This is a genomic window from Methylobacterium aquaticum, assembly GCF_016804325.1.
Classification (GTDB): Bacteria; Pseudomonadota; Alphaproteobacteria; order Rhizobiales; family Beijerinckiaceae; genus Methylobacterium; species Methylobacterium aquaticum_C.
This window is the reverse complement of the sequence record NZ_CP043627.1, coordinates 6,124,488-6,237,928: the sequence shown is the minus strand read 5'-3', so window position 1 is coordinate 6,237,928 and position 113,441 is coordinate 6,124,488. Positions and strand designations below refer to the sequence as shown.

At 70.1% G+C, this 113,441-nt stretch carries 98 protein-coding genes, 1 tRNA gene, 6 pseudogenes and 2 riboswitches (2 of these 107 cut by a window edge); of the genes and pseudogenes, 58 read left to right on the top strand and 47 right to left on the bottom strand.

The window, feature by feature from the left end; translation table 11 throughout:
• Together istA and istB are read left to right on the top strand one after the other, a co-directional pair.
• Positions 1-1,175: pseudogene (istA, locus tag F1D61_RS28715) on the top strand (IS21 family transposase); its annotated part reaches 319 nt to the left of the window's first position; the annotation flags it as partial.
• A 5-nt stretch (positions 1,176-1,180) separates the two neighbouring features.
• Positions 1,181-1,912: an IS21-like element helper ATPase IstB gene (gene istB / locus F1D61_RS28710; protein WP_203158950.1), complete on the top strand. Its 732-nt coding sequence runs from the start codon at positions 1,181-1,183 to the stop codon at positions 1,910-1,912.
• Between the two features lie 647 nt (positions 1,913-2,559).
• Here the strand turns inward: istB and F1D61_RS28705 are convergent.
• The 10 genes from F1D61_RS28705 to F1D61_RS28660 all read right to left on the bottom strand — a co-directional run bounded on the left by F1D61_RS28705 (position 2,560) and on the right by F1D61_RS28660 (position 12,801).
• Complete coding sequence (locus F1D61_RS28705) at positions 2,560-3,612, bottom strand: IS110 family transposase (protein WP_203155409.1); 1,053 nt, start codon at positions 3,610-3,612, stop codon at positions 2,560-2,562.
• A 289-nt stretch (positions 3,613-3,901) separates the two neighbouring features.
• A complete protein-coding gene (locus F1D61_RS28700) occupies positions 3,902-4,159 on the bottom strand; it encodes a DUF6894 family protein (protein WP_203155408.1) in 258 nt (85 codons plus the stop codon).
• Positions 4,160-4,412: 253 nt separating this feature from the next.
• Positions 4,413-4,898 (bottom strand): ATP F0F1 synthase subunit B, encoded by a 486-nt coding sequence (locus tag F1D61_RS28695; protein ID WP_203159328.1) that lies wholly within the window; start codon positions 4,896-4,898, stop codon positions 4,413-4,415.
• Between the two features lie 22 nt (positions 4,899-4,920).
• Positions 4,921-5,487, bottom strand: coding sequence for a F0F1 ATP synthase subunit B' (locus F1D61_RS28690; protein ID WP_203155407.1), 567 nt, complete (start codon positions 5,485-5,487; stop codon positions 4,921-4,923).
• 278 nt (positions 5,488-5,765) lie between these two features.
• The gene (locus F1D61_RS28685) at positions 5,766-5,993 is read right to left on the bottom strand and encodes a F0F1 ATP synthase subunit C (RefSeq protein WP_048436618.1); all 228 of its coding nucleotides are present in this window, start codon (positions 5,991-5,993) and stop codon (positions 5,766-5,768) included.
• Between the two features lie 125 nt (positions 5,994-6,118).
• A complete protein-coding gene (locus F1D61_RS28680; RefSeq protein WP_109959015.1) occupies positions 6,119-6,874 on the bottom strand; it encodes a F0F1 ATP synthase subunit A in 756 nt (251 codons plus the stop codon).
• A 91-nt stretch (positions 6,875-6,965) separates the two neighbouring features.
• Positions 6,966-7,343 carry an AtpZ/AtpI family protein gene (locus F1D61_RS28675; RefSeq protein WP_203155406.1) on the bottom strand — a complete coding sequence of 126 codons (378 nt, stop codon included), beginning with the start codon at positions 7,341-7,343 and terminating at the stop codon, positions 6,966-6,968.
• An 88-nt stretch (positions 7,344-7,431) separates the two neighbouring features.
• On the bottom strand, positions 7,432-10,950 hold the full coding sequence (gene smc / locus F1D61_RS28670) for a chromosome segregation protein SMC (protein WP_432443183.1): 3,519 nt from the start codon (positions 10,948-10,950) through the stop codon (positions 7,432-7,434).
• Between the two features lie 407 nt (positions 10,951-11,357).
• Positions 11,358-12,002, bottom strand: a complete 645-nt coding sequence (locus F1D61_RS28665; protein ID WP_203159327.1) for a DsbA family protein — start codon at positions 12,000-12,002, stop codon at positions 11,358-11,360.
• A 310-nt stretch (positions 12,003-12,312) separates the two neighbouring features.
• Positions 12,313-12,801, bottom strand: coding sequence for a DUF721 domain-containing protein (locus tag F1D61_RS28660; protein WP_203155405.1), 489 nt, complete (start codon positions 12,799-12,801; stop codon positions 12,313-12,315).
• A 170-nt stretch (positions 12,802-12,971) separates the two neighbouring features.
• Here F1D61_RS28660 and mutY point away from each other — a divergent pair, with 170 nt between their 5' ends.
• Positions 12,972-14,204: an A/G-specific adenine glycosylase gene (gene mutY / locus F1D61_RS28655; protein WP_203155404.1), complete on the top strand. Its 1,233-nt coding sequence runs from the start codon at positions 12,972-12,974 to the stop codon at positions 14,202-14,204.
• A gap of 7 nt (positions 14,205-14,211) precedes the next feature.
• Here mutY and F1D61_RS28650 read toward each other — a convergent pair whose 3' ends face one another.
• Both F1D61_RS28650 and F1D61_RS28645 read right to left on the bottom strand, forming a co-directional pair.
• Positions 14,212-14,817 carry a hypothetical protein gene (locus F1D61_RS28650; RefSeq protein ID WP_203155403.1) on the bottom strand — a complete coding sequence of 202 codons (606 nt, stop codon included), beginning with the start codon at positions 14,815-14,817 and terminating at the stop codon, positions 14,212-14,214.
• Between the two features lie 157 nt (positions 14,818-14,974).
• Positions 14,975-16,164 (bottom strand): annotated as a pseudogene (locus F1D61_RS28645) (site-specific DNA-methyltransferase).
• An 805-nt stretch (positions 16,165-16,969) separates the two neighbouring features.
• Between F1D61_RS28645 and F1D61_RS28640 the strand changes: the two are divergent.
• From F1D61_RS28640 to F1D61_RS28625, 4 genes are all read left to right on the top strand, one after another.
• A complete protein-coding gene (locus tag F1D61_RS28640; protein WP_203155402.1) occupies positions 16,970-17,353 on the top strand; it encodes a septal ring lytic transglycosylase RlpA family protein in 384 nt (127 codons plus the stop codon).
• 73 nt (positions 17,354-17,426) lie between these two features.
• Positions 17,427-17,741, top strand: a complete 315-nt coding sequence (locus F1D61_RS28635) for a polyhydroxyalkanoic acid system family protein (RefSeq protein WP_048433130.1) — start codon at positions 17,427-17,429, stop codon at positions 17,739-17,741.
• 518 nt (positions 17,742-18,259) lie between these two features.
• Positions 18,260-20,104, top strand: a complete 1,845-nt coding sequence (locus tag F1D61_RS28630) for a methyl-accepting chemotaxis protein (protein ID WP_246775588.1) — start codon at positions 18,260-18,262, stop codon at positions 20,102-20,104.
• Positions 20,105-20,193: 89 nt separating this feature from the next.
• Positions 20,194-20,403, top strand: coding sequence for a hypothetical protein (locus tag F1D61_RS28625; RefSeq protein WP_203155401.1), 210 nt, complete (start codon positions 20,194-20,196; stop codon positions 20,401-20,403).
• Positions 20,404-20,409: 6 nt separating this feature from the next.
• Here F1D61_RS28625 and F1D61_RS28620 read toward each other — a convergent pair whose 3' ends face one another.
• From F1D61_RS28620 to F1D61_RS28605, 4 genes are all read right to left on the bottom strand, one after another.
• Positions 20,410-22,242, bottom strand: coding sequence for a gamma-glutamyltransferase family protein (locus tag F1D61_RS28620; RefSeq protein ID WP_203155400.1), 1,833 nt, complete (start codon positions 22,240-22,242; stop codon positions 20,410-20,412).
• 129 nt (positions 22,243-22,371) lie between these two features.
• Positions 22,372-22,689, bottom strand: a complete 318-nt coding sequence (locus tag F1D61_RS28615) for a BrnA antitoxin family protein (protein WP_203155399.1) — start codon at positions 22,687-22,689, stop codon at positions 22,372-22,374.
• Positions 22,690-22,727: 38 nt separating this feature from the next.
• Positions 22,728-23,117, bottom strand: a complete 390-nt coding sequence (locus F1D61_RS28610) for a hypothetical protein (protein WP_203155398.1) — start codon at positions 23,115-23,117, stop codon at positions 22,728-22,730.
• A complete protein-coding gene (locus F1D61_RS28605) occupies positions 23,114-23,602 on the bottom strand; it encodes a DUF4365 domain-containing protein (protein ID WP_203155397.1) in 489 nt (162 codons plus the stop codon). Before F1D61_RS28605 ends, F1D61_RS28610 begins: the two co-directional genes overlap by 4 nt.
• Positions 23,603-23,718: 116 nt before the next feature.
• Between F1D61_RS28605 and F1D61_RS28600 the strand changes: the two genes are divergently transcribed.
• From F1D61_RS28600 to F1D61_RS34540, 4 genes are all read left to right on the top strand, one after another.
• Positions 23,719-25,533, top strand: coding sequence for an ABC-F family ATP-binding cassette domain-containing protein (locus F1D61_RS28600; RefSeq protein WP_203155396.1), 1,815 nt, complete (start codon positions 23,719-23,721; stop codon positions 25,531-25,533).
• A gap of 374 nt (positions 25,534-25,907) precedes the next feature.
• Positions 25,908-27,542 (top strand): porin, encoded by a 1,635-nt coding sequence (locus F1D61_RS28595; protein ID WP_203155395.1) that lies wholly within the window; start codon positions 25,908-25,910, stop codon positions 27,540-27,542.
• 342 nt (positions 27,543-27,884) lie between these two features.
• Entirely contained in the window at positions 27,885-28,991 is a 1,107-nt protein-coding gene (locus F1D61_RS34545; protein WP_246775587.1) for a hypothetical protein, read from the top strand.
• A gap of 196 nt (positions 28,992-29,187) precedes the next feature.
• Positions 29,188-29,592: a hypothetical protein gene (locus tag F1D61_RS34540; RefSeq protein ID WP_246775586.1), complete on the top strand. Its 405-nt coding sequence runs from the start codon at positions 29,188-29,190 to the stop codon at positions 29,590-29,592.
• Between the two features lie 501 nt (positions 29,593-30,093).
• Here the strand turns inward: F1D61_RS34540 and F1D61_RS28580 are convergent.
• The 8 genes from F1D61_RS28580 to F1D61_RS28545 all read right to left on the bottom strand — a co-directional run bounded on the left by F1D61_RS28580 (position 30,094) and on the right by F1D61_RS28545 (position 39,858).
• Positions 30,094-31,152 (bottom strand): alpha/beta hydrolase, encoded by a 1,059-nt coding sequence (locus F1D61_RS28580; RefSeq protein WP_203155394.1) that lies wholly within the window; start codon positions 31,150-31,152, stop codon positions 30,094-30,096.
• A 167-nt stretch (positions 31,153-31,319) separates the two neighbouring features.
• Positions 31,320-32,087, bottom strand: a complete 768-nt coding sequence (locus tag F1D61_RS28575) for an SDR family oxidoreductase (RefSeq protein WP_203155393.1) — start codon at positions 32,085-32,087, stop codon at positions 31,320-31,322.
• The gene (locus tag F1D61_RS28570; protein WP_203155392.1) at positions 32,084-33,070 is read right to left on the bottom strand and encodes an ABC transporter substrate-binding protein; all 987 of its coding nucleotides are present in this window, start codon (positions 33,068-33,070) and stop codon (positions 32,084-32,086) included. The genes F1D61_RS28575 and F1D61_RS28570 overlap by 4 nt, the downstream gene beginning before the upstream one ends.
• A gap of 5 nt (positions 33,071-33,075) precedes the next feature.
• On the bottom strand, positions 33,076-33,825 hold the full coding sequence (locus F1D61_RS28565; protein ID WP_203155391.1) for an ABC transporter permease: 750 nt from the start codon (positions 33,823-33,825) through the stop codon (positions 33,076-33,078).
• Positions 33,822-34,598 carry an ABC transporter ATP-binding protein gene (locus tag F1D61_RS28560; protein ID WP_203155390.1) on the bottom strand — a complete coding sequence of 259 codons (777 nt, stop codon included), beginning with the start codon at positions 34,596-34,598 and terminating at the stop codon, positions 33,822-33,824. The genes F1D61_RS28565 and F1D61_RS28560 overlap by 4 nt, the downstream gene beginning before the upstream one ends.
• Positions 34,588-36,042: an acyl-CoA reductase gene (locus F1D61_RS28555; RefSeq protein WP_203155389.1), complete on the bottom strand. Its 1,455-nt coding sequence runs from the start codon at positions 36,040-36,042 to the stop codon at positions 34,588-34,590. Before F1D61_RS28555 ends, F1D61_RS28560 begins: the two co-directional genes overlap by 11 nt.
• Positions 36,039-37,115, bottom strand: coding sequence for a hypothetical protein (locus F1D61_RS28550; protein WP_203155388.1), 1,077 nt, complete (start codon positions 37,113-37,115; stop codon positions 36,039-36,041). The genes F1D61_RS28555 and F1D61_RS28550 overlap by 4 nt, the downstream gene beginning before the upstream one ends.
• A gap of 96 nt (positions 37,116-37,211) precedes the next feature.
• Positions 37,212-37,314, bottom strand: a riboswitch (TPP riboswitch).
• A 252-nt stretch (positions 37,315-37,566) separates the two neighbouring features.
• Positions 37,567-39,858: an NADP-dependent malic enzyme gene (locus F1D61_RS28545; protein ID WP_203155387.1), complete on the bottom strand. Its 2,292-nt coding sequence runs from the start codon at positions 39,856-39,858 to the stop codon at positions 37,567-37,569.
• A gap of 228 nt (positions 39,859-40,086) precedes the next feature.
• On the opposite strand from F1D61_RS28545, the gene mutS reads away from it, so the two are divergent.
• On the top strand, positions 40,087-42,867 hold the full coding sequence (mutS, locus tag F1D61_RS28540) for a DNA mismatch repair protein MutS (RefSeq protein ID WP_203155386.1): 2,781 nt from the start codon (positions 40,087-40,089) through the stop codon (positions 42,865-42,867).
• 179 nt (positions 42,868-43,046) lie between these two features.
• Here the strand turns inward: mutS and F1D61_RS28535 are convergent, their stop codons facing one another.
• From F1D61_RS28535 to F1D61_RS28520, 4 genes are all read right to left on the bottom strand, one after another.
• The gene (locus F1D61_RS28535) at positions 43,047-43,289 is read right to left on the bottom strand and encodes a hypothetical protein (protein WP_203155385.1); all 243 of its coding nucleotides are present in this window, start codon (positions 43,287-43,289) and stop codon (positions 43,047-43,049) included.
• A gap of 113 nt (positions 43,290-43,402) precedes the next feature.
• Entirely contained in the window at positions 43,403-44,746 is a 1,344-nt protein-coding gene (locus tag F1D61_RS28530; protein ID WP_203155384.1) for a S8 family serine peptidase, read from the bottom strand.
• A 453-nt stretch (positions 44,747-45,199) separates the two neighbouring features.
• Positions 45,200-45,622 carry a response regulator gene (locus F1D61_RS28525; RefSeq protein ID WP_246775585.1) on the bottom strand — a complete coding sequence of 141 codons (423 nt, stop codon included), beginning with the start codon at positions 45,620-45,622 and terminating at the stop codon, positions 45,200-45,202.
• Positions 45,619-46,656 carry a histidine kinase dimerization/phosphoacceptor domain -containing protein gene (locus F1D61_RS28520; RefSeq protein WP_432443331.1) on the bottom strand — a complete coding sequence of 346 codons (1,038 nt, stop codon included), beginning with the start codon at positions 46,654-46,656 and terminating at the stop codon, positions 45,619-45,621. Before F1D61_RS28520 ends, F1D61_RS28525 begins: the two co-directional genes overlap by 4 nt.
• A gap of 432 nt (positions 46,657-47,088) precedes the next feature.
• Between F1D61_RS28520 and F1D61_RS28515 the strand changes: the two genes are divergently transcribed.
• Together F1D61_RS28515 and F1D61_RS28510 are read left to right on the top strand one after the other, a co-directional pair.
• Positions 47,089-48,426, top strand: coding sequence for an AmpG family muropeptide MFS transporter (locus tag F1D61_RS28515; protein ID WP_203155382.1), 1,338 nt, complete (start codon positions 47,089-47,091; stop codon positions 48,424-48,426).
• Between the two features lie 87 nt (positions 48,427-48,513).
• Positions 48,514-49,485, top strand: a complete 972-nt coding sequence (locus F1D61_RS28510; RefSeq protein ID WP_203155381.1) for an EcsC family protein — start codon at positions 48,514-48,516, stop codon at positions 49,483-49,485.
• Here the strand turns inward: F1D61_RS28510 and F1D61_RS28505 are convergent.
• Positions 49,449-50,852: a leucyl aminopeptidase family protein gene (locus F1D61_RS28505; RefSeq protein ID WP_203155380.1), complete on the bottom strand. Its 1,404-nt coding sequence runs from the start codon at positions 50,850-50,852 to the stop codon at positions 49,449-49,451. The two genes, F1D61_RS28510 and F1D61_RS28505, sit on opposite strands and share 37 nt — an antisense overlap.
• Before the next feature lie 136 nt (positions 50,853-50,988).
• Between F1D61_RS28505 and F1D61_RS28500 the strand changes: the two genes are divergently transcribed.
• From F1D61_RS28500 to cysG, 11 genes and pseudogenes are all read left to right on the top strand, one after another.
• Positions 50,989-51,168, top strand: coding sequence for a hypothetical protein (locus tag F1D61_RS28500; protein ID WP_203159390.1), 180 nt, complete (start codon positions 50,989-50,991; stop codon positions 51,166-51,168).
• Between the two features lie 92 nt (positions 51,169-51,260).
• Positions 51,261-52,081, top strand: a pseudogene (locus F1D61_RS28495) (tetratricopeptide repeat protein).
• Between the two features lie 680 nt (positions 52,082-52,761).
• Positions 52,762-54,048 carry a CmpA/NrtA family ABC transporter substrate-binding protein gene (locus F1D61_RS28490; protein WP_203155379.1) on the top strand — a complete coding sequence of 429 codons (1,287 nt, stop codon included), beginning with the start codon at positions 52,762-52,764 and terminating at the stop codon, positions 54,046-54,048.
• A complete protein-coding gene (gene ntrB, locus F1D61_RS28485) occupies positions 54,048-54,908 on the top strand; it encodes a nitrate ABC transporter permease (RefSeq protein WP_203155378.1) in 861 nt (286 codons plus the stop codon). The genes F1D61_RS28490 and ntrB overlap by 1 nt, the downstream gene beginning before the upstream one ends.
• 12 nt (positions 54,909-54,920) lie before the next feature.
• Complete coding sequence (locus F1D61_RS28480; RefSeq protein ID WP_203155377.1) at positions 54,921-55,715, top strand: ABC transporter ATP-binding protein; 795 nt, start codon at positions 54,921-54,923, stop codon at positions 55,713-55,715.
• A gap of 5 nt (positions 55,716-55,720) precedes the next feature.
• On the top strand, positions 55,721-56,938 hold the full coding sequence (locus F1D61_RS28475) for an NAD(P)/FAD-dependent oxidoreductase (protein WP_203155376.1): 1,218 nt from the start codon (positions 55,721-55,723) through the stop codon (positions 56,936-56,938).
• A gap of 11 nt (positions 56,939-56,949) precedes the next feature.
• Positions 56,950-58,737, top strand: a complete 1,788-nt coding sequence (locus F1D61_RS28470) for a NirA family protein (protein WP_203155375.1) — start codon at positions 56,950-56,952, stop codon at positions 58,735-58,737.
• Positions 58,738-59,000: 263 nt separating this feature from the next.
• Positions 59,001-60,614, top strand: a complete 1,614-nt coding sequence (locus F1D61_RS28465) for a sulfite reductase subunit alpha (protein WP_203155374.1) — start codon at positions 59,001-59,003, stop codon at positions 60,612-60,614.
• 239 nt (positions 60,615-60,853) lie between these two features.
• On the top strand, positions 60,854-61,159 hold the full coding sequence (locus F1D61_RS28460) for a helix-turn-helix domain-containing protein (RefSeq protein WP_246775582.1): 306 nt from the start codon (positions 60,854-60,856) through the stop codon (positions 61,157-61,159).
• 88 nt (positions 61,160-61,247) lie between these two features.
• Positions 61,248-63,928, top strand: a pseudogene (locus tag F1D61_RS28455) (nitrate reductase).
• Positions 63,929-63,982: 54 nt separating this feature from the next.
• Complete coding sequence (gene cysG, locus F1D61_RS28450) at positions 63,983-65,461, top strand: siroheme synthase CysG (RefSeq protein ID WP_203155372.1); 1,479 nt, start codon at positions 63,983-63,985, stop codon at positions 65,459-65,461.
• Positions 65,462-65,718: 257 nt separating this feature from the next.
• Here the strand turns inward: cysG and F1D61_RS28445 are convergent, their stop codons facing one another.
• From F1D61_RS28445 to F1D61_RS28415, 7 genes are all read right to left on the bottom strand, one after another.
• A complete protein-coding gene (locus F1D61_RS28445) occupies positions 65,719-66,438 on the bottom strand; it encodes a DUF1013 domain-containing protein (RefSeq protein ID WP_203155371.1) in 720 nt (239 codons plus the stop codon).
• Between the two features lie 322 nt (positions 66,439-66,760).
• Positions 66,761-67,705, bottom strand: a complete 945-nt coding sequence (locus F1D61_RS28440) for a ribose-phosphate pyrophosphokinase (protein WP_093568282.1) — start codon at positions 67,703-67,705, stop codon at positions 66,761-66,763.
• Between the two features lie 251 nt (positions 67,706-67,956).
• Entirely contained in the window at positions 67,957-68,208 is a 252-nt protein-coding gene (locus F1D61_RS28435; protein ID WP_203155370.1) for a DUF4170 domain-containing protein, read from the bottom strand.
• Positions 68,209-68,371: 163 nt separating this feature from the next.
• Positions 68,372-69,454, bottom strand: a complete 1,083-nt coding sequence (locus F1D61_RS28430; RefSeq protein WP_203155369.1) for an alkene reductase — start codon at positions 69,452-69,454, stop codon at positions 68,372-68,374.
• A gap of 154 nt (positions 69,455-69,608) precedes the next feature.
• Positions 69,609-70,013 (bottom strand): hypothetical protein, encoded by a 405-nt coding sequence (locus tag F1D61_RS28425; protein WP_203155368.1) that lies wholly within the window; start codon positions 70,011-70,013, stop codon positions 69,609-69,611.
• Between the two features lie 203 nt (positions 70,014-70,216).
• Complete coding sequence (locus F1D61_RS28420) at positions 70,217-72,562, bottom strand: molybdopterin cofactor-binding domain-containing protein (RefSeq protein WP_432443182.1); 2,346 nt, start codon at positions 72,560-72,562, stop codon at positions 70,217-70,219.
• Positions 72,559-73,038, bottom strand: a complete 480-nt coding sequence (locus F1D61_RS28415; RefSeq protein ID WP_203155367.1) for a (2Fe-2S)-binding protein — start codon at positions 73,036-73,038, stop codon at positions 72,559-72,561. Before F1D61_RS28415 ends, F1D61_RS28420 begins: the two co-directional genes overlap by 4 nt.
• A gap of 607 nt (positions 73,039-73,645) precedes the next feature.
• Between F1D61_RS28415 and rpsA the strand changes: the two genes are divergently transcribed.
• From rpsA to F1D61_RS28300, 24 genes and pseudogenes are all read left to right on the top strand, one after another.
• Positions 73,646-75,358 (top strand): 30S ribosomal protein S1, encoded by a 1,713-nt coding sequence (gene rpsA / locus F1D61_RS28410; RefSeq protein WP_203155366.1) that lies wholly within the window; start codon positions 73,646-73,648, stop codon positions 75,356-75,358.
• Between the two features lie 269 nt (positions 75,359-75,627).
• Entirely contained in the window at positions 75,628-76,584 is a 957-nt protein-coding gene (gene sppA / locus F1D61_RS28405) for a signal peptide peptidase SppA (protein WP_203155365.1), read from the top strand.
• 58 nt (positions 76,585-76,642) lie between these two features.
• Positions 76,643-76,969, top strand: coding sequence for an integration host factor subunit beta (ihfB, locus tag F1D61_RS28400; RefSeq protein WP_048443025.1), 327 nt, complete (start codon positions 76,643-76,645; stop codon positions 76,967-76,969).
• 229 nt (positions 76,970-77,198) lie between these two features.
• A complete protein-coding gene (locus F1D61_RS28395) occupies positions 77,199-77,558 on the top strand; it encodes a lipopolysaccharide assembly protein LapA domain-containing protein (protein ID WP_203155364.1) in 360 nt (119 codons plus the stop codon).
• Position 77,559: 1 nt separating this feature from the next.
• Positions 77,560-78,498 (top strand): ornithine cyclodeaminase family protein, encoded by a 939-nt coding sequence (locus F1D61_RS28390; protein WP_203155363.1) that lies wholly within the window; start codon positions 77,560-77,562, stop codon positions 78,496-78,498.
• A gap of 48 nt (positions 78,499-78,546) precedes the next feature.
• Entirely contained in the window at positions 78,547-79,311 is a 765-nt protein-coding gene (locus tag F1D61_RS28385) for a phosphoribosylanthranilate isomerase (protein WP_203155362.1), read from the top strand.
• 51 nt (positions 79,312-79,362) lie between these two features.
• Positions 79,363-80,583, top strand: a complete 1,221-nt coding sequence (gene trpB / locus F1D61_RS28380) for a tryptophan synthase subunit beta (RefSeq protein ID WP_203155361.1) — start codon at positions 79,363-79,365, stop codon at positions 80,581-80,583.
• A gap of 124 nt (positions 80,584-80,707) precedes the next feature.
• Positions 80,708-80,784: transfer RNA gene (locus F1D61_RS28375), tRNA-Met, on the top strand.
• A gap of 501 nt (positions 80,785-81,285) precedes the next feature.
• Positions 81,286-81,507: a hypothetical protein gene (locus F1D61_RS28370; protein ID WP_203155360.1), complete on the top strand. Its 222-nt coding sequence runs from the start codon at positions 81,286-81,288 to the stop codon at positions 81,505-81,507.
• A gap of 110 nt (positions 81,508-81,617) precedes the next feature.
• Complete coding sequence (locus F1D61_RS28365; protein WP_203155359.1) at positions 81,618-81,821, top strand: hypothetical protein; 204 nt, start codon at positions 81,618-81,620, stop codon at positions 81,819-81,821.
• Positions 81,822-81,949: 128 nt separating this feature from the next.
• Positions 81,950-83,161, top strand: coding sequence for a hypothetical protein (locus F1D61_RS28360; RefSeq protein ID WP_203155358.1), 1,212 nt, complete (start codon positions 81,950-81,952; stop codon positions 83,159-83,161).
• On the top strand, positions 83,139-84,557 hold the full coding sequence (locus tag F1D61_RS28355) for a DEAD/DEAH box helicase (protein WP_203155357.1): 1,419 nt from the start codon (positions 83,139-83,141) through the stop codon (positions 84,555-84,557). Before F1D61_RS28360 ends, F1D61_RS28355 begins: the two co-directional genes overlap by 23 nt.
• Positions 84,558-84,635: 78 nt before the next feature.
• Positions 84,636-85,067 (top strand): GNAT family N-acetyltransferase, encoded by a 432-nt coding sequence (locus F1D61_RS28350; protein ID WP_203155356.1) that lies wholly within the window; start codon positions 84,636-84,638, stop codon positions 85,065-85,067.
• Between the two features lies 1 nt (position 85,068).
• On the top strand, positions 85,069-86,121 hold the full coding sequence (locus tag F1D61_RS28345) for a hypothetical protein (protein WP_203155355.1): 1,053 nt from the start codon (positions 85,069-85,071) through the stop codon (positions 86,119-86,121).
• Positions 86,111-87,181: a phosphoadenosine phosphosulfate reductase family protein gene (locus F1D61_RS28340; RefSeq protein ID WP_203155354.1), complete on the top strand. Its 1,071-nt coding sequence runs from the start codon at positions 86,111-86,113 to the stop codon at positions 87,179-87,181. Before F1D61_RS28345 ends, F1D61_RS28340 begins: the two co-directional genes overlap by 11 nt.
• Positions 87,181-87,843, top strand: a complete 663-nt coding sequence (locus F1D61_RS28335) for an IbrB-like domain-containing protein (protein ID WP_203155353.1) — start codon at positions 87,181-87,183, stop codon at positions 87,841-87,843. The genes F1D61_RS28340 and F1D61_RS28335 overlap by 1 nt, the downstream gene beginning before the upstream one ends.
• Before the next feature lies 1 nt (position 87,844).
• Positions 87,845-88,390, top strand: a complete 546-nt coding sequence (locus tag F1D61_RS28330) for a hypothetical protein (protein WP_203155352.1) — start codon at positions 87,845-87,847, stop codon at positions 88,388-88,390.
• Positions 88,391-88,457: 67 nt separating this feature from the next.
• Positions 88,458-88,727, top strand: a complete 270-nt coding sequence (locus tag F1D61_RS28325; protein WP_203155351.1) for a hypothetical protein — start codon at positions 88,458-88,460, stop codon at positions 88,725-88,727.
• Positions 88,728-88,964: 237 nt separating this feature from the next.
• Entirely contained in the window at positions 88,965-90,632 is a 1,668-nt protein-coding gene (locus F1D61_RS28320) for an AAA family ATPase (protein ID WP_203155350.1), read from the top strand.
• Between the two features lie 11 nt (positions 90,633-90,643).
• A complete protein-coding gene (locus F1D61_RS28315) occupies positions 90,644-90,868 on the top strand; it encodes a hypothetical protein (RefSeq protein ID WP_203155349.1) in 225 nt (74 codons plus the stop codon).
• On the top strand, positions 90,865-91,491 hold the full coding sequence (locus tag F1D61_RS28310) for a hypothetical protein (protein ID WP_203155348.1): 627 nt from the start codon (positions 90,865-90,867) through the stop codon (positions 91,489-91,491). The genes F1D61_RS28315 and F1D61_RS28310 overlap by 4 nt, the downstream gene beginning before the upstream one ends.
• Positions 91,491-91,691, top strand: a pseudogene (locus F1D61_RS34535) (metallophosphoesterase family protein); the annotation flags it as partial. The gene F1D61_RS28310 and the pseudogene F1D61_RS34535, both read left to right, overlap by 1 nt.
• A 141-nt stretch (positions 91,692-91,832) precedes the next feature.
• A pseudogene (locus tag F1D61_RS28305) lies at positions 91,833-92,486 on the top strand (TonB-dependent receptor domain-containing protein); the annotation flags it as partial.
• A gap of 33 nt (positions 92,487-92,519) precedes the next feature.
• The gene (locus F1D61_RS28300) at positions 92,520-92,711 is read left to right on the top strand and encodes a hypothetical protein (protein WP_048427058.1); all 192 of its coding nucleotides are present in this window, start codon (positions 92,520-92,522) and stop codon (positions 92,709-92,711) included.
• A 267-nt stretch (positions 92,712-92,978) separates the two neighbouring features.
• Here F1D61_RS28300 and F1D61_RS28295 read toward each other — a convergent pair whose 3' ends face one another.
• Together F1D61_RS28295 and copM (F1D61_RS28290) are read right to left on the bottom strand one after the other, a co-directional pair.
• Entirely contained in the window at positions 92,979-93,725 is a 747-nt protein-coding gene (locus F1D61_RS28295) for a MauE/DoxX family redox-associated membrane protein (RefSeq protein ID WP_203155346.1), read from the bottom strand.
• 69 nt (positions 93,726-93,794) lie between these two features.
• Positions 93,795-94,187 carry a CopM family metallochaperone gene (copM, locus tag F1D61_RS28290; RefSeq protein WP_203155345.1) on the bottom strand — a complete coding sequence of 131 codons (393 nt, stop codon included), beginning with the start codon at positions 94,185-94,187 and terminating at the stop codon, positions 93,795-93,797.
• 924 nt (positions 94,188-95,111) lie between these two features.
• Between copM (F1D61_RS28290) and F1D61_RS28285 the strand changes: the two genes are divergently transcribed.
• The 4 genes from F1D61_RS28285 to F1D61_RS28270 all read left to right on the top strand — a co-directional run bounded on the left by F1D61_RS28285 (position 95,112) and on the right by F1D61_RS28270 (position 99,128).
• Positions 95,112-96,194 (top strand): YeiH family protein, encoded by a 1,083-nt coding sequence (locus F1D61_RS28285; protein WP_203155344.1) that lies wholly within the window; start codon positions 95,112-95,114, stop codon positions 96,192-96,194.
• 195 nt (positions 96,195-96,389) lie between these two features.
• Positions 96,390-97,592 carry a molybdopterin-dependent oxidoreductase gene (locus F1D61_RS28280; protein ID WP_058617458.1) on the top strand — a complete coding sequence of 401 codons (1,203 nt, stop codon included), beginning with the start codon at positions 96,390-96,392 and terminating at the stop codon, positions 97,590-97,592.
• An 11-nt stretch (positions 97,593-97,603) separates the two neighbouring features.
• Complete coding sequence (locus F1D61_RS28275) at positions 97,604-97,942, top strand: c-type cytochrome (protein WP_058617457.1); 339 nt, start codon at positions 97,604-97,606, stop codon at positions 97,940-97,942.
• A 106-nt stretch (positions 97,943-98,048) separates the two neighbouring features.
• A complete protein-coding gene (locus tag F1D61_RS28270; protein WP_203155343.1) occupies positions 98,049-99,128 on the top strand; it encodes a molybdopterin-dependent oxidoreductase in 1,080 nt (359 codons plus the stop codon).
• 15 nt (positions 99,129-99,143) lie between these two features.
• Here the strand turns inward: F1D61_RS28270 and F1D61_RS28265 are convergent, their stop codons facing one another.
• The 4 genes from F1D61_RS28265 to F1D61_RS28250 form a co-directional block, all read right to left on the bottom strand.
• Positions 99,144-100,046, bottom strand: coding sequence for a LysR family transcriptional regulator (locus tag F1D61_RS28265; RefSeq protein ID WP_203155342.1), 903 nt, complete (start codon positions 100,044-100,046; stop codon positions 99,144-99,146).
• Entirely contained in the window at positions 100,043-100,918 is an 876-nt protein-coding gene (locus F1D61_RS28260; protein WP_203155341.1) for an SGNH/GDSL hydrolase family protein, read from the bottom strand. The genes F1D61_RS28265 and F1D61_RS28260 overlap by 4 nt, the downstream gene beginning before the upstream one ends.
• 111 nt (positions 100,919-101,029) lie before the next feature.
• The gene (locus tag F1D61_RS28255) at positions 101,030-101,827 is read right to left on the bottom strand and encodes an anti-sigma factor family protein (protein ID WP_058617453.1); all 798 of its coding nucleotides are present in this window, start codon (positions 101,825-101,827) and stop codon (positions 101,030-101,032) included.
• Entirely contained in the window at positions 101,824-102,336 is a 513-nt protein-coding gene (locus F1D61_RS28250; RefSeq protein WP_058617523.1) for a sigma-70 family RNA polymerase sigma factor, read from the bottom strand. Before F1D61_RS28250 ends, F1D61_RS28255 begins: the two co-directional genes overlap by 4 nt.
• Positions 102,337-102,546: 210 nt before the next feature.
• Here F1D61_RS28250 and copM (F1D61_RS28245) point away from each other — a divergent pair, with 210 nt between their 5' ends.
• Both copM (F1D61_RS28245) and F1D61_RS28240 read left to right on the top strand, forming a co-directional pair.
• A complete protein-coding gene (gene copM, locus F1D61_RS28245; RefSeq protein ID WP_058617452.1) occupies positions 102,547-102,948 on the top strand; it encodes a CopM family metallochaperone in 402 nt (133 codons plus the stop codon).
• 36 nt (positions 102,949-102,984) lie between these two features.
• Positions 102,985-104,424, top strand: coding sequence for a YncE family protein (locus F1D61_RS28240; protein ID WP_058617451.1), 1,440 nt, complete (start codon positions 102,985-102,987; stop codon positions 104,422-104,424).
• A gap of 54 nt (positions 104,425-104,478) precedes the next feature.
• On the opposite strand, the gene F1D61_RS28235 is transcribed toward F1D61_RS28240, so the two are convergent.
• Genes F1D61_RS28235 through F1D61_RS28225 form a run of 3 tightly spaced genes read right to left on the bottom strand, consistent with a single transcriptional unit; the run spans position 104,479 to position 106,733 of the window.
• On the bottom strand, positions 104,479-104,904 hold the full coding sequence (locus F1D61_RS28235; protein ID WP_432443330.1) for an EamA family transporter: 426 nt from the start codon (positions 104,902-104,904) through the stop codon (positions 104,479-104,481).
• A gap of 8 nt (positions 104,905-104,912) precedes the next feature.
• Positions 104,913-105,347 (bottom strand): DUF190 domain-containing protein, encoded by a 435-nt coding sequence (locus F1D61_RS28230; RefSeq protein WP_203155339.1) that lies wholly within the window; start codon positions 105,345-105,347, stop codon positions 104,913-104,915.
• Positions 105,348-105,356: 9 nt separating this feature from the next.
• On the bottom strand, positions 105,357-106,733 hold the full coding sequence (locus tag F1D61_RS28225; RefSeq protein WP_058617448.1) for a voltage-gated chloride channel family protein: 1,377 nt from the start codon (positions 106,731-106,733) through the stop codon (positions 105,357-105,359).
• Between the two features lie 23 nt (positions 106,734-106,756).
• Positions 106,757-106,830: riboswitch (Fluoride riboswitch) on the bottom strand.
• Between the two features lie 844 nt (positions 106,831-107,674).
• Here F1D61_RS28225 and F1D61_RS28220 point away from each other — a divergent pair.
• A complete protein-coding gene (locus F1D61_RS28220) occupies positions 107,675-109,342 on the top strand; it encodes a methyl-accepting chemotaxis protein (protein ID WP_048427909.1) in 1,668 nt (555 codons plus the stop codon).
• 314 nt (positions 109,343-109,656) lie between these two features.
• Here F1D61_RS28220 and F1D61_RS28215 read toward each other — a convergent pair whose 3' ends face one another.
• The gene (locus F1D61_RS28215; RefSeq protein WP_158004039.1) at positions 109,657-110,766 is read right to left on the bottom strand and encodes an FAD-dependent monooxygenase; all 1,110 of its coding nucleotides are present in this window, start codon (positions 110,764-110,766) and stop codon (positions 109,657-109,659) included.
• A 49-nt stretch (positions 110,767-110,815) separates the two neighbouring features.
• Between F1D61_RS28215 and F1D61_RS28210 the strand changes: the two genes are divergently transcribed.
• Positions 110,816-111,520 carry a TetR/AcrR family transcriptional regulator gene (locus F1D61_RS28210; protein WP_342027894.1) on the top strand — a complete coding sequence of 235 codons (705 nt, stop codon included), beginning with the start codon at positions 110,816-110,818 and terminating at the stop codon, positions 111,518-111,520.
• A gap of 341 nt (positions 111,521-111,861) precedes the next feature.
• Entirely contained in the window at positions 111,862-112,491 is a 630-nt protein-coding gene (locus F1D61_RS28205; protein ID WP_048427906.1) for a tyrosine-type recombinase/integrase, read from the top strand.
• Between the two features lie 142 nt (positions 112,492-112,633).
• Here the strand turns inward: F1D61_RS28205 and F1D61_RS28200 are convergent, their stop codons facing one another.
• Positions 112,634-113,441, bottom strand: the 3' portion of a protein-coding gene (locus F1D61_RS28200; protein ID WP_246775581.1) for a pyridoxal phosphate-dependent aminotransferase. Its footprint extends 425 nt past the window's final position; the window shows 808 of its 1,233 coding nt (coding positions 426-1,233); the start codon falls outside the window, past its right edge; the stop codon is at positions 112,634-112,636.

Genomic DNA, 113,441 nt, shown 5'->3' with positions numbered 1-113,441 from the left:
AGACGTGGAAGCGCCAGCAGGCCAGCGTGACGGCTCCCGCCTTCGTGCCACTCGCCTTCGCCCCGGGTGAGGCCTACCAGTTCGACTGGAGCCACGAGATCGTGCTGATCGCCGGCGTCACCACGACGGTCAAGGTCGCCCACGTCCGGCTCTGCCACTCGCGCATGCTGTTCGTGCGGGCCTATCCGCGCGAGAGCCAGGAGATGGTCTTCGACGCCCACGACCGGGCGTTCGCCTTCTTCCGCGGCACCTGCCAGCGGGGCATCTACGACAACATGAAGACCGCGGTCGAGACGATCTTCGTCGGGCGCGAGCGCGCCTACAACCGCCGCTTCCTGCAGATGTGCTCGCACTACCTCGTCGAGCCCGTGGCCTGCACGCCCGCGTCAGGCTGGGAGAAGGGGCAGGTCGAGAACCAGGTCGGGCTGGTGCGCGAGCGCCTGTTCACCCCGCGCGTCCGGGTGAGAAGCTACGACGAGCTCAACGCCCTGCTGCTCGACGGGGTCGTCGCCTACGCCAAGGCCCACCCGCATCCCGAGCAGCGCGAACTGACGATCTGGCAGGCCTTCGAAGCCGAACGGGGAGCCCTGGTCCCCTACGCCGGACGCTTCGACGGCTTCCACGCCGTCCCGGCGGCCGTGTCCTCGACCTGCCTGGTGCGCTTCGACAACAACAAGTACTCGGTCATGGCCTCGGCCATCGGTCGCCCGGTCGAGGTGCGCGCCTATGCCGAGCGCATCGAGATCCGCCAGGACGGACGCGTCGTCGCCGAGCACCCGCGGGCCTTCGGACGCGGCCAGACGGTGTTCGACCCCTGGCACTACGTCCCCGTGCTCGCCCGCAAGCCCGGCGCGCTGCGCAACGGCGCACCGTTCAAGGACTGGGTCCTGCCCGCCGCCCTCGAACGGATCCGCCGCAAGCTCGCCGGCAGCGCCGACGGCGACCGCCAGATGGTCGAGATCCTCACCGCCGTGCTCGGCGACGGCCTCTCCGCGGTCGAAGCGGCCAGCGCCGAGGCACTGCGCGAGGGCGTGCACTCGGCCGACGTGGTGCTCAACATCCTGGCCCGCCAGCGGGAGCCGCCCGCGCCCGTCTCGCTGCTGACGCCCGAGAGCCTGCGGCTGCGCCACGAGCCGGTCGCCGACTGTGCCCGCTACGACAGCCTGAGGAGAGCCCCATGATGGAACGTCAGCAGATCCTCGCCACCATGGGCGAGCTGAAGCTGTTCGGGATGAAGGCGGCCTACGACGAGATCATCAAGGTCGCCCTCAAGCGCAGCCACGAACCGCAGCAGATCGTCGGCGACCTGTTGCAGGCCGAGATCAGCGAGAAGCAGGCGCGCTCGATCCGCTACCAGATGACGATTGCCAAGCTGCCCCTGGCCAAGGACCTCGCCGAGTTCGCCTTTGCCGGGACGCCGATCAACGAAGGTCTGGTGCGCGACCTCTGCGGCGGCGAGTTCCTGGCCCACCAGCGCAACGTCGTGCTGGTGGGCGGCACCGGCACGGGCAAGACGCACCTGGCCATCGCGGTCGCCCGGTCGTGCATCCGGGACGGGGCGCGGGCCCGGTTCTACAACGTGGTCGACCTCGTCAACCGGCTCGAGGCCGAGGCGCGAGCCGGCCGGCAGGGCCGCATCGCCGACCACCTCGCCCGGCCCGACCTGGTGGTGCTGGACGAACTCGGCTACCTGCCGTTCGCGCAGTCGGGCGGTCAGCTGCTGTTCCACCTGATCAGCCGGCTCTACGAGACCACCTCGATCGTGGTGACGACCAACCTGGCGTTCGGGGAGTGGCCGAGCGTGTTTGCCGGCGACGCCAAGATGACGACGGCACTGCTCGATCGGCTGACCCACCACTGCGAGATCGTCGAGACCGGCAACGAGAGCTGGCGCTTCAAGAACCGGGCGTGAGGGCGGCCTGTGCGCGGCTCATCCTGGCCCCCTGCTCAGCCCGGCTGCGCCACCCCGACCCGCTTCGCCGGGCTGAGCAGGGGCGTCGCGCATGCTCAACAAGGGGGCCCGATTGGACGCCGATCAGGGGTCCCGTTCCGATGCCGTTTGACATATTGGGTACACCCGACATGCGGGCGCTTCTGGACCGACCAGATCCGCTGCCGGCTCTGAGGCGCCGATTGCTGGCGATCCTGTCCAGGTTGATCGGGCGGGCGGACGTGACACCCTCGTCGTCATTCCGGGGCCGCGCCAGCGGAGCCCGGAATCCATATGTGGACGGCCCCTTCTCGCAAGCGGAAAATTCCGGCCAAGCTTTCGCGTTGCATCCATATGTCCGGCCTTGGTGCGGCCCTGGGGCCGCGGCCAAAATGGTGGTTCGCGACACGCTCTCCCATCAGAAACACGGCCTCGAACGGCCCCTGGATTCCACGGATTTTTCGCGCGTCACAGACAGCGTAGCCGACCACTCATCTTCTGCTTGCAAGCTCACGGGCGCCTCACCGGCTCCCAAACTCCTTCAATCCGCGCTGACCTCGCCTCGCCGACAATACTGCCAGGCCCTGCTATACTGCCAAGCCCTGCTCCCGATCAGATCCTACCCCCGATCAGGCCTGGGCCGGCGCAGCCCCGCCCACAGCAGCGCCGGCCCAGGCCGGGTCGTACGAGCCCCCGCTCACCAGAAGACGCCAGGCAATCCGCGCCAGCTTGTTGGCCAGCGCCACCGCCACCACCTTCATCGGCTTGCGTGCCAGAAGCCCCGTCAGCCAGCCTTTCAGCCCGCCGCTGCCCGGCTTGTGGTGACGCAACACCGCCATCGCGCCAGCCACCAGCACGCTGCGCAACTGCTCGTCACCCGCTCGCGTGATCCCGCCTAGCCGCTGGCGGCCCGCCGTCGAGTGGTCCTTGGGCGTCAGGCCCAGCCACGCCGCGAAGTCCCGGCCGCTGTCGAACGCCGCGGGATCGGGCGTCTTCATCACCAGCAACGCCGAGGCGACCGGACCCAGCCCCGGCACCTCGCTCAGCCGCTGGTAGGTCGTGTTCTCCCGCTGCCAGAGCTTGAGCTGGCGGTCAGCCTCTTGCACCCGCTCGTCAGCATCCTGGTACTCCTCCCATAGATCCGCAAACAGCGTGCGGGCCAGGTCCGGCACTGCCGGCTCCTTCGCGAAGCGCTCCGCCAGGTCCGCGAGATGGGCCAGACCCTGCGGGACCGTGAGCCCGAACTCGGCCGCGTAGCCGCGCAGGCTGTTGCTGATCTGGGTGCGCCGCTTCAGCCGCTGCTCGCGCAGGCCCGCCAGCATCTGCGCGGCCTGCTGCTCGGGCGTCTTGACCGGCACGTAACGCATCTGCGGCCGGCTGGCTGCCTCGCACAGGGCTGCCGCATCCCGGGCGTCGTTCTTGGAGCGCAGCACGTAGGGCTTGACCAATTGCGGAGCGATCAGCCGGACCGTGTGGCCCATCGCCCCCAGCGTGCGGGCCCAGTCGTGCGACGCCGCACAGGCCTCCAGCACCACCAGGCAGGCCGGCTGCTTCTCGAAGAACTCCTGCATCTTGGTCCGGGTCAGCTTCTGCTTCAGGACCACAGCCTCGGACGCATCGACGCCGTGCAGCTGAAAACTTCCCTTGGACGTATCCAGCCCAATGCGGGTAACCTCGGTCATGGACGGCCTCCTCGGATGAGATCCCAACGACCTCATTCTGGCACACTGATGCCGATCGGGGGGCCGTCCACACCATCAGAACCGCAGGTAGTTCAGGATCATGCGGAGGCTGTTCCGCCTCTTCCTGGACCACCTGCGGTTCTGGATTCCGGGCTCCGCTGGCGCGGCCCCGAAATGACGTGGCGGGTGGAAGGATCGTCGGGGAGCCGAAATCCCTCGGTCTTCACAGGCAGGACGGGCGATCGATTCCGACGACGGAACGAGCGTGATTCCGCTTCGCGATCACCCCCTAATTCACGAACGCCCGACTCCGGTTGTCCCGGTCCCGCACGGTCGTCAACGGCAGGCGGAAGACGCGGCGCTGGTGCTGGTCCTCGACCCGGAAGGCGCTGCGCGCCCAATCGCAGGACATCTCGCGGTCGTCGAGCAGGCCGGCCGCCAGCTTGGCCGCCACTTCCAGCGCGTCGGCCGTGCTCTGCAGCTCGACGCCGTCGGGGTCCATGATCAGGCGGTGGCCGGACTGGAAGTGGAAGTAGTAGACGGTCATCACGGGCTCGACGATGATTCGCCCGAATCTATGACACAGAAAGCCGGGGACGGCGATCCTCTCTCCGTCAAACCGGTATCCTCTATACCTCTTCAGGGATGCCGGCCCGCCCGCCGATGTCATATCTTGAAAGAATTCTCCTGAACGAAATCGCAGACTTTGCGTCACGAAACAGTCGGGCTTTCGTCTTGACCCAAAAAAGAAAGCCGCCCGAAGGCGGCTCTCTGACGTCGGCGTTGGATCCTGCGAGGGATCAGGCCCGCAGGCGGGTCCTGACCTCGCCGAGGCTGCGGCGAACCAGGTCTTGCGCGGCCTCGCCGCTGACCTTCTCGCGCAGGATGGTCTCGGAGACCCGCACGGCGGCTTCCGCGGCGGCGGCCCGCACGTCGGCGGCGGCCTGGGCCTCGGCCTGGGCGATCTTGGTCTCCGCCGCCTTGGTGCGGCGGGCGACGAACTCGTTCAGGCGGGCATGGCCCTCGGCCGCGGCGGCCTCGGCCTCGGCGCGGGCGTTGGCGACGATCTCGGCGGCCTCGCGCTCGGCGTCGGAGCGGCGGCGCTTGTAATCCGCCAGGACGACCTCGGCCTCCTCGCGCAGGCGCCGGGCCTCCTCGAGCTCCTTGCGCACGCGCTCGCCGCGCTTGTCGAGCCCGCCGATGATCTGGTCGAACAGACCCATCTTCCAGGCGATGCCGCAGAACACCACGAAGGCGACCGCGACCCAGAATTCCGCATCGAACAGCATGTCGGTGATCTCCTGCGGCTCAGTGCACGGTCTGGGCGGTGCGGTCGTAGGCCGCCTCGACGGCGCTCCGGTCCGGCGCCTGGCCGGTCAGGCGCTCGACGATCGCGGTCGCGGCGTCGGCCGCCACCTCGCGCACGCTGCCCATCGCGGTCGCGGTGCGGGTGCGGATCTGGGTCTCGGCCTCGGCCAGCTTGGTCGCCAGGTCGGCCTCGAGGGACTTGCGGCGGGTCTCGGCCTCGGAGGCGAGCTGCTCGCGGGTGGTCTGGGCGATACCCTTGGCCTTGTCCTGGGCGTCCTTGAGCGCACGCTCGTAGGTGTCGCGGGCGCCGTCGGCCTCGGCCTTGGCGCGGGCGGCCTGGTCGAGGTCGCCGGAGAGGCGGGCCTGCCGGTCGTGCAGGATGCCGGCGATCTGCGGCAGCGCGATCTTCGACATCAGGTAGTAGAGCAGGCCGAAGGCGAGCGCGAGCCAGAGGGTCTGCGCGACGAAGGTGCTGCTCTCGAACGGCGGGAAGCCGCCGCCATGCTCGGAGGCCGGCTCGTGAATCAGCCCCTCCTTGAGGGGGGCGGGTGCGTGTGGCTGCGCCATGGTGTCGTCCGGGTGTGGGGGAGACGAAGCGCTCCCGCCGAGCGCTCGGCCGGGCCGGCCGTCGCGCCGCCACGCCTTACGCAGGGCGGCGGCTGCACGAAGTGGTGACAGGGGACCTTAGTGTCCCTCACGAAACTCCCGTTCGCCCTCGTCGCGCTTCATGGCGGCGTCAGCGCAGCGGGAGTTTTGTGAGGTGCACTTAACGCACGCGCACCGGAGCCTTGGGTGAAGGCCCGGTGCGCGGGTGGACCACCTCTTCTCGGTAATCCTCGCCGGGATTAGACGGCGAACAGCAGCAGCAGCGCGACGAGCAGCGAGAAGATGCCGAGCGCCTCGGTCAGCGCGAAGCCGAGGAGCAGGTTGGCGCGCTGGCTGTCGGCCGCGGAGGGGTTGCGCAGGGCGCCGGCGAAGAACTGGCCGAACAGGTTGCCGAGGCCCATGGCGGCGCCCGCCATGCCGAGGCAGGCGAGGCCGGCGCCGATGTACTTCGCAGCAACGGGATCCATCTGATGCTCCTAAGGTCGTCTAGTCGTCTGGCGGGGTATCCGGCCGCGACACGGCGAACCGGGGTGGGAAGCTCTTTGGTGCGATCGCGGGCGGGGGAGGGGCCTCGATCCGAGGCCCCGGTCCCTCAGTGGCCCGGATGCAGGGCGTCGCTGAGGTAGATCGAGGTCAGCGTCGCGAAGACGTAGGCCTGCAGCACCGCGACCAGCATCTCCAGCGCCGTGACGGCGACCGAGAGGGCGAGGGGCAGGGGCGAGAGGATGCCCCAGACGCCGGCGGCGAGCAGGGCCGGGACGAAGCCCGCGAAGATCTTCAGCGCGATGTGGCCCGCCAGCATGTTGGCGAAGAGACGGACCGAGAGGCTGATCGGACGCGAGATGAACGACACGACCTCGATCACCACGATCAGCGGCTTGAGCCAGCCGGGCACGCCGGGGGGCACGAACAGGCCGAGGAAGTGGGTGCCGTGAGCCATGAAGCCGTAGATCACCACGGTGAGGATCACGACCAGCGCCAGCATGAAGGTGACGATGATGTGGCTGGTCACCGCGAAGGCGTAGGGGATCATCCCGAACAGGTTCAACAGCAGGATGAACATGAACAGGGAGAAGACCAGCGGCACGAAACGCTCGCTGCCGTGGCCGGCCGACTGGTGCACGGTCTGGCCGATGAACTCGTAGAACACCTCGGCCAGGGACTGCGCCCGGCCCGGCACCACCGCCCGGCTCTTGGTCGCCCAGATCGTCAGGAGCGCGATGAGCCCCACGGCCAGGAACATGTACAGCGCCGACTGGGTGAAGGCGATGTTCTGGTGGCCGATATGCCCGAACGAAACCAGCGGCTTCAGCTCGAACTGGTGGATCGGATCCATCTTGACGGCCATGCCGGTCCCGCCCCCTCGTGTATCGCTGCCGCGGGTCGTTCCCGCCGCGCTGCCAATCCGTGCAGGCGGATGCACGGCATCCACCGGATGATCAAGGCCCTGGCGGGCCTTTCTTCGTGTCCGCGGCCGGAAAAAATCCGGAAACGCGCATCACGTTGTAGATTCCGGCTCCGAAGCCCAGGACGAGCAGGACGATCAGGCCCCAGGGCTTGGTGCCGAGGAGTCGATCGCAGCCCCAGCCGAGAAGGCCGCCCGCCAGGACGCCCGCCACGAATTCCGTGGACAGCCGCATGGCGATGCCGAGGGACGAAGGCCCGCCGCTCCCTTGACGCGACGAAGGATCGGGAGACGCCGCGGGGCGCTTCCGGTCGATCTGCATCTCGAGACGCTTGAGCCTCGCGGAGAGGTCGTCGTCGGGGGAGGAGCCCTCACCGGTGCCATCCTTCCCCCGCGGGTCGTTGCCGTTCATGGCGAAACCTCGCGCGTGAAGAATGAAGGAGATCCGGTCCGGCTACCCCCGTCGAGCGGGCGCACCATAGTTTCGCCCACCTTGGGTGTCAAGGCACCCCGAAGCAAGTGTAAGTCATTGGACTTTCGGCGGATTTCGCGTCCCGCGCGGGGCCGCCGTCAAACCGCTTCGACCAGTTGCTCGGCGGTCGCGAGATCGACCGAGACGAGCTGCGACACCCCCGCTCGGCCATGGTCACGCCGAACAGGCGGTCCATCCGCGCCATGGTGATCGGGTTGTGGGTGATGACGATGAAGCGGGTGTCGGTGTCGCGCGCCATCGCCGCCAGGAGGTCGCAGTAGCGCTCCACGTTGGCGTCGTCGAGCGGCGCGTCGACCTCGTCGAGGACGCAGACCGGCGACGGGTTGGTGAGGAACACCGCGAAGATCAGCGCGGTCGCCGTCAGGGCCTGCTCGCCGCCTGAGAGCAGCGTCATGGTCTGGGGCTTCTTGCCCGGCGGCCGGGCCAGGATGTCGAGGCCCGCCTCCAGGGGATCGTCGGAATCGACCAGGGTCAGCTCGGCGGTGCCGCCGCCGAACAGGGTGGTGAACAGCCGCTCGAAATGGCCGTTCACCGCCGTGAAGGCGGCGAGCAGCCGTTCGCGGCCCTCGCGGTTGAGGCTCTGGATCGCGCCGCGCAGGCGCCGGATCGCCTCGATCAGCTCGTCGCGCTCGGCTCCCAGCTCGTCGCGGCGCCCTTCCGTCTCGCGCAATTCCTCCTCGGCCCGCAGGTTCACGGCGCCGAGCCGGTCGCGGTCGGCCCTGAGCGAAGCGGCCTTCGCCTCGACGGCGGCGATGTCCGGCAGGGGATCGCCGGGCGTCGCGCCGGCCAGTCCGAACAGGCCGTCGGGCGTCGTCTCCAATCCGTCGGCGATGGCGCGGACTACCTCGGCGAGACGCCGTTCCAGGGCCTCGTGGGCGGCCGCCGCCGCGCCCCGCGTCTCGCGGGCGGCCGCGAAGGCGTCGAGGGCGGCCCGCGCCCGCGTCTCGGCCTCGGCCAGGGTCCTTTCCCCGGCGCCCAGGCGCTCGCCCGCCTGCGCCCGGGCGGCCTCCGCACGGTTCGTCGCGGCATCGAGCCGGCGGCGTTCCTCGGCGAAGGTATCGGGCGCCTCCGCCAGCTCGGCCTGCTCGTCCTCGGCCGCCGCGAGGCGGTCGCCGAGTTCGTCGAGGATCGCCTCCGCCCGCTCGGCCCGCTCCTGCCAGCGCGCCCGGTCGGCGGCGAGCGCGCTGCTGCGGGCCGCCGCCTCCTCGGCGGCGCGGGCGAGGGACAGGCGGGCCGCCCGGGCCTCGGCCGCGGCGAGCCGCTGCGCCTCGGCCGTCAGGCGCGCCTCGTCGAGACGGGCGGCGAGGTCGGCCGGCTCGTCGAGGGCGGCCAGCGCCTCCTCGGCGGCCTCGACCCGGGCCGCGGCGTCCTCGGCGTCCAGGGCGAGGCGGGCCTCGGCTTCCGCGAGCGCGGTCCGGCGGGCGGCGGCTTCGGCCTCCCGGCGCTCGGCGTGGCCCAGAGTCTCGCGGGCGCCGTCGAGGGTGCGGCGGGCGAGGCGGGCGCCATCAGTCGCGCGGGCCTCCGCCGCGACCGCGCCCTGAACCCGGGCCTGGAGGGCGTCGTAGGTGTCGCGCGCCGTCTCCGCCCGTTCCCGGGCCTCGTCCGCCGCCTCGTTCAGCGCCTCGAGCCGGTTGCGCTCCGACAGCCGCCGCGCTGCCGGCCGCGGCGCTTCCGCGGCGGCGGTGAAGCCGTCCCAGCGGGCGAGGTCGCCGTGCTTGGTGACGAGGCGCTGGCCCGGATGCAGGCGCGCGCGCAAGGCCGCCGCGTCCTCCCGCTCGACCAATCCGACCTGGCGCAGGCGGCGGGCGAGAGCCGGCGGGCCGGAGACCAAGTCGGCGAGCGGCCGGGCGCCGGCCGGCAGGGCCGGGTCGGTGCCGGGATCGCGGGTGAGCGTCCAGTGGGTCGGGGCGTCCGGGTCGGTCGCGGCGTCGAGGTCGTCGCCCAAAGCCGCCGCCAGGGCCGCCTCGTAGCCCGGCTCCACGGTCAGCGTGTCGAGGATCGGCGGGAAACGGGCCTCCGCCACCGGGGCCACGAGGCGGGCCAGCGTGCGGGCCTCGGTGTCGAGCCGCGCCGCCTCGCGCTCCGCCGCCGCCAGGACCGGCCGGCCCCGCGCCTCGGCCTCGCGGGCCTCTGCCACCGCGTCGCGGGCGGCGGCGGCTGCTTCCTCGGCGCTCTCGGCCGTCTCCTTCGCCTCGTTGGCAGCCTCGCGCAGGGCCGCGAGACCTTCGGTCTCGGCCTCGCCCATCGCTGCGGCCTCGCGGGCGAGGCGGGCCTGCTCGGCGGCGAGGCGCGCGGCCCGGGCGCGCTCGTCGGCGGCGCTGCGGATCAGGGCGCTGCGCCGGGCCGCGTGCTCGGCCTGGGCGCCTTGCGCGGCGTCGAGCACCGCCTCGGCCTGGGCGAGACGGGCTTCGGCTTGCGCGGCCCGTTCATCGGCGGCCTCGCGCGCCGCCGCGCCATCGTCGGCCTCGGCGAGGGCCGCCGCCTCGCCGTCCAGGCGCTCGAGGGTGGTGCGCGCGTCGTCCCGCGAGGCGGCCTCGCGGGCGAGATCGCGGCGCAGATCGACGATCCGCCGCCCGAGGTCGCGCAGGCGCTCGGCGCTGCGGCGCTCCTGCGCCTCCAGCTGCGCCGCCGCCAGCGTCAAGCGCTGCAGCTCGGCCGAGGCGGCGGCCTCCGCCTCGCGCAGGCGCGGCAGGGCGGCGGCGGCGATGCCTTGCGCGGTGGCGGAGTCCACTTGTTCGGCTTGCGCTACCGCCAGGCGGTCGAGGGCCCGGGCTAGCGCGTTTTCCGCCGCCACGGCCTCGCGGCGGGCGTTGGTGTGCCCGATCAGCAGCAGCAGCGCCTCGTGCCGGCGGATCTCGGCGGCGATGGCCCGGTAGCGCTGGGCCGATCGCGCCTGGCGGCGCAGGGACTCGACGCCGGCGGTGATCGCCGTCAGCACGTCTTCGACCCGCGACAGGTTGTCCTCGGCCGCGCGCAGGCGCAGCTCGGCCTCGTGCCGGCGCGCATGCAGGCCGCCGATGCCGGCCGCATCCTCCAGGATGCGGCGGCGCGCCTGGGGCTTGGCCGCGATCAGCTCCGCGACCTGGCCCTGGCGCACCATGGCGGGGGAGCGGGCGCCGGTCGCCGCGTCGGCGAACATCAGCTGCACGTCGCGGGCCCGGACCTCGCGGTTATTGACCCGGTAGGTCGAGCCGGCACCCCGGTCGATGCGGCGCGAGACCTCCAGCAGGTCGGCGGCGTTGAAGGCGGCGGGCGCGGTGCGGGCGCCGTTGTCGAGGGTCAGCGTCACCTCGGCGTGGCAGCGCCCCGCGCGTCCGCCCGAGCCGGAGAAGATTACGTCGTCCATGCCGGACGCCCGCATGCTCTTGTGCGAGCTCTCCCCCATCACCCAGCGCAGGGCCTCGACGAGGTTCGACTTGCCGCAGCCGTTCGGGCCGATCACCCCGGTCAGGCCGGGCTCGATCAGGAACTCGCTCGGCTCGACGAAGGTCTTGAAGCCGACGATGCGCAGGCGCGTGAATTTCATGAGGGGACGCGGTGCGCGGGTCGTGTGAGTTGCCTCTCGCCGCGGGCGGGGAGAGGGCTGTGTTCCCGTGCAGGGAACGCAGCGAGGCGGCAGCCGAAGGTGAGGGGGAGGTGCCGGGGGAGCCTCATCCGGAGACACCCCCTCACCCTCGCCCTTTGGGCTTGCCGCGCCCTCTGAACGAGGGCTTGGCCCTCTCCCCGCCCGCGGGGAGGGGAGAGACCCGTGCTTTATACCAATGACCCAAGATGCTGACGCATCGGGCCATCGACCCATCTCGAATTTTCTACGCCAAGCCAGAGGCTTGACGAAAATTCGAGAACGGAACCAAAGGTCGTTTCCAACGACCGTTGGTATTACTCAGAAATGCTTGAGTGCCTCGTTACGTCCGAGGGAGGATCGCTCCTTCCTCACGCCCCCACGATCGGCTTGATTACCTTCTCCATGCCCTCGATCGTCATCTCGCCCTGGTACTTCTGGCCGTTGATGAAGAAGGTCGGGGTGGCGTTGACCTTGAAGGCCGTCATCCCCTTCTCCTTCACGGCGTTGACCGCGTCGTAGAGCGTCTGGTCCTTCAGGGTCGCCTCGAACTTCTCCTTCGAGAAGCCGGCCTGGCGCATCATCTGCTCCAGGGCGTCGAGGGGTTTGGGCACGAAGGCCCAGTTCTGCTGCTGGTCGAACAGCATGTCGGTGATCGGGTAGTAGCGCGCCGCGTTGTCGGCCCGGGCCAGCATGAAGGCCGCGGTGGCGAGCGGGTCGAGGGGGAATTCGCGCAGGGTGAAGCGCACCTTGCCGGTATCGATCCAGCGCTCCTTGAGCGCCGGCCAGGTCGTCTTGTGGAAGGCGGCGCAGTGCGAGCAGGTCATCGAGGCGTACTCGATGATGGTGCAGCGGGCGTTATCCGGCCCGAGCCAGACGTCGCCGAGGGGGCCGGGCTGCATCAGGCCGTCCACCACCGGGCCTTGGGCGAGGGCGCGGAACGGCAGGGCCGGCGCGAGCAGGGCCGCGCCGAGGGCCGAGCCGGTGAGTGTCAGGGCCTCGCGACGGGTGAGCATGGCAGGCGTCCTCATGGCAAGCGTCCTCGTGGCAGCCGCCGTCGCCGGCGGTTGCGGGAGGGTCCGCGATCGGTCTGCGGTAGAATCCCGGCCGCCTCGTGGCAAGCCGCCGCCGCATCAACTTCCTTTGTGCCGCCGCGTGCCGCGTCGGCGTCCGGCGTATGGACGCCGGCGCCCGGTCGGGCTTGCCGCAGGCTGCACGCCCGCGGATTCTGAAGGTGCCGCCGCGTGCCGCGCCGGCGTCCGGCGCGCGGGCGCCGGCGCCCGGTCGGGCTAGCCTCGGGCCCTGCGGGCCCGACGACGATGCGCGTCAGCGCGAGCGCTGCGACCCCAGCACCGCGAGGCCGAGGCGGTCGAGGGCATCCCGGAGCGCCGCCTCGCTCACGGTGGAGACGGCGAGCGCCACCTCGCCGCGGCGCACCGGGTCGAGGGGCGGAGGGGCGGCCTTCCGGCGCTGGGCCTGGGCGACCCGGTCCTGGCGCATGCGGATCTTGCCGACGCAGGCCCAGCCGTAATGACGGTTGATGCGCTCGATCACCAGCGGCCCGAGATGCTGGAGCTCGAGGGCGAAGGCGCCCTCGACCCGCACCGTCAGGGTGCCGGGCTCCGGCCGCTGGTCGCGCGACGCCCCGCGCCGGCGCGACCATTCGAGCTTCTCCGGCTGGCAGGCCCGGGCCAGGCGCTCGCCGACGATCTCGGCCCAGGAGGCCAGGATGTCGGTCGAGGCGAAGCCCTGCGCCGCGAAGACGGGGCCGAGGGACCGCTCGATCAGCTCGCTCAAGGGTTTGGGCCGTGCCATCGCCCGTCCGTCCTGGTGGTCGCCGTGTCCGGCGTGAAGTCCCGAGCCTTAGAGCCTTCGTGTAAGGGAACACTTAACCCTCGTTCCCCCGGCCGCCAGGGCGGATTCCGGCGAGGAGGGTCCCGAAATCCCGCTCCCGCATTCGCCGAAAACCCGCTAAGGCGGGCCGCATGGTAGCGCCCGCCGCGTCGCACTCAAGGCCGGATGCCGCCGACCTCCTGGTCTGGTACGACCGCCATCGCCGCGTGCTGCCCTGGCGCGCGCTGCCCGGCGTCGCGCCCGATCCGTACCGGGTCTGGCTGTCCGAGATCATGCTGCAGCAGACCACGGTCGCTGCGGTCAAACCGTATTTCGCCCGCTTCCTGGAGCGCTTCCCGACCGTCGATGCCCTGGCGGCGGCCCCCGAGGAGGCGGTGATGGGCGCCTGGGCGGGCCTCGGCTACTATTCCCGCGCCCGCAACCTGCATGCCTGCGCGAAGGCGGTGGCGGAGGCAGGCCGCTTTCCCGACACGGTGGACGGCCTGCGCAAGCTGCCCGGCATCGGCGCCTATACGGCCGGCGCCATCGCGGCGATCGCCTTCGACCGGCCGGCGGCGGCGGTGGACGGCAATGTCGAGCGGGTGGTGTCGCGGCTCTACGCGATCGAGACCCCGATTCCCGCCGCCCGCCCCGAGATCCGCCGCCTCGCGGAAAGCCTGGTGCCGCACGAGCGCCCGGGTGACTTCGCGCAGGCCGTGATGGATCTCGGCGCCACGCTCTGCACGCCCAAGCGCCCGGCCTGCGCGCTCTGCCCCTGGATGCAGCCCTGCCGCGCCCGGGCCGAGGGGTTGCAGGAGACGTTTCCGCGCAAGGTGAAGAAGGTGGCCGGCGCCCTGCGCCGCGGCGCCGCCTTCGTGGTGTTGCGGGCGGGCGACGAGGCGGTGCTGTTGCGCACCCGGCCGCCGGACGGCCTGCTCGGGTCGATGGCCGAGCCGCCGACGAGCGAGTGGCGGGCCGATTACGATCCGGCCCAGTCCCTCCTCGATGCGCCCCTCGATGCGCGCTGGAAGCGGCTGCCGGGAAGCGTCCGCCACGTCTTCACGCATTTCCCGCTCGAGCTGACGGTCTTCCTCGCCCGGGTCGCCGCCGGTACGCCGGCCCCGGAGGGCATGCGCTTCACCCCCCGCGCCGGGCTGGAGGCCGAGCCGCTGCCGGGCGCGATGAAGAAGGTGCTGGCGCACGCCCTGGAGCAGAAGCTGGCCGCACCCCCGCCCGTGCCCAAGCCCCCGCCCGAGCCCGACCTCGCGACGCTGCCCGAGCCCGAGCCGCCGGTGCGGCGGGCGCCGCTGCCGAAGGTGTTGTCGCGACGGCCGGCTTCCGCGGCGCCGGTGGTCAAGACGCGGGGGCGGCCGAAGGGGAGCTGAGGCGCGATCAGGCGCCGGCGGCGAGCCAGGCCTTGAAGCGCCGGGCGAAATCGTTGGCGGCGCGGTCGAACAGGTCGTCGAAGCCGCCTGCCGTCAGGGCCCCGTCGAGGACCACGCCGAGCACGCCCTGGCCCGCGGCCTGGCTGCCCTGGTCACCCGAATAGGTGGTGAGGACCGCGCCGGTGCGGGCATCGACGATCTCGATATTGGCGCGGATCGTCGGCGAGCCGCCGGCGATGACGCGGCGCACCGCGGACGGGATGTCGGCCGCGATCAGGGTGACCACGACGCGGGCCGGACGCGCGCCCTCGGGCCGGGAGGCCAGCGCCCGCTCGACCGCCGCCTTGAGGCGCTGTCCCGCCATGCCCCGGATATAGGCCGCGGCCTCCGGCGTCCGCAGCAGGGTCGGGTCGGTCAGCGACAGGTTCCGGCTCTTGAGGTAGGCATCCTCGGCGTCGGTCCAGTTGACGGCGGCGCCACCGGTCCGAACCTCGACGCCGACGAAGCGCAACTGCGCCGTATCGGCCACCGAGAGCCGGTTGGGGGCGACGGTGTTGCATGCCGCCACGCACAGGCTCGCCAGCACGGCAAGCACCCACGACCATCGACCCATTGCCGGACCCCTCCCGCTCCTCGCGCCGCTCTGCGCGGTCGCGGATGAGCGTGACGTGTCTGACGCAGGGTCAGTCGGCAAGCGCAGTGTTTCGCGTTCGTTAACGGACGACACGCCCGTGGCCGAAGGACCACGGGCGAATCACGGTCGTCCCTCGTCAGGCGGCCGAGCCCATCCCGGCCCGCATCGTGCCGCGGAAGTCGTCGATGCAGACCAAGCGTCCGCCGCGCTCGGCGTGCCAGAAGGTCCAGCCGTTGCAGGCCGGCAGGCCCTGGACCAGGGCGCCGATCTTGTGGATCGAGCCCGAGGCCGGGCCGACCCCGAGCGTGCCGTCGGGCCGCACCAGGGCCTTGTGGCGGCGGCGCTCGTCGGTGAGCGTCTCGCCGGCCCGGATGTGGCCGGCCTCGAGCAGGCTCAGGAACGGCACCCGCGGCTCGGCGCGCTTCGTCGGCGCGGTGAGGAGCGCGGCGCGCGACAGGGGCTCGATGCCGGCGATGCGCTCGCGCGCCGCCGCCGCGTAGGCCGGCTCCTGCTCGATGCCGATGAAGTGCCGGCCGAGCCGCTTGGCCACCGCCCCGGTGGTGCCGGTGCCGAAGAACGGATCGAGCACCACGTCGCCGGGGTTCGACGCCGACAGGATCGTGCGGGCGAGAAGCGCCTCGGGCTTCTGGGTCGGGTGCAGCTTCCGCCCGTCCTCGCCCTTCAGGCGCTCGTCGCCGGTGCAGAGCGGGATGAACCAGTCCGAGCGCATCTGAAGGTCGTCGTTGCCGCCCTTCAGCGCCTCGTAATGGAAGGTGTAGCCCTTCTGGTCGCTGCGCGAGGCCCAGATCAGGGTTTCGTGGGCATTGGTGAAGCGCTTGCCGCGGAAATTCGGCATCGGGTTGGCCTTGCGCCACACGATGTCGTTCAGGATCCAGAAACCAAGATCCTGCAACGCGCTCCCGACGCGGAAGATGTTGTGGTACGACCCGATCACCCAGAGGGTGGCGGTCGGCTTCATCACCCGGCGGCAGGCGGACAGCCAGGTGCGGGTGAAGGTGTCGTAGGCCTCGAAGCTGGCGAACTGGTCCCAGTCGTCGTCGACGGCGTCGACGGTGCTCTGGTTCGGGCGCAGCAGGGTGCCGGCGCCGAGCTGGAGGTTGTAGGGCGGATCCGCGAAGACCATGTCGACGCTGGCCGGCGGGAGCCGCTCGAGGGCGGAGAGGCAATCCCCGAGGATGACCTCGTCCAGGGGAAGACGCTGTGCGGGGTAACGAGACCCATCCGCGGCGCCGACACCACTCGCCCGGTACGCGAGACTTGATTCCGGGCGGCGGCGCCGGCGACCGCGGTACGCGGGGAAGCCATGGCAAACACCGGTTACGCGACTGACCACCAGACATTGCCGCCGCTACGGTAAAGGTCACGTTTCCCGCACGTACGAATTGCGTCTCGAAATGGGGCTGCACTTCTTGCCTAGTCGTCGGATGCGCGGGCTCATTCGTTAATGAAGCGATACTGATGTGCCGGTGGCGCGGCTTCGTCGTCGTAGGCCGGGACCGGCCATTCGGATGGGGCTGCTCAAGGAAAGAATGGCGCGGGTTTGCCCCTCTCCCCGCGGGCGGGGAGAGGCCTTCACCCCCCTCGTCGGGGGTGAAGGGAGCAGCGAACCGCAGGTTCGCCGCGAGGGTGAGGGGGTGTCTCAGGACGAGGCTCTTCCGGAACCTCCCCCTCACCCTCGCTCCGGCTTTCGCCTCCGCTCACTTCATCGACGACAAGGTCGATGAAGTCCTCTCCCCGCCCGCGGGGAGAGGGGGATCTCCCGCGCCTCTTCTTTTCCCCGGACAGCCCTGCCGCCCGCGGGGAGAGGGGAAGCCCGCGCCATTCTTTTCCTCGGCCAGCCCCGCCCGACGGGGCGCCTCGGCGCCGCCGGAGCCGCTCCCACCGCCCCGGCCCCGCATCTTCCGAATGCTGAAAACCCGAGTGACGCCGTCCGGCCCGGCAAGTCACCAATAAGACTTCACGTTCATCCATGACTTGAAAAGCCAAAACTTAACGATCCGCAAGGTTTCGGCCGAAAATGCGGCGCCATCCGCCGCAAATCGGGCGGTCATATTTTCGTCCTGTTTGGTCTCGATTGACGCGGTCATCAGCAACCACCAAGGACAGTGGAATGAACAGCGCCCAGCCTGCGCGTCGGTCGAACGCGGCCCGCATCGTGGCTCTCGCGGGGGGTGTCGCCCTCGCCGGATTTTCGAGCCTCGCGGGGGTGTCGACGGCCCAGGCCCAGAGCGGCAAGGCCTCCTGGTACGCGTCCGGCCACCGCACCGCGAGCGGCGAGCGCTTCAACCCCAACGGCCTCACCGCGGCGCATCGCAGCCTGCCCTTCGGCACCCGGGTGCGGGTGACCAACCAGTCCAACGGCCGCTCGGTGGTGGTGCGGATCAACGACCGCGGGCCCTTCGCCCATGGCCGCATCATCGATCTCGCCCGCGGGGCGGGCCGGGCGATCGGCATGAACGGCGTCGCCCGCGTCGCCGTGGCGGTGGTGGACTGATCCGCCCCGTCGGCGTTGCCGTTGCGGAGCGCCTCCCCACATCAGGCTCATCGTGCGAGCGGAGCGTGATGTGATGGCAAAGCCCCTGGTTGTCGTGATTCCCCACCAGCTCGGCCGGGCCGAGGCCCGCCGCCGGCTCGAGAACGGGATCGGCCAGGCCAAGGAGATGCTGCAGAAGGCGGGTCTCAGCATGGCCGACGCGACCTGGACCGGCGACCGGCTCTCGTTCCTCGTCGCCGCCATGAACCAGCGCGTCGACGGCGACATCGACGTCGAGGACGACGCGGTGCGGGTCGAGGTGCGGATGCCGCTCCTGCTCTCGATCTTCGCCCACAAGATCCAGCAGATCGTCAGCCAGAACGGCACCAAGCTCCTCACCAAGCAATAGACGGGTCCGCGCCGCAGGCGGAGCGTGTGCCGGCGCCGCGCCCGGTCGCGGTCCGGCTATCGGACGGTCGCGGCGAAACGGCCTCCCCGATCCCGGCCTGCCCGGGATCGGGGAGGCCGTTTCTTCGAGCGGGCCGGAAAACGGCCGGGCCGGGGCGTGCCGCGGCGAGGCCGGCCGCCGGGATGCGACCCGGATCAAGGGGCTTCCCGATGAACGGGCCCTCACTCCGCTGTGGATCGTTCCACGACGCCGTCTCGTCCCAAGGTGGGGGCTGCCGGGACCCGGATCCTCCGCCTTCCCCTCGGCGTGTCCGTCCGCCGGGCGGGAATACGCATGAGCGCCGCCCGACATGGGCGCCGGGCCGGACCATGCTGTCCAAGTGCCTTAGCGGTATCCGCAACTTTTATCGATATTCCTAGGACGTTGATGCCGGCGTGCGCTCTATGACACCGATATCACGCCACCGGCCTGGGCGGTTCGCTCGCAAGTGGTGACATATCGATAAAAGCGGAACGATCATGTCGGTGTTCTACAGCAAGGCGAAATCGCACATGAACGCCGTCGAGGCGGCGCAGGCGATCCTCGAACTCGATCTCGACGGAAAGATCACCGCAGCCAACAGCCGTTTCCTGTCCGTCATGGGGTACGGGCTGGAGGAGCTGCTCGGGCGGCATCATTCCCTCCTCCTCGACCACGCCGAGCGCGAGAGTCCCGCCTATGCACGGTTCTGGGAGGCATTGCGGCGCGGCGAGCCCCAGCAGTGCGAGCAGCGGCGCATCGGCAAGGGCGGGCGCGAGGTCTGGATCCAGGCAGCCTACGGCCCGATCGCGAACCGGGCCGGCAAGCCCAGCGGCGTCATCGCCGCCGTCTCCGACATCACCGATCGGAAGATCCGCGCGATGGCGTGCGAGGAGACGCTCAAGGCCCTCGACCGCTCGCAGGGCATCATCGAGTTCGCCCTCGACGGGACGATCGTCACCGCCAACGAGAACTTCCTGGCCCTCGTCGGCTACGGCCTCGACGAGGTGCGCGGCAAGCACCACGGGGTGTTCTTGGAGGCGGGCGAGCGGGGTTCGGACGCCTACCATGCCTTCTGGGAGGCGCTGCGGCGGGGCGAGTTCCAGCAGGCCGAGTACCGGCGCCTCGGCAAGGGCGGCCGCGAGATCTGGATCCAGGCGACCTACAACCCGATCCGCGACACCTCCGGCCGGGTGGTCAAGGTGGTGAAGTTCGCCACCGACATCACCGAGCAGAAGCGGCGCACCGCCGATTTCGAGGGCAAGATGACGGCCCTCGACCGCTCGCAGGGCATCATCGAGTTCGAGCTCGACGGGACGGTCATCACCGCCAACGAGAACTTCCTCGCCCTCGTCGGCTACAGCCTCGACGAGGTGCGCGGCCGGCATCACGGGATGTTCGTCGATGCGGCCGAGCGGGGTTCGGACGCCTACCGCGCCTTCTGGGAGGCGATGCGACGCGGCGAGTTCCAGCAGGCCGAGTATCGCCGCTTCGGCAAGGGCGGCCGCGAGATCTGGATCCAGGCGACCTACAACCCGGTGCGCGACGCCTCGGGCCGGGTCACCAAGGTGGCCAAGTTCGCGACCGACATCACCCGGGCGGTCGAGGAGCGGCTGCGGCGGGTCGAGCTCCAGCGCGCCATCGACGGCGACCTCGACGGCATGGCCTCGTCGATCTCGCAGGCCTCCCAGCAGGCCGTCGCCGCCGCGAGCGCCGCCGAGCAGGCTTCGGGCAATACCCAGAACGTCGCGGCCGGCTCCGAGGAGCTGGCGACCTCGGTCGGCGAGATCAGCCAGCAGGTCGGCCGGGCCCTCGAGGTGACCCTGCGGGCCGTCGATCAGGCGAACGCGACCTCGACGGTGGTGGCCGACCTGGCCTCGGCCGCCCAGCGGATCGGCGCCGTCGTCGAGACGATCGACAAGATCGCCAGCCAGACCAACCTGCTGGCCCTCAACGCCACCATCGAGGCGGCCCGCGCCGGCCAGGCCGGCCGGGGCTTCGCGGTCGTCGCCGCCGAGGTGAAGGACCTGGCGACGCAGACCGCCAAGGCGACCGAGAGCATCAGCCGCCAGATCGCCGAGACCCGGTCGGCCGCGAGCGAGGCCGCCGCGGCCATCGCGGGCATCGGCGCCACGGTGGGGCAGGTGAACGAGATCTCCTCGGCGATCTCGGCGGCGATCGAGGAGCAGAGCGTCGTCGCCCAGGAGATGTCGGCCAACATGCAGGCGATGACCCAGGCGGTCGGCGAGATCAGCCGCAACGTCACGCTGATCGCGAGCCACACCCAGGAGGTCGATCACTCCGCCCGGCAGGTGCGGGAAGCCTCGCGGCGCATGGTCGGCTGACCCCCCGCCCGATCCGGCACGAGCGGGATCGGGGCGTGGAACCGGGGCCTCCTGCCCCGGTTTCGCTTCGACGCGAAGAGGAGCGCCCGATGTCGAATCCCGGCCCGATCCCGGACCAGCCCTACGATCCCGTGCCGCCCACTCCCGGCCCGGATACGCCGAGCCCCGGTGCCCCCGACGTGCCGAGCGAGGCCCCCGGCGAAAGGCCGGTCGAGATTCCGGTGAACGATCCCGGCAACTCGCCGGCGATCACCCCCGACCCTTCCCCGACCGGCCCCGCCAACCCGACGATGATGTAGCGAACGCTACCGCCCCGCGGCGTAGCCCTGCATGCCGCGGGGATTGGCGGCGGCCCGGAGGCGCCGTCCGTGCCGGCTCGCCGCCGTGAGCCGCCCCTCCGACCAGTCCGGTCCGACCTCGACGAGATGCCCGCGCCGGCGCAGCTCGGCGATCGTCGCCGGGCTGATCCGGTTCTCCACCACCACCACGCCCGGCCGGGCCGTGCGCGGCCAGAACGAGGACGGGAAGTGCTCGGTGTGCCAGGCCGGCGCGTCGATCGCCGCCTGCAGGTTCATGCCGGCATGGACGTGGCGCAGGAAGAATTGCGGGATCCACTGGTCCTGCTGGTCGCCGCCGGGCGAGCCCCAGGCGAGGTAGGGTTTGCCGTCGCGAAGCGCCATCGTCGGCGAGAGCGTCGAGCGCGGCCGCCTGCCGGGGGCGAGCGCTGCCGGATGGCTGTCGTCGAGCACGAACATCTGCGCCCGGGTGCCGAGGCAGAAGCCGAGCGACGGGATCACCGGCGAGGATTGCAGCCAGCCGCCCGAGGGCGTGGCGGCGATCATGTTGCCGTGCCGGTCGATGATGTCGAAATGCACCGTGTCGCCCCGCACCACGCCGGCGCGGGCATCGTCCGGCGGGACGGTCGCCTCGATCTTGCCCACCGTCGGCTCGCCCGCCCCGGACGAGCCGACCGCCGTGCGCGCGCCCTCGCTCACCCGGGCGTCGAGGGCCTTGCCGAAGCCCGGGATCGTGCCCGGCCGCTGCTCCAGGGAGGCCGTGTCGCCGACGAGCCGGCGGCGCTCGGCATTGTAGCCATCCGACAGAAGCGTCTCGACCGGCACGTCGACGAAGGCGGGATCGCCGTAGAACGTGTCGCGGTCGGCGAATGCCAGCTTGGCGCATTCGACCTGGAGGTGGATGAAGTCGGGCCCCGCCGGATCGAGGGCATCGAGGTCGAAGCCCTTCAAGAGGGCGAGCTGCTGCAGGGTCGCGAGCCCCTGCGTCCACGGACCGGCCTTCAGCACGGTGTAGCGGCCATAATCGTAGGAGATCGGCGCCTCGACGCTCGCCTGCCAGGACGCCATGTCGGCGCCGGTCAGGAGGCCGCGATGGGGCGTGCCGGTCACGTCCATCATCGGCTCACCGCGGCAGAACGCGTCGATCGCCTCGGCGACGAAGCCCTGCGACCAGATCCGGCGGGCGCGCTCGATCTCCTGCTCGCGCGAGCCGCCGGCCGCCTCGCGCACGATGCGGCCATAGGTCTCGGCCAGCACCGGATTGGTGAATAGGCTGCCTGGGGCGGGCACGCCGCCATCCTTGAGGTAGGTCGCCGCCGAGCTCGGCCAGTGCTCGCGGAACAGCCCCTCGACGGTGGCGATGGTGGCCGAGACCCGCTCGACCAGCGGGAAGCCGTCGCGGGCATAAGAGATCGCCGCCTCCAGCACGTCGGCGAGGCGCCAGGTGCCGTGGTCGCGCAGGATCAGCATGTAGGCGTCGAAGGTGCCGGGCACGCAAGGAGCGAGCAGCCCGGTCCCCGGCACGAGATCTAGGCCTAGATCGTCGCGCAGATGCGCGATGGTGGCGGCCTGCGGCGCCGGGCCCTGGCCGCACACCACCTGCGGGTGGCCGACCCGGACATCGTGCAGGATCACCGGCACGTCGCCGCCCGGCCCGTTGAGGTGCGGCTCGACCACCTGGAGCACGAAGGCGGTGGCCACGCCTGCGTCGAAGGCGTTGCCGCCCCGCTCCAGCACGCCCATGCCGACCGCGGTGGCGATCCAGTGCGTCGAGGCCACAACCCCGAAGGTGCCGTCGATCTCCGGGCGGGTGGTGAAGGGATCGGGTTTGGCGACGCTCATCGGGAATCCTCTCCGGGCGGTCCTGGGACCGGGCTGATGCCGCCAGGGCCGTCATTCTAGGCTCTAACTCGCAGCGCGAACGATGCAATCCACCGGGGTCGGCGATGCGGCGCCGCGCCGTGCCGGGGCCTACGGCATCGCCCTGCGCAGCACCGCATTCATCCGGGTCTGCCAGCCCGGACCGCTCGCCCTCCAGCGCTCGACGACGTCGGGATCCAGGCGCAGCGTGACGAGCTTCTTGGTCCGGGTCACGGGAGGTCGGCCCCGTCCGCGGCGGATCAGGGTCGCACCCCGATCGATGTCGGCCGCCTCGAGATCCGCTTCGGTGAGTTCAGGCAGTTCGTCGTAGTCCTCGGCCGTGATGATGTGGGCGTCGACCTTGGCGAAGTCGGTCGCCCCATAGGCGTCAGGGGAAAAGGTGGGCGTAGCGGGCTTGCTCGGGCTCATCGTGAATCGTGCCGGGAGGGGATCAGGCGACCCGAGAGTCATTGCGCGGCGGCACGGCGTCGGCGCGATTTCGGCGGGCTCGCGGTCCTGTGCCCGCCGGTCTCGCGATCGAATGCGGATCGCGCCGGCGCGGTCCCGGAACCGGCCGAGTCGGCCAAACCGCCGCCGGCCTCGTCGGTTGCCGGAGCAACCCGGAATGGGGCGTGGATCGTCTCACCGAAGACATGAGCCGGAGCGATACCGAACCCCGTCACCTGACGCTCGATCGCCTTCAGGAGCGCACCGGACACGTGAGGCCGGTTGTGGGGAAGCGATACGCTCGCGCCGGCCGGATGATCGTAGAGTGCATGGCTGTCATTGGCCGTTCTCCGCTCGAAGCCGAGTTCCGTCAGAGCGTCGATGACCGTCTGCGTCCGGACGTCCGTCATGCCCGCGCCTTTCTGTGCCCGGTCTTCAGGTCCCGCCACGACCGGACCATACTATCGCTCACGATCGCCTCCGGGTCGATGTGGACGGTCAGCGTGGCACGCCGTCGTTGGGCTGCCGTGAGCGGATGCGCCTTGAAGTAATCTTGCACGACCAGATAGTAGCCTATCTCCACTCGGGCGTCGAACATCACGACGATCACCGGAAAGAAATCTGCCAGCCAGAAATCGATGTCGCGCAGATCGATCCGGACAGCGATGCCGCCATCTCTCCGGACCGTGAGGTGGTCTGTCGCCTTGAGTTGCAGCGAGATATAACCGCTCTCGATGCTGCCATCGGCGTCGAAGGTCGTGATCAGTCCATCGATGCCGTAATCAGCTGCCGGAACATCGAGAACATGGCCGGCCTTCGCAACGATGGAGCCGACGTGGTGTAGGCTCATGGCTGCGATGACGTGCTCGCGGGTCCTGATCTTGCGATCCGCCACGCATCCCCGCGCCATCGAAGCCGTGCTGTCTCCTCCTGCTGGGTCAAGGCCGCACGGCGCACAAGACGCCCCCGCCCGGGCTCGCCTTTCCCGAACGGCTGCCGTATCCCCCGGCCATGGCCGCTCCTCCGCTCCTCACCCTCCAGGGCATCGCGCTCACCTTCGGCGGCACGCCGCTGCTCAATGGCGCCGACCTGTCCCTCGCTCCCGGCGACCGCACCTGCCTCGTGGGCCGCAACGGCTCGGGCAAGTCGACCCTGCTCAAGGTCGCCGCCGGGCTGGTCGAGCCCGACAAGGGCGTGCGCTTCCTCCAGCCCGGCACGACCGTCCGCTACCTCGCCCAGGAGCCGGACTTTTCCGGGCACGACACCACCCTGTCCTTCGTCGAGGCCGGGATGGGGCCGGGCGACGAGATCTACCGGGCGCGCTACCTGCTGGAGAGCTTAGGGTTGACCGGCGAGGAGGATCCGAGCCGGCTGTCGGGGGGCGAATCGCGCCGCGCGGCGCTCGCCCAGGCGCTCGCGCCCGAGCCCGACATCCTGCTCCTCGACGAGCCGACCAACCATCTCGACCTGCCGGCGATCGAGTGGCTGGAGGCCGAGCTGAAGGGCAGCCGCTCGGCGCTCGTCCTCATCAGTCACGACCGGCGCTTCCTCGAAGCCCTGTCGCGCTCGATCGTCTGGCTCGACCGCGGCACGACGCGGCGCCTCGACCAGGGCTTTGCCGCCTTCGAGGGCTGGCGCGACCAGGTGTTCGAGGAGGAGGAGCGCGATCGCCACAAGCTCGACCGCAAGATCGCCGCCGAAGAGGACTGGCTGCGCTACGGCGTGACCGCGCGGCGCAAGCGCAACGTCAAGCGGCTCGCCGGCCTGCACGACCTGCGCCGCCAGGCGCGCGAGCATCGCGGGCCGGTCGGCGCCGCGACGATGACGGTGAGCGAGACCGAGGCCTCCGGCACCCTGGTGGTCGAGGCGAAGGACGTCGCCAAGTCCTATGGCGACCGCCCGATCGTGCGCGACCTGTCCTTGCGCATCGCCAAGGGCGACCGGCTCGGCATCGTCGGCGCCAACGGCACCGGCAAGACGACGCTCGTCAATCTCCTCACCGGCCGCCTCCCGCCCGATTCGGGAACGGTGAAGGTGGGGGCCAACGTCACCCTCAACCTCCTCGACCAGCGCCGCAGCGCGCTCGATCCCGAGCGCACCGTCGCCGACGTGCTGACCGGCGGGGGCAGCGACACCGTCCAGGTCGGCAACCAGAGCCGGCACGTCATCGGCTACATGAAGGACTTCCTGTTCACCCCCGAGCAGGCGCGCACCCCGGTGGGCGTGCTCTCGGGCGGCGAGCGCAACCGGCTGCTGCTGGCCCGGGCGCTGGCGGAAGCCGGCAACCTCCTGGTCCTCGACGAGCCGACCAACGACCTCGACCTCGAGACCCTCGACCTGCTCCAGGAGATGCTCGGCGAGTATGGCGGCACCCTGATCCTGGTCAGCCACGACCGCGACTTCCTCGACCGGGTGGTGGACACCGTGCTGGTCTCGGAAGGGGAGGGGCGCTGGGTCGCCTATGCCGGCGGCTACAGCGACATGGTCGCCCAGCGCGGCGTCGGCGTGCAGGCCCGCGGCGTCGTGGCGCCCAAGGCGGGCAGGGAGGCGAAGGACGCGCCGAAGCCCGCCGCCCGCCCGGTGGCCAAGAAGCGCCTCGGCTTCAACGAGCAGCACGAGTTGAAGACCCTGCCGGCCCGGATGGCGGCGCTCGAGGGCAACCGGGCGAAGCTGAGGACCGCCCTCGACGACCCGACCCTCTACGCCAAGGATCCCGCCCGCTTCGAGGCGATCTCCCGCACCCTGGCGACGACGGAGGCCGACCTCGCGAGCGCCGAGGAGCGCTGGCTCGAACTCGAGATGATGCGCGAGGAACTGGAGGGCTGAGTTCCGGTACGGCCTGACCATACTACAGGTTGTATTCGCCGGATCCGAATCCAGTTCAAGAGATGACAGGCAGGCGCGCGAAAAACTCAGTTCTCGCGCGCATGGCCCCGGATTTAGCTGACCCGCGTAAGGTTTCGTGGCGTCCGTGCAACATTAAGGCCGAAAGCCGGTGACTTGGCCGTCCCGGACGCAGATGCCGGTTGATCGCCGTTAGAGCCTCGCACATGGTGCCTCTGCGCCGGGGACAACCCCGGCGCGGCCCGGATGACATCCCCACAGGGGAGCGCCGGGCACAGGGGATAAGAGTGGCGTGGTTCGGCATTCGTCGAGACACAGTCGTTCACCCCCAGGGTCTCGAAACTTTGGAGGTCTCGATGAAGCTCGTGAAGAGCCTTCTGCTGGGTTCGGCTGCCGGCCTGACCCTCGTCGCGGGGGCGCAGGCTGCCGATCTGCCGATCAAGAAGGCGGCGCCTGTCGAATACGTTCGTGTCTGCTCGGCCTACGGGGCCGGCTTCTTCTTCATTCCCGGTACCGACACCTGCATGCGCGTGTCCGGCCGCGCCCGCTTCGAGGCCGGCTACTCGCAGGGCTACTCGCGGTCGAGCAACAACGGCGACCTGATGGGCTATCAGGGCCTGGGTCGTCTCAACGTCGACGCCCGCACCCAGACGGCCTACGGCACGCTGCGCGCCTTCGTGCGCTTCGACATGTCGAGCCGCACCGGCGCCTACCTGAAGTCGGGTACCCAGGAGCGCATCGCCCGCGCCTACACGGCGACTGGCGTCGACACGTTCTCCCGCGCCCAGCAATTCGTGAACGTCGACAAGGCCTTCATCCAGTTCGCCGGCCTTACCGCCGGTCGCGCGGCCTCGTTCTACGACTTCTACGCCCACGACTTCGAGATCATCGGCACCTCGCTGGGCTCGGACGTCGCCTCGACCAACCTGCTCGCCTACACCGCGACCTTCGGGAACGGCTTCTCGGCGACGCTGTCGGTCGAAGACCCGATCTTCCGCAAGACCCCGCTGTTCGGCACGGCCACCGCCGGCAACGCGGCGAGCCAGTTCCAGATCTTCACCGCGGCCTCCGCCAACCTGACCCCGGTCCTGGTCAACAACGCGGCCGGCGTGCCGATCGGCGAGGCGTTCTACGACGTGCGCCAGGCCTCGCGCATGCCCGACTTCGTCGGCGCGCTGCGCTACGACGCCGCCTGGGGCTCGGCCCAGCTCTCGGCCGCCGTGCATGAGTTGAACGCCGGCAACGCCTCGACGGTCCTGACCTTCGGCGGCGCGACGATCGCCCCCGGCTCGGTCGTGACGCCCCGCATCGGCACCGAATACGGCTGGGCGGTCCAGGGCGGCCTGAAGTTCAACCTGCCGTTCATCGCTCCGGGCGACTCCCTGTACCTGCAGGGTTCGTACGGCGAGGGAGCCCAGCTCTATACCGGCTACTCCTCGTATATCGGCGGCTACACCGTCAGCGCCGGCAACACCCAGGGCGCGCCGTTCCCGACCTTCTTCGCCGACGCCGCCGTCAACCCGATCACCGGGAAGATGGAGCTGTCGACCAGCTGGACGGTGGTCGGTTCGTACCTGCACTATTGGACGCCCGAGTGGCGGTCGGCGCTCATCGGCAGCTACGGCGAGATGTCGTTCGGCAAGACCAGCCGCGCGCTCCTCGGCGGCCTGAATTTCAACGGCCTCGGCAATCCGGTCAACAGCCCCGGCGTCTCGCTGTTCAGCGCGTCCCTGCGCGACACCAGCCAGCTCGTTGCCGGTGCGAGCATCATCTGGTCGCCGGTCAAGGATCTCGATATCGGCGTCGAGGGTCTCTACAACCGCGTCGACATCAAGAACGGCCGCGTCATCGACCAGAACAAGGCTCCGGGTGGCGTCGCTGCCGGCGTGAACGCGGCCGGCCTGCCGGTCGCTGCCAACGGCGCGGTGCTGCCGACCACCAACTACGCGGACACGTTCCAGGTCCGCATGCGCGTCCAGCGCGACTTCTAAGGTCCGGATGCGGCTCCGTCGGGAGCCGCATCCGACACCTGTCAGGGTCCCGGCTCCGGCCGGGGCCCTTTTTTCTGTCGATGTCCCGCGCGGCCGGCGCGCCTTGCTGATGCCGGAAACCGGCGCCAGGGTGGCGCCCGCGCGTGATAAACATCCCCGCCGCGCGCATTCCGCGACGAGGTTCCGTGTGGCGTTTCGCTCGATCGGCTGGCTCGCCGGCCTTCCCCTCCTCGCCGGTGCCTGGGTCGCCGCCACGTCCTTCGCCGAGCCCCGGCTCGAGGCCGCCCTGGAGGCGCCGGCCGCCACGGTCGCGGCGGGGACCGGCCGCGACGGTGCCGAGCCGTGGCTGCGGGTCGAGGGCGGGGCCGCGACCTCCTGGCGAGCGGCGAGGCGCCGATGCCGGCCGCCCTCGACGAGGCCCGCGCGGCGCTCGCCGCCCTGCCGGGCCACCGCCGCATCCTCGACCGGCTCGGCCTCGTCGCCGAGGTCTCGCCCTTCACCTGGGCGGCGATCCTCCGCGCGCCGGACCGGATCGACCTCATCGGCCATCGCCCGGCGGAGACCGGCCGCACCGCCCTCGACCGCGCCTTGAACGCCGGCCTGCCCGCCGGGCTCACCTTGCGCGACACCGCCCGGGCCGCCCGCGGGGCGCCCGAGACCTTTTCCGAGGCTGCCCGCTTCCTCGTCGCGCAGGTCCTGCACCTGAAGCCCGGCGCCACCGCGGCGATGCGCGACCGCGTCCTCTCCATCCGCGGCGAGGCGGCGAGCGTCGAGGCCTATGCCGGCCTGAAATCCGACCTCGCGCAGGCCCCCGCCGGCTTCACGATCGGCGAGGTCGCGGTCGAGCCGGCCCTGGTCTCGCCCTTCACCTGGTCGGCGAGCCGCGGCCCCGGCGGCCTCCGCCTCGACGGCTATACCGTCTCCGAGGCCGACCGGGCCGCGATCCTGGCGGCCGCGCGCCACGTCGCCGACGGCGCCCCGGTGACCGACGCGATGCGCACCGCCCGCGGGCTCGCCGCCGGCATCGATCCGCGGGCGCTGACCGAGCGCGCCTTCGCCGCCCTGGCACTGGTGCGGGAGGGACGGGTCTCCCTCGACGGCGCGGCCCTGTCGATCGAGGGCGGCGCCGTCGACATCCAGGCCGTGCGCGAGGCCGAGGCCCTGGCCGACCGCCTGCCGGCGGGCGTCTCCCGCGGCAGGGTCGCGCTCACGGCGAGCCCGGTCTCGCCCTACCTCGTGACGGTCCGGCGCGGGCCGGACGCCTTCACCCTCACCGGCCACCTGCCGGATGCCGAGGCGCGCCAGGCCCTTCGCGCGGCGCTCCGGCCCTACCTCTACGGCGAGCGGATCGTCGACCGCACGCGGCTCGCCGAGGGCGCGCCGCCGGCCCTCCTCGACGGGCTGACCGCGGGATCGGGGTGCTCGGCCAGCTCGCCGAGGGCGAGGTGAGCGTGCGCGACCAGTCCTTGCGCATCGCCGGCGAGGGGCTCTACCCGAGAGCGCGCGCCGCATCGCCTCGGAGGCGGCGCGGATCGCGCCGCCCGGGTGGCGGATCGACGTCGCGGTCGATGCCCGCGGCGCCGCGCCCGTCCGCAACCCGGATTCCTGCGCCAGGACCTTCGCGGCCCTCGCCACGGAGCCGACCTTGCGCTTCGATCCCGGCAGCGCCGACCTGAAAGCCGCCTTCTACCCCGTCCTCGACGGTGTCGCGGACCTCGCCCGCGCCTGCCCGCAGGCCCGGATCGAGGTCGCCGGCCACGACGATCCGCCCGGCACCGTGCCGCCGCCCGCCAAGGAAGCGCCCGGACCCGCGCCCGCCAAGGGCAAGCCCGCGGCGAAGCCCGGCAGGCAGGCCGGGAAACCCGCCGAGACGGCGGCCGAGAAACCCGCGGAGACACCCGCGATGCCGGATCCCGGCCTGCCGCAACGGCGCGCCGCGGCGATCGTCGATTACCTGCTCAAGGCCGGCATTCCGGCCGCCCGCATCGCCGCCGCACCGGCCGAGGCCGCCACCGACCGCCGGACGGTCGCCTTCGCCCTGCGCTCGTGAGTTCCGTCGTGCTCATCCTCCTGTCCGCCGCCTGGCCGGGCCTCGTCGCCGCGCTCGTGATCGGATCGGCACCGGCCTCTGGGCCGGCCTGCCCGCCGGCCGGGCCCCACGCCTCGCCGCCGCCCTCATCGCGCTTCTCGCCGCCGCGACCGCCGCCACGGCCCTCGCCGGCCTCGTGCCGGGGCGCGAGGGGTTGTGGGTCGAGAGCGGTGCCCTGATGCTGGCGGCCTATGTCGTCGGCTGCGGGATGGGCGGGCTCGGCAACGGGCGCCGGGCGAGCCCTTGATGATTCTGCGTCGTCCGCCCCCGGGACGACGAATCAGGCGCGGGTTTCCCCCTCCCCGCTCTGCGGGGAGGATGGCCTGCGGCGAGTGCGTAGCACTCGTGCCAGGCCGGGAGAGGGGACGCCGCTTCCGGAGAAGTCGCGACCTCCACGAAGAGCGCTCCCTGGATCAGCGTCGCGCTGCCCCTCCCGGCGGGACTGCGTCCCGCCGCTCCGCCTCAGCGGGCCAGATGCCGGTCGAAGAACCGGGTGATCTCCTCGAACACCGCCTTCGTCTCCGGCGCGGTGTCGTCGCGGATGTAGTGGGCGTGCGACTGTCCCTCGCCGACCTGGAGAAAGGCCTCGACCCCGGCGTCCCGCAGCTTGCGGTGGACTCGCACGGTGTTCGACAGGAGCAGGTCCCGGGTCCCCGTCGTCAGGATCGTCGGCGGGAAGCCGTGCATGTCGCCATAGACCGGCGACAGCATCGGATCCTTCAGGTCGTGGCCGTTGGCATAGACCTTGGCGCCGGCGTCGCAGAAGCCGTCGGGGGAGACCAGCACGTTGTCGAGCATCGCGTTGGTGACGAAGCTGTCGCCGACCTTGGTCGTGTCCGACATCGGGGTGCCGGGAGCGATCGCGGCCGGCAACGGCAGCCCCTCCTGCTTGGCGCGCAGGACCATCGCGAGCGTCAGCGCCCCGCCGGCCGAGGTGCCGAAGATCGCGGTCTTCTTCGGGTCGGTCGTGCGGGTGACCGCCTTCCAGACGGTCATGGCGTCGTCGTGGGCGGCCGGATAGGTCGCCTCCGGCGGCATGCGGTAATCGACCGAGACGACCTTGAAGCCGCCGAACCCGGCCATGAAGATCGCCTCGGGCAGCCCGGCCTCGCCGGGATTGAGCACGTAGCAGCCGCCATGGACGTGGACGAGGAGCCGGTCGCGGTTCTCCGGCCGGAGGTCCTTCGGGGTGACGATGTAGGCCCGCACGCCGTCGATGGTGGTCGGCTCGACCGTGACCTTCAGCCGCTCGAGCATGCCGGGCACCAGCTTGCGCAAGCTTGCGGCCCCGGCCTCCGCCACCGGCTTCCACTCCTCGCCGGTCTTCGGCTGGATGTTCCAGTTGGTGCGCAAGGGGGCGCCGATGATCCTGCCCATCTGCGGGCTGACATCGGCGGGCACCGGCACGCTTTTGGCCGGCACCTGCAGCGGCGGCGCGTCCTGGGCCGCGAGCGACGTGACGGCGAGCACACCCGCGAGGGCGCCGCCCAACCGGCCGAGCCGGCGCGCGTTGACGAACATGGGCCTTTCCTCCGACGGACCGCCCCCGCCGTCTCGTGCGGCGTGTCGCGGTGCGGGGAAGTGTAGGCGGAAGCGCGGCGTTAGACCAATGCTCCCTCGGCACGGAACACGGTGGAGCCGGAAGACGAGCATTGCGCCGTGGATCGTGTCGACGGCCGCGCCATCCCTCACCCCATCACCAACCCCCCATCCACGGTCAGCACCTGCCCGGTCACGAACCGGCTCTCCTCTCCGGCGAGGAAGAGCACCGGCCCGGCCACGTCCTCCGGCGTCGCGAGGCGGCGCAGCGGGGTCTGGGCGATCAGCGCCTCGCGCACGTCCTCCGGCGTGTCCCGGCTCGCATCGGTCCCGGTGACCAGCCCCGGCGCCACGCAATTGACCCGCACGCCGATCGGCCCGAGCTCGGCCGCGAGGTTGCGGCTGAAGCCGATCAACGCCGCCTTCGCGGTGGTGTAGTCGTGGTAGGGGATGCTCGGGCGCGCCACGAGGTCGCTCGCCAGGTTGACGATGGCGCCGCCGCTGCGCCGGGTCATCAGCGGCAGCAGCGCCTGGACGACCGTGTAGGCCGCCCGCACCGCGCCGTCGAACTGGCGCTGGTAGGACTCCCACGGCACGTCGCGGAAGCGCATCCGACGATCCGGATCGAAGCGGTAGGGCGCGAAGGCGTTGTTGACGATCGCGTCGAGGCGGCCGACCTCCTCGGTGATCGTTTCCGCGAGGAAAGCCACCGCATCCGCATCGGTCACGTCCGCAGCGACCGCCAGGGCCTGGCCGCCGAGCGCCCGGCAGCGTTCGGCCACCGCCTCGGCGGCGGCAGCGTTCTCGCGGTAATTGACGATGACGAGCCCGCCTTGCGCCGCAAAGGCCGTGGCGATGGCCGCACCGATGCCGCGGCTCGCTCCCGTGACCAGGATGGCGCGGTCGCCGAACCTCATCGGGTGCCCTCCTTGCCCGGGATCAGGTCGCTCTTCACGACCTGCCCCATGTCGAGGGGCCGGCTGATGAGGCCGAGCTTGCGGAACTGGTCGGCGCCCTGCTGCAGGACGGGCAGGTCGAAATGGCCCAGCCCCTCGCGCCCGGTGGTCGGCGACACGCTCGACAGGTTGCGCAAGGAGATCACCTCGCGGTTGATCGCCTCGTCGCGGCCGTTGATCGCCCGGGTGACCGCGAGCCGCGCCGCCTCGTCGGGCTTGGCGATCATCCAGGCGGCGGAATCGCGGTAGGCGGCGAGGAAGCGCTTGAGCAGCGGCTTTCTCGCCTCGTAACCGTCGCGCGTCACCACGAAGATGTCGCTCGGCAGGTTGAGGTGGTCGCGCACCGCGATGACATCGACGTCGCCGAGGCCCTTGGCGCGGCCGACGAGCAGCCCGGTATCGGTGGCCGCCGTCGCATCGACCTGCCCCTGGATCAGGGGAGCGAAGTTGAGGAGCCCCGTGACCTCCACCGTCACGTCGCTCTCCTTCAGCCCGGCGGCGGCGAGCAGCAGGAGCAGGTGCTGGCGGGTGCCGCTCGCGAGGCTGTAGACGCCGACGCGCTTCCCCTTGAGATCGGCGATCGAGCGGATGCCGCGGCTCTTCGGCGAGACCACGTTGAAGACGTTCTGCGGGTAGATGTTGTAGATCGCCACCAGGTCCGCCCCCTTGTCGAGGGCGAGGTAGAACGAGGCCGGGTCGGTGAAGGCGACGTCGGCCTGGCCCGCCAGCAGCGCCTGGATCGCCGAGCCGCCGCCATTGCCCGGCACGTAATCGAGGGCGATGCCCCGGGCCTTGAACAGCCCGTGATCGGGCTCGGCCAGCAGGTTGGTGATCTCGCTGATCGGCTGGCTCCAGCCGCCGACCGTGACCTTGTCGAGGGTCTGCGCCAGGGCCGAGGAGCCGAGCCAGGCGAGGGCGAGGACGAGGAGCAGGCGGAAGGACATCGGGTTCAGTCTCTCGCGTAACGGCGCAGGATCAGGGATTCGAGCCCCCGGGCGGCCTCGTAGACGGCCATGCCGAGGGCGGTGATCACCACGAACAGGGCCAGGATCAGGCTCGAATCCATCACGCTCTGCGCGGCGATGATCGAGGCGCCGAGGCCCTGGCGCCCGCCGACGAACTCGCCCACCACCGCGCCGACCAGCGCGAGCACGATCGCGACGCGGAACCCCGCCAGGATCACCGGCAGGGCGGTGGGCAGCTTCAGGCGCAGCAGGGTCTGGACCCGGCCCGCGCCGAGCATCCGGAACAGCTCGCGCTGGCCCGGCTCGACCTGGGCGAGCCCCGTCAGGGTGTTCTCGAAGAGCGGGAAGAAGCAGACCAGCGCGGTGATCACCACGGTCGGGGTCAGGCCGAAGCCGAACCACAGGATCAGCAGGGGGCCGAGCGCCAGCTTCGGCACCAGCTGGCTCGCCAGCACGTAGGGGCGCAGCACCCGGTGCAGGCTCGGCCATTCCGACAGCAGGATGCCGGCGCCGAGCCCCAGCACCGTCCCGGCGAGGAGGCCCAGGGCCATCTCGCTGGCGGTGACGCGCAGATGCGGCCAGAGCCGGCCGGAGGCGATCTCGCCCCACAGCGTCCCGGCGACGGCGGACGGCGCCGGCAGGACGAGGGCCGAGACGCGGCCCGAGCGGCACCACGCCTCCCAGGCGATCAGCAGGGCCGCCAGCAGCAGGGCGGAGGCGAGCCGCGTCCTCACGCCGCCCGCCCGATCGCCGGGGAGGGACCGTCCATGACCGCGCGCAGCGACCGGCACGCGGCCCCGAAGGCGGGCTCGTAGCGGATCCCCGGCGGTCGCGGACGCGGCAGCGGGATCGCGCCCTCGTGGACCAGGCGCCCGGCCGCCATCACGCCGACCCGGTCGCCGAGATAGACGGCCTCGGCGATGTCGTGGGTGACGAACAGCGCCGCGGTGCCGCGGGAGGCGCACAGGCGCAGGAGGTCGTCCTGCAGCTCCTCGCGGGTCAGCGCGTCCAGCGCCGCGAAGGGCTCGTCGAGGAGGAGCAGGCCCGGCTGCGTCACCAGTGCGCGGGCGAGCGCGACCCGGCTCTGCTGCCCGCCCGACAGGGCGCCGGGCCGGCGCCCGGCGAGGTCGCCGAGGCCCATCGCCGCGAGGAGATCGCGGGCCGCCTCCCGGTCGGGGCCCTGCGGCCGGCGCTTGAGCGAGACCGGCAGGAGCACGTTGTCGAGGGCGGAGAGCCAGGCGAGCAGGGTCGGGGCCTGGAACACGAAGCCGACGCCCGGCGCCGGCCCGCGCAGAGGCTCCCCGCCGATCCGGACGAGGCCCGCATCCGGCGCGATCAGCCCGGCGGCGAGCTTGAGCAGGGTGGTCTTGCCGCAGCCGCTGCGGCCGAGCAGGCAGTGGATCGCCCCGCGGGGGATCGCCCAGTCGACGCCCGCCACGGTCTCGGCTTCGTCGCCGGGGAAGCGGTAGCGGACGCCGTCGAGGGCGAGATGGGCGTCAATCGGCATAGGGCGCAAAGCCTTCCGCCGCGGCCTCGGCGCCGGCCTCGATTTCCGTCATCGTCACGAGGTCGAGCAGGCTGAAGCGGCCGTCATGGTGCCAGCCGGCCTCCGGCGCGGTCATGCGGCCGATGGCCGAGATCCGGGTGACGCCGATGCCGGCCAGGTCGTCGGCGAGCGCCATGAGCCGCGCCGGGGCGGCGGCGATCCCGGCGGTCTGGAGATGGACGCGATGGGGCGCGACCAGGGCCGGCACCTCCGCCAGATCGTCGACCGCGACGACCGCCACGCTGCGGTTGAGGCCCGACGGGCTCAAAGCCACCGCGGCATCGAGCAGGACGACGCTCCACGGATCGGCGGGATCGCCGAGCAGCGTCGCACCCCCATCGAGGGCCCGCATCTCGTGGGCGCTGCGCCAGGCCGCGATGGCTGCCCCCTCGCCCGGGTCGAGCCGCCGGCGCGGATGGCGGCTCGCGACAGCGGCGAGTTCGTGGGCGAGGTGGCGGGCGAATTCGTGCGGCGCGACCGAGCCGCCGCGCTCGACGAACAGCATCTGCGGCGCGTAGCAGCCCTGCTGCTCGTAGCGGACGACATCCTGGGCGGCGAGGCGGGCGAGCGGCCCGGCGCGCCGGCTGTCCAGGGCCTCCCGGGCGATCATGGCAAAGCCGATGCGGTGGCCGTGGGGCAGGAACCGGGTGGTGACCGGGACTTTCGCGCGGAGCGCCGCCAGGGTGTCGTTGCCGCCATACGCCATGACGCACTCGGCTTGGGTGAGGAACACCGCCTCCGACCCGCCTTCTCCGCCCTTCCACCAAGTGATGGCGAGGCATTCGCCGAGTTCCGCATCGGCCTCGGCGATCAGTTGCGCGAACCAGCCGGCGGTCAGCGGCTCGGCGGAGGCGAGCTTGCCGACCGTGCCGGCCTTGACCAGCAATCCCGAGACGAGGCTCCACAGCGGCAGGGCCGGGACGTTGCCGGCCCAGACATGCAGCAGCAGGTCCGGCCCCCGCGCCCGCACCAGCCCGCCCTTCACCGCCGGCTGGAAGCCGTCGAGCACGCCCGGATTGGAAAAATCCTCGGCGAGGAAGCGCAGCAGCTGCGGCCGCCGGAAGGTCTTCAGATAGCTCGTCAGGCCGAGCCGCACCGTCTCGCGGTCGTAGCCGGTGACGACCGGCAGCAGCGCCTCGGCCTTGCGGCGCAGCGGATGGGTCCGGTCAAGCAGGCAGGCGCTCGCCCGGTCGATCGCCGCGACGATCCGGCCCGTCTCCATCCGCCGCAAGGTCTCGCGGGCGCGGGTGCGGACATGGCGGCACAGGGCCTCGGCCTGATCCCCGGTCAGGTCCGGCAGCGCCACCGCGACGGTCTCGCCCCAGGCCCGATGCTCGACGACGCGCCGGCCGATCGATTCGGGGCCGAGCCCCGGCAGGTATCCGGCCTCCTCGAGCGGGCTCATCCCTGCGCGGCGGCCAGGAACTCGGCCACCGCGACCGAGCAGCCGCGCGACGCCGATCCCTCGACCCGGCCGAGCAGCCGGAAGCCGCCCGGTACGATCACGCCGGCATCCTCGGTGAGGATCGCCGAGACGGAATTGAAGTGAGCGAGATCGTGGTGGACCAGCACGCCGGTCTCGCCCTCGGGGACATCGATGCCGGTGAGCGGATCGACGACGCGGCTGCGGATCCAGTGCGGGCCGGACTTCACCGGCGGACAGATTGCGTTGCCGTCGTCGTAGAACTGGGTACTCAGCTCGGTCATGCCGTACATGTTGAGGCAGGAATCGCGCGGCACGCCGAAGCTTGCCGAGAGCCCGTCATAGAAGGCGTCCGGCTCGATCTCACGCGACTGGCCCTTGAAGCCGCCGGTATCGAACAGGAAGCTTCCCGGCGGCAGGGCGAAGCGGCGGCCTCGCTCCTTCAGCGCGTCCATCACCGGCACGAAGGCGTAGGTGGCTCCCAGAAGGGCATAGGGCTCGCCCGAGGCTTCGGCCTGCGCCAAAGCCGCCAGCAGCGCATCGAGGTCGAGGCCGTTCGGCCCGACGAAGACCGCGCTGTCCGACGTGCCGAAATGGTCCTTGGCCAGCGCCAGGTAATGGGCCAGCGAGGAGTTCGGCAAAGCCGCCTCGTCCGGAAACAGGATTCCCATCCGGATCCTGTCCCGCCCGCGCATGATCCGGGCGGCGAAACCCGCCAGCATCGAGGCGTCGTAGACCGCGAGCGTCGGGTGATAGCTGCGGCCGCGCCCGCTCCCGGTCGTGCCGCTCGTCATGAACACCCGCGCGGCCGCGTCGGGCGGACGGCAGCTCAAGGTCAGGTCCTTGAACGCCTTGATCGGTACCGCCGGGATGTCGCGCCAGCGCCGCACGGCGAGCGGCGTGCGCCCGCGCTGTTGCGCGAAGCGGCGATACGGCGCGTTATGGGTGAACTGATAGGCGAAGAGCCGCAGCGCCAGCGCCTCGAACTCCGCCTCGCTCGCGCCCGGCTGTCCGATGAAGTCGAGCAGGGCCTCGACGATCTCCGCTTGCGACATCACGGCCACCTCGCGCCCATTCCGGGCGAAGGCCAGACCGAGCGGAGATCATGCGCGAAAAGACGGAGCGATCGGCCCCAGGCCGCGCCGGTCCCGCATCCCTACGCCGGCATGACCCGGATCAGGTTCATAGGGTCACCGCGGTGCCCGGACGGGTCCGGACCGGCGGAATCTCAGCCTCCTCGCGAGGCTCCCCTGGGAGCGGGGAAGAGTGGGGGTGTGGGGGCGGGTGTCAAGTTGCGATGCGACCCAGGCGCCAGGGCGATCCCTCGCGGCCACGCCGCCCTCCTGGGGTCGGCGTCTGGATCCTGAAGATCGCAAACCACCCCGTCATTCCGGGCTCCGCTGCACGGCTCCGGAATGACGAGGGGAATGTCGAGGCGGCCGATTCGATCGAACGGGCTTTCAGGCCGGGTCGCGAATCGGGGGAACGGAGGGATGGGCCCGCCGGTCAGCCGCCGATATTGTAGGCCGCCAGCGCCGCCATGTTGACGATGTCGGAATCGGTCGCGCCGAGCGGGACGATCTGCACCGCCTTGTCGAGGCCGACGATCAGCGGCCCGAGCACCTGGGCGCCGCCGAGTTCCTGCAGCATCTTGGTGGAGATCGCCGCCGAGTGGAAGGCCGGCATCACCAGCACGTTGGCCGGCTGCTTGAGGCGGCTGAACGGGTACTGGGCGAGCAGGTCCTTGTTCAGCGCGACATCGGCCGACATCTCGCCGTCATACTCGAAATCGACCCGCATCCCGTCGAGGATGCGCACCGCCTCCTGCACCTTCTCGGCGCGCTCGGCCTTGGGGAAGCCGAAGGTCGAGAACGACAGCATCGCCACCCGCGGCTCGTAGCCGAGGCGCCGCGCCACGCCCGCCGCCTCAATGGCGATGCCGGCGAGTTCCTCGGCACTCGGCATCTCGTGGATCGCGGTGTCGGCCACCAGCACCACCCGGCCGCGGGCGAGGCAGAGCGAGACGCCGATCACCCGGTGGCCGGGCTTGTGGTCGATGACCCGGCGCACGTCCTCGAGCGCGATCGAGTAGTTGCGGGTGGTGCCGGTCACCATCGCGTCGGCGTCGCCGAGGGCCACCATCGAGGCGGCGAAGTGGTTGCGGTCCTGGTTGATCAGGCGCTGGCAGTCGCGGAACAGGTAGCCCTTGCGCTGCATCCTCGCGTAGAGGAACTGCGCGTAGACGCTGTTGCGGTCGGACTTCGCGGCGTTGTGGATCTCGATGTTGTCGCGGCCGGCGAGATCGATGCCGGCGGCCTCGGCATTGGCCATCACCCGGTCCTCGCGGCCGACCAGGATCGCGGTGCCGAGACCCTGGTTGACGAAGGAGATCGCGGCGCGGATCACCACCTCCTCCTCGCCCTCGGCGAAGACGACGCGCTTGGGGTACTTGCGCACCCGCTCGAACACCCGGTTCAGCGTGCCGGCGACGGGATCGCGCCGGGCCGAGAGCTGGGCCCGGTAGCGGTCCATGTTGTCGATGGGCTTGCGGGCGACCCCGGTCTCCATCGCGGCCTTCGCCACCGCCGGCGGGATGGTGAAGATGAGGCGCGGATCGAACGGCACCGGGATGATGTACTCGCGCCCGAAGCGCGGCCGCGTGCCCTGGTAGGCCGCCGCCACCTCGTCCGGCACGTCCTCGCGGGCGAGCGCGGCGAGCGCCTGCGCCGCCGCGATCTTCATCTCCATGTTGATCGTGGTCGCGTGCACGTCGAGCGCGCCGCGGAAGATGTAGGGGAAGCCCAGAACGTTGTTGACCTGGTTCGGGTAGTCCGAGCGCCCGGTCGCCACGATCGCGTCGTCGCGGACCTGCGCCACCTCTTCGGGAGTGATCTCCGGATTCGGGTTCGCCATCGCGAAGATGATCGGCTGCGGCGCCATCGAGGCGATCATTTCAGGGGTGAAGGCGCCCTTCACCGAGAGGCCGAACACGATGTCGGCGCCCTCCAGCGCCTCCTCGAGGGTGCGCTTCGAGGTCGCGACCGCGTGGGCCGACTTCCACTGGTTCATGCCCTCGGTGCGGCCCTGGAACACCACGCCCTTGGTGTCGCACAGGATCACGTTCTCGGAGCGGAAGCCCAGCGCCTTGACGAGCTCGATGCAGGCGATGCCCGCCGCACCCGCGCCGTTGACGACGAGCCTGGCCTCGGAGATGTCGCGGCCGGTCAGGTGCAGGGCGTTGATGATGCCCGCCGCCGAGATGATCGCGGTGCCGTGCTGGTCGTCGTGGAAGACCGGGATGTCCATCAATTCCCGCAGGCGCTCCTCGATGATGAAGCACTCGGGGGCCTTGATGTCCTCCAGGTTGATGCCGCCGAAGGTCGGCCCGAGATAGCGCACGCAGTTGATGAACGCCTCGGCATCCTCCGTCCCGACCTCGAGGTCGAAGGAATCGATGTCGGCGAAGCGCTTGAACAGGACGGCCTTGCCCTCCATCACGGGCTTCGAGGCGAGCGCGCCGCGATTGCCGAGGCCGAGGATCGCGGTGCCGTTCGAGATCACCGCCACGAGGTTGCCCTTGGCGGTGTAGTCGTAGGCGAGTGCCGGATCGTCCGCGATGGCGAGCACCGGCACGGCGACGCCGGGCGAGTAGGCGAGCGACAGGTCGCGCTGCGTCGCCATCGGCTTCGTCGCCACCACCTCCAGCTTGCCCGGGCGGCCCTGCTGGTGGAATTGCAGCGCCTCCTGGTCGGTGAAGGTCGGGCGCTTGCCGCGGGTGACGGGGCGGGACTCGCTCATGCCAAGCTCTTCTTTCAACGACAGGATCACGCTGACCGCGGGACACGTCCCTTAGGGCCATGATCCGGCCGGCTCAAGCGGCGCCGGAGCGCTAAACCCGATCGGTCGGCCATTTTAATCGGGGACGACCATCCCCATCATCCCCGCTGTGCCGGCCTGGAGCCTGCGCCTCCGCCTCTGTTAGTCTGCCAGACCACGATGCCGCGGACCCGACAGCCCCCCGATCTCATGACGATGGACAGCGATACCGGCCGCCTGCTGCGCAACGAGGCGTACGAGCCCGCCGACGAGGCGCCTGCGCCGCCGCCCGCCCGCGGCCGGCGTTCCGCCGCGCCCGACGACGAGGCCAAGGTCTCGCCGATGATGGCGCAGTACATCGAGATCAAGGCGGCCAATCCCGATTCCCTGCTGTTCTACCGCATGGGGGATTTCTACGAGCTGTTCTTCGAGGATGCCGAGACCGCCTCGCGGGCGCTCGGCATCGTGCTCACCCGCCGCGGCAAGCATGGCGGCGCCGACATCCCGATGTGCGGCGTGCCGGTCGAGCGCTCCGACGATTACCTCCAGCGCCTGATCGGGCTCGGCCACCGGGTCGCGGTCTGTGAGCAGACCGAGGATCCGGCGGAAGCCAAGAAGCGCGGCTCGAAATCGGTGGTGCGGCGCGAGGTGGTGCGCCTCGTGACGCCAGGCACCATCACGGAAGACCGCCTGCTCGATCCCGGCCGGGCCAACGTGCTCCTGGCGCTCGCCCGCCGCCGCGCCTCGGATTCGGCCTGGTGTTACGGGCTGGCCGCCGTCGACATCTCGACCGGGCGCTTCTCCCTCGGCGAGGTCGACGGCGCCGGCCTGGCCGCCGAGATCGCCCGCCTCGATCCGCGCGAGATCGTGATGGGCGACGCGATCCACCAGGATCCGGACGTGTCCCGGCTGTGGCGCGACACCCGGGCCGCCGTCACCCCGGTCGGCCGCGGCGACGTCGATCCGGCCTCGGCCGAGCGGGCGATCAAGGAGCAGTTCGGCGTCCAGACCCTCGACGGGTTCGGCGCCTTCAGCCGGGTCGAGATCGCGGCGGCGGGCGCCGTCCTGCACTACATCGCCCGCACCCAGCTCGGCGCCAAGGTGACCTTGAGCCCGCCGGCCCGCCAGGCGGCGGGCGCGAGCCTGATGATCGACGCGGCGACGCGCCAGAACCTGGAACTCACCCGCACCCTCTCGGGCGAGCGCGCAGGCAGCCTGCTCGCCGCCATCGACCGCACGGTCGGCGGCGCCGGGGCACGGCTGCTCGCCGAGCGGCTGGCCGGCCCCTCGACCGATCTCGCGCTGATCCGGCGCCGCCACGACGCGGTCGAGTTCCTGGTGGCCGAGGGGGCCTTGCGGGCGGAACTGCGGGCCGAGCTGGCGCGGGCCCCCGACATGGCTCGCGCCTTGACCCGGATCGGCCTCGGCCGGGCCGGCCCCCGCGACCTCGCCGCGCTCCGCGACGGGCTCATGGCCGCCCGCGGCATCGCCACCGCGCTCGCCGGGGCCGGCGCGCTGCCGGGCGAGATCGGCAAGGCCGCCCGCATCCTCGCCGGCCTCGACGAGGCGCTTGCCGACGATCTCGCCGCGGCGCTCGCCGACGACCTGCCGTTGCAGCGCCGCGACGGCAATTTCGTCCGTGAGGGCTACCGGCCCGAGCTCGACGAATCCCGCACGCTCCAGCGCGATTCACGCCAGGTCGTCGCCGGGCTCCAGGCCCGCTACGCCTCGGAGACCGGCTGCCGGACGCTGCGGATCAAGCACAACAACCTGCTCGGCTACTTCATCGAGGTGCCGCAGGCCTTCGGCGAGACCCTGCTGAAGGATCCCTGGCGCGCCACCTTCGTCCACCGCCAGACCATGGTGGATGCGATGCGCTTCACCAGCGTCGAGCTGGGCGAGCTGGAAACCAGGATCGCCAACGCCGCCGGCCGGGGGCTCGCCCTCGAACTCGAGATCTTCGAGGGCCTGTCCAAGGCCGTGATGGCCGAATCCGATTCGATCGTGGCGGCGGCCGGCGCGCTCGCGGCTTTGGATGTCGCGGCCTCGCACGCGGAACTCGCCGTCGAGCTGAACTGGACCCGCCCTCGCGTCGATGACGGCCTCGCCTTCCGGATCGAGGGCGGGCGCCATCCCGTCGTCGAGGCGGCGCTGACCAGGGCCGGCGAGGCCTTCATCGCCAATGCCTGCGACCTGTCGGGCACCGAAGCCGGCCAGATCCTCCTCGTCACCGGCCCGAACATGGGCGGCAAGTCGACCTTCCTGCGCCAGAACGCCTTGATCGCGGTGCTGGCCCAGATGGGCGCCTTCGTGCCGGCGACCTCGGCCCATCTCGGCCTCGTCGACCGGCTGTTCTCCCGCGTCGGCGCCGCCGACGACCTGGCACGCGGCCACTCGACCTTCATGGTCGAGATGGTCGAGACCGCGGCGATCCTCAACCAGGCGACGAAGCGCTCCCTGGTGGTGCTCGACGAGATCGGGCGGGGCACCGCGACCTTCGACGGCCTGTCGATCGCCTGGGCCTGCCTGGAGCACCTGCACGGCGCCAATGGCTGCCGGGCGCTCTTCGCCACCCATTTCCACGAGCTGACGGGCTTGGCGCAACGCCTCGACCGCCTCTCCAACGCTACCCTCAAGGTGACCGAGTGGAAGGGCGACGTGGTCTTCCTGCACGAGGTGGTGCCGGGTGCGGCCGACCGCTCCTACGGCCTCCAGGTCGCGCGGCTGGCCGGCCTGCCCGCCCCGGTGATCGCCCGCGCCAAGGCCCTGCTCGCCGAGCTGGAGCGAGGGGAGGGCGGGTCCGGCCGGCGGAAGGCGCCCGCCGAATTGCCGCTCTTCGCCGCCATGCCGGCAGCTCCTCCCGCACCTGTGCCCGTGGCGAAGCCCGATCCGGTCGTGCAACTGCTCGACGGGATCGACCCGGATGCGCTGAGCCCGCGCGAGGCGCTGGATGCGCTCTATCGGCTCAAGGCGGCGCAGACGGAGGGGTAGGCCGCGCCGCTGCCGGCCCGACGGATCCTGACGGCGCGCCGACGCGCGAGAGTTGCAGGGGCGTGCCTCCACGGAGAGCGCCGGACTGCGTCGTGCCGTCGAGGGGCTTGCGATCGACGGGGCAGGATCACGCCGGGCCAGCCGGGCGGGATACTGCAGAACCGCCCTCGAAGGCGGCCCTATTGCGGGACCTTCTCGTCCATCTCCGGCAACTGGAACGTCGCCTGCGGCCGTACGGTCTCGACCCCATCGACCGATCGGAACTCGCTGGCCAGCGCAGGGTCGCTCGTCCCGACGATCGTGCGGAAGCGCGGAATCGTTTCCTGGATATGGAGGCCTTTTGCTTCGAGGGACCTGGCGACATCGGCGATGTCGGCGCGCTTGTCCTTCTCGACCATGATAACCATTCCGACGTCAGCCATGGCAGTGATCCATCTTGACAAGGTCTCTCGACTCAATGTCGGTTGGTTCGTGACCGAGCGCAAGCCGGTAGACCGGCCTGCGCTCGGTTGTCCGCGTCACTGCCTTTGCGCCGTCACGGCACGGTGGCGACGATGACGGTCCCCGGCCCCTGGACGAGGCCGCTGCCGTAGTCGCGGGCCGGGCCGATCGGGCGCGAGGCGGCGATCAACGCGTTCCAGAGACGGCGGCCGCGTAGGGAAGGATTGGCGCTGGCGAGCAGCGCCGCGACGCCCGCGACGTGCGGGCAGGCCATGCTGGTGCCCGGCAGCACCCGCGACAGTCGGGGCCGGGGAAACGCCGAGTAGACCGCCGTGCCCGGACCGGCGATGTCGAGCTTGCTCCCGTCGGCATTCACCGCCCCGCAGGAGAACGGCGCGACCTTGAGCTTCGGATCGACTGCCCCGACCGCCATGATCGAGGGCGAGTTGGCTGGCGCACCGATGGGCGCGATATAGCCGAAGGCACGGGTGTTGTCGTTGCCAGCGGCCGCGATGATCAGGCAGTCCTCGTCGAGGGCGGCGAGCCCGGCCTCCTCGTAGGTCGGGTCGTGGGGCTCGTCCGGTTGGGTCGGTCGGCCGAGCGACATCGAGATGACGGTGCAGCCCTGGTCGATCGCCCAGTTCATGCCCCGGAGGATGTCGCCTTCGGTTCCGGCTCCGCGATCGTCCAGCACCTTGCCGATATAGAGGTCGACGTCGGGCGCCACGCCGTAGCGCCGGCCGATCGCCGACTTGGCCGGGCCGGCGAGGGTTCCGGCCGTGTGCGTGCCGTGCCCCTGCACGTCCTGCACCGAACCGTCCGGTACGAAGCTCCGGCTGACGATCGTGCGCCCGACGAAGTCGGGATGCTCGAAATCGAGGCCGGTATCGAGGACCGCGACCTTGATCCCCTTGCCGGTCTGCGCCGTGCCGAGCGCCCGGATGGCCTGGAGACCCCAGGTGAACTCGTCCGTATCAGCATGGGCTGCCGCCTCCGCGGCGGCCATCTCCGCCGCTGCGGCGGCGGCGGTGGGCGCGCCCGTGGCCCCGGGATACCCGTTCACCAGGATCGACAGCCCTTCCCGCACCCAGGCGGCATAGCGTTGCTCAAGTTCGCCGACGGCGAAGAGATAGAATTCCGGCCGTACGATCACGCCGTCTTCCGCCGCGAGGCTTGCCACCCGCGCGCCGACATCCTGCTGGGGATGGATGATCGCGACCTTGAACCGGTCGACGACGAGGCCACCCTCCGGCGCGTCCGCGTCTGGAGCCGGTAGCGGCGCGTCTCCGGTCTCGCGCAGGTCGAGCGTGCGGATGCCGGTCTTGTCCGCGATCAGTGTCTGCGCCCGTGCCGCCTCGATCCCGGGGGCGAATTTGACGATGTAGCGCCCGGTGGCTTGCGGGCGCGGCGGCTCGGGAAAATTGTTTTTCAAATTCATGGTGCAAATCCTCCCGCAGAAACCGGAACGCCACCACGATATCATAGTAATTATTATATGTTCAACATTCATTTAAGAAATGACAAATACTGTAGGATTTGTAAGTGATTCGATCGTGTATTTATCATCGTTATAATGCCTTTTTTCAATTTTACATTCAAGAAAAATATCCCTGTTATTGTTTGTCGCAGAAAATTCATATTACTTATGCATTATTGTCGATTGTCATTTGGCGTTCCAGATTGGCGACGCGCGTGCGACAATCGAATGAACAGGGCTGGAGCGTGCGGCTAGAGCATTTTCCAACGAAGTGGATACCGGTTCGTCGCAGAAAATGCGGCAAAATCAACGACCTAGAGAGCTTCGCGATTGCAACGCGATCGTGAAGTGCTCTAGATCGGGAACTCATCTTCTGGCGTCCCCGACCGTCGCTCTCGATCGGGAGCGGAGAACCTACAAGGTCGGCGACAGCACCACCCCGTCCGGCGGCTCCATCGGCACCCTGCCGTGGTAGCGCCCCGCCACATAGGCGAGCGCCGCCCGGACCACCCGCTCGGAATACGGCTTGGCGATGATCCCGGCGGCGCCTGCGAAATCCGGCGGCACGCGCTTGGCGTTGGCGGTGGTGAACAGCACCGTCAGGCCGGGCCGGGCGCTCAGGGTCCGGGCCACCGCGACGCCGGTCGGGCCGTCGGCGAGGTGGATGTCGACGAGGGCGATGTCGGGGGCGAGGTCGCGGGCGAGCGTGATCGCGTCGCCCGAGCGGGTCGCGACGCCGACCGGGACGTAGCCCGCTTCCTCCAGCAGGCATTCGAGTTCGAGGGCGATGAACGCCTCGTCCTCGACGATCAGGACCCGCAGGCCCTCCGCGCTCAATGGGTGGTTCCGAGCGGCAGGACGACGTGGGCGCGGGTGCCGGGCTGAAGATCCTCGAAGGTCAGGGTGCCGCGCAGCTGGCGCACCAGCATGCCGACGAGGTCGCGGCCGAAGCCCTCGGGGTTGTCCGATTGCGCAGGCAGGCCGATGCCGTCGTCGCGGATGTCGAGGATCAGGCGCTCGCCCTCCGCGCGGGCGGTGATGGCGACGCGGCCGCGCCGCTCGCCCGGGAAGGCGTGCCGGACCGCGTTGACGGCGAGTTCGTGCACCAGGAGCGCCAGGGGTGCGGCCATCGAGGCCGGCACCGCCACCGCCTCGACATCGACCGACAGGGCGATCCGGTCCGTGTCGAGGCCGGCTTCGAGCTCCGCCGCGAAATCGTCGGCGAAGTCGCGCAGGTCGAACCGGGCGACGTCGCTCACCGCGTAGAGCAGGCGGTGGGCGGTGGCGAGCGCCCCGATCCGGTCGGCCATGCTGCGCAGCACCTCGCGGCAGGCCGCGTCCCGGGCGCGCCGGGCCTTGAGCAGCACCAGGGAGGAGATCACCTGGAGGTTGTTCTTCACCCGGTGATCGACCTCGTGCAGCAGGGCGGTCTGCTGGTCGAGGGCGGCCTGGAGGGCCCGGTTGCGCGCCGCGAGATCCTGGGCGAGGCCGTCCTTCTCCTGCGCCAGCGCCCGTTCGGCCTCGCGGGTCCGGGTGATGTCGGTGAGCACCGCGAAGAAGGAGCGCACCCGCCCCGCCTCGTCCCGCACCGGGTTGAGCGCCATGGCGTTCCAGAACGAATGGCCGTCCTTGCGGTAATTGAGAAGGTCGACCCGCAGGGGCGTGCCCCGCGCCACCGCGTCCCGCACCTGGGCGATGGCGGCGGGATCGGTGTCGGGTCCCTGGAGGAAGCGGCAGTTGCGGCCGAGCACCTCCCCGGCCGCGTAGCCGGTGAGCCGGCAGAAGGCCTCGTTGACGAACACGACCGGGTTGTCGGGCAGGGCCGGATCGGTCATCAGCATCGGCGCCTCGCTGGCGCGGAAGGCGGCCAGGAAAGGCGCATCGGAGTAAGGCGCATCGGAGTATGCGGCATAGGAGAGGGGCGCGTCCGCCGACGGCCCCTCAGCCCGGCGCGCATTCCACGTCCCGAACTGCCTCTCAGCGTCCAACCCGATCATCCGCAACCCGCCCGTTCGCGGCCGGCTCCGCCCAGCCGATCCGTGGCGGAGCGGGACAGCAGTCCCATCTCTCCACAGCGAACCCGCGACCCTGGGCGGGGTTCCCGCCCGGAACGTAAGCTGCGGTGGACACAATGTTAATTCTTTGTCCACCATGATCCCGCCCACATGCTGGCGTGGATTGCGCGGCGGCGGCCGGGTTCGGCGTCTCGCATCCCGACCGGATCGACCTCCGGCCGGGTCTCCGGTTCTCGTCGCGAAACCGGCCACCCTGTCGCGAAACCTGCCCGGGAGACGGCGATCACGATGACGACAACGGCCGGGACACAGGGAACGGGCTGGCTCGCCCGCACCCGCGCCACCCTGCGGGACGTGATGGCGGACCGGCAGATGGCCCTGATGCTGGTGCTCGGCTTCGGCGCCGGGCTGCCGATCCTGCTGGTCTTCGCAACGCTGTCGGCCTGGCTGCGCAGCGCCGGCATCGAGCGGTCGAGCATCGGGCTCCTCAGCTACGTCTCGCTCGCCTACACGCTGAAGTTCCTCTGGGCCCCGGTCATCGACCGGCTCGACCTGCCCGTCCTGTCGCGGTGGCTCGGCCGGCGCCGGGCCTGGATGCTGCTGGCGCAACTCGCCGTGGCGGCGGGTCTCGTCGCGATGAGCCGGGCCGATCCGGCGAACGCGCTCGGCTACACGGTCGTCTGCGCGCTCGTCATCGCCTTCGCCTCGGCGACCCAGGACATCGTGGTCGACGGCTGGCGCATCGATTCCGCCCCGACCGAGCGCCAGGGCATGATGCTGGCCTCCTACCAGCTCGGCTATTCCCTGGCGCGGATCTGCGCCGGGGCCGGCGCGCTCTTCGTCGCCGACGCCTATGGCTGGGCCCCTGCCTATGCCAGCATGGCGCTCCTGATGGCGCTCGCCGTCGCCGGCACCCTGGCGGCGCCGAAGGTGCAGGCGCGCGATCCCGGCCCCCGGCGCGGCTGGCGCCACGCCCTGCGCGAGGCGGTGGTCGATCCCTTCGCCGATCTCGTGCGCCGCAAGGGCTCGGGCCTGGTGCTGATCCTGGCGCTGATCACCGTCTACCGCCTGCCCGACATCGTCTCAGGCATCATGGCGAATCCGCTCTACATCGACATGAAGTTCTCCCTGTCGGAGATCGCCACGGTGTCGAAGGTCTACGGCGTCTGGGTCGGCATCGCCGGGGCCTTCGCGGGCGGCATCGCGGTGAGCCGGCTCGGCCTCTATCCGGCGCTGCTGATCGGCGGCATCGCGGCCTCGGCCTCGAACCTGATGTTCGCCTGGCTGGCGCTCGCCGGCCACGACCTGCCGCTCCTGGTCGCCAGCATCAGCATCGACAACTTCGCCGGCGCCTTCGCGGGTACGGCGCTCATCGCCTACATGTCGAGCCTGACCTCGCCGGCCTTCGCGGCGACGCAATACGCGCTGCTCTCCTCGCTCTACGCCCTGCCGGGCAAGTTCGTCGGCGGCTTGTCGGGCTTTGCCGTCGAGTCGATGGGCTACCCGGCCTTCTTCGTGATGACCGCCGCCGTGGGCATCCCGGTCACCCTGCTCTGCCTCGGCCTGCGGCTCCTGCCCGGCGAGACCGAGCCGGCTCGATCGGAGGAACTGCCGGCGCGGGCGTGAGGCGCGATACGGGAGGCCCTTGCGGAACCCGCCCCCGGCGCCCCAGCTTTAATCCGCCAGTTGCGCAGTGTCTGCGAGGGAGCGCCCGTGTCCGAGATCGTCGCCGTCGAGCCCGCCCCGTCCCCCGTTCCGGTCGGGGCGCCGGAGCCGTTGAGCGCCGAGGACCGCGAGGCGTTGCGCCGGGCGGTCGGTTCCCTGGAGCGTCCGAGTCTCGCCGGCCGGCTCTCCGCGATGGCCGGCGCGCCCCTCGACCTGATCACCCGCGCCCTGCCGGCGCCCGTCGTCGACGCGGTCGGCCACGCGACCGAGACGGCGATGCGCGGCGCGCTCCACGTCGCGCTCGCGACCCTGCCGAAGGCGGCGGAGACGACGGAACCGGGATCCGAGGCCCAGGCGCTGGCACCCCTCGGCCCCGACCTGGCGCCGTCCTGGCGCACCCGCGCCCTGGAGCTGCTCGGGCGCTTCCCGCCCGGCGACCGCGGCCACAAGGCCCTGGCGGCGGTCTCGGGCGCCATCGGGGGCGCTTTCGGCATCACCACGCTCGCGGTCGAACTGCCCGTCTCCACCACCCTGATGCTGCGCTCGATCGCCGAGATCGCCCAGCGCGAGGGCGAGGACATGGCCGATCCGGAGGCGGCGCTCGCCTGCATGCAGGTTTTCGCGCTCGGCGGCCGCGGCGCGACGCAAGGAGAGGGCGCCGCCGGGAACCCGGCCGAGAGCGGTTATTTCGCGGTCCGCGGCGCGCTCGCCAAGGCGATGTCGGAGGCGGCCCGCTACGCCGCCGGGCGCGGCCTCGTCGACGAGAGCGCGCCGGCCCTGATGCGCTTTGCCGGCCAGGTCGGCGCCCGCTTCGGGGGCGTGGTATCGCAGAAGCTCGCCGCCCAGGCGGTGCCGGTGCTCGGCGCCCTCGGGGGCGCGGCCGTCAACACCGCCTTCATGGACCATTTCCAGTCCATCGCCCGCGGCCACTTCACCGTGCGGCGCCTGGAACGCCGCTACGGCAAGGCCCTGGTGCGGGAGGCCTACGAGGCGGAGCGCGCCGCGCTCGGCACGGCGTAGCGGCGCTTGAGGAGGGCGTAGACGAGGCGGGCGGTCTGCACCTCGCCGCCCTCCGGCCGGCCGGGCTTGGTGCCCGGGTTCCAGCCGTAGAGGTCGAGATGGATGTGGGCCTTCGCCCCCGGCGCGAAGCGGCGCAGGAACAGAGCCGCCGTGACCGCCCCGGCGAAGGGGCCGCCCGAGACGTTGTTGAGGTCGGCGACCTTCGAATCGAGCAGCGCGGCGTAAGGACCCCAGAGCGGCATCCGCCAGACCGGATCGTTCACCGCGAGGCCCGTGGCGGCGAGATCCGCCGCCAGCCCGTCATCCTCGGTGAACAGCGCCGGCAGATCGGGGCCGAGCGCCACCCGGGCCGCGCCCGTGAGCGTGGCGAAGTCGAAGAGCAGCTCCGGCGCCTCCTCGTCGGCCAGCGCCAGCGCGTCGGCCAGGATCAGCCGGCCCTCGGCGTCGGTGTTGCCGATCTCGACCGTGAGCCCCTTCCGGCTCGCCAGCACGTCGCCGGGACGGAAGGCGTCGCCGGCAATCGCGTTCTCGACCGTCGGGATCAGCACCCGCAGGCGGATCGGGAGGCCGGCCCCCATCACCATCTCGGCGGCGGCGAGGGCCACCGCGGCGCCTGCCATGTCCTTCTTCATCAGCAGCATCGCCGCCGAGGGCTTGATGTCGAGGCCGCCGGTATCGAACACCACCCCCTTGCCGACCAGGGTCACGCGCGGCGCGCCCGGATCGCCCCAGGTCACGTCGATCAGGCGCGGTGACCGCGGCGAGGCCCGGCCGACCGCGGCGATGAGCGGGAAGCCCTCTTCCAGCGCCTCGCCGGAGACGACCGACATCGTTGCGCCGAAGCGCGCGGCGAGCGCCCGGGACGCCGCCTCGATCTCGGCCGGGCCGAGGTCGTTCGCCGGGGTGTTCACCAGGTCGCGGCCGGCCGCCACCGCATCGGCGATGCGGTCGATCTCGGCGGCGTCGACCCCCTCGGGCGCGACCAGGCGGGCCTTGGGCGCCGGCTTCTCGCGGTAGCGGCCGAAGCGGTAGCCGGAGAGCCGCCAGGCGAGCGCCGCCAGGGCCGGGTCGCCGGGCAGGCTTTCCAGGCGGTAGGTCCCTTCGGGCAGGGCATCGGGCAGGCGCCCGACCGCGAACGGATCGGCCCGGCCCCCGGTCTCGACCCCGAACAGCACGGTCGCCAGCGCCCCGTCCGGCCCCGGCAGCAGGGCGACCTTTCCGGGCTTGGCCTCGAACCCGGAGGCCCGCGCGAAGGCAGCGGCGAGCGGCGGCAGCCCGGCCGCGACGGCGGGCCAGCCGGCGGCGTCGACGCAGCGGATCGGGATGGCGTCCTCGGTCGCGGGCAGGAGCGTGGTCACGCGGGGCATCCCTTCCTTCAACGCAACGACAACGGCCGGAGGGGGAGCCAAGACGGGGCGGTTGTCAATGCCGGCCCGCCTCCGGGAACCCCCGCGGCCATGCGGCGTCACCCCGGACCAGGTTGGCCCATCGAAGGAGAAAGCCATGACCGAGGAGACGAAGCCCATCAACCCGCTGGAGCGGCGCGAGACCATCGGCATCGAGGACGGCAGCCGTCATGACGGCGAGCCGGTGACGCCGAGCCGCCACGGCACCGGCACCGACCGGGGCGGGGCGACGGAGCCCGCCCCGAAGGCGACCCCGTCGGACACGCCGCGGCGTTAACGGGCGATTAGGGTTAACGACCTATCACCAGGGTCACGAGGGCCGCGGGAGCGGGTTTGCCACATCTCCCGGGCCCGTCCCTGGAGTGGCCGATGCCCGCGACCGTCGAGACCCGTCCCCGCCGCTCGAACCCCCTGCGGCGGCTCGCCGTCGTCGGCGTGGTGGCCTTGATGGCGTCGGGCTGCTGGTCGCGCCAGCCCCTCACCACCGGCTCGATCGATGCCAGCGCGCCCGCCGACACCGCCCGGCGCGACATCGCGCGCCTCGCGACGCGCTACGAGAAGGATCCGGGCGACATCGCCACCGCCATGGCCTATGCCCAGGCCCTGCGGGCGACCGACCAGGGCGCCCAGGCCACGGCGGTGTTGCAGCAGACGGCGCTGCGCAACCCGAAGAATCCGGCGGTGCTCGCCGCCTACGGCAAGAGCCTGGCCGAGGTCGGCCGCTACGGCGAGGCGGCGGAGGTCCTGCGCAACGCCCATTCGCCGGCCAATCCCGATTGGCGCGTGCTCTCGGCGCAGGGCGCCGTGGCCGACCAGATGGGCGACCACGCCCAGGCGCAGCGCTACTACGAGGCGGCGCTCAAGATCGTCCCGGCGAGCCGGCGGTGATGTCGAATCTCGGCCTGTCCTACGCGCTGGCCAGGCGCCTGCCGGAGGCGGAATCGACGCTGCGCCAGGCGAGCAACGATCCCCGCGCCGACGGCCGGGTGCGCCAGAACCTCGCCCTGGTGCTCGGCCTGCAGGGCCGCTTCGGCGAGGCCGAGCAGGTGCTGACCCGCGACCTCGGCCCCGCGCAAGCCGCGCAGAACGTGGCGGCGCTCCGCGCCTTCGTATCCCAGCCCAATGCCTGGAAGGCGATCAAGTCGGCCGACAAGAAGGCGCCGCATGGGGCTGCCGCCTCGGCGATGTGACACTCGGCGATGTGACGAAGCGTGGTCATCGGAGCGGCGCGGGCGGCACCCGGTTGTCGTCCCACGGTACCGCGGGATGGTTCGCCGACGATGTCGGTCCCATCGTCAACCTCATCCCGAGGCATCGGTCGATCAACGACCGACCGACCGCTAAACAAGGCTCCCGCGGTCACGGGGGGGCCTGTGCGATCGGTCGAAGGTCTTTCCGTCCTCTCCTCATTCCGGAGCGGAGCCCGGAATCCGGAGCCGCCGATGGTTCAGGCATGGGCGGATCGTGGTCCGCTGGTCATCCCCCGCAGGGTGCTGTTTGACGCGCGCCTTCGTGCACGTTTGCCTAATTTCCAGGCGCCACACCTCTCTGCTCATTTCCCCACCCGCCCAGCCTATCATTTGTGCATTGCACCGGCCGGCCAAGCCGGATCCGTCCCGCGTCTAGCCAAGCTGCGAACCGTTTCAATTCCAAGCACTTAAATCGCCCCCGCGCCAGTTGGCACGGAACCTGCTCTCTTCCTCCATGTCCGTCAGCGTCGACGGGCACCGACCGTCAGCAGAGCCGCTGACCCGAGTTCCCCTGTGGGCCCGCAACCGCGCGGCCGGCGGAAGACCTTGGGCAGCGGTTTTTTGCGTTCGGCACCGGAGTTCGCGCCAGGGTGGCGCGGCGGCTTGAGGGTGGAGAATCGATGAGCAGCGTTGAGCACACCACGCGTCGCGGCCTCCTCAAGGGGGCGGCCGGCGCCCTGTCGCTGGCGGCAGCCGGCCGCGTCGCCCTGCCGGGCGGCGCCTTCGCGCAAGGAGCCGGACCCGAGGTGAAGGGCGCCAAGCTCGGCTTCATCGCGCTCACCGACGCCGCCCCCCTCTTCGTCGCCAAGGAGAAGGGGATCTTTGCGCGTCACGGCATGCCGGACGTCGAGGTGCTGAAGCAGGCCTCCTGGGGCACCACCCGCGACAACCTGGTGCTCGGCTCCGAGGGCAACGGCATCGACGGGGCCCACATCCTGACCCCGATGCCCTACCTGATCAGCGCCGGCCGGGTGACGCAGAACAACGTTCCCGTGCCGATGTACATCCTGGCCCGGCTCAACCTCGCCGGCCAGTGCATCTCGGTCGCCAAGGAGCATATGGGCGACAAGGTCGCCCTCGACGCTAAGCCCTTCAAGGCGGCTCTGGAGCGCAAGAAGGCGTCGGGCAAGTCGGTGAAGGCGGCGATGACCTTCCCGGGCGGCACCCACGACCTCTGGATCCGCTACTGGCTCGCCGCCGGCGGCATCGACCCCGACAAGGACATCGAGACCATCGTCGTGCCGCCGCCCCAGATGGTGGCGAACATGAAGGTCGGCACGATGGATTGCTTCTGCGTCTGCGAGCCGTGGAACGAGCAGCTGATCACGCAGGGCATCGGCTACACCGCGCTGACCACCGGCGAATTGTGGAAGGACCACCCGGAAAAGGCGCTCGGCATGCGCGCCTCCTGGGTCGACAAGTACCCGAATGCCGCCAAGGCCCTGCTCGCCGCCGTGATGGAGGCGCAAGCCTGGTGCGACAAGCCGGAGAACCGCGACGAGCTCGCCGGCATCGTCGCCAAGCGCCAGTGGATCAACGTCCCGGCCACCGACGTGGTCAAGCGGATGAAGGGCGAGTTCGATTACGGCGACGGCCGCAAGGTCGCCAACAGCCCGCACATCATGAAGTACTGGGCCGACAACGCCTCGTACCCGTACAAGTCGCACGACCTCTGGTTCCTCACCGAGGACATCCGCTGGGGCAAGTTCGATCCCCAGACCGACACCAAGGCCCTCATCGAGAAGGTGAACCGCGAGGACATCTGGCGCGAGGTGGCGAAGGGCATGGGCGTGACGGCTCCCGCCTCGACCTCGCGCGGCAAGGAGACCTTCTTCGACGGCAAGGTCTTCGATCCGGCGGATCCCGCCGCCTACCTCAACAGCCTCGGCATCAAGAAGGTCGCGTGATGGCTCTCGGAACCACCCTCGGGCGCGTCGTCGCCGCCAAGGCGGAGGGGGCGAAAGCCCCTCTCGTCACCCGCGCCGCCCTGAAAGGCCTGGCGTTGCGGATCGTGCCGCCGCTCGTCGTGCTGGCGGTGTTCCTGCTGCTCTGGGAGGTCCTGTGCCAGCGCCCCGGCGCCGGCCTGCCGCCGCCCTCGCGCGTCGTCACGGAGGCGTGGGAGATCATCGCCCACCCGTTCTACGACAATGGCGGCACCGACAAGGGGTTGTTCTGGCACATCACCGCCAGCCTCCAGCGCGTGGCCTTGGGCTTCACCCTGGCTGTCGTCGCCGGCGTGATGCTCGGTACCCTCGTCGGCCAGTCGGAATGGGCGATGCGCGGGCTCGACCCGATCTTCCAGGTTCTGCGCACCATCCCGCCGCTCGCCTGGCTGCCGCTCTCGCTCGCCGCCTTCCGGGACGGCCAGCCCTCGGCGATCTTCGTGATCTTCATCACCTCGATCTGGCCGATCATCATCAATACCGCGGTCGGCATCCGCAACATCCCGCAGGACTATCGCAACGTCGCCGCGGTCTTGCGCCTCAACGCCTTCGAGTTCTTCGCCAAGGTGATGCTGCCCTCGGCCGCGCCGTACATCTTCACCGGTCTTCGCATCGGCGTCGGCCTGTCCTGGCTCGCCATCGTGGCGGCCGAGATGCTGATCGGCGGCGTCGGCATCGGCTTCTTCATCTGGGACGCCTGGAACTCCTCGCACATCAGCGAGATCATCGTGGCCCTGGTCTATGTCGGGGTGATCGGCTTCGTGCTCGACCGCCTCGTCGCCGGCCTCGGCCATCTCGTCACCCGCGGCACCGCCACGGCCTGAGGGAGGCCCGTCATGACCCATCTCAGCCTCGAACAGGTCGGCATCAGCTTCACCCGGTCCGGGCGCACCACGGAAGTCTTGCGCGACGTCGACCTGAAGATCGACAAGGGCGAGTTCGTCTCGCTGATCGGCCATTCCGGTTGCGGCAAGTCGACCGTGCTCAACATCGTGGCGGGCTTGCTCAAGGCCTCCACCGGCGGCGTCCTCCTCGACGGCAAGGAGGTGAACAGCCCCGGCCCCGAGCGGGCGGTGGTGTTCCAGAACCACTCGCTCCTGCCCTGGCTGACGGTGCGCGAGAACGTGGCGCTCGCCGTCGACAAGGTGCTGAAGTCGAAGAAGAGCCGGGCGGAACGCCGCGACTGGATCGAGCACAACCTCGCGCTCGTCAACATGACCCACGCCGCCGAGAAGCGCCCGCACGAGATCTCCGGCGGCATGAAGCAGCGCGTCGGCATCGCCCGGGCCCTCGCCATGGAGCCGAAGGTCCTGCTGATGGACGAGCCCTTCGGCGCCCTCGACGCCCTGACCCGGGCGCACCTGCAGGATCAGCTGATGGAGATCCACCTGCGGCTGAAGAACACCGTCATCATGATCACCCACGACGTCGACGAGGCGGTGCTGCTCTCCGACCGGATCGTCATGATGACGAACGGGCCCTCCGCCACGATCGGCGAGGTGCTGTCGGTGCCGCTCGCCCGGCCGCGCAAGCGCCTCGAACTCGTCGAGGATCCGACCTACACCCATGCCCGGGCCGAGGTGCTGGAATTCCTCTATGCCCGCCATGCCAAACCCGCGATCGCGGCCTGACGCCCATGGCTGACCGCCTCGTCGTCATCGGCAACGGCATGGCCTCGCTCCGCTTCCTGGAGCGGCTGAGCGAGGCCGCCCCCGGCCGCCACGCCGTGACCTGCATCGGCGCGGAGCCGGTGGCGGCCTATAACCGGGTGCTCTTGTCCTCGCTGCTCGGCGGCGAGGTCGACGAGGCGGCCTGCACCTTCCGCGGGCTCGACTGGTACGCCGAGCACGGCATCACCCTCGTCACCGGCGCGCCGGCCACCGCGATCGACACGGACGAGCGCATCGTCCGGGTCGGCGAGGGGCTGGTGGTCCCTTACGACAAGCTGGTGCTCGCCGTCGGCTCGGTGCCGATCCGGCTGCCGAAGCCCGGCATGGATCTTCCGGGCGTCATCACCTTCCGGGATCTCGCCGACGTGGCGGCGATCCGCCGGGCGGCGGTGACGGGGGCCAAGGCCATCGTGATCGGCGGCGGGCTCCTCGGGCTCGAGGCGGCGGTGGGGCTGGCGCGGCTCGGCGTCGACACCACGCTGTTGCACGTCATGGACCGGCTGATGGAGCGCCAGCTCGACCACGCCGCCGCCAATCTGGTGCGCGAGGCGATGGAGGCCCGCGGGGTCCGGGTGATGCTGAACGCCGACACCGCGGCGGTCGAGGGCGACGGCCGGGTCGAGCGCCTGGTTCTCTCGGACGGCACGGTGCTGCCGGCCGACCTCGTGGTGATGTCGGTCGGCGTGCGCCCCTCGACGGCGCTCGCGGCCAATGCCGGCCTCGCCATCGGCCGCGGCATCCGGGTCGACGATACGATGGCGACCTCGGTCCCGGGCATCTACGCCCTGGGTGAATGTGCGGAGCACCGGGGCCAGACCTACGGCCTCGTCGAGCCGGCCTACGAGCAGGCCGAGGTGCTGGCCCGCCATCTCTGCGGCGTCGAGGCGGCCTATGCCGGCACCTCGCTCGCGACCAGCCTGAAGGTCTCGGGGCTCCCGGTCTTCTCCGCCGGCGCGGTCGAGGTGCCCGATGGCGCGCAAGCCGTGACCTGGAGCGACCCGGCGGCCGGCCTCTACCGCAAGCTCGTGATCGACGGCGACCGGCTGATCGGCGCGGTCTTCGTCGGCGACGTCGCCGAGCAGGGCTGGTGCAAGACCCTGATCCGCACCGGCGACACCATCGGTTCCGACGACCGGGACGACCTGATGTTCGGGCGTCCCGCCCCCCAACCCCTCGCAGCGTGAAGGAGCCCGCGATGGCCGACGACTTCGACGCCGAGCAGAAGCGCTACCTCGAAGGCTTCTCCCACGGCATCGCCGCGATCCGCATGACCGGCGGCCTTGCCGGGGGCGGAGCTGCACCTGCACCCGCCGCCGAGCCGACCGGGCCGGACGCGATCCACATCAAGGCGCAGGACCGCACCGTGAAGAACGGCGGCAAGCTCGCCGACCAGGAGAAGTGGAAGCGGGCCGAGAACCCGTTCGACGGCCACAACCGGCTGATCGCCGAGGCCGAGACCGGCAAGGCGCCGAAGCCCGAGGACAATTTCCGCTGGCGCTATCACGGCCTGTTCTGGGTCGCGCCGGCCCAGAACTCCTACATGTGCCGCCTGCGCATCCCCAACGGCATCCTGCACCACTGGCAGTTCGCCGGCATCGCCGATCTCGCCGACGCCCATGGCGGCGGCTACAGCCACGTCACGACGCGCGCCAACCTCCAGGTGCGGCAGATCTCGCCTGAGCACGGCCAGCCCTTCCTCGACGGGTTGATCGATCTCGGCCTCACCGCCCGGGGCGCAGGTGCGGATAACATCCGCAACGTCACCGGCTCGCCGACGGCGGGCATCGACGCCCAGGAACTCCTCGACACCCGGCCGCTCGCCAAGTCCTGGCACAACCACATCCTCAACGACCGCTCGCTGTTCGGCCTGCCGCGCAAGTTCAACGTCGCCTTCGACGGCGGCGGCGTGCTGCCGGTGCTGGAGGAGACCAACGACATCGGCTTCCAGGCGGTCGAGGTCATGGAGGGCGCCGGCGTCGAGCCCGGGATCTGGATGCGGCTCGTGCTCGGCGGCATCACCGGCCACCGCGACATCGCCCGCGACACCGGCGTGGTACTGCGGCCGAAGGAATGCAACGCCGTCGCCGATGCGATCCTGCGGGTCTTCATCGAGAACGGCGACCGTACCAACCGCAACAAGGCGCGGATGAAGTACGTCCTCGATGCCTGGGGCTACGACAAGTACCTCGCTGCCGTGGAAGACAAGCTCGGCCGCAAGCTGGAGCGGGTCGATCCCGCCCACGTGAAGCCCCGCGGCGGGTTCGACCGCTACGCCCATGTCGGCGTCCATGCCCAGGTCCAGCCGGGCCTCAACTGGATCGGCGTGGTGCTGCCGGTCGGCAAGATGACCACCGACCAGATGCGAGCGCTCGCCAAGATCGCGCAGGATTGCGGCGACGGCCAGATCCGCCTCACCGTGTGGCAGAACTTCCTGTTCTCGGGCGTGCCCGACGATCGTGTGGCGGAAGTCGAAGCCCGCGTCGCGGCGCTCGGGCTGTCCACAAAGGCGTCGAGCATCCGCGCCGGCCTCGTCGCCTGCACGGGCAACCGCGGCTGCAAGTTCGCCGCCGCCGACACCAAGGGCCACGCGTTGCTCATCGCCGACCACGTCGAGGCGGCGGTGCCGGGGCTCGACGTGCCGGTCAACGTCCACCTCACCGGCTGCCATCATTCCTGCGCCCAGCACTACATCGGCGATATCGGCCTCATCGGCGCCAAGGTGACGGTGAGCGAGGAGGGCGACACCGTCGAGGGCTACGACATCGTGGTCGGCGGCGGCTTCGGCGAGGCGGCCAAGATCGGCACCGAGATCTGGAAGGCCGTGAAGGCCGAGGACTGCCCCGGACGGGTCGAGGCCCTGCTCAACGATTATCTCGCCCACCGCACCGGCCCGGAGGAGACCTTCCAGGCCTACACCGCCCGCCGCGGGCCGGAAGCCCTGAAGGGTCTGGCGAGCGAAATGCTGCTGGAGGCGGCCGAGTAGGTCGTCCATCTCCTCTCCCCGCGGGCGGGGAGAGGGCTGCGCTCCCGTTCAGGGAGCGCAGCGAGCCCGAAGGGCGAGGGTGAGGGGGGCTCCGGATGAGGCTCCTCCGGCACCACCCCCTCACCCTCGCGGCGAACCTGCGGTTCGCAGCTCGCTCCGTCGACGACAAGGTCGCCGGAGCCCTCTCCCCGCCCGCGGGGAGAGGAGAAACCCGGCGCCTCACCGCTGACGCTGACTGCCACTCTTCTTCGGTAACCCCCCCGATGACCCAGCACGTCGCTCCCCCGCTCGTCCTGATCCCCGAATCCGCTCCCTTCAATCCCGACCAGCGCGCCTGGCTGTCGGGCTATTTCGCGGCCCTGCTCGGGCCGGCGGTCGAGGGCGCGACGGCGCTTCCAGCCGGCGCGACGCCCGGCGGGCCGGCGCTCGCCGATAACGACGACGCGCCCTGGCACGACCCGTCGATGCCCCTCGACGACCGCATGGCGCTGGCCAAGGACCGCTCCGAGCCGCAGAAGCTGATGGCCGCCATGGCGCAGCAGGATTGCGGCCAGTGCGGCTACAACTGCGCCGACTATGCCAACGCCCTCTTCCTGAAGAAGGAGGAGCGCCTGAACCTGTGCCAGCCCGGCGGCAAGGACACGCTCCGGATGCTGAAGAAGCTGGAGGCCGAGCTCGGCACCGCCGCTCCGGCCGGCGCCGCGGCGGCCGCCTCCGACGACGCCCCGAAGGCCGAGGCTCCGGTCGGTCCCTACGGTCTCTGCCGCGAGAACCCGGCCGAGGCGGTGTTCCTCTCCCGCCGCCGCCTCAACGCGCCCGGCGGCGAGAAGGAGACCTGGCACGTCGAGATCGATCTCGCCGGCACCGGCATCGACTACGTCGTCGGCGATTCGCTCGGCCTCTTCCCGGCCAACGCCCCGGCGCTCGCGGATGCGGTCATCGCCGAGCTCGGCGCCCGGCCGGAGCGGATCATCGCCACCAGGCTCAGCGAGAAGACCCTGCGCGATCACCTGCTGACCAACTACTCGCTCGGCGGCGCGCCGGACGGGCTGTTCCAGCTCCTCTCGCTCCTCACCTCGGGCGCGCAGCGCAAGAAGGCCCAGGCGCTCAGCGCCGGCGAGGATCCGGACGGGGATGCCGCCTACATCGACGTGCTCGGGGCGCTGCACAAGTTCCCGGGCGCCCGGCCAGACGCCGAGGTCTTCCTCGAAGCCCTCGACGAATTGCAGCCGCGGCTCTACTCGATCTCGTCCTCGCCCAAGGCCGATCCGGGCCGGGTGTCGCTCACCGTCGATGCGGTGCGCTACAGCCACCGCTCGCGCCTGCGGCTGGGCGTCGCCTCGACCCATCTCGGCGAGCGCCTGGCCGAGACCGCCAAGGTGAAGGTCTACCTCCAGAAGGCCCACGGCTTCGGCCTGCCGTCTACGCCCGAGACGCCCGTCATCATGGTCGGCCCGGGTACCGGCATCGCGCCGTTCCGCGCCTTCCTGCGCGAGCGCGCCGCCACTGCGGCGCCGGGCAAGAACTGGCTGTTCTACGGCCACCAGCGCCAGGCCTCAGACTTCTTCTACCGCGACGAGCTCAACGGCCTGAAGGACCAGGGCGTGCTGACCCGCCTGTCGCTGGCCTGGTCGCGCGACGGGGCCGAGAAGACCTACGTCCAGGACCGGATGCGCGAGAACGGCCGCGAGCTGTGGCGCTGGCTGGAGGAGGGCGCGCATTTCTACGTCTGCGGCGATGCCAAGCGCATGGCCAAGGACGTCGAGCGGGCGATCATCGACGTGGCGGCGACCCACGGCGGCAAGAACCCGGACGAGGCGGTGGCCTATCTTGCGGCGCTGAAGAAGGCGAACCGGTATCAGGCGGACGTTTACTGAGGGGGCGTCCAAGGCTTCCCCCCTTCCCACTCGCAACCTCATCCTGAGGTGCCGGAGCGCAGCGGAGGCCTCGAAGGAGGGCTCCAGAACTCTCCGAGACTCCTGGAGCCCTCCTTCGAGGTTAGTCGATCTCCGATCGACTAACACCTCAGGATGAGGCCGTGGGTGGGAGTCGCTAAATAGGCGATAGGTCAGGCTGCGAAGCCATGCTCGTCTCAAGCAATTTCATAGGTCCCTTCATGAGTCCGAGTATTGCCGAGGACAATGCCGACCGCCTCGCCGTTGCCGAGTTCCGTCGCAGTCTCGCCGTCGGAGACGAGGAATTGATCCCGGCGGCGATCGTCGACCGCCTGCTCTCGGGCGAGAACCGGGTGCGTGTCTGGCGCGAGCATCGTGGCTTGAGCGCCGCGGCCCTCGCCGAGCAAGCCGAACTCTCGCAAGCTTATCTCTCGCAGATCGAGACCGGCAAGCGTGACGGTACGATCGAGACCTACCGCAAGGTCGCCGCCGTTCTCAAGGTCAGCCTGGACGATCTCCTCGGCTGATCAGCGGACTGCAAGCCCCCGGCGGCCCACCCCTTGCTTGCCCCCACTTCACCGGCCCCCCACCCACGCCCGGCGAAAGGCTCCCGCGATGAACCTGCACGTGCCGGACCTCACTCCCGAGGCCGCCCCCGTCCGCACCACCTGCCCGTATTGCGGCGTCGGCTGCGGCGTGCTCGCCCGGCCGGACGGGGAGGGGGGCGCGAGCGTCGCGGGTGATCCGCAGCATCCGGCGAATTTCGGCCGGCTGTGCTCGAAGGGCTCGGCGCTCGGCGAAACCCTCTCCCTCGACGACCGGGTGCTCCACCCCGAGATCGCCGGGCGGCGGGCGACCTGGGACGCGGCGCTCGATGCGGTGGCGGACGGATTCAAGCGCACCATCGCGGCGCACGGGCCCGATTCGGTGGCGTTCTACCTCTCCGGCCAGCTGCTCACCGAGGATTACTACGTCGCCAACAAGCTCGCGAAGGGCTTCATCGGCACGCCGCACGTCGACACCAATTCGCGCCTGTGCATGTCATCCTCGGTGGCGGCGCATCGCCGGGCCTTCGGCTCCGACACCGTGCCGGGCTGCTACGAGGACCTGGACGAGGCCGACCTCCTGGTGCTCGTCGGCTCCAACACCGCCTGGTGCCACCCGATCCTGTTCCGGCGCATGCTCGACGCGCGGGAGAAGCGCGGGACGAAGATCGTCGCCATCGATCCGCGCCAGACCCAGACCGGCGAGGAGGCCGATCTCTTCCTCGGCATCCGGCCCGGCACCGACACCGCCCTGTTCTCCGGCCTCCTGGTCCATCTCGCGGACAACGGCGCCCTCGATCCGCGCTACATCGCCGAGCACACCGCCGGCTTCGAGCCGGCGCTCGAGCGCGCCCGGCAGATCGCCCCGACCATCGCCGCGACGGCCGCCGCCACCGGCCTGAGAGAGGCCGAGGTCGAGACCTTCTTCACCCTGTTTCGCACCACGCAACGGGTCGTCACCGCGACCTCGCAGGGGGTGAACCAGTCGGCACAAGGCACCGACAAGGCCAACGCGATCATCAACTGCCACCTCGCCACCGGCCGCATCGGCCGGCCCGGCATGGGGCCGTTCTCGCTGACCGGCCAGCCCAACGCCATGGGCGGGCGCGAGGTCGGCGGGCTCGCCAACATGCTGGCCGCCCACATGCACTTCACCCCGGAGGAAGTGGACCTGGTGCGCCGGTTCTGGCACGCGCCGAACATCATCACCGGCGAGGGCCTGAAGGCGGTGCAGCTCTTCGAGGCGATCGAGCGCGGCAAGATCAAGGCGCTCTGGGTGATGGGCACCAACCCCGCCGTCTCGATGCCCCGGGCCGACCGGGTGCGGGCGGCGCTCGCCAAACTCGACACCTACGTGGTCTCCGAGGTGGTGGCGAACACCGACACGGTCCGGGCCCGCAACGCGATCCTGCTGCCGGCGCTGGCCTGGGGCGAGAAGGACGGCACGGTGACCAATTCCGAGCGCCGCATCTCGCGCCAGCGCGCCTTCCTGAAGGCCCCGGCGAGGCGCGGGCCGATTGGTGGATCATGGCCCAGGTGGGCCGGCGCCTCGGCCATGCCAAGGCCTTCGCCTGGGGCAACGCGGCGGCGGTGTTCCGCGAGCACGCCGCCTTGTCCGAGTTCGAGAATCGCGGCACCCGCGACTTCGACCTCGGAGGGCTGGCCGACATCACGGACGCCGCCTACGACGCGGCAGCACCCGTGCAGTGGCCGCTCACCCGCAAGGCCAAGGCGCCGCAGACCCGCTTCTTCGCCAATGGCGGCTTCTTCACCCGCGACCGCAAGGCCCGCTTCGTCGCGGTGCAAAAACCCGCGCTGGCGCAGGCTACCAGCGACGCGCTGCCGTTGCGCCTCAATACCGGCCGGGTGCGCGATCACTGGCATACGCTGACCCGTACCGGAAAGAGCCCGCGCCTCTCGGCCCACCGCGCCGTCCCCTTCGTCGAGATCCACCCCGACGATGCGGCGACGGCCGGCCTTTCCGACGGCGACCTCGCCCGCGTCCGCACCGCCCACGGCGCGGCGGTGCTCGAAGTCATGGTGACGCCGGGCGCGCAACCGGGCGTGCTGTTCGCCCCGATGCACTGGAGCGAGGCCAACACCTCGGACGGCCGCGTCGGCGCGCTGGCGCAGGGCGCGGTCGATCCGGTCTCGGGCCAGCCGGAGCTGAAGGCGACCCCGGCCTCGATCGCCCCCGAGCCCTACCGCTCCCGCGGCTACCTCATCACCCGCGACATGGTGGCCGCTCCCTTCGGCTGGTGGTGGGCGCGGGCGAGCCTGGAGGGCGCGACCGGCCTGATCTTCGCCGCCCAGGACGGCGTGCCCGAGGCTGCCGCCCTGATGCGCGACCTCTTCCCCGGTGCGTCCCTCAGCGAATATGCCGACCCGGCCCGCGGCCGCTACCGCGCCGCCGCCTTCCGGGACCGGCGATTGCTCGGCGTGCTGGCCCTGGCGCCCGCCGCCGAGCGCCCGACCTGGGACGCCGCCAAGGCGTTCTTCCGCACCCAGGAACTGCTCGAGCCCTCGGCCCGCCGGGCGCTGATCTCGGGCCGGGCCGAGAGCGCCGGCACCGGGCCGCTGGTCTGCGCCTGCCACACGGTCGGGCTCGACACGATCCGGGGGGCGATCAAGGGCGGCGCGCACGGGGTCGAGGCGGTGGGGGCGGCGTGCAAGGCCGGCACCAATTGCGGCTCGTGCATCCCTGAGATCCGCAAGCTGCTGGCGGCGGAACTTGCGCCCGCTCCCGCATAGGCGCATCTGATGACGCAGGATTTCCCGAGACTCGTATCAGACACTCATCGTCCCATGCGTACGCCCCGTGCCCCCCGCGAGACCCGCTCCCCGGGCCTCGAGCCCCTGGCCGTGCTGCCGGTCTTCGTGACGCTCACCGGCAAGCGCGCGGTGCTCGCCGGGGCCAATGGCGGCGCGGCCTGGAAGGTGAAGCTGCTGGCCGCCGCCGGCGCCCATGTCGACGTGTTCGCCCCCGAACCGACCGAGGAGATGCGCGGCGCCCCCGCCGAGGCGGTGGCCGGCAAGGTCGTGCTGCATGAACGCGACTGGTCGCCGGCCGACCTGGAGGGGGCCGCCTTCGCCATCGCGGCCTTCGAGGACGAGGGCGAGTGCGAATGCTTCGTAGGCGCCGCCCGCGCGGCGGGCGCCATCGTCAACGCCATCGACCGGCCGCATCTCTGCGACGTGTCGTTCGGCGCCATCGTCAACCGCTCGCCGCTGGTCGTCGGCATCTCGACCGAGGGCGCGGTTCCGGTCTTCGGCCAGACCGTGCGGGCCCGGATCGAGGCGATGCTGCCGGCCGGCTTCAAGACCTGGGTGGCCGCCGCCCGCGACTGGCGCGCGGAGGTGAGCGCCCGCTACCACGTCTTCGGCGAGCGCCGGGCGTTCTGGGAGCGCTTCACCGATCTCGCCTTCGCCAACCCGGAGCGGGCGCCGGTCCGGGCCGACCTCGACGCGCTGCTCGCCGAGAGCGACGCCGCCCAGAAAGGCGGCAGCGTGGTCCTGGTCGGAGCCGGCCCGGGTGATGCCGAACTGCTCACCCTCAAGGCCCTGCGGGCCCTGCGCAGCGCCGACGTGATCCTGTACGACGACCTCGTCGCGCCGGAGATCCTGGATTACGCCCGGCGCGAGGCCCGCACGATGCTGGTCGGCAAGACCGGCCACGGTCCGTCCTGCCGCCAGGACGACATCAATGCCCTGATGGTGTCGCTGGCGGGAAGCGGCAAGCGCGTGGTGCGGCTCAAATCCGGCGACCCCCTGGTCTTCGGCCGGGCCGGCGAGGAGATCGATGCCTGCCGCGAGGCCGGCATCCCGGTGACCGTGGTGCCCGGCGTCACGGCGGCGCAAGGCGCGGCGGCGTCGCTTGGCATCTCGCTCACCCACCGCGACGCGGCGCGCCGCCTGCAATACGTCACCGGCCACGACCGCCGCGGCGCCCTGCCCGACGACCTGAACTGGGCCGCGCTGGCCGATCCCACCGTCACGACGGTGATCTACATGCCCAAGCGCACCCTGCGCACCCTGCTGGCGCAGGCGGTGTCCGAGGGCCTGCCGCCCGCGACCCCGGCCCTGGTGGTGTTCAACGCCACCCGGCCCGACCAGGCGGTGGTGCAGGGGCAGGCCCGCGATCTCGCCGACCGGGTCGAGGCGGCGGGGCTGGAGGGGCCGGCGATCGTGATGGTGGGCGATGCGCTCGGACGGGGGGCGCAAGGCGAGCACGTCTCCGCCATCCCGGCGGCGGTCTTGCGGGAAGCCGAGCGGGCGAGCCTCTGACAGACGATTCGCCGATCTCTACAGATTTCGAACCCTCCGCGTCATTCCGGGGCCGCGTAAGCGGAGCCCGGAATGACGCGGAGGGTGTTGAGACTATAGAGCCAGATAAATGGCGCTGAGCCTGCAAGTCTCTGAGCGCGATATAGCACAAGACAAAAAAGGGCGGCGCCCGATCGCCTCTGCAATCGGACACCGCCCCGATCCTTCCGAGGGCACCAGCCGTCCCGTCTCGCGGAACGGCCGCTCCCCTTGCGATCTCAATACTCGTCGTCGTCCTCGTCCTCGCCGCCCTTCCGCATCGGCTTGAGGCGGGCGAAGACCGAATCCGCGTCGAGGCGCTCGTCGCCGCGGCCGGGGCGGCGATCGGCGTCGTGATCCTCGGGCTCGGGCAGGACCGAGAGCTCCGGCGGCATCAGGGTGGCGCCGCCCTCGCCGGGCTCCATCACCGGGCGGTCCTTGGCGGAGCGCTGGACCTCGAAATCGAGGTCGATCTGCGAGCACAGGCCGAGGGTCACCGGGTCCATCGGCTGCAGCGAGCCGGAATTCCAGTGGGTGCGCTCGCGGATCTGCTGGATCGTCGACTTGGTAGTGCCGACGAGGCGCATCACCTGCGCGTCCTTCAGCTCCGGGTGGTTGCGCAGCAGCCACAGGATGGCGTTCGGCCGGTCCTGGCGGCGCGACAGCGGGGTGTAGCGCGGGCCCTTGGTGCGCTTCACCTCGGGCAGCTTCACCTTCGAGACCGCGACCTTCATGCGGTGGTTCGGGTTGACTTGCGCCCGCTCGATCTCCTCGCGGGTGAGCTGGCCGGTCGAGACCGGGTCGAGGCCCTTGATGCCGGCCGCCACCTCGCCGTCGGCGATGCCCTTCACCTCGAGGGGGTGGAGCTTGCAGAAATCGGCGATCTGATCGAAGGACAGCGACGTGTTCTCGACGAGCCAGACGGCCGTCGCCTTCGGCATCAACGGTCCCTGGGACATTCCACACCTCCTCGGGGCGCTCCCCTCGGGAGCGCGACGGCCGCCCGTCCGGGAGGCGGCCACAATACAAACACGGGCCCCTCGCCGGCGACAGGGCGCCCGGGGCGGAGCCTGGTGGGCCCCGCCGGCGTCCCGGGATGATCAGGACGGCCTGTCTCACGCTGTGAGGGAATCGCCCGATATATAGGCGCGTCTCAGGCCCGGCGCAAACCGCTTTCGCAGGCGAACAGCTTTCCCGACCAAGACGAGATCGCAGGGCCGGCTGTCGTCGCCTCGGTCGAAGGAATGGCCCGCCGCCGACCGGGCGACGGGCCTCCGTGTCTCAGACGAACAGGCTCGAGACGCTCGACTCTTCGGCGGTGCGCCCGATCGCCTCGCCGAGCAGCGGCGCGATGGTGACGACCCGGATGTTGCGGGCGAGCTTGACCGCGGCGGTCGGCTGGATCGAATCGGTGATCACCAGCTCCTTGAGCTTCGAGGAGGCGATGCGCGACACCGCGCCCCCCGAGAGCACGCCGTGGGTGATGTAGGCCGAGACGTCCTTGGCGCCCTTGGCGAGCAGGGCCTCGGCGGCGTTGACCAGCGTGCCGCCCGAATCGACGATGTCATCGACGAGGATGCAGGAGCGGCCCTCGACCTCGCCGATGATATTCATCACCTCGGACTCGCCGGGCCGGTCGCGGCGCTTGTCGACGATGGCGAGCGGCGCGTCGATGCGCTTGGCGAGCGCCCGGGCGCGGACCACGCCGCCGACGTCGGGTGACACCACCATCATGTCGGCGGGGTCCATCCGCTCCTTGATGTCGCGCACCATCACGGGCGCGGCGAACAGGTTGTCGGTCGGGATGTCGAAGAAGCCCTGGATCTGGCCGGCATGCAGGTCGAGGGTCATCACCCGGTCGGCGCCGGCCTCGGTGATGAGGTTGGCGACGAGCTTGGCCGAGATCGGGGTACGGCCCGAGGTGCGCCGGTCCTGGCGGGCATAGCCGAAATAGGGCAGCACGGCGGTGATCCGCCGCGCCGAGGAGCGCCGCGCGGCGTCGATCATGATGAGCAGTTCCATCAGGTGATCGTTGGCCGGGAACGAGGTCGACTGGACGATGTAGACGTCCTCGCCGCGCACGTTCTCCTGGAGCTCGACGAAGATCTCCATGTCGGCGAAGCGGCGCACCGAGCAGACCGCCAGCGGCTTCTCGAGATAGGCCGCGATCGCCTCGGCCAGCGGGCGGCTCGCATTGCCGGCGACGATCTTGATCGAGGATTTCATCGTGCTTCCATCGTGCCCGCGCGAAGAGCCCCGGCGCTGCCGCGCGGTCGAAGGCCGCGCGCGCCGGGGGGAGGGGAGATCGCATCGAGCTTCGCGCAGTTGCGGGCCCCTCGCGCGACGATGCTCTCGTGTGACGGGCGACGCTCTTACCAGCGCCGGGATACCGTCACAATGCTTTCATGCACGCGCGATCGCGCGGCACCCCTGCGTTCCTGTGCAAACACTCGTCCGAAAGAGTGCCGCCGCTCGCCTCAGGGCTGCAGGAGCTTGTGGAGATGCACGATGAAGTAGCGGGTCTGGGCGCTGTCGACGGTCTGCTGCGCCTTCGCCTTCCAGGCCATCGCGGCGCTGGCATAATCGGGGAAGATGCCGACCACGTCGAGCTTCGAGAGGTCGCGGAAGGTGACGCTGTCGAGGTCGGTCAGCTCGCCCCCGAACACCAGGTGGAGGAGTTGCTTCGGCTCCTGGGAGGTGGCCGGCGAGGTGTTGCCCGGGTTGCTCATGCGCGTCGTCTCCGCGTGCCGCCATGATGCCGCCCCGCGTGACGGCGGAACGGCGCCTGCCCGCCGGGCAGGCGCCGAGCGGCGTCGCAAACGCCGGGCCGCTCGTCAAGCCGGATCATGGTGCGTCGCACCCGCGACCCGGTCCGGCCGGCGGCCCGACGCCTCAGGCGGCGTCGAGAGTCGGATAATCGATGTAGCCCTCGGGGCCCTGGCTGTACCAGGTCTTGTAGTTGTCCTTGTTGAGGGCCGCGCCCTTGGCGATCCGCTCCGGCAGGTCCGGATTGGCGATGAAGGTGCGGCCGAAGGCGATCGCGTCGGCGCGGCCCTCGTCGAGGGCGGCTTGCGCCTTCGGGCCGTCATAGTCGGAATTCAGCACCAAGGGACCGCGGAAGGCGGCCTTGATGGCCGGCGCCACGGCCGGGCGGGCGGCCTTGCCAAAGGTGCCGTTCGGGCCGGGCTCGCGCAGCTCGAGGAAGGCGACGCCGATCTCCGACAGGGCGGCGGCGGCGGCCGGGAACAGGGTCTCGGGATCGGGGTCGTCGACGCCCTGGATCGGCTCGTTCGGCGACAGGCGCACGCCGGTGCGGTCGGCGCCGATCGTGTCGGCGACGGTGCGGGCGACCTCGGCAAGCAGGCGGATGCGGTTCTCGACCGAGCCGCCGTAGCGGTCCTGGCGCAGGTTGGTGCCCGAGCGCAGGAACTGGTCGATCAGGTAGCCGTTCGCGGCGTGGATCTGCACCCCGTCGAAGCCGGCCTCGACCGCGTTGCGGGCGGCCTTGGCGTAGTCGGCGAGCAGCCGCGGGATCTCGTCCTCGCGCAAGGGCCGCGCCTCGGCATAGGGCTTCTTGCCCTCGTAGGTGTGGGCCTGGTCGGGCGCCGTGGTGGCCGAGGCCGAGACGGGAGCCTGCCCGCCGAGGAAGTCCGGGTGGACCACCCGGCCCATGTGCCAGAGCTGCGCGACGATGCGCCCGCCGGCCTCGTGGACCGCCGCCACGACCGGCTTCCAGGCCTCGACCTGCTCAGGGCTCCACAGGCCCGGGGCGAAGGGCCAGCCGGTGCCCTCCTGCGAGATGCCGGTGGCCTCGCTGATGATCAGGCCGGCCCCGGCGCGCTGGCGGTAATACTCGGCCATGATCGGGGTCGGGACATGGGTCCGCGAGGCGCGGCCGCGGGTCAGCGGGGCCATCAGGATGCGGTTCGGAGCCTGGATGGCGCCGAGCTGGATCGGATCGAACAGGGAAGGCACTGCAGAGACACTCCGGATCGAGCCCGGCTTCAAGGGCCGGGCGATGCCGGTGAGATGTGGGCGCTGCAGCGCAGCAGACCAGCCCCGGCACCGCCCGTCCGGGCCGTCATGTGCGCTGCCTCACCTCGCGGAACGGATTAAAACCCGCCGGGGCTCACGATTTGTCCATCTGCTCCTTGGCGTCGGACAGGGCCTTCATGCAGCCGGCCTCGTCGCCCTTCTTGTCGAGTTCGCGGGCGCGGTTGAGGCTGGCGCGGGCCTCCATCACGCCGGTGCCGCCGCCGCTGGCCTTGGCGACGTCGGCGGTAGCCTGCGTCTCGGCCGAGCCCGGGGCGGGGCCCTTGGGAAGGGCGGAGGGGCTGGTGCCCTTCTCGGTCGCCGCCTCGGCCTGCGCCTCGCGGCGCGACGCCACCTCCTTGCCGCCGCTCGACGCCGCGATGGTCTCGCGGCTCTTCGCGTCGAGGCGCGGCTCCAGGGAGGAGATCTCGGTGCCGCAGGCACCCGCGAGGGCCGGGCCGGCGAGACCTGCGATGAGGCCGGCGGCGAGGATGAGCTTCATGGCGTCTCTCCCTGTCGTTGACTCTTGCGTTGACTCTTGCCCGTTCCCGAACCTTGGCGCGAAGGGCTCCGGTCCGCGAACACCGGCCCGGGGGCGGGGGTTCCGGCGGGGGCGAGAGACGGATCAGAAAAAAGGGGCCGCCCCGGGAGGCGGCCCCTTCATCGTTGGGGTCCGCGGCACGCGATGCCCCGCGGGGTCCCGGATCACGCGCTCAGCTTGTCGCGCATCGGCAGCTGGCGGATGCGCCGGCCGGTCGCCGCGAAGATCGCGTTGGCGATCGCCGGCGCCACCGGCGGCACGCCGGGCTCGCCGACGCCGCCGAGCGGCTTGTCCCAGGACCCGCCCTGCACGAGGTGCACGTTGATGATCTTGGGCGCCTCGTTGATCCGGGTCAGCTCGTAGGTGTCGTAGTTGTCCTGGACGGCGCGGCCGTTCTTGAAGGTGATCTGGGCGGTGAGCGCGAGGCCCATGCCCATCACCACCGCGCCCTCGAGCTGCGAGCGCACCCGCTCCGGGTTGACCTGCTGGCCGCTGTCGATGGCGATGTCGACCCGCTGGACGGTGACCTCGCCCTTCGGCGACACCTCGACCTCGGCGACGGCGGCGGTGTAGGTCACGAAGCTGTAATGCGCCGCGATGCCGAGCCCGCGGCCCTTCTCGACCTTGCGGCCCCAGCCGGCGCCCTTCGCCACCGCCTCGATCACGTTGCGCAGGCGCCCGGTATCGAAGGGATAGCGCGAGGGATCCTCGCCGTAGTTCCAGGCATCGCCGATCTTGACCGGATCGATGATCCGCGCCGGGCCGATCACGTCGAGGAGGTAGTCCTTCGGGTCGCGGCCGGCGAGGTGCGCCAGCTCGTTGATGAAGGACTGCACCGCGAAGGCCCGCGGGATGTTCGACACCGAGCGGAACCAGCCGATGCGGACATGCGCGTCGGCCGGCGGATTCTCCATCCGCATGTTGGGGATGTTGAACGGCACGTTGACGAGGCCCATCCCGAGCTCGATCGGGATCTGCTCCTTGGCGCCGGCCACGAAGGTCGAGCCGATGGTCGGGGCCGCGCTGCGGTGCAGCCAGGCGACCGGCATGCCCTTGTCGTCGAGGCCGGCCTCCAGCCGCTCCACCGAGACGGTGTGGTAGTAGCCGTGATGCAGGTCGTCCTCGCGGGTCCAGGTCATCTTGACCGGGGCGCCGTCCATCGCCTTCGAGCACAAAGCCGCCTCGACGAAGTAGTCGGGCTTCGACTTGCGGCCGAAGCCGCCGCCGAGCAGCGTCACGTTCACCGTGACCTTCTTCGGGTCGATGTCGAGGCGCTTGGCGATGCGGTCGCGGGCGGCCTGGGGCGACTGCACGCAGCCCCACGCCTCGATCGTGCCGTCCTTGGCGATCCGGACGGTCGCGGCCGGCGGCTCCATCGGGGCCTGGACGAGGTGGGGGATGTAGTACTCGGCCTCGAGGCGCTTGACCGCCTTCTTCATCGCCGCGTCGACGTCGCCCTCCTGGCGCACCACCTTGCCGGGCTTGCGCACAGCCTGCTCCAGGGTGGCCCGGTAGGCGTCGGAATCGTAACTCGCGTTCGGCCCGTCCTCGAAGCTGGCGTTCAACGCCTCGCGGCCCTTGATCGCCGCCCAGGTGTTGCGGGCAACGACCGCGACGCCGCCGGTCGGCATGAACTCGTAGGGCGGGGCCGGGGGATCGATGGTCACGACCTTGACGACGCCCGGCACCTTGAGCGCCGCCGCCTCGTCGAAGCTCTTGACCTTGCCGCCGAAGACCGGCGGACGGGCGACCACGGCGTAGAGCATCCCCTCGACGCGGGTATCGAGGCCGTACTGCGCCTTGCCGGTGGTGATGCCGACATTGTCGATGAGGCCGACGCGGCCCTTGCCGATGTAGCGGAAGGCCGACGGGTCCTTGAGCGTCACCTTCGAGCGGTCCGGCACCGGCACGGTGGCGGCGGCCTGCGCCACATCGCCAAAAGCCATCCGGCGCCCGGACTTGGCGTGGACGAGGGCGTGGTTCTCCGCCGTCACCTCGGAGGCCGGCACGTTCCACTGCTTGGCGGCGGCCTCGACCAGCATGGTGCGGGCGGCGGCCCCGGCGCGGCGCAGCGGCATGAAGAAGTGCCGCAAGCTGCGCGAGCCGTCGGTGTCCTGGTTGCCGAAGCGCTCCTCGTCGCCATGCGCCTGGACGACCTTGACCTTGCCCCAGTCGGCGTCGAGCTCGTCGGCGATGACGAAGGCCACCGAGGTGCGCACGCCCTGGCCCATCTCGGCGCGGATGCAGGTCACCGTCACGGTGCCGTCCGGCGCGATCGCCACGAACAGGGTCGGGTCGTCGCGCCAGCCATGCGGCATGCCGTCGGCGCCGAATTTCGGCGGGTCGGCGGCGAGCGCGCCCTGGGGCTTCAGCGACAGGGCGAGCACCAGGGCGCCGGCCCCGGCGAGGAGACCGCGGCGGCTGAGCTGGCCCGGCGAGGCCTTCTGGATCGCGGAATCCGGCTCGTCGGCCGGGGCGGCCGCGAGGAGGGAGGAGAGGTCGTGAATCACAGGCGATCTCCCTGGCCGGCCTTCGGGGTCAGCCCCGCCGCCTGCTTGATGGCGGCGCGGATGCGCGGATAGGTGCCGCAGCGGCAGAGATTGCCGCTCATCTGGTTGTCGATGTCGGCATCGGTGGGCTTCGGCGTCTCCTTGAGGAGGGCCGCCGCCTGCATGATCTGCCCGGTCTGGCAATAGCCGCACTGCGCCACGTTCAGCTCGCGCCAGGCGGCCTGGACCGGATGGTTGCCGTCCGGCGACAGGCCCTCGATCGTCACGACCGGCTGGCCGTCGGCGGCCGAGACCGCGGTCTGGCAGGCCCGCACCGCGGTGCCGCCGACATGGATGGTGCAGGCGCCGCAGGCCGCGACGCCGCAGCCGAACTTGGTGCCCGTCAGGCCGAGCTCGTCCCGCAGGTACCAGAGCAGCGGCATCTCGGGATCGCCGTCGAAGCGGCGCTCCTCACCGTTCACGTTGAGCTTGATCATCGTCGCCCTCCGGCTTCGGGAGGCTTCTCCGGCGCCCCGCGGACACGCTTCCGGTCGCGGCGCCGCCTCCCTCTCGTCGATTGCGGTCTCGGCGCCCCGGCCCCCGGACCGGACGGCGCCGCACTCCTCCCTCACGCCGTGCATGCGGCGTGCGTTCATGCATCTTGGACGCGCCGCCCCGGGACGCGTCCCGCGAGCCGAAGCATCGAAAGCCCCGCACCACGCCCGAACATGAGAATGATTTAAGGCTAGGGATGGGTAACCCGGACCCGCTCGTGTCGGCAAGCCGCCAGTTCACCGTCAGGTTGCCGCGCCGAGCCGCCGCAACGCCTTGCCGGGAGTTCGGTTTTCGTGTATCGGCCGCAACTCCGGTCGTCCCATGCCGGGATGCCGCGTGCCGGGCCTCGCGCCCGTCCGCACCGCGCCCCGGCCGGGACCTTCGGAGCACACGTTTCTGCCCGTCGATCATGCGCCGGCCCGCGCCCTTCACATTCGAGGGAGCGGCGGTTTCGAGGACATCCTCGGGACTCCGGCGGGCGGAAGCGGCCCGTTGATACGAGCCGCCGGCGCCGTCCCCCCGGATAGGGCGGGACGAAAAGGAGCATTGATGTCCGCAGGTTTGCAAGCCGCCTCGTCGAGCCGCGAAGATTTCGCCGCCCTTCTGGAAGAGTCATTCCGCGAGCACGAGATCACGGAAGGCTCCGTGGTCAAGGGCCGCGTGGTGGCGATCGAGAAGGACGTCGCCGTCATCGACATCGGGGCCAAGACCGAGGGCCGCGTCGCCCTCAAGGAGTTCACGGGCCCCGGCCGTGACCAGCCGATCGCCGTCGGCGACGAGGTCGAGGTCTATGTCGACCGCATCGAGAACGCCCTCGGTGAAGCCGTCATCTCGCGCGACAAGGCCCGCCGCGAGGAGAGCTGGGTCAAGCTCGAGAAGGCGTTCGAGAACAACGAGCGCGTCTCCGGCACGATCTTCAACCAGGTCAAGGGCGGCTACACCGTCGACCTCGACGGCGCCGTGGCGTTCCTGCCGCGCTCGCAGGTCGACATCCGTCCGGTCCGCGACGTCACCCCGCTGATGGGCACGCCGCAGCCGTTCCAGATCCTCAAGATGGATCGCCGCCGCGGCAACATCGTGGTGTCGCGCCGCACCGTGCTCGAGGAGAGCCGGGCCGAGCAGCGCTCCGAGCTGGTGGCCAACCTCGAAGAGGGCCAGGTCATCGACGGCGTGGTCAAGAACATCACCGAGTACGGCGCGTTCGTCGACCTCGGCGGCATCGACGGCCTGCTGCACGTCACCGACATGGCGTGGCGCCGCGTCAACCACCCGTCCGAGGTGGTCAACATCGGTCAGACCGTCAAGGTCAAGATCATCAAGATCAACCACGAGACGCACCGCATCTCGCTCGGCATCAAGCAGCTGCTCGCCGATCCGTGGGAGGGCATCGCCGCCCGCTACCCGGTCGACGCCAAGCTCAAGGGCCGCGTGACCAACATCACCGATTACGGCGCCTTCGTGGAGCTGGAGCCGGGGATCGAGGGCCTGATCCACGTCTCGGAGATGAGCTGGACCAAGAAGAACGTCCATCCGGGCAAGATCGTCTCCACCTCCCAGGAGGTCGAGGTCCAGATCCTGGAAGTCGATCCGGTCAAGCGCCGCATCTCGCTCGGTCTCAAGCAGACCTTGCAGAACCCCTGGGAGGCCTTCTCCGAGAAGCACCCGCCGGGCACCGAGGTCGAGGGCGAGGTCAAGAACAAGACCGAGTTCGGTCTGTTCATCGGCCTCGAGGGCGACGTCGACGGCATGGTCCACCTCTCGGACCTCGACTGGAACCGTCCGGGCGAGCAGGTCATCGACGAGTTCAAGAAGGGCGACGTGGTGCGCGCCCAGGTTCTCGACGTCGACGTCGAGAAGGAGCGCATCTCGCTCGGCATCAAGCAGCTCGCCGGCGACCCCTTCGCCGATGCCGGTGACGGCATCCGCAAGAACCAGGTCGTCACCTGCGAGGTGCTCGAGGTCAAGGACTCCGGCATCGAGGTCAAGATCGTCGATTCCGACCTCCAGGCCTTCATCCGCCGGGCCGACCTCGCCCGCGAGCGCAACGACCAGCGCCCCGAGCGCTTCGCCGCCGGCGAGAAGGTCGATGCGCGCGTGACGCAGTTCGACCGCAAGGCCCGCCGCGTCCAGCTCTCGATCAAGGCCCTCGAGATGGCCGAGGAGAAGGAGGCGATCGCCCAGTTCGGCTCCGCCGATTCGGGCGCCTCGCTCGGCGACATCCTCGGCGCGGCCCTCAAGGCTCGCCAGGGCGACAAGAAGTAAGACGACAAGAAGCAAGGACGGGACCGTCCGGGCCGCGAGGCCCGGACATCCCCGACGAGACGGCAACGCCCGCGCGGGGACACCCCCCGTGCGGGCGTTCGCGCGTCCGCCTTACCGCGATGGGGGAGGGGAATGCCCGCAAAACCGGTCTTGCCGCTGCGCGACGGCCGGGGGTAGAACAGCCCGGGAGCGAGGCACGCCAATGACTTGCAGGGAACCTCCTGCGGGGAAGGCGGCCTTCCAGGGTCAGACCAGGATACGGGCGCCGCATGGCCATCGATGCCGAACTTCTCCTCGACCGGCGGTCCTTGCGCCGGAAGCTGTCGCTGTGGCGGGCGATCGGGGTCGGGGCGCTGATCGTCGCCGCCGGCGCCGTCGGCTGGCGGGCGGCCGGGGGCGGGGGCTTCTCCGCCGTCACGCCGCAGATCGCCCGCATCAGCATCGACGGCTTCATCGCCGGCAGCGAGAAGACCCGCGAGCTGATGAAGCGCGTCGGCGAGTCGAGCGCGGTCTCGGGCGTGGTCGTCTCGATCAACTCGCCGGGCGGCACCACCACCGGCTCGGAAGAACTGTTCCGCAACCTGCGCGCGCTCGCCGAGAAGAAGCCGATCGTCGCCTTCGTCGACGGCACCGCGGCGTCGGGCGCCTACATCACGGCGATCGCCGCCGATCACATCGTCGCCCGCGAGACCTCGCTCGTCGGCTCGATCGGCGTGCTGTTCCAGTACCCGGAGGTGTCGGGCCTCCTCGACAAGGTCGGGGTCAAGGTCGACGAGGTGAAGTCCTCGCCGCTCAAGGCCGAGCCGAGCGGCTTCCACCCGACCCCGCCGGAGGCCCGCGCGGCGCTCCAGGCGATCGTCGGCGACACCTACGGCTGGTTCAAGGACCTGGTGGCCGACCGCCGCAAGATGAACCCCGACCAGATCAAGACCGTGGCGGACGGGCGGGTGTTCAGCGGCCGCCAGAGCGTGCCGCTGGGCCTGATCGACGAGACCGGCAGCGAGCGCCAGGCCATCGCCTGGCTCGAGCGCGAGAAGGGCGTGGCGAAGAACCTGCCGGTGCGGGACTGGAAGCCGCGCTCCGACAGCCGCTTCGGCCTGTTCTCGGCCGCCGCGGCCGGCGCGGGCCTCATGGGCTACGACGACCTCGCCGCCCGGCTGCGGCAGGCCGGCGACGAGACGGCCAGCCTGACCCAGGGCGGCCTGCTCGCGGTCTGGCGCCCGTAAACATCTCCTCCCGCGCAATCGTCCGGCCGGCCCCGCCTCTCTCGAGACCATACCGCCCATGATCAAGTCCGAGCTGGTGCTCAAGATCGCCGAGCAGAACCCGCACCTGTATCAGCGCGACGTCGAGAACATCGTCAACGCCATCCTGGACACGATCGCCGATGCGCTCGCCCGGGGCGACCGGGTCGAGCTGCGCGGCTTCGGCGCCTTCTCGGTCAAGCGCCGGGAGGCGCGGCGCGGCCGCAACCCGCGCACCGGCGCCGCCGTGGCGGTGGCCGAGAAGGCGATCCCGGTGTTCAAGACCGGCAAGGAGATGCGCCTGCGCCTGAACGCCGCCGGGATCGGCGCCGACGAGCCGAGCCGGGCCGAGGCCGCCGTGAGCTGACCCGAGCCGGCTCTCCGCGAGGCCGGCCCTGGCCCCTCGATGTCGGGTCGGCCCTGGCCTCTCGATGTCAGGTCGGCCCTGGCCCCTCGATGTCAGGTCGGCCCTGGCCCCTTGATCTCAGGTCGGCTCTGGCCTCCGGGCCGCCGCGCGTTACACTTCCTCTCCGGGGCTCCGTCCGGCGGTCCCGCCTCTCCCTCCCGCATCACCGACTGAAAGACCGGGTTTCCCGATGATCCGCTTCCTCAAGGGCCTGATCCTGCTGCCCATCGCGATCGTGGTCGTGCTTCTGGCGGTGGCCAACCGCCAGCCGGTGATGCTGTCCTTCGATCCGTTCACGGACGGCACGCCGGCCTTCAGCCTGCCGATGCCGCTCTACGCGCTGATCTTCGCCGCGGTCGCCCTCGGCATCGTGGTCGGCGGCGTCGGTTCCTGGCTCGGCCAGGGCGATACCCGCCGCGACCGCCGCGCCAAGGGCCGCGAGCTCGCCCGCCTGCGCCACGAGGCCGAGCGCCTGCGCCAGACCGCCCCGGCCAGCACCCATGCCGGCGCCACTCTGGGCCGCACCGCCCTGCCGGCTCCCCGCGCCTGAGATGCGGCTGATCGGCGAGGCCGAGATCGACGCGGCGCTGACGCCGCTCGGCCTGATCGACGCGCTCGCGACGGCCTTCCGGGCCGGCGCGACGGCGCCGACCCGCCATCACCACGCGATCGAGACCGCGCCCGACGGGGCCTCGCTGCTGCTGATGCCGGCCTGGACGGCCGACTATGTCGGGGTCAAGATCCTGACCCTGTTTCCGGGCAATCCGGCCCGGGGCCTCGATACGATCCAGGGCGGGGTCCTGCTCTGCGACGGCCGCGACGGCCGGCCCCTGGCGCTCCTTGACGGTGCCCGCCTGACGCTGTGGCGCACCGCCGCCGCCTCGGCGCTCGCCGCCCGCCACCTCGCCCGCGCGGACGCCGCCCGGATGGTGATGGTGGGGGCCGGCGCCCTCGCCCCCGCCCTCGTGCGGGCGCATGCCGCCATCCGGCCGATCCGCGACGTGGCGATCTGGAACCGCCGGCCGGAGGGCGCCGCCCGCCTGGCCGCGACCCTGGCCGCGGAAGGCCTCAACGCCTATCCGGTTACCGACCTCGCGGCGGCGGTGGGGGAGGCGGATCTGGTCTCCTGCGCCACCCTCTCGACCGAGCCGCTGGTGCGCGGCGCCTGGCTGCGGCCCGGCACCCATCTCGACCTCGTCGGCGCCTTCACGCCGGCGATGCGCGAGGCCGACGACGCGGCCCTCCTGCGCGGGCCGGTCTACATCGACACGCAGGACGCCCTCAAGAAGGGCGGCGACGTCGCGGCGGCGATCCTCTCCGGCGCGCTCGCGCCGGACGCCGTGACGGGCGATCTCGCCGCCCTGTGCCGCGGCGAGGCGCCCGGGCGGCAGAGTCCCGAGGCGATCACGGTGTTCAAGTCGGTCGGCGCCGCCATCGAGGACCTTGCCGCCGCCGCCTGCGTGTGGGAGAGCCTGACGCGGCGGCCTTGAGCACCCGTTTCACGTGCGGGCGATGGCGGATCGGCGTATAGGGGGCGGATGTCGACCGCATCTCCTTTCGCCGCTCCTGTCCTCGTCAAGATCTGCGGCCTCAGCACCCCTGAGACCCTGGAGGCGTCGCTCGCCGCCGGCGCCGACATGATCGGCCTCGTCCATTTCCCGAAAAGCCCGCGCCACGTCGACCTCGCCCTCGGCGCCGCCCTGTCGCGGCAGGCGCGGGGGAGGATCGCGCGCGTCGCCCTGCTGGTCGATCCCGACGACGCCCTGATCGAGGCGGTGATCGCGGCCCTCGATCCGGACTGGCTGCAGCTCCACGGCGCCGAGAGCCCCGAGCGGGTCGCCCAGGTCAAGGCGCGGACCGGCCGCCCGGTGATGAAGGCGCTCGGCATCGCCACCGCCGACGACCTCGCCCGCGCCGCCCCCTACGCGGCGATCGCCGACCGGCTGCTCTTCGACGCCAAGCCCGCCCCCGGCGCGATCCTGCCCGGCGGCAACGGCCACGCCTTCGACTGGTCGCTCCTCGCCGGGGCCGGCCGCGACCACCCGTTCATGCTCTCCGGCGGCCTCACCCCCGAGACCGTCGCCGAGGCCCTGGCGGTGACCGCCGCCCAGGCAGTCGACGTCTCGTCGGGCGTCGAGTCGAGCCCCGGCCGCAAGGACCCGGACCGCATCGCCGCCTTCGTGGCGGCAGCCAAAGCCGCCGCAGGCCCAGTCAAGGCCGCCGCAGGACCAGCCAAGGCCGCCGCGAGTGCTTCCGGGGGTGCGACCGCGCCGGAAATTGCCCCTGCGGCGCGAAGGGCGTAAGTCCCGCCGACACCTGTTTTCGCGAACCCTTCCAGAGGCAGAGCTCCCGCCGTGACCGCTCCCCAGAATCCGAACTCGTTCCGCACCGGCCCCGACGAGCGCGGCCGCTTCGGCATCTTCGGCGGCCGCTTCGTGGCCGAGACCCTGATGCCGAACATCCTCGCCCTGGAGGAGGCCTATGCGGCGGCCAAGGCCGATCCGGCCTTCCAGGCCGAGATGACCGCCTACCTCACCCATTACGTCGGCCGGCCGAGCCCGCTCTACCACGCCGAGCGGCTGTCCGAGCATCTCGGCGGCGCGAAGATCTACTTCAAGCGTGAGGAGCTGAACCACACCGGCTCGCACAAGGTGAACAACGTGCTGGGCCAGATCCTGCTCGCCCGGCGCATGGGCAAGCCGCGGATCATCGCCGAGACGGGGGCGGGCCAGCACGGCGTCGCCACCGCGACGCTCTGCGCCCGCTTCGGTCTCAAATGCGTCGTCTACATGGGCGCCGTCGACGTCGAGCGGCAGAAGCCGAACGTCTTCCGGATGAAGATGCTCGGCGCCGAGGTGGTGCCGGTCGAATCCGGCACCCGCACCCTCAAGGACGCGATGAACGAGGCCCTGCGCGACTGGGTCACCAACGTCGCCGACACCTTCTACTGCATCGGCACGGTGGCGGGGCCGCATCCCTACCCGGCGATGGTGCGCGACTTCCAGTCGATCATCGGCATCGAGACCAAGGCGCAGATGCTGGAGCAGGAGGGCCGCCTGCCGGATTCGCTCGTCGCCTGCATCGGCGGCGGCTCGAACGCCATGGGGCTGTTCCACCCGTTCCTCGACGACCGCGAGGTGGCGATCTACGGCGTCGAGGCGGCCGGCCACGGCGTGTCGAGCGGCCTGCACGCGGCTTCCCTCACCGGCGGCAAGCCGGGCGTGCTGCACGGCAACCGCACCTACCTGCTGATGGACGGCGACGGCCAGATCGCCGACGCCCACTCGATCTCCGCCGGCCTCGACTACCCGGGCATCGGCCCCGAGCATGCCTGGCTGCACGAGATGGGCCGCGTCACCTACCTGTCGGCGACCGATACGGAGACCCTGGAGGCCTTCCGCCTCTGCTCGCTGATGGAGGGCATCATCCCGGCCCTCGAGCCGGCCCACGCGCTCGCCAAGGTCAAGGAGCTCGCTCCCAGCCTGCCCCGCGACCACCTGATGGTCGTCAACCTCTCGGGCCGCGGCGACAAGGACATCCCCCAGGTCGCCGAGATCCTGGGCGACGCCCTCTGAGCCCAGCCGCGCCGCGTCCGGACTGGCGCGGCGCAAAAAGGCCCGCGACAGTTCCTTGACAGGCCCGCCGGCCTCCCCCTATACCGCGGCCATCGCAGCGGCGGGCACGCACCGGCCGCAGCGGGGCGGAGTAGCTCAGTTGGTCAGAGCAGAGGAATCATAATCCTTGTGTCGGGGGTTCAAATCCCTCCTCCGCTACCATCAAATTCTGGCTTTTCCTTCGCAAGGTCAGCCACTTACACGCAGGAGCCCTGGACCTTCGGTTCGGGGCTTTCTTGCTTCTCGGGCTGTTCTCGGGCTGCGATGCCCGAAATTCATCCCGGGCTGCGGGGCCCTGGATCCACGCACCGCGACGCGTCCCAGGGCCCACGGTCTCACCCGGCGTTGACAGCTCCAAGCCCGGTCTTGCTCAGCCGCGCCGCCACCACAGCCAGTCGGCTGCGCACAAGGCGGCCGCCCCGACGGCGGCGAGCCTCCTCCAGGCGTAGCGCTACCGGAAGGGGAGGGCCCCGAGCCGCTCGCGCTCCTGCCTGTCGTATTCATCCGCCGCCCGCCATTCCATCGTCGCCCTCCCGGTACCGCCACGCCCCAGCACGTCTCGGCGTTTACCATGTTTGATTTCGCGCTTGACGGAGGCATGAGCGTGTCCCACTTTGGGAGACACAGGGGCTGGCGTGGGTCGCCTCTGCGACGGAGAGACCGATGGGCATCTACAAAGACGTGCCGTGGCTGGCGAACAAGCGCGCTGAGACGATCACCGACGAGGAAGTTGAGCGCGCGCTGGCGGCGATGAAATTGGACCCGCGCGTCAGCCTCGTCGAGTACGCGGGGCGCGGCCGCAGCGGGGGCCGACATTCAAGATCAAGGCAACGGACTGCGCCGAGGGCGATCTCGAAGGGACGTACTCGCTCGGGCGATGCCTGAACGCGCTGTCGCGGACGCAGGCGCAGTACAAAGAGCACATCGCGACAGTGCGAGCGCAACAAGCTGAGCACTCCAAGTATGTCGAGGAGCTCAGGCGCCAGGAAGAGGCCATGCGCGTGGAGAACCGCAAACGGCTCCAAGACGCCGGTATCAGCCCGCAGCGCCTGTCCTGGATCTGCAACTGCCTAGCCCGCGGCGTCTACCTCGACGACGACGCGCTGGAAGATTGGTCTTGGTACTCGCGCGAGATTGTGCGCGGCCGGCCTGCCCCGATGGCACTCCATCGCCACGTCGCCGGTTTCGTTCGTACCTGAATTGCGACCTCACGGTCGGGGCCTACGCGCCCCGGCCTCCATCCAGGTGCCTCTCTGAGGCGCCTCGATGGGGGCCGCCCCACTCAGGCTGGCATGGGCCGCCTGTGGCAGGAACGAGAGACCTAGCAATGGCAAGAACGACGATCCACTGCGCGACAGATGGTTGCACGGGCACGATGGATGTTCAGGGCAACAACCGCAGAGACGCCGACTATCGGGCCAAGAAATTGGTCGAGCGTGGCTGGACCTGCCGCGACTGCGACAACCGCGAGGCCGCCGCTGCTGCGGTTGCGGCCGGGCTGCCTGCCCTGGAGGGCAGCGACAAGCAGGTCGCGTGGGCGAACGGGATCCGGAACGCGACGATCTCCCGGATCGAGCACCTGCTCAAGGAGGCCCCCTCGATCCGCAACCTCGACGGCGGCGGCTTCGGCTACAATGCCGACGCGGTGGAGATGGCGCTCCTCATCCGCAAGGCCGGCCAGCCCGCGGTCGACGCGGCCTTCGCCGCGATGAAGGCCGAGACGGACGCCCGGTTCTGGATCGATGGGCGTATGGACGCGATGCACGTGCAGCTGGCTGCCGTCGTCGACCGGCTCGCAGAGGAGGAGCGGGCCCTGTCGCCGGAGGGCAAGGCCGAGGCGGCTGCGGAGCAGGAGGCCATGGAGGAGGCGACGCTCCGCCCGGCCGAGCCCGTCTCCGAAACGATCGCGGAGCTCTCGTTCCGGGACGGTGTGTTCGCCGCGCGATACGATGAGCGGTCGGATGCGTTCAATGGCACGGTCAAGGCGATGGGGTACCGGTGGGACGCCGCGGCCATGGCGTGGACGCGCCCGTTCGATCCGCTGACGATGGGCGCCCCCGTCGACCGCCTCGCGGAGACCGCGCATGAGCTCTTGGCCGCGGGCCTCGTCGTCGCCCTCCACGACCCGGAGGCGCGTGCCAAGGCCGTGGCCCGGTCCTACGATCCGGAGCACCGGCGCTGGATAAGCGTCATCACGGAAGGCGCGAACAAGGGCAAGTTCCGGCTGACGTGGGGACGCGACGAGGATCTCTACGGCGTGTTCCGGGGACTGCGGGGCGCCGCCTACCGGGGCAAGATGTGCCTCGTCCCAGCGACGTCGCGCGACGAAGTTCTGGATTTCGCCGAGGCGCATGCCTTCCGCCTCACGCCCGGCGCCGAGGCCATGGCCGCCGAGGTCCTGGAGCGGCGCGAGCGAGGCGTCGTCGTGGAGGCCACGGCCCGCCCGAAGGCCGAGGCGCAACCGCGGGGAAGCCGCCCCAACGCCATGCACGTGCCCTCCGACGTGACGCTGCACGATGACCTGGTCGACCACGACTGAGCTTCTGCCGCATCAGGCGGACGCCGTCGCGAAGCTCCTGCCCTCCCGCGTGGGGGGGCTCTTCGCCGAGATGGGGACCGGCAAGAGCCGGTGCCTCATTGAGCTCGCCGCGCGGCGGCGGGCCAAGATCGATCGGGTGGTCTGGTTCTGCCCGGTATCGATCAAGGAGACCGTGCGGCAGGAGATCCTGAAGCACACCACCTGCGGTCCCGGTGACGTGTTCGTTTTCGACGATCGGACCGATGCGGGGACCATGCCGCTCGACCGTCCCTGGTACGTCGTCGGCATCGAGAGCTTGTCGTCGAGCGTGCGCGTCATCGCCGCCTTCGACGCCCTCCTTGACGAGCGGACGTTCGTGGCGGTGGACGAGAGCACGTACATCAAGGGCCCGCACTCGGCCCGGACCCGGCGCGTGACGGATATGTCGCGCCGGGCGCGCTACCGGGCGGTACTGACGGGGACCCCGTTCACGCAGGGCGTCGTCGACCTCTACGCACAGATGTCGTTCCTGAGCCCCAATATCCTCGGCTACAACTCGTTCTGGTCGTTCGCCAACAACCACCTTGAATACGATACAGACCGGAAGACGGGGAAGCCGACGGGCCGGATCATCCGCTCGCATAACACTGGCGTGTTGGCGGCCCGCATCGCGCCATACGTCTACCAGATCCGCAAAAACGAGTGCCTCACCCTCCCGGAGAAGCTCTACGAGGAGCGGTGGGTCCCCATGGCCCTGGAGCAGGTAGATGCTACGCGGGTCGCCAAGGAGGAGGTCCTGGCGGACGAGGGCACGTACGATAGCCCGCACATCGCGATCTTCCGGCTGTTCTCGCGCCTCCAGGCGATCGCCTGCGGCTTCCACGGGGGGCGCCCGATCCGGCACCACCGCATCGCCGGCCTGTCCGACGTCATCGAGCGGATCCCCGAGGGCGAGAAGATCGTCGTCTGGACGAAGTACCGGCAGGGCCTCGCCGACATCACGCGCGCGCTCAGGGATTCGTACGGCCCCGATTCGTGCCGGGAGTTCCACGGTGGCCTCGACGAGCGGGAGCGCAACCGAGAGGTCGATGCCTGGCGCCGGGAGGCCAGGTTCCTCGTCTCGACGCAGCAGTCGGGCGGCCACGGCCTGACCCTCGTCGAGGCGAGCCACGCCGTCTTCTACTCGACGAGCTTCAAATACTCGGAGCGCGCCCAAGCCGAGGATCGCATCCACCGCATCGGGCAAGGGCGCCCCTGCACGTACGTGGACATCGCCGTGGAAGACAGCATCGACCGGCGGATCCTCGCCGCCGTCCGGAGCAAGGGCGAGACCCTGGATGCGTTCCGGCGCGAGCTCGACACATGCAAGCGCAAGGGCATGAGAAACCGCGTCAGGGAACTCGTCATGGCACTCTAGCGCTTGACGGCACTCCCTGCATGTCCCATATTTCGAGACATGCAGGGGCAGGCATGGGCCGCCCGGCTGGAGACAGAGATGTCGAAATCCGTGACCATCAGCGTTGTCGCGCCCGAGCAGCGCGACCGCGACTTCTACGCCGATCTCGGCCCGTTTTTCATGGACGGGGCCGTCCGCCGCGAGCTCCCCTACCTCAAGGACCTGCCGACCAAGACCTGGCTCCTGGCCAAGGACGCTGCCGGGCAAGTCGTCGGGTTCGCCGGCATCATCCCGCACCGTAACGGCGTCACCGAGCTCTGCTCGCTCTACGTCGCGCCGGCGCACCGCTCGAAGGGACTGGCCGAGGAACTCGTTGCCCGACGCCTCTCGATGGTCGATGGCGCTCGCGTGATCCGCGTGGTCTGCCCCCCCACCTCGGCCGGCCTCTACGCCGACAAGGGCATGCGGCAGGTCGCCAAGCGTGGCAGCTACGTCGTCCTGGAGCGCAAGGCCGAGAAGAAGGCCGCCTGAGATGGTCCGCGCCCACATCTCCCCCGACGCCGCCTCCCGGCGCCGGGCCGTCGAGGGATTCCTCGCGGCCTGCGGCGCCCGCCATGTGGCCTACGTCTGCCCCGAGGCCTACGCCGCCCGGTCCGCCTGGATCGCGCCCCACGCTCTCGTCGTCCCGTTCGAGCGTCTTGAGGACCGCGATACCTGGCTCACCCTCAACGCCATAGCGGGCCCGGACACTGCCCTGGTGATGGAGTGCGTGTCCCGCTACCCGAAGATCACCTCCGGCAAGTTCGTGAACCTCCAGCGGCTGTCGAAGCTGTGCGGGCACCGCTGCCTGGTGGACGTCGTCCCGTTCACGCTCGGCATCGAGTACATCTACACGCCTTACAGCTACCTCGACCGCGGCATCCTCGGCTACGCGCACTGGTACGCGTTCCGCGAGGGCAACATCGAGCAGGACGAGGCCGGCAACGTCGTCTCGTCACACGACCCGGTGCTGCTGGCCCGCAAGATCGCGCAGGTCACCACCTGCGACGGCTCGGCCCTGCTGGCATCGAGGGCGGTCCTCCCCGTCGATGCCGACGCCTCCGAGCATGCCGGCTACGCGGAGAGGAAGGCGGCGCTCTTCGCCGAGCACACGAACCCAACGAAGATTGTCACCCGCCTCGCCGACCACGCACATGCCTTCAAGTCCCGGACGGCCGCCGTCGTCGACCATGTGCGGCGGTTGCCGGGCCGCGCGTTGGTCCTGACGAACCTCGGCTCCTACGCCGACCGCCTTGGCAAGGCGCTTACCAAGGCCGGCGCGCGGGACGCAGTGGCGACCTCGTTCTCCCTGGCGGTCGAGCGCAACGACCTCGGCGCCTTCGACCACCTCGTCTACGCCGAGGCCCCCATCGTGAAGTCGTACCTCGCCCTCGATGTCGAGGGCGCGATGCGCCGGGACGCGACGGTCACGGACGTCCGGGGGGACACGCGCGTCGACAGCTTCCTGCACGACCGCTGGTCCCGTGAGACCGGCGGCATTGAGGCCCTCACCGCAGCCCTGATGGGGGTCCGCCATGCCGCGTAAGCTCTATCTCTCCAAGACCGTCGACGCCGCCCTGGCCGAGCGCATGGACTGGATCTTCGACACGTACGCGACGGTCGTCGTCTCGGTGTCCGGCGGCAAGGACAGCACCGTGCTCCTCGATGCCGCCCGCAAGGAGGCCCTGCGCCGGGGCACGAACGTCACGGCGTTCTTCCTCGACCAGGAGGCCGAATACGGCGCCACCATCGAGCACGTCCGCCACCTCATGGGCCTGCCCGGCGTCCTGCCGGCCTGGTACCAAGTCCCCCTGCGCATGACGAACGCCACTTCGTTCGAGGAGGCCTGGCTTCATGCCTGGGATCCGGGTGCCCAGTGGATGCGGGCGAAGGAGCCCGGCGCGATTGCGGAGGCCCCCGGCGCGCCCGACCGCTTCCATGCATTCTTCGAGTGGATCGAGGCGCAGTGCGGCGCCGACACGTGCTTCCTCGTCGGCCTGCGGGCCGAAGAGGCGCTCAACCGGTACCGCGCCGTCACGAAGCACGCCGCGGTCGATGGCGTGACGTGGTCCAGTCGGACCAAGGGCGCGGCCGTGAAACTCTATCCGCTCTACGACTTCACGTTCGAGGACATCTGGACCTACCTCGGCAAGTTCGGCGTCCCCTACAACCGGGCCTACGACTGGATGTGGGCCAAGGGGCACGGCATCCAGGAGATGCGAGTCTCGAACCTCATCCACGAGCAGGCCTTCCACAGCCTCTCGACCCTCCAGGAATTCGAGCACGACACGTTTGAGGCCCTGCAGCGACGCCTCGCCGGCGTCCACGCAGCCGCGCTCTACGCCGGGGAGCAGTCGGTCTACCAGACCCTCGTCCGGCCCAAGGCATACAGGACCTGGCGCGCCTACCGGGACTTCCTCCTCGACACCCTGCCGGTAGACGTCGGGAAGTTCCGCACCCGCTTCGACCGGCAGCCCGAGGCGGAGAACGTGGCGCGCTCGCAGTGCCGGGCGCTCCTCCTCAACGACCACGAGGGCAACCTGCCCATCGACACCACCGTGAAGGATCCGCGGGCCTCGCTCGCCAAGTGGATGGAGCTCCTCTAATGACCCGCATCGAAGCCCTCGCCGCCGCCCTCGCGACCGAGATCTCGGCCCTGCCGCTCGCCGAGAGGGTCGAGGCCCTCAACGCCGCCCGCCGGGCCCTGCACGAGGTATCCCCGTTCCGCGCGGAGCCGGTGGACCTGGTGACCTGGATCCCGAACGACCGGGTTACGGCGAACGAGTACAATCCGAATAAGGTCGCCTCGCCCGAGATGCAGCTGCTCCACCGCAGCATCAAAGAGGACGGCTACACGCAGCCCATCGTCACGTTCCCTGCGGGTGAGGCCGCTATCGTCGTCGACGGCTTCCATCGGCACCGCGTCGGCAAGGAGAAGCCGGATGTGCGGGAGCGCGTCCACGGCTACCTGCCGGTCGTCGGCATAAACAAGCCTCTGGCCGAGCGCATGGCCTCGACCGTCCGTCACAACCGCGCCCGTGGCAAGCATCAGGTGGATCTCATGAGTGAGATGGTCGTCAAGCTCGTCAACCTCGGCCAGTCCGACCAGGCCATCGCGCGCCAGCTCGGGCTGTCAGCGGACGAGCTCATCCGCCTCAAGGCGCAGACCGGCATCGCCGCCTTGTTCGCTAATCAACCGTTCAGCCGCTCGTGGGTGGCGGTCGATGGCGAGGAGCCGGTCCCGGCGCTTGCCGACGAGGAGGCGTGAGGTGGAGGTCAAGATCATGCACCAGGACAACTTCGCTTTCCCCGATGGAGACCGTGACTGGCATAGGATGGGTCTCAAGCCCATCGGCATCGTGAGGAAGGGCAAGGAAGACGAGTGGCTGCCCCTAGCTGTCGATGACAGGAGGATCGCCTTCACAGTCGACGGAGACGAGGTAACTCCCCTCGACAAGGAGTTGGCTGGGCCTGCGATCTTTCAGGCCCTGGAGGAGACTTGCGAGCGCCTCTGGGGGCACTCCTGGAACTCGTCGGTGGGGGAAATCTTCTCGCTCAATCGCCGCACCATCCAGCGGGACCGCGTGTCTAAGGGTCTTCTCCCTCCAAGAATTCTCCAGATGATCGCCTACGTTTCAAGCGCAGACGATGGAGAGGAACTTGCAGAGGCACTGATTGCAGTCTCGCGATATGCAGCCAAGTTCAAGGACAAGGAGATTGTGAGACGGTATATGCAGAATGCTATCGACGTATTCTACGGAGATTTCGATCGTGAAATCGGCGTACAGCCTACGGATACGCCCTCGACCGAGTGAAGCTCGAACTAGGTCTCAGCACCCGCCCGGGCTTGCCCCGGGTCCCGGCCGGCGCGAGGATGCGGGCATGACCGATCCCGACGAGACCTACCCGCCCGAGACCGCGACCGTCCTGCGTGGGATGGCCCCGCCCCGGCGGCCGCTCGGCCACGAGGAGGACTTGGTCGCCATGGTCCGCCTGCGCGCCGACGGCGAACTGGTCGTCTCCGCGCCCGGGGCGCCCCCGACCCGCATCGTCGCCGTCAGGGCGAAGCGGTCCCGCGCCGCGGCGCAGCGGGTCGCAGAACTTATCGAGGAAGCCATCGTCGCGAGGGAGCGCCGGGGCGGAGAGGGGTAGTCGGGATTTGAGCGGTCCTGGAAGGAAATCGGCAACCAGGCTTCGGCCTTCCGACAGCCCTCCGACAGCCCTCCGGCAAGGGGCCCTTGCCCGGCGAGGGCGTCCAGGGAAATATGAGGGCTCGACTGGGAGAGACCCCGTGACCGCTCGCTGCTTGAAACGATTAGCCGCCACCGCCGCCTGAGCCAGCCCGCTCGGCGCCCCTGCGCGTCCTCCGTTTCCCCAGCGAGACCCCAGATGTCCAACACGAAGCACAGCCGCCGGGCGGCGGCGAATGCGGTCGCACGCGCAATGGCCGGCGACACGACGATCCCCGGCCCCCGCGAGCCGAAGTCCCCCCAGGGGCGCCTGGAGATGCTGGCCGGCGGAGAATTCGTCGGCTGGTCCGCCGTCGCCGACGCGACCGCCCGCCTGATGGGGCTCCCAATCGAGTGGCTCTCCGAGCGCACCCGGCGCGCCGTCGAGAAGGCCATCGAAGACCCGACCTTCAAGCGCCTGCGCCGGGCGCGGGCCGTCCTCTTCGATGAGAGCGCGCGCCGGGATCTTCCCGACATGTACTCGAAGGACTGCGCCGTCGCGCATGAGATGCTCGCGTTCAACCTGGCTGCGCTTGGCTGCTCGCAAGCGCACGGCGAGATCACAGCAGCCGCCCTCGATCGTTTCAGTCAGCTTCTAGGCGCCGGAAGGCACGCCGAGGCGTACATGTGCCTGCGCTCGGCTATCGTGTGGGCTGGAAATGCCTCACTCGATTTTACAGACCAGCCTTATTACAGCGAGCCTAATTACTCTCAGCTGTCCCAATACCGCTTCGACACGCGGCGGATGCTACAATTCGCGACGGCTCTCCACGACGCGGAGGCCCAGGCGCTTATCGCGGACGCGATCCTAAAGGGGGGCGCCGGGCAGCTGCCTCCCGCAGACAAGGACGGCGACCTCGCCATCGACCTGGCTTCCCACGACTTTATGGCGGGCACGGAGGATCTGCCGGAGCCCGAGGAGCCGCTGCCGATCCCCGCGCCGGTCGGCAGGACGCTCGTCGTCGTGGGCAGCCTCGCGCATCTTCCTAAGCCGGCTATCCACGCCCGGGAACGGCGAGATAGCCCCCGTGCGGAGTTCGAGCGGATCGAGAATAAGGCCCTGCCGCTGCTCCCGGCGCCGGATCCGCACGCGTTCGTCGAGGAGGGCGTGCGCCGGGCGCCCTGGCTGCGGCCCATCTTCGAGATCCTTGCACAGGATCTAGTCGGCGCGCCGTACGCCTGGACCCGCCCGACGGCGCTCGTCTCGCGCCCTGGTATGGGCAAGACGGCCGCGGTCAGGGCGGTCGCCAGGGGCCTCGGCCTGGCCCTGAGGATCTATAACGCCGCCGGGGCGGCCGACGGTTCTTTCGGGGGTACGTCGAGGCAGTGGATTTCGGGCCGCGCGTCGATCCCGCTCCAGACACTCCTGCAAGAGGGTGTCGCCAACGTCGTAATTGGTGTCGACGAAATCGAGAAGGCGTCCCTGGACCGTAGAAACGGCGCGCTCGGCGATACGCTCCTACCGTATCTTGAGCGTGAGAGTTCCAAGGCTATATTCGACAGCTACATCGAAACTAACGTCAATCTCTCGGCCGTCTCGTTTCTCGTCACCGCCAATTCCATGGAGGGCGTCCCCGGGCCCCTCCGGGACCGTCTCCGGATCCTGGAAGTCCCGGCTCCGGGACGGGAGCATCTGCCTGTCGTCGCGGCGAACCTCGTCGCCGAGATCCGCGCCGAGCGGGGCCTCGACGAGGCCTGGCTGCCCGGCCTCGATGGAGACGAACTCTCGCTGCTGGCGCGGCACTGGAAGGGGGGCTCGCTCAGGCCCCTGAGGCGCCTCGTGGAGACGCTGCTCGCCGGGCGCGAGCGTCTGGCCCCCCGCCACTAAGGGGGGCCACCGTGGAGACGCATTCGATCGCCGCGATCGCGGCCGCCCTGACGCGCGCCTGGGAGGCGGGCAGGATCTGCCCCCACGTCGGGGCGGGGGCCCGGGCCCGCATCCTCGCTCTCGCCCGCCTCGCCGACCAGGGCCTCTTCCCGCGAGAGGAGGCCCTACAGGCCGCCCGCGAGGCCGAGGCGCTGGCCCTTTGTTTCAGCCCACTGCCTACCGGAGACGTCCCGTGAGCATACGCGACGATTTCATCGGCATCGCCTCGCGTGCCCTTCGCACGCACCGCGGCGCCGACAGCGTGACCGTCAGCGGCGTCCGGCCCTCGCCCGCCGGCCCGCTCGTGCAGTGGGCGGCCCCCCTGCTGTCGTGGGAGCGCGAGCGCAGGCCTCTGCCCGGCGGTGGGAGCGTCCTCGGCCCGCCGGGTGGCGCGCTGCTCCTGACGGTCCTCGCCCGCTTCATGGCTTGCCGGTGGCGCTCCGGCCCGCCGCACGCCGCGCCGACCTGGGCCGAGGATCTCGCCGCCCGCCACCCCCGGATTTTCGGGTTCCCGCCCTCAAGTCACGCCGGCTGGAGCTGGCTCTGGGAAGCCGGCGCCGAGCTCATCACGGAGAACGGGATCCCCCGCGGCTTCCAGACGACCGACACTAAGGAGAAGTTCGGCACTCTGCGCTGGGATATCCAAGCTAGCGAGTGCGCTGACTATGCAGACAGCATCGTCGATTGCATGGACCACCTGTCGGCGTTTATCTGTGAATACTGCGGTGCTCCGGGATTTCTGCGCAAGGGATCATGGGTCAAGAGCGAGTGTAGTGCCCACGCGCAGGGTAAGCCCGCGTTCAAGGCGGAGGAGGCGTGATGCGCATTTGGATCCTCTCCGATCTCCATGTCGACGCGAGCCCGTGGGAGCCGCCCGCGGGCCCCCGCGTCGACCTCGCCATCGTCGCCGGAGACGTCGCCGATGGCCTGACGAAGCGGTCCCTGCCGTGGCTCGCCGAGCACGTGCGGCCGCGCGCCCGGCACGTCGTCTATGTGCCGGGCAACCACGACATGTACGGATGCCGCATCCCTGACGAGACCGCCCGGGGACGGGACGCCGCGATCGCGTCGGACGTCACGATGCTGGACGCCGGGCAGTCCCGGATCGTCGACGGCGTCCGGATCATCGGCGCGACGCTCTGGACCGATTACGGGATCGGTGATCCGGTCAGTCCGCTGTTCAACGTGTCCCGCTCGCCGTTCCTGGTCCCCTCGACCGGCTACGAAGTCGGGATCCGCAACCGCTCGATCACAGGGCTGGAAACCTCCCTGGCGCTGTTCCGGCTCGATTTCGCGTCCGAGAACCTGTTCCAGGGCGACACCGGCACCACCGAGCCGAGCCGGCCGACACGGCGGTTCGGTATCGAGTGGAGCAACCATTACGCCGTCACGCCCTGGCTGGCCCTGGAGGGCGACCTGACGCTCACCAACGCCCGCTTCGCCGACCGCGACCCGGTCGGCCGGCGGGTGCCCGAGGCGCCGACCACGATCGCGTCGGCGGGCATCACGTTCGGCGAAGGCCAGGGCTGGTTCGGCTCACTGCGACTCCGCTATTTCGGGCCGCGCCCTCTGATCGAGGACAACTCGGTGCGCTCGAAGCCGACCGCGCTTCTCAACGGCCGGGTCGGGTACAACTTCGACAACGGCGTCAGCCTCTCCCTCGACGTGCTGAACGTGACCAATGCCAAGGCGGATCAGATCACCTACTACTACGTGTCACGCCTGCCGGGGGAGGACGCGGGCGGCGTCGCCGACCGCCACTTCCACCCGGTCGAGCCGACAGCCGTGCGGCTGACGCTTGCCGGCCGGTTCTGAGACCTGATTTTCCCACCTGAGAAGGATCTTCGCATGCGCACCCTCGCTGTCTCGATCGGATTGCTGACGGCTCTTTGGATCGGCCCTGCCGCAGCGCATGGCTGCCATCACGGCTGGCAGCAGGCCCCCGCGGAGGGCTGGCACAGCCACGGCCTCAAGTGCGATGCCCGCAAGGGCCTCGGCGTGTCGCGCCGCGGCAAGGGTCACGCCCGCCGGGCCGCGTAGCCTCGAAATTCGAGACGCGAGACCGTGCGGGCATCGGGTTCTCCGATGCCCGTCGGTCGTTTCTAGAGCCGAGCAGCTTCGCCGCTTCGAAAGCCGTTCGACGCATCGAGCAACCAGTGCAACGTCCGAGTGCGACGGGCCCGGACCGGCATGCTCCCGGGGGGCGCCTGGGCCTTGGACTCGAAGCAAATTCTGCCCCGTCGAACCCGGGCAGACGGGATTCCGCCGGTCGTGCGACCTCGGTCGATGGCGGCGCGGCCGCCGCGCTCATGCGTGCATCGCCAGCATCCAAACCGCCATGGCGACCATCATCAGGTTCTCGGTCAGCGAGACGAAGCCGAGCGGCACCTTGCTCGACCCGCCGACGCAGGCGCACTTGATCTCGCGCTTGTCGACGTAGACCGCCTTGAACACCGAGACGGCCCCGATCGTCCCGATGAACAGGGCCACCGGGATCGACAGCCAGTTCAGGGCTCCCGCGATCATGAGGATGCCGGCGAGGCCTTCCAGGAACGGATAGGCGTAGGCGTAGCGGACCCAGCGTTGGCCGAGCAGGTCGTAGCCCAGGAACATCGACGAGAAGCTCTCGACGTCCTGCAGCTTGAGGAGGGCGAGCACACACATGCTGAAGGCGATGAACCACTCGGCCGCGCGCATCGTGAACGGCGTGCCGGTGACGGCATAGCTGGCCGCAAGCGCCATCAGCGCCGTCATGGAGAACACCGCAACGACCGGCGTGTAGGTCGTCGCGTTCGGGTCGTTCGCCGTTGTGCCGAAGCGGCGGCGCAGGTCGTCGTAGCCCCCGACGCGCGCGCCGTCGATGAAGGTCTGGGGCGTCGACTTGACGTCGTGCTCGGCCTTGAAGCGGTCGGTCTCCTCGCGCGTGGTGAGCCAGTGATCCTCGACCGCGAAACCCTGGCGTTCGAGCAGGTCCTTGGCCTTCAGCCCGTACGGGCAGAGGTGCTTCTCCATCACCATGCGGTAGAGGACGGCCTTCTTTGCGGTGGCTGACATGCGAATTTCCTCAAGCAGTCGGTCGCTATCGGGGGAAGCGGACCGGGATGAACCCGGCCCGCGCGGTGCCTACCGGCCGTGCCGCTTCAGCCACGCCTCCATGTCGGCGATCTCCTTTTCCTGATCGTCGATGATCTTCTGCGCCATCGCTCGCGTCTCGGGGTCCTTGGCGTGCGTCAGCGCGACCTTCGCCATGGCGACCGCGCCCTTGTGGTGCGGGATCATGTGCGTGCGGAAGTCGACGTCCGGGTCGCCCGTGTAGGCGACATGCATCTCCTTCATCATCGCCGCGTCGGCGGCCTTGAACTCAACGGTCGAGGCGGTGTCCTTCGGGTCCGGCTTCGTCTTGCCCATCCCGTGCCTGGGCATGAAGCGATGGTCGTGCGACGCCTGCGCGAAGGCGGGACCGGCGAGGCCGGACGAGAGGAGGACGATGGCGGCGAAGGTGCGAGGGGCGGTCATGGATCGGTCTCTGCTTAGAATGGGAATTGGATCGAACGGGCCACCCGGGACGGCCCCCCGGGGGGGGCATGCGCGGACTTCGCCTGGGAGGCGGGTCGGCCGCACCCGGGGCGGCGAGAGGCGGGATCGGCAGCTACGGGATCTCCCCGTGCCGGGAGGGCCGGAGGTGCACCGTCGACGCGGGCACAACTCGGGCGTCGCGCGCCTTCAGGCGCGCCTCATCTCACGCGAGGGTTCGGGGAGGCCTCGGCAGGGCTTCGGGTCCGGCGCCGGTGCGAACGGGGGCGTCGCGCGGGACCAGCCTGACGGCCCGGAACGGGATCGACGCCAAGGCGGGCGGGCCGGGCAGAATGCCAGCGGCACAGCAAGTCATCGTTCCGCAGCAGCGGACCCGGCAGGGGCCGGGGCAGCAACCAGCGTCCCGGATGGGCGCGACAGCGGTGATCCGGAGCGCGGTCTCCGCGCAGGCCAGAGGCTCGGCCCGGGCGACATGCCCGGCAAGATTCGCAGCCGGAACCGCTGCCACCGAGGCGGTCCGCGTGTGCGTCGCGGAACCGTGGCCAGCGTGATGGGCGTGTCCCTCATGGGCCTGGACTGCCGGCGGCACGAAGGAGGCGAGGATCACGAGGATCACCGCCGCCATCAGGCGCACGATCGGCCGATCGGGGATCATGAGGCTGGCTCGCACCTGCTCCTGTAGCCGGATCGTGCCCGTTCGCGGGGCGTCGCCATCCACTTGTGATTTTTGGTCGTGGGCTCGGAGTTTCAAGGGCCGGCGAACCTGTCCACCCGACGACCGGCATCGTCGTCGGCACGGCGGTAATCATCGAGATTTGCGAACAAAATCATCGCAACGTTCTGTTGGATCGAATGGTTGCGCATCGGCACGTTGGGGACAGACCCAAGCGACCCCGCGAGACCGTCATGACCGCCGCGACCCTCATCGCATCCCCCCTTGCCCACCTGCGCCGCCTCCTACCCGGCCTCCTCCTGTGCCTCGCAGTGACCGGCGCCGCCGTCGCGCTCGAATCGGCCGAGGAGCACCTGTTCGGCCGCGCCTGGCTCGAGGCCCTGGTGCTCGCCATCGTGCTCGGCACGGCCCTGCGCACCGCGTGGAACCCGGGCGCGCGCTTCTTTCCCGGCATCGCCTTCGGGGCCAAGACGGTCCTCGAAGTCGCCGTCGTCCTGCTCGGTGCCTCGCTCAGCCTCGCAACCCTGCTGGCGGCCGGACCCGGCCTTCTCGTCGGCATCGCCGTGGTGGTGATGGCGGCGATCGCGGCGAGTTACGGCATCGGCCGCGCCCTAGGTCTGCACCCCCGGCTCGCGATCCTCGTCGCCTGCGGCAACTCGATCTGCGGCAACTCGGCGATCGCCGCGACCGCCCCGGTGATCGGTGCGGACGGCGAGGACGTCGCCTCCTCCATCGCCTTCACAGCGGTGCTCGGGGTGCTGGTCGTGCTCGGCCTGCCCTTGCTCGTGCCGCTCCTCGGCCTGTCGCCGATGCAGTACGGCGTGCTCGCCGGCCTCACCGTCTACGCCGTGCCGCAGGTGCTCGCCGCGACGGCGCCGGTGGCGGCGCTGAGCGTGCAGGTCGGCACCGTGGTCAAGCTGGTCCGCGTGCTGATGCTCGGCCCGGTGGTGCTGGCGCTCTCCCTCGGCGCGAGCCGGCTGCGCGAGGAGACGGACGAGCCGGCCCCGCACGTCACCGCGGGGGAGCGTCCGAAGCCCGGCCGCGTCGCGATCCACCGCCTCGTGCCGTGGTTCATCCTGGCGTTCCTGGCGATGGCCGGCCTGCGCTCGGGCGGTCTGATCCCGCAAGCCGCCCTGCCGCCGATCGCCGCGACCGCCAACGTGCTCACCATCGTGTCGATGGCCGCGCTCGGGCTCGGGGTCGACGTGCGCAGCGTCGCCGGCGCGGGGCTGCGGGTCACGCTGGCGGTGGTCGCCTCCCTGCTCGCCCTCACCGCGGTCAGCCTCTGCCTGATCCAACTCCTCGGCATCGCCTGACCGAGCGTCCTCGGACGACCGTTTCCCGGCGCGCCGGAGGGAAACGATCTCTCCAATCGATCGGAACGAGCAGGACTTTCCGTTGGAAGCCCTGTCTCATGGAAGATACTTTCCATCACCCAAGGGAGAGCGCGAGACGCTCGGCCCGGACCCGGAGGAACACCCTTGAGCCATCCTGCCATTCACCGCCGCGCGATGCTTGCCGGTCTTGGCCTCAGTGGTCTTGGCCTCGGCGGCCTCGCGGCCGCGGTGCCGGCCTGGGCTGCGGGCACGGTCAAGCTCCCGCTGCCCGGCGGCCCCGACCTGCGCGACCTGACGACAGCCTTCCCCGGCAAGGGGCCGATGATCCTGCAGCGGACGCGCCCGCCGCTCCTGGAGACGCCGTTCGAGGTGTTCGACCAGGGCGTGTTCACCCCCAACGACCGCTTCTACGTGCGCTGGCACTGGGCCTCGATCCCTACCGAGGTCGACGCGAACGCCTACCGGCTGACGGTGCGTGGCCATGTCGACCGGGAGCTGTCGCTGTCGCTCGACGAGCTCGCCCGGCTGCCGCGCTTCGAGATCGCCGCCGTCAACCAATGCTCGGGCAATTCCCGCGGTCTGTTCGAGCCGCGGGTGCCGGGCGCGCAGTGGGCCAACGGCTCGATGGGCAACGCGCGCTGGACGGGTGTGCGCCTGAAGGACGTGCTCGACCGCGCCGGGGTGAAGGCCGGGGCCGTGCAGGTCCGCTTCAGCGGCCTCGACGAACCGGTCGTGGACGAAGCGCCCGACTTCAAGAAGTCGCTCGACCTCGACCATGCCCGCGACGGCGAGGTCATGCTGGCTTACGCGATGAACGGCGAGCAGCTGCCGCTGCTCAACGGCTTCCCGCTGCGCCTGGTGGTGCCGGGCTGGTACTCGACCTACTGGGTCAAGATGCTGTCCGACATCGAGGTGCTGGACAAGCCCGACGACCAGTACTGGATGAAGACCGCCTACCGCATCCCGGACGTGCCGGGGGCAAACATCAAGCCCGGTCAGACCGGGTTCAAGACGGTGCCGATCAACCGCATGGTCCCACGCTCCTTCGTCACCAACCTGCGCGACGGCGCACAGGCGACGGCCGGTTCGCCGGTGGCGGTCCGCGGCATCGCCTTCGGGGGCGATTGCGGGGTCAGGACGGTGGAGATCTCCGCCGACGGTGGCGCGACGTGGTCCTTGGGCAAGCTCGGAGCCGACGAGGGCCCCTACAGCTTCCGGCGGTTCGAGGGCGACCTGCCGGCTCTCGCGGCCGGCACCCACGCGATCAAGGTCCGCTGCACCAACACGAACGGGCTGGCCCAGCCAATGGAGCGGGTCTGGAACGGGGCCGGGTTCATGCAGAACGGCGTCGAGACCGTGTCGCTTCACGTCGCCTGAGGGAGAGAGCCATGGTCACATCCCGCACCGCGTTCTTGCTCGCCGCGCTCGCGCTGGCCTCCGCCCCGACATTCGCCGCCGAGGCGGCCGAGCCGATGCGCTTCACCTCGCAGCAGGTCGAGCTGCCCACCTCCGACCGCTTCTTCCCGGAGGGCCCCGGGGCGGAGGCCGCCAACAACAACTGCCTTGCCTGCCATTCGGCCGGGATGGTGCTGACCCAGCCGAAGCTGTCGAAGGCGCAGTGGACCGAGACCGTCAACAAGATGGTCCACGTCTACAAGGCCCCGATCGACGAGGCCGACGTGAAGGCCATCGTCGACTACCTCGCGGCGATGAAGCCGCAGCCCTGACGGTGCCGTGCCCGGCCCGCCGTCGCGACGGCAAAGCCGGGGAAGCACGCCGGGACCGATCCGGTCCCGGCACGTTGTCCCGCGATCCGTCAGCCCGGAGATCCGCATGTCGAGCTTGGCCGAGCGCAAGGCGCGCCTGATCGTCCACGGGGAGGCGCCGTACAATGCCGAGCCGCCCCTCGCGCGGCTGCGTGCGTCCTACCGCACGGCAGCCGACGACTTCTACGTGCGCTCGCACGGCGACCTGCCGGAGATCGATGCGGACGGCTACCGCCTCCGCCTCGACGGCGCGATCCCGACGGCGCTAGAACTGTCGCTGGACGACATGCGCTCGCGCTATGCCGAGGCCACCGTGACGGCGACGATGCAGTGCGCGGGCAACCGCCGCGCGGACATGCGGGCGGTGGCGCCGGTCTCCGGCGACCCGTGGGACGGCGGCGCGATCGGCACGGCCGACTGGACCGGAATCCACTTGGGCGACGTGCTGCGCGAGGCCGGGATCGCCGAGGGTGCGGACCTGCACGTCGCCTTCGAGAGCCACGACCTCGTCGAGGGCCGGCCCTACGGAGCCTCGATCCCGCTGGCCAAGGCGCTCGCGCCCGAGACCCTGCTGGCCTTCGCGGTGAACGGCGCGCCGCTGCTGCCGGAGCACGGCTTCCCGCTGCGCGTCGTCGTGCCGGGCTTCGCCGGGGTGCGCAGCCCGAAATGGCTGAAGCGCATCACGGTGCAGGACCACCCGTCGGACAACCCGATCCAGGCCGAGGACTACAAGCTGTTCCCGCCCGACGTGACGGCGGAGACGGCCGACCCCGCCCGGGGTCACACCATCAACACGATGCCGCTGAACGCGGCGATCTGCGAGCCGGCACGCGGGGCACGGCTAGCGGCCGGGGCGAACACAATCCGCGGCTACGCGGTGTCGGGCGACCGCACCGTCGTCCGCGTCGACGTCTCCGGCAATGGCGGGCGGACCTGGGCGCAGGCGGCGCTCGAGCATGATGCGCGGGCCCGCTTCGCCTGGACGTTCTGGACGATCGACCTCGATCTCCCCCCGGGCGAGCATGAACTGGCGGTGCGCGCCTGGGACGAGGCCGGGCAGACCCAGCCTGCGCTGCCGGACGACACCTGGAACTACAAGGGCTACCTCAGCGCCGCGTGGCACCGCGTGCGGGTCACGGTGGCTTGAGACCCGAAGACCGGATCAGGGCGCGCCGTCCTCCGTCGAGGCGGCTCGGATCAGGTCGAGCAGGGCGTCCGCGGCCCGGCTGCGGTATCGCTCCTTGTGGCGCAGGACCCGGAAGATGCGCGCCGGCAGACCGAGAGGCACGGCGACGAGCGTCCCGGTCCGCAGGGAGGGGGCGACCACCGCCTCCGACAGGACGCTCGCGCCGGCCCCCGCCGCGACGGCGGCGAGCACCGCCTCGTTCGAGGGCAGTTCCAGCGCCACGGTGAGCGCATCGGGCGCGAGGCCGGCGGCCGCGACGGCAGATTCGAGGGCCGAGCGCGTCCCGGATCCGGGCTCGCGCAGCACCCAGGACGCCGCGGCGAGATCCGACGGAGCCGGTTGGGAGCAGCCGGCCAGTTCGTGCCCGGGCCGGACCACGAGGACGAGCCGATCCTCCGCGACCGGAAGGCTCGCGAGGCCGTCATCCTCGACGGCGCCCTCCACGAAGCCGAGCTCCGCCACTCCCGAGCGAACCGCTTCGGCGGCCTGCGCGGTATTGCCGATGCCGAGCCGCAGGACGATGTCCGGATAGGCTGCCCGGAACGCGACGAGGTGGCGGGGCAGCCAATGACCGGCGATGGTCTGGCTCGCGCGGATGGCGAGGGTGCCGCGGCGCAGGCCGCTCAGGTCGGCGAGCACCTGCTCGGCCGCCTCGGCGCGGGCGAGCACCGCGCGCGCCTCTGCGAGGAACAGGCGGCCGGCCTCGGTCAGTTCGATGCCCCGCCCGACCCGGTGGAACAGCTTGACGGCGTGCCGGCCCTCCAGGGTGGCGATGGCCGCGCTGACCGCCGACTGGACGAGGTTGAGCGCCTCGGCGGCCCGGGTGACGTGCTGGCGCTCGGCCACCGCCACGAAGATGCGCAGCTGGTCGAGGGTCACGGCTTGCCGGGCTCGCCGAGAGCCTTGGCGAACAGGTCGCCGATCACCCGGTAGCCCGCATCCGACGGGTGGAGGTCGCGGGCCGGCGTGCAGTACAGCGTCAGGTCACAGAGCCGTGCGCGAGCCTCGCCGGTGCGGTTGAAGGCTGGGAAGACGTCCACGAGACCGGCGCCCGCCTCCGTGACCGCTGCAGCGATCGTGCGGTTCAGGGCCTCGACGAAGCGGTCGGTGTCGGGATCGGTGACGGCGAGCCAGTTGTAGTAGGTGCCGACCAGAATACGCGCCTTGGGCGCCGCCGCGCGCAGGGCGGACAGGATGCGCCGCAGGTTGGTCGCTGTGCGCTCCAGGGCGGGCGGTAAGCCAGCTGCGACGCAGTCCTTGAACCCGTGCCCCTCCGGGCAGCCGACCTGCACGGCCCTAAGGTCGTTGATGCCGATATCGAGGGTGATCAGACCGACCGCGCCCGGATGGGCGGCGAGGTAGGCCGTCGCCGCCGAGAGCTGCGCGCCGGCATAGGGCACGTGCAGCGGCAGCGGCGTGGTGCCGAACGGCTTGCCGGTCGTCGCGAAACCGCACGGCCCGTCGACGAACGAGGTCGTAGATTCGCCGGGGCATCCGAGGTCGACCAGCGTCAGGTCATGGGCCCGCTCGCGCAGATACGAGGCCAGCACCATGGCGTAGCCGGTGTCGAAGCTCCCAGGCCGGACGGTGCCTGCCGCGATCTGCTCCTTGAGCTTGCCGACCTGCAGGCCGTAGGCGAGGGAGTCGCCCAACGCTAGGTAGGTTTTGCCGGTCGGCTCCGCCCGCGCCGCAGAGCCGAGGAACAGCGCGCAGGCGGCAGCTCCCAGAATCCGCAAGAGCCCGTTCTGCACCAGCCCGCTCTGTGTCCGTCGTTCACGCGCCACACCGTGCCTTAACGTCATGACCGTCTCACCCTTCGCTCTTATGCTCGACGTAGGATGCAGGACCTTCCGGGCCCGGCGTTACTGCAGCCCGCTTCCCCGTCCGCTCGCTTGAGCGTCGACCGCCTCGGCGACCCGCAGCAGCCGCGCTTCGTCCGTGCGCGCGGTCACCACGTAGGCCATGCCGGTATCGATCCACGAGAAGGCGGCGACGTCGCCCTCGCGGGCGTAGCGGAAGACGCCGCGTCCCCCGGCCGCGCCGGTGCGGCTGTAGAGCGTCAGGCGGGTGCCGCGGTCGTCGTCGTACATCAGCATCGCCGCCGGCTCGTCGCCGGCCGGCAGCAGGCGCCCGCCCATCAGGCGGAAGCCTTGGGCCTGCAAATCCGGCGCCCTGACCGGCCGGCCGACGCGCCGCGAGAGCCACTGCTCCAGATGCGGCGTCCCGTCGGCGCGGACCTCGACCGGGTGGACGGCCTCGACCACGTAGGTGCGGAAGGCCGAGACCGCCGCCTGCGTCATCGGCTCGACCGGCGCCGCTGCGGGCGGCACCGCCCCGCGCCCCAACCAACCCACCGCCCCGCCCAGGGCGAGGCACACCATCGCCGCCGCGGCGCCCGGCAGCCAGCGGATGCTCCGGGCGGGACGCGGGCGCGCCAGGTGGGCGACGCGCAGCCGGGCCGGGATCGGCTCGTCGGCGATCGGGGCGAGGCGGGCCCGCAGGCGGGCGCGGACCTGCCCGTCGGCGGCGACCCGAGCCGCCGCGTCCGGGTGCTCGGCGAGCCAGGCCTCGACGGTGGCGCGGCGGCCGGGATCGAGCCGGCCGTCCACGAGGGCGTGCAGGTCGTCCTCGCCGACGGGCCGGGGGTCGGACGCGGTCATTTCACTCTCCGCAGGTGTCCGGTGACGACGGTCGGTGCGTGGTCCAGGAAGGCGCGCATCCGGCCCCGCGCCCGGCTCAGGCGCGACATCACCGTGCCGACCGGCACGGCGAGCACCGCGGCGGCCTCGGCATAGGACATGTCCTCGACCGCGACGAGGAGCAGGACCGAGCGTTGATCCTCGGGCAGGCCGGCGAGCCCGTCGAGCACGTCCCGCACGCCGAGGGCGGCCCCGGGATCGGCGGAGGCGTCCACGACGTCGTCGAGCAGCTCCGAGCCGACCTCGACGCCGCGGCGACCGCGCACCCCTTCGAGGTAGCGGTTGCGCAGGATCGCGAACAGCCAGGCGCGCAGGTCGCCGTCCCGGCGGCGCTGCGGCCAGGCCCGGATCGCGCGTTCGAGGGCGTCCTGGACGAGGTCGTCGGCCGCCTCGCGCTCGCGCAGGAGCGCGACGGCGTAGCGCCGCAACGCCGGGATCTGCGGCTCGATCAGGGCGGCGAGGTCGTCCAAGGCGTTCTCCACGAGGGCGCTCTCCGGGGCAGGCGGTGGCGGATGGATCGCCCGGCTTGCAATGAAAGATGCCGGATGAGGCCGCGTATTCCCCCGGCCGATCGGAAAATCGCATCACGCAGCCGTGATCGGTGCGTTTCGCCCGGTCGGGGAATATTCGGCGCTCCCAGGCATCTCTCCCGGCGTGACCTTCGAGAACCGGGAGAGACGATGCGCGGCGCACCGACGGCGATCCTGATCGCCACCCTGATGGCCGGCGGCCTGGCGGGCGGCGGCATGATGATGATGCGGACCGGACACGCCGAGAGCGCCCCGGGCGGCTTCGACGCGCTGATGGCCCAGTCGATGACCCGGATGCACGCCGACATGGCGGTGCCGCCCTCCGGCGATCCGGACCGGGACTTCGCCGCCATGATGATCCCGCACCACCAGGGCGCGATCGACATGGCGAAGGCCGAACTCGCCTACGGGCGCGACCCCGTCCTGCGCCGGCTCGCCCAGGGCATCATCGTCGAGCAGGCCCAGGAGATCGAGGTCATGCGGCGCGCGCTCGCCGAGCGCCCGCCCGCCGCTCCCACCACGCCGAAAGCTCCGGCCCCGCACCATCATTGAGCCGGCCGGCCCACACACCCAGCGAGACGACATCCGATGCGACACCTCGTTCAGGCGGCCCTCGTGCTCGCCCTTCTCGGCAGAACCGCGCTCGCGGGCCAGGCGCCTGGCCCCGCCTCGGCGCCCGACGTGCCGGTCGGCCCCCGCGACCGCTTCTATACCTCGGACCAGTTCTCCAACACGGTCTCGGTGATCGACCCCGCCGCCAACACGCTCCTCGGCGTCATCCGCCTCGGCGACACTACGCCCGCGAACCTGAGCCCGCTCTACCGCGGCCAGCTCCTCGTCCACGGCATGGGCTTCTCGCCCGACCGCAAGACCCTGCTGGCGGTCTCGATCGGCTCGAACTCGGTCAGCTTCATCGACACCGCCACCAATACCGTGCGGCACACGACCTATGTCGGCCGCTCGCCGCACGAGGCGTTCTTCACGCCGGACGGGCGCGAGGTCTGGGTCAGCGTGCGCGGCGAGGATTACGTGGCGATCCTCGACGCGGCGACGGGCAAGGAGACGGGCCGGATTACAGTGCCGAACGGGCCCGGCATGACGATCTTCTCGCCCGACGGCCGGTACGGCTACGTCTGCTCCAGCTTCAGCCCCGAGACGGTCGCGATCGAGGTCAAGAGCCGGCAGATCGTCGGGCGGATCAAGCAGGAGAGCCCGTTCTGCCCCGACATCGCGGCGACGCCCGACGGCCGCCAGGTCTGGTTCACCCTGAAGGATGTCGGCCGGGTCCAGGTCTTCGAGGCCGCGCCGCCGTTCAAGGCGCTCAAGACCATCGAGACGGGGCCGATCACTAACCACGTTAACATCGCCCGCACCAGGGCCGGCCAGTTCGCCTACGTGACGGTCGGCGGGCTCAACCAGGTCAAGGTGTTCCGCACCGACGACTTCTCGCAGGTCGCGACGATCCCGACCGGCGCGCTCCCGCACGGCCTCTGGCCCTCGGGCGACGGGTCGCGGGTCTATGTCGGCCTTGAGAATGCCGATGCGGTCGCGGTGATCGACACCGGCACCAACGCCGTCACCGCAACGATCCCGATCGGCCAGGGCCCGCAAGGCGTGGCCTACCTGCCCGCGGCGGTCCCGGAGAGCGCGGGCGCCCCGAACCTGCAGCCCCTCGGCGCGGCCGGCCAGTCGAGCCGGCTGACCCTCGACGGGCCGGACGGCAAGCCGGCGACGCAGGTGACGCTGTTCGACCAGGGCGTGCTGCAGACGCTGCAGGCCGCGGTCACCGGGCTGACGCCGAAGAGCCCCTACCTGCTCGCTCTCTCCGCAGACCCGAAGGGCGCCGGGCCGCTGGAGCCGCTCGCCGCCTTCATGACGAACCCTGCGGGCGCCGCCATCGTCAACGCGGTCGGACCGATCCGCCAGGTGACGCAGAACCCGAACGCGGCGGCGCGGCGCATCCTCGTGATCGTCGAGGGCAAGCCCGGCGAGACCGGCGCGACGGTCCAGGTCCAGGCCGTGCAGTAACGGTGCTGAGGGGGCGGTCGTCGGATTGCCCCCTTCCGTTTCAGGGGACGATCCTCACGCCCGGTAGGCGACCAGTACGGCCCCGGCGGCGATGAGAGCGATGCCGAGCCAGTTCGGAGCGGCCAGCCGCTCGCCCAGGAACATGACGCCGAACACCGCGACCAGCACGACGCTCAGCTTGCCCAGGGGCGCGACGCGGGCCGCATCGCCGAGCTTGAGAGCCCGGAAGTAGCAGAGCCACGAGCCGCCGGTGGCGAGCCCAGACAGAACGAGGAACAGGTAGGTCTTGCGCGAGATCGACCCGAGCGGCTGCCATTGGCCGGTGACGAGCAGGATGCTTCCCAAGACACCGACGATCACGATTGTGCGGATGAGCGTGGCGAAGTCGGAGTTGACCGCCTCAATACCGATCTTGGCAAAGATCGCCATCAGGGCCGCGAAGGCGGCGGAGAGTAGCGCCCAGAACTGCCACGACACCATGAGGGTCCTCAAGGCCTGGACGCCTCCCTTTGCTGAGGAACGTCGGCCGGCGTGATCCCGTTAGGTCCGACGCACCAGCGTTCTAAATGCTTGTAGACGACGATCTTGTCAGCCAGCAGGTCGCCCTGCTGACGGCAGAATTGTTCGAGTTGGGCGCGCCGGCCAATCAGCTCCACGCAGACCGTCAGCTGGGGATCGGACACCTCCACGCCGTCTTCCCGCACCGGCCCGTGGTCGCTGTATCCGTACTGAGCCGGGTGGGCGACCGCGTTCATCAGGCCTGCGGTCTTGGCCCGCAGGATCAGTTCCCAGTAGAGGGGGTTTCGTCCCGGTCGAGGGCGCCAGAACGGGCGCCGCTCGCGTGGTGCGGCCCTGTCCGCTCGTCTGACGTAGATGCGCAGCATGCCGATCTCGGCCGGGATCATGGGGTGGGCCTCGGGCATCGTTCCTCCTCAGTCCGTGACTGTGCGATGGCGGGCGGTCCGGACCGTGCGGGCCTGCCGCAGGGTGGCGCCAAGGAGCGACGCATCCTCGGTGGCGACCTTCGGGACGGCGATGCGCTGCGACAGGTAGATGCCGCTGTGCCCGGAGCAGAGATAGGCCACGAAGCAGGCGATCGCGATCGGGACGGCGTGGGGAGTGCCGAACAGCTCGATGCCCATCAGGGTGCAGGCGAGCGGAGTGTTGGCAGCCCCCGCGAAGACGGCGACAAAGCCGAGGCCGGCCATCAGATCGACGGGCGCACCCAGAAGTCCCGCGAGCGCATTACCGAGGGCCGCCCCGATGAAGAACAGCGGCGTGACCTCGCCGCCCTTGAAGCCCGTGGCGAGGGTCACGGTGGTGAACAGGATCTTGAGCGCCCAGCTCCAGGGATGCACGTCCGGCCCGAAGAAGCTCGCGATGGTTAGGGCGTGCGGATCGGGCGACCATACGCCGAGCCCGAGATAGTCGCGGGTGCCGCACACGGAGACCAGGGTGATGACGGCGAGCCCGCCGGCGACCGGCCGCAGCGGGGCGTAGGTGATGAACCGCTTGCACCAGCCGCCGAGCCGGTGATTCACCTCGGCGAAGAGCAGGCCGGCAAGCCCGAAGGCGACGCCAGCGAAGGCCACCTTGGCGAGCAGAAGCGGCCCAGCCCCCTGCGCCCCTTCCGCCAAGTCGCCGATGCGGAAGAGGCCGTGGTGGATGCCCCAGAGACGGCAGGTCCAGTCACCCACGACGGCCGCGATCAGGCAGGGGACGAGGGCCGCATACTCGACGCGACCGATCGCCAGCACCTCCAGGGCGAAGATCGCACCGGCCAGCGGGGTTCCGAACACGGCCCCGAACCCGGCCGCGATGCCGGCCATGAGCATGATCCGGGCGCTCTGGGCATCAAGGCGAAACAGCCTGACGCATGCGCTCGCCAGCGAGCCGCCGAGCTGGACGGCCGTGCCCTCGCGCCCGGCCGAGCCGCCGAACAGATGCGTGACGACGGTGCCGAGGAGGATGAGCGGAGCCATGCGCAGCGGTACGCCGCCGCCGGGCTCGTGGATCTGCTCGACGATGAGGTTGTTGCCGCCTTCAACCGACCGGCCGAGCCGGTGGTAGAGCAGGCCGACGGCGAGGCCCCCGAGGGGCAGCCCGAACAACAGCCAGGGCTGGGCGAACCGCGCGGCGGTCGCAGCGTCGAGGCTCCACAGGAAGGCGGCGCAGAGTGTCCCAACCGCCGCTGCCATTGGCACGAGGGCGATCAGCCAGCGCGCGACCGACAAGGCGTGGGTCCGCCTCAGGCGCAGGAAGGCGACGATGTCGAGCTGGGAGAGGAGATTCCGGACCGAAGCGCGCATGGTTCCCCCTTGTTGCGAGATCGCAAAAGGTAGGAATCATCAGCCCGAGGGCGGTTCGGCCACGATGGCCCGGCAGAAATCCATTGCCGTAACGGTGATGTGTCAGCCTAAAGATGGCATGTCAAGCCATGACCCGCGCGCGAACAGCGCCGGTTTCGCGGATGAGTGATCGTTCACATGTATTCGGGCTGTGCGGCCCGTCTATACCGCGCCCTTCTTCTAAATCTGACAACGAGTTACTCCGATTACGCTTCGGGAATACTACCGTCCGGCGCAGCCCAGATCGAAAGCCGCGGTGAGTCGCACAGGGACCTGCTGGGCAATCGCTACCCTCTGAGGTCCGCTGTCGGAGGGCGAGCGAGCATTCGAGCAGACAGCAGCGAAGGTTTGCAAATGGCGCACAGCGGAACAAACGGCGGGCGAAGTCCTGACCCCGCGCGGATCATCCATCCGCCGCCACGGAAGGACCGCATGGGGTCGAAAGCTGCCCAAAACGACGCTCGAAATCCGCTAGGGTATGCCCATATGGACGGCCGGAATAACGAACGGACCTCGGAGTGCCCCGCCTACGGTCCGCCCGGGGTGGTGAGTGGACCTTGAAATTTCGTCCGCAAGCCGATGTTCCATCCGCGACTCAACACGAGGTGCGCGAAAGCTTCTCCAATCCCTTCTATGCTACTTTAAGCAAATAAATTCTCGCCTCATTGCTGCCATTGCATAGCAAATATTGCGCATAGAGGGCGACATAGATAAAGCAATATCCATTATGGCCTAACACCGTTATTTTCTGAGTTGTTTCACGATCACAAATATATCAACATCATATACATACAAATTTAACTATTACGCCCGAACTTCAGTTAATACCAATGAAATCTACAATCTTAAATTGTATGATTGTAGATTTTAATGGTCCCTGTAGAAATAAAAGTTGGACCATTATGACGATTAAGCTGCGACTTGTCGCACTGCTGACCGGCCTGGGCCTACTACTCCTGGCGACAGCCACATTGGGCAACTTGGCGCTCCATTGGAGCCACCAGAGCCTCAAAACAGTCATTGAAGACCGCGTTGTTTGCCTCCGGCAGTTCAGCATCATCCGAGATGCCTACGACGACATGATCGATGTCTCGCGTATGTTGCGCGGCAGGCAGATAGGACCAGACAAAGCCAAGGATAGGATCGAGAGTGACCTTTCCAACCTGCAGACACAATGGTCGGCATACCTAGCGACCTATCTGACCCCGGAGGAGAAAAGCCTCGCCGATGATCTGCAGGGAAGGATCAATCGGAACGGAGCTATCATGTCCGAAATCCTCAAGCGCCTCGCAGCCGGAGGTACGCCGGAATTCGAGACGACGCATGCCGACCTGCTGAAGGGCACGCAGGCCACCAACGCAACCCTCGGCAAGCTGACCGCACTGCAGGTCCGTGAGGCGGAGGTGGAATATCAACGCTCCCAGGCCATCGCAGGCCAGTCGCGCGTGGGGCTGGTGGCCGCACTCGTTCTTGCCATGCTCAGCATTGCCTACGGCGTCTATGTGATCATCCGGCAGATCACTCACCCACTCGGCGGTCTCGTAACGGTGCTCCAGCGCATGGCCCGCGGCGAGATCGACGCTGAGATCAAGGAAGCCGCTCGCGGCGACGAGATTGGCGCGGTCGGTAAGGCGGTCGAGGGCATCAAGGCTATGGTCGCCCGCAAGGCCGCCGAGGAGGCCGAAATCAAGCGCCGGGCCGATGAGGCCGCGTCCTCCGCGCGCAAGCGCACGATGATCGAACTAGCTGATGGCTTCGAGCGCGCAGTCGGCAACATCGTCGGAATGGTGTCGTCGTCGGCTACTGAGCTCCAGGTTACCGCCCAGCAGATGACCGCCATCGCTACCGAGACGGCGTCGCAGTCCACCACTGTGGCCGCAGCCGCCGAAGAGGCCGCCGCGAACGTCAACACCGTCGCTGCAGCTACCGAGGAGTTGAGTTCCTCGGTGCAGGAGATCGCCCGGCAGGTCTCCGGCTCGGCCCGGCTTGCCCAGTCGGCGGTTAGCGAGGCTGATCAGACCACGCATCTGGTCCAGGCGCTGCAGGCTACCTCTACACGGATCGGTGACATGGTCGGTCTAATCTCCACCATCGCCGGGCAGACCAACCTCCTGGCGCTCAACGCCACCATCGAGGCTGCCCGCGCTGGAGCGGCAGGGCGCGGCTTTGCGGTGGTGGCGAGCGAGGTCAAGGCACTAGCCGGGCAGACTGCCCGGGCGACCGAGGAGATCGGCCGCCAGATCGGTGAGGTGCAGGGCGTCACCGCCCAGGCCGTGACGGCAATCGGCGGCATCACCGGGCGGATTAGCGAGATCGACAGCGTGGCGACCTCGCTGGCCGCAGCGGTCGAGCAGCAGGGCGCGGCGACGCAGGAGATCGTGCGCAACGTCGCTCAGGCCTCGGCCGGCACCAGCGAGGTGACTGGCAACATCGCTGGCGTGGCGCAGGCCTCGGAAGAGACGGGAGCGGCGGCGACACAGGTCCTATCGGCCGCCTCCGAGCTATCGCGCCAGTCTGAGCAGCTTGGCGCGGAGGTCGCTCGCTTCCTCGCCACAGTTAGGGCCGCTTGATCTCAATGCGACAACTCTGGCGATCGTGCCATAGATCGCCGGCCTTTCAGAAATCCGCTCCTGCCTAAACTCGAACCAGGAGCGGAAGCCTGACCGACGACATCAACTTGGCCTGGCTCACTGACGACCAGGGGGCCTTGGTCTGGTCGCTCCGTCTGAACGATGAGAACACGGCTCTGAGCCTCTAAAGGCACGGCCACCTGCGTCTGCAACGGGTGGAAAGCGGGCACTTAATCTTCGCGATGAAGCAGACGTTCCGCCTCCGACCCAACCCAGCTACTCGTGCCGCCGTCGAATCTTATTCAAAATGGCTGTTAAACGCCGATATCTCCGAAGGCCAGCTTACGATCTCGCTCCGCCATTTCGGCCTCGTCGCCCGGAAACAGCATCTGTACGCTATCTATAGCAGCCCGTTCTTGTACCTGTTCGACGAACGGCCGTAGTCCTTCCTCATAAGCGCGAAATGCGGCGGCATAGTTGTCTGGATGCCGCGCCAGGGCGTCGGCCAACCTTCCCGCGCCGATGATGGCCATCGAGCCACCGAGGCCAGCGAAAGGGGACACGCAATAACCCGCGTCGCCGACGAGAGTGATGCGCCCTTGCGACCAAGTCGGCATCCTAATCTGGCTGATACGATCAAAATAGAAATTATTGTCGTCGCCTATATGAGCAAGCATGTCCGGCACTTTCCATTCCAGACCGGAAAAATGCTCCTCGATCAGGCGACGTTGCTGATCCTTGTTCCGGTGATCGTATTCGATCTCGCCAGCCGTGCGGAACCCGAAGCCGATATCCGTGCGATCGTCATAGCCGTTCAGCATCGCCATCCGTCCAGGAACGGCAAAAACCTCCGAGCTATTCGGCGGAAGCAGTCCGGTATCTGGCACGACTTTGAGGTAGAAATATCCGCCCATGAAATGGGTGAACTGCTCGCCGTCGCCGAACACTAGCCTGCGCGTATTGGAGCGGTTTCCATCGCAGCCAAATATCAGTGCGAATTCGTGCCGACTGCCGTCGCTGAACGTCGCCGACACCCCTTCAGGACGCTCCTCAATCGCCACGATCGAGCAATTGAACAGCAGTTCCACATCTCCCCCGATTGCGCCAGACAGAACCTCCAACAGGTCGTCGCGGTGGATCTCGTATCGCGGTCCCGCCTCGTCGTCGGGGTGGTGGGCCATTTCGCCCAGCGTTGTGTTTTTCGCATCCTTGAATGCGAAGCGCCGAGGGGGAAGCGTTCTCTCCCGAACGGCCTCCATCAAATCCATGCTCGTGAGAATGGCGATTGTCTCGCCCTGGATATCTACGGGCGTCCCGCCACGCCGGAGACTAGGTGCGACCTCAACCACTGTGACGCGATATCCGAGTCGGTTCAGCCAGAATGCCGTCGCCAAGCCAGCGAAACTCGCACCGCTGACGAGCACGGACCGAGGCTCGGCGAGGGGCGCACCTGACATAGGAGTTGACGTGGGCATGCCACCACCTCAAAGTAATCTCGATATGAAATTATACCGAGTATATATTGACATGCAGGAACACGCAAGCCCCAAGCTGGACAGGCGCACACGGAAGCGGCTAGCGACGCGCCAAGCCATCTCCGATTCGGCCACGCGCCTGTTCATGGAGCACGGCTTTGATCAGGTGACGATTGACGAGATTGCGGAGGCAGCAGATGTCGGCCGTATGACCGTGTTCAATCATTTTCCCCGCAAGGAGGACATGTTCTTCGACCGCGAGGACGAAGTGCGCGAGATGGTGTTCGCGGCCATCCAGGGGCGGGAAGAGGAAATGAGCCCGGTCACGGCACTGCGATTGCTCGCTCATCGCTGTATCGAGGACCGGAACCCGCTCCTACCGCTTTTCGGTGCGCCCCTGAGGTTCGTGGCGACGGCGCTGGCCAGCGAGGCGCTGAAGGCGCGCGCGCGCCAGATGTGCAGCGAGTTCACGCGCGTTCTGGCAGCGATGCTGGCAGAGTCGATCGATCGACCAGCGGACGATACCGACGCGCATTTGCTAGCGGGCTTGCTCGTAGCTACGTGGAGCGTGGCATTTTTCGAAGGGTATAACGTGGCTGACAGAAACGGTGATGCCGAGGCCGCCGGTCAAATATTTCTTCGTCTTATCGATCGAGGTTTCCAAGCCGCTGCTGCTGCGGTATCAGGAACGCCCTATGTCTAGGCGGGTCCACGGTGTGGATGAGGGCATGTGAAGATGAATTTATGATGGCGGCTATGGCGAGATTTTGTTTGTGATTTCGCGCGATTAACTCAGATACGTCCACTACTATGCATACGCTATCCAGAAGTAGATAGGCAGAAAGCCACCTGATCCGGTCGTAGATGATCGTTAGGTAGGCGGCCAGAAAGCAGACTTTCCGAGGGTCAGCAAAGGGTCGGGAGCAGCAGTCCAGGCCCGCCGGCGCCGATGTCGGCTTGTGCCACAGAGAGCCGTCATTCGACATTGGACTCACTGGCAGCATCGGGTCCCTCATGGCGGGCTCCTTAACACAGGAGCCTGTCATGCCTGAGGTCGTTACCGTCTCCACCAAACCGCGTGTTCCTTGGAACCGCGGCCGTATCGTCGGCCCTAAACCGCCGCTGAAGCCGAAGCACATCTGGGCCCTGCGCACGCGCCTTCAGCTCGCTAATTGCACGCGAGATCTTGCCCTGTTCAACCTTGCCGTCGATAGCAAGCTGCGCGGGTGTGATCTCGTCGGCCTGCGTGTTAGTGACATCTATCTTGGCGACGCCGTGCGTCTTCGAGCGACGGTCTGCCAGCGCAAGACCGGCAGGCCGGTTCCGTTCGAGATCACCGAACCGACGCGCGAAGCTCTCACGGCTTGGTTGACTGCGCGCAGGTTGAAAGCCTCCGACTGGCTGTTTCCAAGCCGGAGTCGTCCCGGAGAGCATCTCACGACTCGGCATTATAGTCGGCTGGTAGACCGGTGGGTTGCCCTGATCGGCCTGGACCCTTCGGCGTTCGGCACGCACAGCCTACGCCGCACGAAGGTCGCGCTGGTATACAAGCGTACCGGCAATATCCGAGCCTGCCAACTGTTGCTCGGCCACACGAAGCTGGAGAGCACGGTTCGCTACCTCGGCATTGAGGTTGACGACGCGCTGATCCTCTCGGAGCAGACCGAAATCTGAACAGGGCGCCGCGGTCTAAACGGCTGCGGCGTACCAGCAGGATGGTTGCCCCTAAGGGGGCCGAATGACCCCATGCAGACATTTATCTGACCTATCTCAAAGGTCCGCTTCGAAGAGTATAGCGGCGGATGGACCGCACTCCTTACCGAGCATGCCGGAGCAGATGCTTCTCAAGTACCCCAAGCGCCGCAAAGCTCCTGATACGACCGAGGCCGAGACGCAGACGGTCTTCGGGGATCGGCGCCAGAGACGAGCGCCATAGAACTGACGGCAGGACGAGAAGGCCGGCCTCGGATGCGAGCGTCCGCGCGAAATCGGTCGCCCCCTCACGCCCGCGAAACCGCGGATACGCGAAGGCGAGATTCCTTGGTTCGTCCGCCTCGAAGACTTCGGAATGGCGATCGAGCAGAGCGCGCAGGCGGCGATGGTTGCGCCGTCCTATCGCGCGGGCGCGATCGGTGATGCGATGCTCGGCCCGCAACGCGATCTCGCCCAGGATCTCGCTCGGAGCTGCAAGGCAGCTCGACAGCAGGTTCTTGGCTGCGAGGGCGCGGCCGAGGACGGCGCGGTCTCGGCAGGCGGCCCAGCCGACGCGCAGGCCCGGCAGCCCGAACCCCTTCGACAGCCCGTTGATCGAGATCCCGCGCTCGTAGAGGTCCACGACGGGCGGAACGGCCCTGTCCGGGCCGGGGTCGGTCTGGCGGTAGACCTCGTCGTTGACGAGCCAGAGGCCATACCGGCAGCAGAGGGCGATCAGGCCGTCCAGGGTCGGCCGGTCCAGGGTCGCGCCGGTCGGACTGTTGGGGAAGTTCGTCAGAACCAGCCGCGTGTTCGGGCGCAAGGCCGCGGCGAGGCGGTCGAGGTCGAGGCTCCAGGCCCGGTCCTTGGACAGGGCGACCCCGTCCGCGGCACACAGGCCCGTCACGACGAGTTCCAGGGGCTGGTAGATC

What these genes read in the sequence shown, in the direction of transcription:
- istB (WP_203158950.1), top strand. Translation starts at nt 1,181, where the DNA reads ATGGAACGTCAGCAGATCCTCGCCACCATGGGCGAGCTGAAGCTGTTC.
- F1D61_RS28705 (WP_203155409.1), bottom strand. Translation starts at nt 3,612, where the DNA reads ATGACCGAGGTTACCCGCATTGGGCTGGATACGTCCAAGGGAAGTTTT.
- F1D61_RS28700 (WP_203155408.1), bottom strand. Translation starts at nt 4,159, where the DNA reads ATGACCGTCTACTACTTCCACTTCCAGTCCGGCCACCGCCTGATCATG.
- F1D61_RS28690 (WP_203155407.1), bottom strand. Translation starts at nt 5,487, where the DNA reads ATGGCGCAGCCACACGCACCCGCCCCCCTCAAGGAGGGGCTGATTCAC.
- F1D61_RS28685 (WP_048436618.1), bottom strand. Translation starts at nt 5,993, where the DNA reads ATGGATCCCGTTGCTGCGAAGTACATCGGCGCCGGCCTCGCCTGCCTC.
- F1D61_RS28680 (WP_109959015.1), bottom strand. Translation starts at nt 6,874, where the DNA reads ATGGCCGTCAAGATGGATCCGATCCACCAGTTCGAGCTGAAGCCGCTG.
- F1D61_RS28675 (WP_203155406.1), bottom strand. Translation starts at nt 7,343, where the DNA reads ATGAACGGCAACGACCCGCGGGGGAAGGATGGCACCGGTGAGGGCTCC.
- smc (WP_432443183.1), bottom strand. Translation starts at nt 10,950, where the DNA reads ATGAAATTCACGCGCCTGCGCATCGTCGGCTTCAAGACCTTCGTCGAG.
- F1D61_RS28665 (WP_203159327.1), bottom strand. Translation starts at nt 12,002, where the DNA reads ATGCTCACCCGTCGCGAGGCCCTGACACTCACCGGCTCGGCCCTCGGC.
- F1D61_RS28660 (WP_203155405.1), bottom strand. Translation starts at nt 12,801, where the DNA reads ATGGCACGGCCCAAACCCTTGAGCGAGCTGATCGAGCGGTCCCTCGGC.
- mutY (WP_203155404.1), top strand. Translation starts at nt 12,972, where the DNA reads ATGGTAGCGCCCGCCGCGTCGCACTCAAGGCCGGATGCCGCCGACCTC.
- F1D61_RS28650 (WP_203155403.1), bottom strand. Translation starts at nt 14,817, where the DNA reads ATGGGTCGATGGTCGTGGGTGCTTGCCGTGCTGGCGAGCCTGTGCGTG.
- F1D61_RS28640 (WP_203155402.1), top strand. Translation starts at nt 16,970, where the DNA reads ATGAACAGCGCCCAGCCTGCGCGTCGGTCGAACGCGGCCCGCATCGTG.
- F1D61_RS28635 (WP_048433130.1), top strand. Translation starts at nt 17,427, where the DNA reads ATGGCAAAGCCCCTGGTTGTCGTGATTCCCCACCAGCTCGGCCGGGCC.
- F1D61_RS28630 (WP_246775588.1), top strand. Translation starts at nt 18,260, where the DNA reads ATGTCGGTGTTCTACAGCAAGGCGAAATCGCACATGAACGCCGTCGAG.
- F1D61_RS28625 (WP_203155401.1), top strand. Translation starts at nt 20,194, where the DNA reads ATGTCGAATCCCGGCCCGATCCCGGACCAGCCCTACGATCCCGTGCCG.
- F1D61_RS28620 (WP_203155400.1), bottom strand. Translation starts at nt 22,242, where the DNA reads ATGAGCGTCGCCAAACCCGATCCCTTCACCACCCGCCCGGAGATCGAC.
- F1D61_RS28615 (WP_203155399.1), bottom strand. Translation starts at nt 22,689, where the DNA reads ATGAGCCCGAGCAAGCCCGCTACGCCCACCTTTTCCCCTGACGCCTAT.
- F1D61_RS28610 (WP_203155398.1), bottom strand. Translation starts at nt 23,117, where the DNA reads ATGACGGACGTCCGGACGCAGACGGTCATCGACGCTCTGACGGAACTC.
- F1D61_RS28600 (WP_203155396.1), top strand. Translation starts at nt 23,719, where the DNA reads ATGGCCGCTCCTCCGCTCCTCACCCTCCAGGGCATCGCGCTCACCTTC.
- F1D61_RS28595 (WP_203155395.1), top strand. Translation starts at nt 25,908, where the DNA reads ATGAAGCTCGTGAAGAGCCTTCTGCTGGGTTCGGCTGCCGGCCTGACC.
- F1D61_RS28580 (WP_203155394.1), bottom strand. Translation starts at nt 31,152, where the DNA reads ATGTTCGTCAACGCGCGCCGGCTCGGCCGGTTGGGCGGCGCCCTCGCG.
- F1D61_RS28575 (WP_203155393.1), bottom strand. Translation starts at nt 32,087, where the DNA reads ATGAGGTTCGGCGACCGCGCCATCCTGGTCACGGGAGCGAGCCGCGGC.
- F1D61_RS28570 (WP_203155392.1), bottom strand. Translation starts at nt 33,070, where the DNA reads ATGTCCTTCCGCCTGCTCCTCGTCCTCGCCCTCGCCTGGCTCGGCTCC.
- F1D61_RS28560 (WP_203155390.1), bottom strand. Translation starts at nt 34,598, where the DNA reads ATGCCGATTGACGCCCATCTCGCCCTCGACGGCGTCCGCTACCGCTTC.
- F1D61_RS28555 (WP_203155389.1), bottom strand. Translation starts at nt 36,042, where the DNA reads ATGAGCCCGCTCGAGGAGGCCGGATACCTGCCGGGGCTCGGCCCCGAA.
- F1D61_RS28550 (WP_203155388.1), bottom strand. Translation starts at nt 37,115, where the DNA reads ATGTCGCAAGCGGAGATCGTCGAGGCCCTGCTCGACTTCATCGGACAG.
- F1D61_RS28545 (WP_203155387.1), bottom strand. Translation starts at nt 39,858, where the DNA reads ATGAGCGAGTCCCGCCCCGTCACCCGCGGCAAGCGCCCGACCTTCACC.
- mutS (WP_203155386.1), top strand. Translation starts at nt 40,087, where the DNA reads ATGACGATGGACAGCGATACCGGCCGCCTGCTGCGCAACGAGGCGTAC.
- F1D61_RS28535 (WP_203155385.1), bottom strand. Translation starts at nt 43,289, where the DNA reads ATGGCTGACGTCGGAATGGTTATCATGGTCGAGAAGGACAAGCGCGCC.
- F1D61_RS28530 (WP_203155384.1), bottom strand. Translation starts at nt 44,746, where the DNA reads ATGAATTTGAAAAACAATTTTCCCGAGCCGCCGCGCCCGCAAGCCACC.
- F1D61_RS28515 (WP_203155382.1), top strand. Translation starts at nt 47,089, where the DNA reads ATGACGACAACGGCCGGGACACAGGGAACGGGCTGGCTCGCCCGCACC.
- F1D61_RS28505 (WP_203155380.1), bottom strand. Translation starts at nt 50,852, where the DNA reads ATGCCCCGCGTGACCACGCTCCTGCCCGCGACCGAGGACGCCATCCCG.
- F1D61_RS28500 (WP_203159390.1), top strand. Translation starts at nt 50,989, where the DNA reads ATGACCGAGGAGACGAAGCCCATCAACCCGCTGGAGCGGCGCGAGACC.
- F1D61_RS28490 (WP_203155379.1), top strand. Translation starts at nt 52,762, where the DNA reads ATGAGCAGCGTTGAGCACACCACGCGTCGCGGCCTCCTCAAGGGGGCG.
- ntrB (WP_203155378.1), top strand. Translation starts at nt 54,048, where the DNA reads ATGGCTCTCGGAACCACCCTCGGGCGCGTCGTCGCCGCCAAGGCGGAG.
- F1D61_RS28480 (WP_203155377.1), top strand. Translation starts at nt 54,921, where the DNA reads ATGACCCATCTCAGCCTCGAACAGGTCGGCATCAGCTTCACCCGGTCC.
- F1D61_RS28475 (WP_203155376.1), top strand. Translation starts at nt 55,721, where the DNA reads ATGGCTGACCGCCTCGTCGTCATCGGCAACGGCATGGCCTCGCTCCGC.
- F1D61_RS28470 (WP_203155375.1), top strand. Translation starts at nt 56,950, where the DNA reads ATGGCCGACGACTTCGACGCCGAGCAGAAGCGCTACCTCGAAGGCTTC.
- F1D61_RS28465 (WP_203155374.1), top strand. Translation starts at nt 59,001, where the DNA reads ATGACCCAGCACGTCGCTCCCCCGCTCGTCCTGATCCCCGAATCCGCT.
- F1D61_RS28460 (WP_246775582.1), top strand. Translation starts at nt 60,854, where the DNA reads ATGAGTCCGAGTATTGCCGAGGACAATGCCGACCGCCTCGCCGTTGCC.
- cysG (WP_203155372.1), top strand. Translation starts at nt 63,983, where the DNA reads ATGCGTACGCCCCGTGCCCCCCGCGAGACCCGCTCCCCGGGCCTCGAG.
- F1D61_RS28445 (WP_203155371.1), bottom strand. Translation starts at nt 66,438, where the DNA reads ATGTCCCAGGGACCGTTGATGCCGAAGGCGACGGCCGTCTGGCTCGTC.
- F1D61_RS28440 (WP_093568282.1), bottom strand. Translation starts at nt 67,705, where the DNA reads ATGAAATCCTCGATCAAGATCGTCGCCGGCAATGCGAGCCGCCCGCTG.
- F1D61_RS28435 (WP_203155370.1), bottom strand. Translation starts at nt 68,208, where the DNA reads ATGAGCAACCCGGGCAACACCTCGCCGGCCACCTCCCAGGAGCCGAAG.
- F1D61_RS28425 (WP_203155368.1), bottom strand. Translation starts at nt 70,013, where the DNA reads ATGAAGCTCATCCTCGCCGCCGGCCTCATCGCAGGTCTCGCCGGCCCG.
- F1D61_RS28415 (WP_203155367.1), bottom strand. Translation starts at nt 73,038, where the DNA reads ATGATCAAGCTCAACGTGAACGGTGAGGAGCGCCGCTTCGACGGCGAT.
- rpsA (WP_203155366.1), top strand. Translation starts at nt 73,646, where the DNA reads ATGTCCGCAGGTTTGCAAGCCGCCTCGTCGAGCCGCGAAGATTTCGCC.
- sppA (WP_203155365.1), top strand. Translation starts at nt 75,628, where the DNA reads ATGGCCATCGATGCCGAACTTCTCCTCGACCGGCGGTCCTTGCGCCGG.
- ihfB (WP_048443025.1), top strand. Translation starts at nt 76,643, where the DNA reads ATGATCAAGTCCGAGCTGGTGCTCAAGATCGCCGAGCAGAACCCGCAC.
- F1D61_RS28395 (WP_203155364.1), top strand. Translation starts at nt 77,199, where the DNA reads ATGATCCGCTTCCTCAAGGGCCTGATCCTGCTGCCCATCGCGATCGTG.
- F1D61_RS28390 (WP_203155363.1), top strand. Translation starts at nt 77,560, where the DNA reads ATGCGGCTGATCGGCGAGGCCGAGATCGACGCGGCGCTGACGCCGCTC.
- F1D61_RS28385 (WP_203155362.1), top strand. Translation starts at nt 78,547, where the DNA reads ATGTCGACCGCATCTCCTTTCGCCGCTCCTGTCCTCGTCAAGATCTGC.
- F1D61_RS28370 (WP_203155360.1), top strand. Translation starts at nt 81,286, where the DNA reads ATGGGCATCTACAAAGACGTGCCGTGGCTGGCGAACAAGCGCGCTGAG.
- F1D61_RS28365 (WP_203155359.1), top strand. Translation starts at nt 81,618, where the DNA reads ATGCGCGTGGAGAACCGCAAACGGCTCCAAGACGCCGGTATCAGCCCG.
- F1D61_RS28360 (WP_203155358.1), top strand. Translation starts at nt 81,950, where the DNA reads ATGGCAAGAACGACGATCCACTGCGCGACAGATGGTTGCACGGGCACG.
- F1D61_RS28355 (WP_203155357.1), top strand. Translation starts at nt 83,139, where the DNA reads ATGACCTGGTCGACCACGACTGAGCTTCTGCCGCATCAGGCGGACGCC.
- F1D61_RS28350 (WP_203155356.1), top strand. Translation starts at nt 84,636, where the DNA reads ATGTCGAAATCCGTGACCATCAGCGTTGTCGCGCCCGAGCAGCGCGAC.
- F1D61_RS28345 (WP_203155355.1), top strand. Translation starts at nt 85,069, where the DNA reads ATGGTCCGCGCCCACATCTCCCCCGACGCCGCCTCCCGGCGCCGGGCC.
- F1D61_RS28340 (WP_203155354.1), top strand. Translation starts at nt 86,111, where the DNA reads ATGCCGCGTAAGCTCTATCTCTCCAAGACCGTCGACGCCGCCCTGGCC.
- F1D61_RS28335 (WP_203155353.1), top strand. Translation starts at nt 87,181, where the DNA reads ATGACCCGCATCGAAGCCCTCGCCGCCGCCCTCGCGACCGAGATCTCG.
- F1D61_RS28325 (WP_203155351.1), top strand. Translation starts at nt 88,458, where the DNA reads ATGACCGATCCCGACGAGACCTACCCGCCCGAGACCGCGACCGTCCTG.
- F1D61_RS28320 (WP_203155350.1), top strand. Translation starts at nt 88,965, where the DNA reads ATGTCCAACACGAAGCACAGCCGCCGGGCGGCGGCGAATGCGGTCGCA.
- F1D61_RS28300 (WP_048427058.1), top strand. Translation starts at nt 92,520, where the DNA reads ATGCGCACCCTCGCTGTCTCGATCGGATTGCTGACGGCTCTTTGGATC.
- F1D61_RS28295 (WP_203155346.1), bottom strand. Translation starts at nt 93,725, where the DNA reads ATGTCAGCCACCGCAAAGAAGGCCGTCCTCTACCGCATGGTGATGGAG.
- copM (WP_203155345.1), bottom strand. Translation starts at nt 94,187, where the DNA reads ATGACCGCCCCTCGCACCTTCGCCGCCATCGTCCTCCTCTCGTCCGGC.
- F1D61_RS28285 (WP_203155344.1), top strand. Translation starts at nt 95,112, where the DNA reads ATGACCGCCGCGACCCTCATCGCATCCCCCCTTGCCCACCTGCGCCGC.
- F1D61_RS28280 (WP_058617458.1), top strand. Translation starts at nt 96,390, where the DNA reads ATGCTTGCCGGTCTTGGCCTCAGTGGTCTTGGCCTCGGCGGCCTCGCG.
- F1D61_RS28275 (WP_058617457.1), top strand. Translation starts at nt 97,604, where the DNA reads ATGGTCACATCCCGCACCGCGTTCTTGCTCGCCGCGCTCGCGCTGGCC.
- F1D61_RS28270 (WP_203155343.1), top strand. Translation starts at nt 98,049, where the DNA reads ATGTCGAGCTTGGCCGAGCGCAAGGCGCGCCTGATCGTCCACGGGGAG.
- F1D61_RS28255 (WP_058617453.1), bottom strand. Translation starts at nt 101,827, where the DNA reads ATGACCGCGTCCGACCCCCGGCCCGTCGGCGAGGACGACCTGCACGCC.
- copM (WP_058617452.1), top strand. Translation starts at nt 102,547, where the DNA reads ATGCGCGGCGCACCGACGGCGATCCTGATCGCCACCCTGATGGCCGGC.
- F1D61_RS28240 (WP_058617451.1), top strand. Translation starts at nt 102,985, where the DNA reads ATGCGACACCTCGTTCAGGCGGCCCTCGTGCTCGCCCTTCTCGGCAGA.
- F1D61_RS28235 (WP_432443330.1), bottom strand. Translation starts at nt 104,904, where the DNA reads ATGGTGTCGTGGCAGTTCTGGGCGCTACTCTCCGCCGCCTTCGCGGCC.
- F1D61_RS28230 (WP_203155339.1), bottom strand. Translation starts at nt 105,347, where the DNA reads ATGCCCGAGGCCCACCCCATGATCCCGGCCGAGATCGGCATGCTGCGC.
- F1D61_RS28225 (WP_058617448.1), bottom strand. Translation starts at nt 106,733, where the DNA reads ATGCGCGCTTCGGTCCGGAATCTCCTCTCCCAGCTCGACATCGTCGCC.
- F1D61_RS28220 (WP_048427909.1), top strand. Translation starts at nt 107,675, where the DNA reads ATGACGATTAAGCTGCGACTTGTCGCACTGCTGACCGGCCTGGGCCTA.
- F1D61_RS28210 (WP_342027894.1), top strand. Translation starts at nt 110,816, where the DNA reads ATGCCACCACCTCAAAGTAATCTCGATATGAAATTATACCGAGTATAT.
- F1D61_RS28205 (WP_048427906.1), top strand. Translation starts at nt 111,862, where the DNA reads ATGCCTGAGGTCGTTACCGTCTCCACCAAACCGCGTGTTCCTTGGAAC.